This window comes from Cupriavidus sp. C1SS-2L (assembly GCF_057073735.1).
Window position 1 is genome coordinate 2043173 of the sequence record NZ_CP172709.1, and the last position, 111386, is coordinate 2154558.

Sequence of the window (111386 nt, forward strand, 5' to 3'; positions counted from 1 at the left end):
CCGATGCCGTGGGCCGCCGGCGGATGGTTTTGCTCGGTTGTGCGTTGTTCACCATCGGCTCACTGGTCTGTGCCGGGGCCACTGGCATCGATATGCTTCACGCCGGGCGGGTACTGCAGGGCATCAGTGCCGGCATTGGCGTGATCGTCGGCCGGGCCATGGTGCGCGATGTCTTCGACGGCATGCAGGCCCAGCAGGTCATGGCGCTGGTCGCGATGATCTTTGCGCTGGCTCCGGCGATCGCGCCGGTCTGCGGCGGCTGGCTCTTGCTGTGGACAGGCTGGCGCAGCATCTTTGTCTTCCTGGCGCTCGTGTCGGCGTCGCTGCTCGTCGCCTGCTGGCGATGGGTGCCCGAAACCTTGCCGCCCGCGCGCCGCCATCCGCTTCATCCCGCTTTGCTGGCGCGCGGCTATGGGTCCATGTTGACCCATTGGCGCTTTGTCGCGCTGACGCTCGCGAACGCCGGGGTCAACGTCGGCATCTATGTCTATATCTTTGCCGCGCCCACGTTCGTGACCCGGCATCTCGGGCTTGGTGCGCAGTCGTTCGGCTGGCTATTCATCCCGATCGTAGCGGGGATCATGCTGGGCTCGCTCGTGTCGCATCGCATGGCCGGCAGGATCAGCCCGGTGCGCAGCGTGCTGCTCGGGCACGCTGTCATGCTGTTCGCCGGCATATTGAACATTGTGCTCACGGCGCTGCACGCCCCGGCCATGCCGTGGGCGCTGATCGCACTGCCGGTCTACGGCGCCGGCATGACCATCACGCAACCGAGCCTGCAATTGCTGGCGCTCGATTGTTTCCCGGAACGGCGCGGGCTCGCATCGAGTGGCTATGTCACGGTGCAGCAGTTCGGCAATTTCCTGATGTCAGCGCTGCTGGTCCCGCTGCTGCTGGATTCGACAGTCAAGCTGGCGGTTTGTATGGCAGCGCTGCAGTTATTCGGCCTCGCCATGTTCATGGGCGGGCAACGCGACAGGGCAGTCGTGGTTTCTTCGTGAAACCAACGTTCAACCCGCCAACGCCACATCAATGGCGCGCTGCAGCCGTTCCATACCGAAGGTCACGTCCTGCACCACGCCATTGACGAAGAACGATGGCGTGCCCCGTACCTGCCATTGCGTGGCGCCGCGCATGTCATCGCGGATATGCGGCAGGTGCGAGTGAGCCGCCATGTCGCTGTCGAAGCGGTTCAGGTCCATGCCGAGCATGCCGGCATAGTGGCGTAGCGCTTCCGATTTCAGGCCGTTCGGCTTTTCGTGCAGCAGGCGGTACATCTGCCAGAACTTCTGCTGCGCGCCGGCCGCTTCCGCGCATTCGGCCGCGGCTTCGGCGGATGGATGCCAGTGAGACATCGGATAGTGCCGATAGACGAAGCGGACCTGCGGGCCATAGTGCTCCATCAGGATCTTCATGGCGCCGTAGGCCATGCGGCAGTATTCGCATTCGAAGTCGCCATATTCGACGACGGTGACCCTGGCGGTGTCAGGGCCGATGGCATGGTCGGCAGCGGTAACGGCGACGTCTGGCATGGAGCGCTCCGGTTCATGGGCGGGCGGCCCGGGGACTTTCCAGTTTAGGCGCAGACCGGCCTCACCGCGCCGCCAGCTGATCGGCTACAGCTTCGCGCCCGAACGCAACTGCTCCGTGTTCTTCATCGGCCGCGATGGATCTTTAGATGCCACCGTGCGCGGCGATGAACATGGCGACGGCCGACCGGCAATAGGATTCGATTTCGTTGTCGTCCTTTGCTTTCGCCTCGTCGAAGCGGGCGATCAGCAGGAGATCGGATCCTTTGAAAAGCGCGGCAAACAAGCGGGCGGACTGGAGAGCATCGGGTACGTTCAGAATCGCTTTCGCGTGCAACTGACGCAACACGGCCTCGATTTGGGCGATGACATGGGCGGGCCCGGCTTCGTAATGGAGCTTGCTTAACGACTTTTGATTCGTCTTGTCGGCCAAAACCATGGCTTCGACACTACGGACGTCCGGGCTCAACAGCGTGCGAAGCAGGGATGACCCCAACGCCATGAGCTGATCTTCGGCCGAGCCATCGACGCCTTCGAAAAGGGCCTGCGGTGCAAACTGCTCGCAGCGGGCCACCATGGCCGCGCTGAACAGCGCCTCCTTGTTCTCGAAGTGCCGATAGATGCTTAGCTTGGATATCTTCGCCCGCTGGGCGACCTTGTCCATGGTCGTCGCTTGAAAACCCAGTTCCACGAAGAGTTCGCAGGCGGTGTCGACAATCGTTTGGCGAAGCGCCTCGTTGGCGGGCCGGCCGCGCCGGCCCTGGCTGTTTTCGGTCACGACAATTCCGATACTTGACAGTATTTAAATTCTTGTACTACGATACCATTAAGTATCGTAAATGAGCAAGCCAAGGGTATGTTTCAACCGGTTGTCCAAATCAGCTTTCCTCTGGCCGCCCGGCGATAACGAATGCGGCATTGTCGGGCCGGACAATACAGCCATGGGCAACTTTCTCGCCAGTGCCGAAACCCTCTGGCCGCGGATCGTCTCAAGCGCTTATCTCCGGACGTTATTGCGCACCGGGCCCAGCCACCCCTCTATCCACAACACGGAGCCCATCACCATGAATGACGTCATCATCATCGGCGGCAGCTTTGCCGGGCTCGCCGCCGCCCTGCAGCTCGGCCGTGCGCGCCGCAAGGTCATCGTTCTCGATACCGGCCGACCGCGCAACCGCTTTGCCGGCCACTCGCATGGCCTGCTCGGCCACGATCACAAGCCGCCGCTGGACATCCTAGTCGAGGCGCGGCAGCAGCTTGCGCGCTATCCAACGATCAGGCTGGTCATAGCTCGGGCCGAGAGCGTGTCTGGCGCCATCGACGATTTCTGCGTCGTCACTGACGATCAGGAAAGCCTAAGGGCGCGCCGCCTCATCCTGAGCTATGGCGTCGCCGACCAGATGCCTGATGTTCCGGGCTTTGCCGAAAGCTGGGGCACGTCCATCGTGCCCTGCCCCTATTGCGACGGCTTTGAAGTCGCCGGCCAGCATTGGGGCCTTCTCTGGTCCGGCCCACAGTCGCACCAGTCTGCCAGGCTGTTCCGCGATTGGACTGACAAGTTGACTGTCTTCGCCGATGGTCATGACATTGCGGCCGATATCCAGGCCGATCTGGCGCGCCGCAACATGCCTGTCGTCGATGGCCGGATCGTCGAGATCGCCCATCACACGGGCCATATCACCACCGTCAATCTCGATACCGGCCGCAACGTCGCGGTCGACGTCCTGTTCGCCCATCCGCGCAACAAGCCGTCCGCAAGCCTGCATGAATCACTGGGCCTCGCCACGGTCGATACGCCCACTGGCATCGTCCTCAAAGTCGACGAGCGCCGCCAAACCAGCATCCCCGGCATCTACGCCGCTGGCGACCTCGCCACGCCCTTCTTGCCCTCGGTCACCCAGGCATCATCGCAGGGCGCGATGGCGGGTATCTTCGCCCAGCAGTCGATGGTTGTTTGAGAGTACAGATTCCTTTCTCCCGTTGCGTCGTCGCCTTCGAAAAGGTCGGCGTAGGAGCAACCTATGGATGATGCGTGGACGGCTGATGGGCGAGGCCGTTGCATGACGCAAAAGCCGCCCGGGCGGGCAGGCAATCGGCGCCTTCTTTATGCCGGACCTGAAGCTGATCCTCAAGAACCATGTGCCGGATTTTCCTGGCAAGAAGGTCGACATCAGCCTCCAGATCACCGATTCGCCGGCCCCGTCCGTCGTCGCCAGAATGCTGGCCTCGGTGCATTGGCTGATATGCGGCAGTCCTGCCTATTTGTACGACAAGGCTGAGCCGTCGAGCCCTTCGGACCTGGCCAGGCTGGACTGGGTCGACCAGTACATCCGCGGCTTCCTGGAACTGGATGGCGACGCTGGGGTGGAGCGCGTGAAGATCCGTACGCGGCTCCGGCGAAAGTCAAGGTGCTGCTGGATTTCATCGTGCGCGCGTTCGACGGCAGCGGCGGAAGCCTGGCGGCCGTGGCGGAGCGTTATGCCGAGCGTGAAACGTCGATCTGATCACCCGCGACGGTTCCATGTTGTCAGCGCCAGACCGACATCGACCTTTGCAGGCTTGGTATAGAACGAAGTCATACCTTCCCTCAATCTTTCACCGGTTTGGGAGCATTGCGATGACTGAACTGAACGCGTTACCCGAGACAGACCCACGCCACCACACCCTCAAGATCAAGGCCATGCTCAACGACACGTTGCAGCACTTGCGCGACGATGTCACCAAGGTCACCGACCCGAAGGCGCAAGCATTGTTTGAGACCTCTGCCGAAGTGCTGCAGGGTTTGCTGACGGCCTATGACCATTTCGAGCAGCGTAGCGAACCGGCATGGCGTTAGCGCGGCTCACCCCGTTGATGCGGTTCCGGCGCGCGCCAGCATCTGTGCGATATGAAGCGGAACGGTGCCCGCGTGGTGCCGGATCTGCAGGCGGCAACTGAAGCCGTCGGCAACGACCATCGTTCCGGCTGATTTCGCCAGGATCTTCGGGATCAACGTCCGTTGCGCGCACGCGTTCGACACCGTTTGCTTGTCCGGCAGAAAGCCGAACGATCCGGCCATGCCGCAGCAACCGGAATCGAGCACGGTGGGCACGACGCCCACCGCACGCAGCGCTTCTTCCTCGCCCGCGGTCTTCCAGATCGACCGGTGATGGCAATGCGCGTGGACGAGCGCGTTCCCCGACAACGTGTGCATGCCGCGCAGCGCGTCCCGCTGGCACAGGAAATCGGGCAGCAGGAAGGATTGCTGGCGCAGGCGCATTGCCTGCTCGTCGCCGCCCAGCAGTTCGCGCATTTCCTCGTGGAAGACCGACAGGCAGGCGGGTTCCAGCACGACTACCGGCGTCCCGCGGCGGATATCCTCGGCCAGGGTATCGAGCACGTCGCGCAGATACGCGCGCGCCCGGTCCAGCATGCCGTACTCGTAGAGTGGGCGGCCGCAGCATAGCGGCTGGGGTGGAATGTGCACGTCGTGGCCGGTGGCTTCGAGCACCGATACGGCGTCGCGCGCGATGTCGGGCTCGAAGGCATTGGTGAATGTGTCCGGCCACAGGATCACCCGGCGCCCGTGCGGAGCCTGGCGCGGCCGGGTGGCAAACCAGTCCCGGAACGATTGCTTCGCGAAACGTGGAATCTCGCGGCCGCTCGCGACGTTCGCCAGCTTGTGGGCCGCCAGCGACAGCAGCGGCGCGTGCGTGAGCAGGTTGAACAAGCCAGGCGCATGCATGCCCAGGCGCGCCCATTGGTCGACCAGCCCGAAGGCGAACGCTTCGCGTGGCCGGTGGCGGCGTTCGTAGTAGTGGGCCATGAACTCGGCACGGTAGATCGCCATGTCCACGTTCACGGGACATTCGCCCCTGCAGCCCTTGCATGACAGGCACAGGTCCAGCGCCTCATGCACGGCCTCGGAACGCCAGCCGTCCTGTACCACCTCGCCCTTGAGCATCTCGAACAGCATGCGGGCGCGGCCGCGTGTCGAATGCCGTTCCTCGCCCGTTGCCATGTAGCTCGGACACATCACACCCTTGTTCTTGCGGCATTCGCCCACGCCGACGCAGCGCAGCACCGCACGTGGAAAGCTGCCGCTGTCCGTGGTGTAGTGAAAATAGACGGGCTGCTCGGGCGGGTTGTAATCCGTGCCGATCCGCAGGTTCTGGTCGATATGCCAGGCGTTGACGACCTTGCCTGGGTTCATGCGGTTAAGCGGGTCCCATATCTGCTTGAACCGGCCGAACGCGCGCATCAGCCGTTCCGGGTACATGATCGGCAGCAGGTCCGCCTTGGACTGGCCATCGCCATGTTCGCCGGAGATGGAGCCGCCAAGGCTGACGACAAGATGTGCGGCGTCCTGCAGGAATCGCTGCCATATTTCGATGCCCTGCGCCGTTTCCAGGTCGAAATCGATGCGCGTGTGCACACAGCCCTGGCCGAAGTGGCCGTACAGCGCGCAGGCGTAGCCGTAGCGATCAAACAATTCGCGCAACCGGCGCAGGTATTCGGCCAGATGCCTGGGCGGGACGGCAGAGTCCTCCCACCCTTCCCACGTGATCTTCTGGTTGGGCACATGCGCGGTCGCGCCAAGGCCGGATTCGCGCACGCGCCAGATCAGCTGTTCCTCGGCGGGGTCGTCGAAGAGCTTCATCGAAGGCGCGTCGCTGCCGGCCTTGAGCGTGTCCATCAGCTTGCGTGCACGGTCGTCTGCCTGCGCCTTGTCGTCGCCGCCGAATTCCGCGAGCAGCCATCCGTTGCCCGGTGGCAGCAGCGCTACGTCTTCGGGGTGCAGGTGCAGTGCGGTCATGTCGGCAATCAGCCGGTCGTCCATGCCTTCCACGGCGATCGGGCCGGACGCCATGACATCGAGCACGTGATCGGCGGCATGGAATACATCCGGATAGCCAAGTGCGAGCAACGACCGTGCGCGCGGACTATCGACCAGGCGCAGCTTCGCTTCGAGCACGATCACGCACGTGCCCTCGGTGCCCACCAGCGAATGGGCGATATTGCCGTTGTACTCCGGCAGCAGTGCCTCCAAAGGGTATCCCGAAACGCGTCGCGGAATGCGCGGCATGTCCTGGCGGATGTCGTCCTGGTATTCATCGCGCAGCGTGCGCAGCAGCCGGTAGATCTCGCCGACGCGGTCGCTTCGTGCGGCAAGCGCGTCCCATGCCTGCGGCGTGGTGGCGCCGACGGTCAGCCGGGTGCCGTCGTACGTGAGGATGTCGAGCTCGATCACATTGCGGATGGTCTCGCCCCCCATCACCGAATGCGGCCCGCACGAGTTGTTGCCGATCATGCCGCCGAGCGTGTTGTGCGTATGCGTGGCAGGGTCCGGTGCAAACGTCAGGTGATGGGCTTCGGCCGCATCGCGCAGGCGGTCGAGCACCACGCCGGGCTGCACGCGGGCTGTCTTCTCCTGCGGGTCGATGGACAGGATGCGGTTGAGGTACTTCGAGAAATCGAGCACGACCGCGACATTGCAGGTCTGCCCGCACAGGCTGGTTCCGCCCCCGCGCGACAGCACCGGTGCGCCGTGCCGGCGGCACAACGCGACGGTATCGATGACGGCCTGCACGCTGCGCGGAATCACCACGCCGATCGGTACCTGGCGGTAGTTGGATGCATCCGTCGCATACAGCGCGCGGCTTCCCGCGTCAAAGCGGACTTCCGCATCGACGGTATCGCGGAGCGCCGTCTCCAGCGCGGCGAAGCCTTCGCCGTGGGCCGAGGCTAGCAGGCCAGGTGACATCGTGCATCCCCTTCGCGGAAGCGCAGGCCGAGCCCGGGCTGGTTCGCGTGCGGGCACAGGTTGCCGTCGTGCAGCGTGGGTATACCGTCGAAGTACTGCGCTTCAATGTGGGCATGATCCTCGAACACTTCGACGTGGACGGCCGGAGAGGCCGCGCAGCACAGGCTCGCATGCAGCGCAGGGGCACAGTGGCTGGACAGCGGCACATGGAAGGCTTCGCAGAGGTTCACGGCGCGCAGCCATCCGGTGATGCCGCAGCGTGTTGCATCCGCCTGCAGTACATCCACGCAACGCGGCTCCAGCAGTCGCCGGAAATCGTCGCCCGTAAAGCCATACTCGCCCGCCGCGACGGCGAGCCCCGGTGGCGTGTGCTCGCGCACCGCGCGCAGGCCCGTAATGTCGTCCGACGAAACAGGCTCCTCGAACCATGTGATGCGGAACGGTGCGAGGGCCTGCGCCATCTGCAGCGCCTGCGCGACCGTGTACGCGCCATTCGCATCGACAAACACTTCGACCTCCGCGCCAACGGCATCGCGCACCGTGGCGACGCGGGCCGGGTCGTCGTCGGGGTGGCGCCCGACCTTTATCTTCACGCGCGAGAACCCCGCGTCGCGCCAGGCGCGCGCAGCGTCGTGCAGCGCTTCATGGGACAGGCTGGTGAACCCGCCGCTGGCATAGCCGGGCACCGAGGTGCGCGCGGCGCCGAGCAACTGCATGAGCGACACGTCGAGCAGGCGCGCCTTCAGGTCCCACAGTGCAATGTCGACGGCCGAAATCGCCTGGGCGCACAGCCCCGATACGCCGAGGTTGCGCACGGCGCCCTTCATGGCGCGCCAGCTGGCGTTCGTGGCCATGGCGTCGGTGCCGAGCAAACGCGGCACCAGCAGTTGCGCAATGATCGGGATGACGGCCTGGTCGGAGTACCCATACCCGCACCCGGTGACGCCGCCGGCGGCGGCATGCACCACCACCAGCGTGACATGGTCCCACTCCAGCGTCCCGTCGGATTCCGGAGCCGGCAAGGGAATCCGATAAGCCCTGGCTTCGATGGACCGGATCGGCGTGGCATGCGAGCGTGTCACGGCGTCGCATCCTTGTCCGCATGCCGCTTCGACGAAGCCGTCAGCGATTCCCAGACCTGCCGGAACGTCGCGCGCAGCGTGCCACCGGCATCGGTATCGCCATGGAGCATGGCCGCGATGTAGTCGCGTGCCTGCTTCGCCGAAATATGCGGCGGCAGCGGCGGAACATCGGGGTCCGTGACCATTTCGAGCACGGTGGGGATCCTGGCGGCCAGCGCCTGGTCCAGGGCCGGGCCAATCGCCTCGGGGCGGTCGACGCGCACGCCCTGCAGGCCGAGCAACTGCGCGAACGCCGCATACCCGAACACGGGCAGGTCCTGCGACACGGCAAACTTGGGGTCGCCTTCCATGACGCGCTGCTCCCAGGTGACCTGGTTCAGGTCGCCGTTGTTCAGCACGATGATGGTCAGTGATCCGCCCGACCAGCGCTTCCAGTCGCGCGAGATCGTGATCAGCGCGTTGATGCCGTTCATCTGCATGGCGCCATCCCCAACCATCGCAATCACGGGACGATCGGGGTGCGCGTACCTTGCCGCAATCGCATACGGCACGGCAGGCCCCATCGTCGCGAGCCCGCCGCTCAGCGATGCCATCATGCCGCGACGTATCTTCAGGTCGCGCGCATACCAGTTGGCGGCGGAGCCAGAGTCGCAGGTCAGGATGCAGCCGTCGGGAAGCCGTTCGGACAGTTCCACGAACACGCGCTGTGGATTGATCGGGTTGGCCTTGGCGGCAGCGCGCTGGGCCAGCACCTGCCACCACTCGGCGACGTTATGTTCGATCTCCTGCTGCCAGGCGAGCGGCTTCTGCTCCAGCATCGGCAGCAGCGCACGCAGGGTGGCCGCGCTGTCGCCCTCCAGGCAGATCTCCATCGGGTAGCGCAGGTTCAGCATGCGTGCGTCGATGTCGATCTGCACCCCGCGGGCCTTGCCTTCTTCGGGCAGGAACTCGGAATACGGGAAGGCCGAGCCCACCATCAGCAAGGTGTCGCATCCCGTCATCAGCTCCCAGCTTGGCTTGGTGCCGAGCAGGCCGATGCTGCCGGTGACAAAGGGCAGGTCGTCCGGCACGGCGGCCTTGCCCAGCAGCGCCTTGGCCACCCCTGCGCCGAGCCGGCGCGCCACCTCGATGACTTCATCGGTGGCTTGCAGGGCGCCGGCGCCCACCAGCATCGCCACCTTGCTGCCCGCATTGAGCACGTCGGCGGCGCGGCGAAGATCCGGCTCCGGCGGCACCAGCGCGCGCGCGGTGTAGCCGATGCCGGTATGCACCGTGCCGTGCTCGCGTGGCGGCACTGGTACGGCAGGCAGGTTCTGCACGTCGTTCGGAATGATGATGCACGTGACCGTGCGCCGTTCGATGGCGATGCGCATGGCGCGGTCCACCAGGTGACGCATCTGCGCGGGATCGATCGCCATCGCCACGAAGTCGCGCGCCACGTCCTTCATCAGCGTGGTCAGGTCGACCTCCTGCTGGTAGTCGCCGCCCAGCGCCGCGCGCTTTTGCTGGCCGACGATGGCCACCACGGGCTGGTGGTCCATTTTTGCGTCGTACAGGCCATTGAGCAGGTGAATGGCGCCGGGGCCGGACGTGGCCAGGCATACCCCGGCCTCGCCGGTGAACTTGGCATGCGCGCACGCCATGAAGGCGGCCAGTTCCTCATGGCGCGCCTGGATGAACTCCGGGTCGTTGTCGGCGCGACCGAACGCTCCCATCAGCCCGTTGATGCCATCGCCCGGGTAGCCAAATACACGCCGGACGCCCCATTCCCGCAAGCGCTTGAGCACAAAATCCGAAACAGTCATTGCCATGGCGGTCTCCATCCTATTGGACACCGCCATGCATCACGCATGCCGATGACCACGGGCGCCGGTACGCACCCGGCGATACGCAACGGCCGCAATCGTGAGCGCAGCGCACAGCGTAGAAAGTGCGCGTTCCGGTAAGGATTGCATGTCGGGTTAGCGCGGCGGGGGCTTGGGGGCCATGTGCGAAATGCGAAGCGCAACGCATGCCGGGCGACACATCACACTGGGATGCATCTTGCATGGGTTACCGAAGTTGTCCGTTGGAAAACGCAGCATGGCTGATGCTAAGCCCGTTCAAAGCGCCCGTTGCGTGGTCATCACCGGTGCCTCGGCCGGCATCGGGCGCGCCACGGCACGCGCGTTCGGCCGCATGGCATGGCGCGTGGGTCTGCTGGCGCGCGGTCAGGACGGGCTGCGCGCAGCGGCATCGGAAGTGGAGCGGAGCGGTGGGGTCGCCCTGCCGATCGTCGTGGACGTCGCGGACCATGACGCCGTGGAACGGGCCGCGGCGCGGGTGGAGGCCGAACTGGGGCCGATCGACGTATGGATCAACTGCGCGATGGCGACGATCTTCTGCCGCGCCGACCAGATAGCACCGGCGGACTTCGTCCGCGCGACGCACGTCACCTACCTGGGCGCCGTGTGGGGCACGCTGGCGGCGCTGGGCCGCATGAAGACGCGCAACCGGGGCGTGATCGTGCAGGTTGGCTCGGCGCTCGCGTATCGCTCGATTCCGCTGCAGGCGCCGTACTGTGGCGCGAAAAGCGCGTTGCGCGGCTTTACCGATTCGCTGCGTTCGGAGCTGATTCACGACGGCAGCCGCATCCACCTGACCATGGTGCACCTGTCGGCGTTCAATACGCCCCAATTCGACTGGGGCCGCACGTGCATGCACCGGCAGCCGCAGCCCGTGCCGCCGATCTTCCAGCCAGAGGTCGCCGCCGACGCCATTGTATGGGCGGCGCTGCATCATCGCCGCGAGTCATGGGTGGGCTGGCCGGCGGTGCAGGCCATCATCGGTACGCGGCTGATTCCTGGTGTGCTCGACCGCTTCCTGGCGCGGCACGGATTCGATTCGCAGCATACCGATCAGCCCTTGCCGCGTGACCGGCCTGACAACCTGTACCACCCCGTCAAAGGGGACCATGGCGCGCACGGCAGGTTTTCCGACCGTGCCGCGCGCAGCAGCATCCAGTGGTGGCTCAATACGCATCGCTGGGTGATGGCTGCAGTCGTGATGATCGTGATGGCGCTGGTCGCGGGGTGGCTTTGGCGAAGCCGCTGACAGGCCGGCGCCATTTGGGCAGGGAATCAATCAAGGAGAACGAACATGCTCAGCGATACCGAATTCCGACAACGCCTCAGGCAAGCCCTGGCGCAGGTTCCGGTGGACAAGCGCCGTGCCTGGAACGAAGAGGAACTCATCACCTGGTGGAACACGATGGCCATCCAGGACGAAGCACTCGTCTCGTGGCAGCCTCCCGGCGACGAACTGCCCACGGCAATGCTTTGGAGCCTCTGCAACGACCTCGTCGGGCCACACGCGGCGGCGCAGCCTTAGCGGCCGGCGGAGGCTTCGCGCGGGGGCACCTGCCAGGCCGCGGGCACCTTGATGCGGCTCGCGTAGTCGCCGTGCGCCAGCACGAACAGGATGGCGAGGATGGCCACCGGTACGGCGCTGGCCAAACGGAGCAGCGCGTGAGCACGGCCCAGGTGCATGAAGAAGACAGCAACCAGCAGGGCCTTGAGCACGGCGATGGCCAGGTTGATGACCATGTTCCACGTGCCGAGGTGGAGGAAGGACGTGCCGATGGTGATAGCGAGCAGCACCACCAGGCATGCCCACACGCCGAGCTGGCGGGGCGTGTCGGAAGCATGCGGCTTCATGGGCCACTCCTTCCCGGCAGGTAGAGCAGCGCGAACAGGAACAGCCAGATCATGTCGACAAAGTGCCAGTACAGGCCAACGATCTCCAGACGCCCCGGATCGACCGCCAGCGGCCGGCGCTGGCGCATCGCCAGTGCGAACACCACGACCAGGCCGATGCCGATGCACAGGTGGATGGCGTGCAGGCCCGTCATCGCGAAGTAGAGCAGGCGGAACATCTGCCCGGTCGGTCCGCCGGCGCCCGAAGCATTGCCCGGGACGAAGCCGGAAGCAATGTCCTTGGAATACTCCCAGCCCTTGATGAGCAGGAAGACCAGCCCCAGTGCCGACGTGGCCCACAGGCACCGCACTGCGGCGCGGCGGCGGTCTTCGTTTGCGGCCGAAACGGCCATCGCCATGCCGAGGCTGCTGGTCATCAGCACCAGTGTATTCAGGCTGCCGAGCAGCAGGTCGGTCTGCCGCGCCGCCAGCGGCAGCGCGACGGGGTCTGTCGCGCGGACGAAGTAGTACCCCATGAAGAGCGGGCCGAAGAACATCAGCTCGGTGCCCAGGAAGACCCACATGCCGAGCCGCGAGGCCACAGCTTGCTGTCCGGTACTGTCGAACTGGAACGGCGGCGCGCTCATTGCGGCGTCTCCTTGCCCGAAACGGGGTCGTAGCAGTAGGGGTCGGCACCGACCTTGGGCACTTGCGCAAAGTTGCGGGTCGGCGGCGGCGATGTGGTCTGCCATTCAAGGCCTGTGGCATGCCATGGGTTGGCTGGCGCGCGTTCTGCGCGGAACAGCGAGTGGATCAGGTAGACCAGCGGCATCAGGTAGCCGATCGCGAGGATCGAACCGCCCGCGGAAGACAGGATATTGAGCACCTGGAATTCGGGCGGGTAGGCGTGGTAGCGGCGCGGCATCCCTTCGAAACCGAGCAGGAACTGCGGAAAGAAGGTCAGGTTGAAGCCGAGGAAGATCACCACGGCCGCGATGCGCGCCCAGTTCTCCGGGTAGCGGCGGCCCGTCATTTTCGGCCACCAGAAATGCAGGCCGCCAAGATAGGCCATGACCGCGCCGCCCACCATGATGTAGTGGAAATGCGCGATTACGAAGTAGGTATCGGTCAGGTGGACGTCGAGCGCCAGCGCCGCCAGGATCAGCCCCGTAAGGCCGCCTATCGTGAACAGCCCGACAAAGCCGAGCGCGTACAGCATCGGCGCGGACAGGCGGATGCTGCCCTTGTACAGCGTCGCGGTCCAGTTGAAGACCTTGATGGCCGACGGCACCGCCACCAGAAAGCTCAGCAGCGAGAACGTCACGCTCGCGCGGTAGGACTGGCCGCTCACGAACATGTGGTGGCCCCATACCAGGAAGCCGAGGCTGGCGATGCCGACGATCGCCCACACCATGGCGCGGTAGCCGAACACGGGGCGCCGCGCAAAACACGGGATGATCTCGCTGGCCACGCCCATCGCGGGCAGGATCATGATGTACACGGCGGGATGCGAGTAGAACCAGAACAGGTGCTGGAACAGCAGCGGGTCGCCGCCAAGCGCGGGGTCGAAGATGCCGATATGCGCGAGCCGCTCGAGCGCCACGAGGCAGAGCGTCATGGCCAGCACCGGCGTGGCCAGCACCAGGATCAGGCTCGTGCCGTAGGCCGCCCACACGAACAGCGGCAGGCGCAGCCACGTCATGCCCGGCGCCCGCAGCGTATGCACCGTAACGATGATGTTCAGGCCGGTCAGGATCGAGGAAAAGCCAGTAACGAATACGCCGGCCAGCGTCATCACCACATGGCTGTTCGAGAACATGGTCGAGTATGGCGTGTAGAACGTCCAGCCGGTATCGACGCCGCCGGCGATCATCGCGCCAAGCGTCAGCAGGCCGCCCGCCACGTACAGGTACCAGCTCGCGAGGTTCAGCCGCGGGAACGCCATGTCGCGCGCGCCGATCATGAGCGGCACCAGGAAGTTGCCCAGCACCGACGGAATCGACGGGATCAGGAACAGCCAGACCATGATCACGCCATGCGCGGTGAACAGACGGTTGTAGGTATCGGCCGCCATCAGCGAGCCTTGCGGCGTGACGAGATCGAGCCGGATCAGCGTGGCCGCCGCGCCGCCGATAAAGAAGAACAGCGTGATCGCGCCCATGTACAGCCACGCAATGCGCTTGTGGTCCGTCGAGCCCAGCCATGAGGCGAGCGAGAAGCCGTCGCTCAGGTAATCGGGCTGCGCCACGGTGCTGGCGCGTTCAGCGGCTTGTGCTCGCATCGGCGGCTCCCATGCTGCGCAGGTATTCGATGATGGCGAGAATGTCCTGCTCGTCGATCTGGCCCTGGTAGGTCGGCATGATGGGCGCATAGCCCGCGACGATGTCCTTGTGCGGCGTCAGGATCGCGTCGCGTACGTAGGCCGCGTCGGCGGTCACCGCGCGTCCATCCTGCAGGGTGACCGTGCGGCCCATGAGCCCGTCCAGCCTCGGTGCCTGCACCGTTGCGCCGGCGTCGTGGCAGGCGGCACAGCCATAATGCCGGAACAGTGCGCGGCCGCGCGCCGCCGTGGTTTCAGGGCCCACGTTCGCGTCCAGCCATCGCGCAAACTCCGCGGGCGGCATCACCACGATGCGCCCCTGCATGGCGGCGTGGTCGGTGCCGCAGTACTCCGCGCAGAACAGCCGATACACGCCGGCATGCGTCGCAGTGAAGCGCAGCGTGGTGTAGCGGCCCGGCACCACGTCCTGCTTGATCCGGAACGCGGGCACGTAGAAGCTGTGGATCACGTCCTGCGAGGTCATCGTCAGTTGCACGGCCTGCCCCAGCGGGACGTGGAGTTCGTTGATTTCACGCTTGCCGTTGGCGTGCTCGAGCTTCCACATCCACTGGCGTGCCACCACGGTGACGGGCAGCGCGCCCGCGGTCTCTTGCGCGAGCAGCGTGTAGTCATGCGCGGCCCAGGCGAAGATGCCCAGGAAGACCAGCAGCGGGATGGTGGTCCAGGCAATTTCCAGCGGCTTGTTCGCGAGCGGCGGATGGCTGCGGTCCGCCGGCCGGTGTTCGTGGTAGCGGATCACCGAGCCTGCTATCGCCACCAGCACCGCGAGCGCGACCACACAGAGCAGCGCGGTGAGCGACAGCATCAGGGTGTCGTAGCGCCCGGCTGCCAGCGACGCACTCTCGGGAAACAGATGGAAGCTGCTGTTCATGATGAGCGCCGCCGCTGCCGGTGTTGCCACAGCCACCAGCCGGCCAGCGCGGCGAACGCGCCAAGGAACAAGGCCCGGATGCCGTCGAGGATCGTCACGGTGTAGCGTCCGGTCAGCGGATCGAAGTGGACGCAGCGCATCAGCAACTGCTGCGCCGGAGAGCCGACCTTCCCGGCCGAGGCGCGCTCGATGGCGGTGCGCAGGGCCGATGCATCGAAACGCACGCCGTTGAAGGCCTGGGCGATGCGGCCGTCGGGGGTCAGCACGGCAAAGCCCGCGGCATGGGCGATCTCGCTTGCGCCGGGTGGGCGGGAAACGCGCATGCCGATGGCCTGCATCAACGTGCCGACGGCTGCGGTATCGCCGGTCAGCATATGCAGGTTCCCGCCGGAAGCGGCCACCAGCGCGCCATAGCTTTGCTTCTTCGCAGCGGCCACGGCGACTGTCTCGCCGCTGTCGATGCTGAAGGCGACCACGCGCCACGCGCCGCGTGGCAGATGTGCCTGGGCCAGCGATTCCAGCACGCCATCCATGACCGTGCTGCACAGGTTGGGGCAATGGTAGTAGCCGGGGACGAGAATCACCGGCCGATGCGCCGACAGTTCGCGCAGCCGAACCGGCGTACCGTCGTCGTCGCGGAAGACCAGATCGAGCGGCACCTGCTTGCCCAGGGTCGGCGCGAATGCCATATCGGGCGGATCGGGGAGCGCGAGCGGGCTGGCCTGCGCGTACAGCGTGAGGCAGGTGGCCGTGAGGACGCAGATCCATCGCAGGTTCATCGTGCGGGCTCCGGCGGTGTTTCGGCCATCAATGCCATGGCCCGCTCCACCGGGATATGGGCGACACCGGCGCGCTTGTCGACCCAGCCCCAGCCTTTGAGCACGGCCTGCTTGTCAGCGTCGAAACGCGCGCGTTCGGTTTGCGGGGCGCTCTCCGACAGCGGCAACGTGGCCTCCGGCGTGGTTGGCGTGGGCACGCCGAGCCGACCTGAGGGATTCAGGTGGCGTCCGTATAGCCGGCCGAGGGCGGCTGCCAGCATGATCGCGACGAGCAGGACCGCAGCGCCGGCGATCACCGCGCGCGGGCTGACATGGCGGGCCTGGCGCACGCGGGTCATGTCTGGCCTCCCGCTCCCGTGGAGGGCAGCACCAGCCAGCATGCGTCCAGCAAATGCATGACGAGCAGTGTTGCCGCCACCGTGGCCAGTCTGGCCGGCGATCGCTTCAGGCGCCGCGACAGCAGTGCAAGCATGGGCAGAACGAAATGCCCAAGCGCCAGCGCCCACGCCAGCAAGGGCCAGATGCCATGGCGGCGCACCAGATACCAGCCGGTTTCGTGCGGAAGATCTTCCGCCCAGATGATCAGGTATTGCATGAATGCCAGGTAAGTCCAGGTGATGACCGCCGTCAGTAGCAGATTGCCCAGGTCCTGCAGTACCTGGGGCCGCGCGCCGCGCCGCGCTGCCACCCACGTGCCGAGCGCCAGGCCCGCGCAGGCCTGCCCGGTGGCCAGCAGCAGGCCGAACACGCTCGAGTACCAGAGCGGCATCAGCGACATGATCCAGTCGACAGCCGCGATGCTGACGGTGATGCCGTAGACGATCAGCGCCGCCGCGGCGAACCGCGCGGAGCGCGTCCAGCGCGCGGAGCGGCTCATCGCGGCCAGCACGATCCAGACGACGAGCACCACGACGCCGCGGAGCACAAAGGCCAGCGGTGTCAGCCACATCGACTTGAACGCGGCGTCCGCGGGCGCGATCTCGTGCGGCCAGCGCCGGATGCCCAGCGCTGCGTCGGTTGCCCATGGATACAGCACGGTGGTGCCGGCCAGAACCGGCACAAACAGCAGCGCCAGCAGCCATGTATGGCGTGACAGGTCCAGCAGCGGCGCGCGCAGCGGTTCGCCCCAGGCGCCCCCGCTGAGGTTGTGGATCCACACCATGACCAGTCCGCCCAACACGATGCCGATGCAGCACCACCACGCGCAGAGGTACAGCGCCAGCGCCGTCGTGCCGGGGTGTGCGCTCATGGCGTCGCTCCTTCATCGAGATGCTGCAGGTCGTTCGCCGTCAGCCGCGCCGCGGGCGCGTGCTGGCTCAGCTGCAGCGCGCGGATATACGCGACCACGGCCCAGCGGTCTGACGGGGTCAGTTGCGCGGCATAGGGGGCCATGGGGCCACTGCCACGGGTGATCGCGTCGTACAGCTGCGCGTCGGGCGCACGGCGCAACGCGTCGGTGTGGAACGAGAGCGGGTGCGGAAAGCCGCGCCGGACCACCATGCCATCCCCATCGCCGGTCGGGCTATGGCAGGGCGCACAGTGGATTTCATAGCGCGAGCGCCCGCGCTGCAACTGTTGCAGTGTGAGCGGCGGCCGGTCGCCGGTGCCAGACCAGGCCTGGCTTCGGCCGCTCGACATCGCGGCAAAGGGCCCGCCGGGCACCGGCACCGAGTTGTCGGGCAGCGGGCGCGCCGATGTACCGTCGGCAAAGCGGTCGCTGCGCGCGTACGGTTTGTACTTTGGCTGGTCATACATGTCCTGCCGCGCGCGTTCGCATGCGTTGAGCGCGATCAGCATGCAGGGCAGGGCGAGGTAGCGCAGCAGGTTCAGCACGCGTGGGGAGATCATTGCGGCACCTCGCTCACGCGCAGCGGCGCGGTCGTGGCAAGCATGCGGAACGCCGCCGTCGCCTGCGCGGCTTCGGGCCGGATGCAGAGGAAGAAGCGGTGCCGGGACGCCTGTTCGAAATCGGGCGCGTCGAACAACGGGTGCCGCAGCCGCGGCAGCCGGTTCGCCACCAGCATGCCGATCACCGTGGTCAGCGCCGCGCCCAGGATCGTCAGCGAGAACGTCACCGGTACGAACATCTGCCAGCTGCCGGCAGGCCGGCCGCCGATATTGAGCGGGTAGTCGATCACGGCCGCATACCACTGCAGCAGGAATCCTCCAAGTCCGCCGGTCAGCCCGCCCAGCAGCGCGAGCAGCGGCATGCGGTCCGCCGTCATGCCGATGGCCTCGGCCAGCCCCTCGACCGGATACGGCGTGAAGGCCTCCAGGTGCGTGAAGCCCGCCGCGCGGGCGCGCCGGGCGGCATCGAGCAACGCAGTGCCCGTGCGGTATTCGGCAAGCACGCCATATTGGCTCATGGCGCCTCCTTCGTGCTGGTGAGCACGAGCTCGCGCATTTCGGCGATCGAGATCACCGGCAGGCAGCGAATGAAGACCAGGAACAGCCACGCAAACATCGCAATGGAGCCCGCGAGCATGATCCAGTCCCAGCGCGTCGGATAGAACATGCCCCACGACGACGGCAGGAAGTCGCGGTGCAGGCTCGATACGACGATCAGGAACCGCTCCATCCACATGCCCGTGTTGATGACGAGGCTCAGCACGAACAGCACGGCGGGGCTGTGCCGCACGCGGCGCCACCACAGGCACTGCGGCGCGAGCACATTGCAGGTCATCATCGCCCAGTAGACGACCGCGTACGGCCCGGTCCAGCGGTTCTGGAACAGGAACATCTCGTAGCGGTCGCCGCTGTAGAAGGCCGTAAAGATCTCGCTCGCATAGCCATAGGCGACGATCAGACTCACTGTCAGCATGATCTTTGCCGCATTGGCCAGGTGGCGCGTGGTGATGAAGTCCTCCAGCCCGTACACGCGCCGCAGCGGGATGGCGATGGTCAGCACCATGGCGAAGCCCGAGAACAGCGCGCCGGCGACGAAGTACGGCGGAAAGATCGTCGAGTGGTAGCCAGGGGTGTTCCCGATCGCGAAGTCGAGCGACACGATCGAATGCACGGCGATCACCAGCGGCGTCGCCAGTCCGGCCAGCAGCAAATAGGCGCTTTCGTAGCGGGCCCAGTGGCGCGCATCGCCCCGCCAGCCGACTGCCAGTAGCGCGTAGGCCTGCGCGGTGCGGCGCCGTCCGCGCAGGCAGGCGCGGTCGCGCAGCGTGGCCAGGTCCGGGATCAGCCCGACGTACCAGAACAGCAGCGACACGATCAGGTAGGTGCCGATCGCGAACAGGTCCCACACCAGCGGACTGCGCCATTGCGGCCATACGTTCATGACGTCGGGGTAGGGCACGAGCCAGTAGAAGAACCACGGCCGGCCAAGGTGCAGGATCGGGAACAGGCCGGCAATCGCGGCGGCAAACAGCGTCATGGCCTCGGCGAAGCGGTTGACCGACGTGCGCCACTGCTGCCTGAGAAGCAGCAGGAACGCCGAGATGAACGTCCCCGCGTGGCCGATACCGATCCACCAGACGAAGTTGCCGATCGCAAAGCCCCACGCCACCGGAATGTCGACGCCCCAGATGCCGACGCCGCGCGCGAACAACCACGCTGTGGCGCCCATGAACACCAGCATCCCCGCGAAGGTCAGCAGAAAGGCGCTGAGCCAGGGCAGGCGTACCGGCCGTTCCAGCACCAGGCCGGCGATCTTGTCGGACACGCTCGCATAGCCCCACCCGGGCCGCAGTACCCCGATGTCTTTCGAAACGGGGGGCGTATCGTATCGATCGGTGCGATCTGCCATGGTCATGCGAGCGCATCGTCGGGATTGGTCACCAGCGCCGCATAGCTCGTACGCGGCCGGGTGTTCAGTTCGGCAAGCAGGTCATAGTTGCGCGGCCCGCGCTTGAGCCGGCTGACCTGGCTGTCGGGATCGTCGAGGTTGCCGAACGCAATCGCTTGCGTCGGACAGGCGGCCTGGCACGCCGTCACGACATCGCCATCGCGAACCGGCTGGCCGAGCTTTTCCGACTCGATCCGCGCGCGCGTGATGCGCTGCAGGCAATACGTGCATTTTTCCATCACGCCGCGGCGGCGTACGGTGACGTCCGGGTTGAACGCAGGCGGCGGGCGGTCATTGCCCTGGTTGCTGTACTGCAGGAAGTTGAAGCGCCGCACCTTGTACGGGCAGTTGTTCGAGCAGAACCGCGTGCCGACGCAGCGGTTGTACACCTGTACGTTGAGGCCGGCGCTGTCATGCACCGTAGCGCCGACCGGGCATACCAGCTCGCAGGGCGCGTCCTCGCAGTGCATGCAGGGCACGGGCTGGAAGACAATGCGCGACGCGCGGCCGTCGGTATCGCGCGCGTCGTCGTAGCGGTCGACGCGTATCCAGTGCATGACCCGGCCGCGCGAGACCTCTTCCTTGCCGACGACAGGGATGTTGTTCTCGGCCTGGCAGGCGACGGTGCAGGCGTTGCAGCCAATGCACGCGTTGAGATCCACGTTCATGCCCCAGCGTTCGGCAGGGTAGGGCCAGCGCGGATAGAGCGAAGGCCTGTCGGCAGCGGGCTGCGCGAAACGCGGGTTGCGCCGATACTCGCTCACGGTGGCGAGCGGTGCCACCTCGCGCCCTGCCATCGATGTCTGCGTCTGGACCACCGCGAACGCATGGCGGCGCCCCGTGGCTTCGACGGTGATCTCGTGCGGGCCATCGACCGTACGCAATGCGTAGGCGTCGAAGCCCACGCCGTTGCCGACGCGCCCCGCATGGCGGCGGCCGTAGCCGAGCGGCAGCGACACGACGCCCTCGGCATGGCGGGGCAGCACCCACACGGGCGCCTCGATCGGGTTGCCCTGCCGGTCCGTGCGCCGGATCACGACAATATCGCCGGTAGACAGACGTCGCGCGCGCGCCGTCAGCGGCCCGATCAGCGCGGCATTGTCCCAGGTGTGCCGCGTCAGCGCGCGCGGCAGTTCCTGCAGCCACGCATTGTTGGCCAGTTCTCCGGCATCGGTGGCGGGGTCGGGCATGAACCGGGCAACCAATGGGGGCGCCGCGAATGACGGTGGCGTGATGGGCTGGCGCATGTCGGTCGTGGCTGGCGGCGCGGCGGTATCCGCAATCACGCCGGTTCGCAAGGCCTGTTCCCAGAAGGCATCGAAGTCGTCGCGCTGGCGGGCACGCCAGTGCGCGCGCACGAGGTCATAGCCTGACTGGTGTTCATCGACAGCGGCGGACAGAAGCTCATGCGCCGAACGGCCACCGTTGAGCGGTGCGATCACCGGTTGCACGATGGATGCCGTGCCGTCCCACGCACGCGCGTCGCTCCATCGCTCCAGGTCATGGGCCATGGGCGCATGCCAGGTCGTCAGGCGCGCCGTTTCGTCGCGATACACGCCCATATGCGATGACCATGGTACATGCCGGAGCGCGGCATCGAAGCCGAGATCGCACGGCGCGTCGTAGGCGGGATTCACATCGATCATGAGCAGCGCCGAGACTGCGCCGGCCCGCATGGCCTCGGTCAGTGCGCCAATCGAATGCGCTTCGCCCAGCGGACGCCTGGGGGTGCCTGCGACCGGGCGCACCGATTTGCCGAGATTGCCCAGCCGGGCATTGAGCCGCCAGACCAGTGCTCTTGTCGGACCGGACAGGGCACCGCCAGCGATCAACAGCGAACTGCCTGGCGGTGCCTCGCGCAGTCGCCGGGCGAGCACGGCGATCCAGTGTCTTGCGGTGTCGGACGCAGGCTCGGGCGTGTCGACGGGAACGTCAGGCACGCCGAGCTTGCGCGCGAGCGACCACGCGAGGCGTTCGATCTCGTGAGGTGGCAGCGCGAGCCGGTTGTCGGAGATCTCGCCTGTCAGCGTCGGCGACGATTCGATCGCGTAGAGCCGGCACGCCAGCATTGGCGCCACGCCGCGGCGGTCCGCCATGAAGTCGTGCGCGTGGCGCACGGCAGCCGGACCATGACCGACCAGATCGGCATCGAGCGTCACGATCGTCGTGGCCGGCTTAGGGTCGATCAACAGGTCCACGTCGTCGCCGAACGCCATGCGCGGCGAGGGATCCTCGTCGTAGAGCGGGTCGTGCACGTGCCACACGGCCTTCGGATAGCGATCGAGCCATTGCGCAATCTGGGCGGACAGCGTCGGCGAGCCTACGTTGCCGGTCAGCAGCCGCAGGCCTTCGCCGTCACGGTCGCGCCACTGGACCCGCTGCGTGGCCAGCGCCGCGTCGAACGCTGCCCAGCCCGACAGCGCACCGCCGCGATACGGCGCCTGGCTGCGGTCGGGGTCCCAGAGCTGAAGTACGGCGGCCTGATCGAACGGATGCGTCGCACCGAGGCTGGCGGGGTGACGCGGGTTGCCCTCGATCTTGGTCGGGCGGCCCATATTGGTTTCGACGAGAACACCCATCCCGTAGCCGTGGCGCGTCAGTGCCGTGGCGTAGAACAGCGGCCGGCCTGGGACGATGCCTTCTGGCATCTGCACGTAGGGGACGATCATCTCGGCTGGCGGCCCGCTGCATGCGGCGCCCGCGAGCGCTGCCGAAGCCGCCATGGTCGTACGCAGGAAATGGCGGCGGGCAGGGCTGCGGGGCGCATCCGATGGCTCATCGACCGGCACGAGGGGGATCACGCGCGCCCTTGTCATCGATGACAAGTCGAACAATCGGTGAGCCGCCGCGTGTCCTGCAGGTGATACATCTTCTGCAGCAGCGCAATTTCGTCGGCGGAAATCGGTGTGGGATCGCGCATCGTGACGATGTCCGTCGGCGCATGCAGATGCCTGGCTGGGTCACGGTGGCAGGCCAGGCACCATTGCATGTCGAGCGGCGCCACGCGGCGCATCAGCGGCATCTGGTCCACGCGCCCGTGGCATTCCTGGCAGGCAACTCCCTTGGCGACGTGGATGCTGTGATCGAAGTAGACAAAGTCAGGCAGGTCGTGCACGCGCGTCCAGACCAGCGGGCGATTGTCCCGCAGGCTTTCGTGAAGCGGCGCGAGCATCGGGGCGTCACGAAACAGCACGCTGTGACAGGTCAGGCATACGCTGGTGCTCGGCATGCCCGCGAACGCCGACGTTTCCACGGACGCATGACAGTACCGGCAATCGATGCCGTCATCGGAAACGTGATGCTTGTGGCTGAACGGTATGGGCTGCTCGACAGGTTCCTGCATCTCGATCGCGGGCGCCATGGACCACCGGGCCATCCCGAGGGCCCCGGCGACAAGCACGGCCGCACCAATGCCCAGCAGCTTGAGGACAAGCAATTCCGAGCGCGTGAATGCTTGCGCCATGGCGTTCTTTATTGGGGCAAAACGCTTGTGTGCTGCAATCCGGATGCCAAGCTGGCGTGCAATGAGCGCTCCGCTGACGGAACGATGGACGTAATGCTTGCGCTGAAGGTTGCGTGTGTAAGCTTTACATCCGGGTCCCGATTTTCTCGGGTGTCGAACAGCGGAGGCAGAGGCGTAGCAGGCGAATCACATGGGGTCGGCGATGGACCCGATGGCCCCGGTTGCGAACTTCAGGATGCCTGCCGGCCGACCGCTATCACGCTCGGCAGGCCTGCGATCCCTTCGATGCGCGGCAGCTCGCCGGTGGCAATGCGCTGCCTCACCGCCGTCATAAGCTCTGTCGTGTCCCAGTTGCCCTGGATGATTTCTCCATAGGCTTCGCCCGTGACCGAAAAACGCCCGCCGCAACACGCGCATCGGTAAATACGGCCTTCGAGCACGTGATCGTGCCGATCGGACCAGCGTCGGGCGAGTTCGCCACACAGTAAGCAAGGAACAACAGCAATAGCGCTCACGATAAACCTGCCTGAGTGGTCCTGAAGGGACTCAGCATGACAGAAACTCGGAGCAAGGCCGTTGTACGGAAAGGATCGATTCCGGACCACTCGCGTTGCCGATCGCGCACGAACAACGGCAGCGGCGATTGCTGATGATCAGCCACCCTGGTCCTTTGGCCAGAAGGTGATCCGGATTTCCGACGGTGCGACGCCGTTTTCGTCCCGTGGCAGCGGATCGGAGCGCGACACCGCGCGCAGGACCGCATTGTCCCAGTCGGCGTTTCCGCTTGATTTGGCAAGCCGCGTCGACAGCACAGATCCGTCCGGTGCCATCTGGACGGCTACCACGGCGGCTGGATTGCCGTTGACTTCCTCGTTGAAAATAATATTCGGCTTGACCCGCCGCCGGACGCGCTCGGCATAGCCGGACGAAGGCTTGCCGGAGGTACCGGTGCCTGCATTCGCGTTGGCGCCGCCGGCCTGCGCACGCAAGCGGGCCAATTGGCTCTGGTGTTCGGCATTGCTCGCCTGGCGCTGCGCTTCCATTGCCTCACGCTGTGCCTCGCGTTGTGCCGCCTTGCGCTCGGCCTCCGCGCGCGCCTGCTTTTCGCGTTGCGCTCTGGCTTCGTCGCGCGCTGCGCGCTCGGCCTTGCGCCGCTGCTCCTGCAGCGAGATATCGGCGGGCTCTTCTTCAGCCGGCTTCACGCTCGGCGTCGGCGCGACCGCGGGCTCGTTCGGAACGGCCTCCGCGATGGGTTCCCACAGTTCGGCAGAAACCCCTTCCGGTGCCGCGCTGCGCCAACGTACGCCATAGTAGAGCAGCGCGCCGAGCAGCATATGCATGAACAGCGCCGCCAGGAAACAAATCAGGGTGCGCCGTTCTCGCACGGGATGATACGGATATGCGCTGGCCTGCATGGTCACCTGCCTCGCCGCTGCCCCGGCCAGCATTGCATGCACGCTCTGGCCGATGGCAACACGTTCCTCCAGCCGATCAGAACATCGGGCTTCAGGGCAATCGCCGGGGAAGCCAAAAACTTGATGGCTGCGCTCCTACACAGAACCATATTACAAAGTGCGCTGAAAAACAGGAGCGGAGCCGGGCCATGGCTCTGATGCGACACCTCCCAAGCGGCGAGCGGGAACCGGGTCCACGTGTTGGGGATGGCCCGATCCTTCATCTACGAGACAAGCAAGCGTGCGCCTATGCTGTTTTCATGGCACGAACTTCCCTTGACCGATACCGCGAAAAACGTGATTTCCGCGTCACGGCCGAACCGGGCCCGCGCACCCGTGCCCCCCGCGCCCCGGGGCCGCTGCGCTTTGTCGTGCAGAAACACTGGGCGCGACGCCTGCATTACGACTTCCGGCTCGAACTCGATGGCGTGTTGCTCAGCTGGGCCGTTCCCAAGGGACCCAGCTTCGATCCGGCCGAGAAGCGCATCGCCATCCACGTGGAAGACCATCCCGTCGATTACGCGGCGTTCGAAGGCACCATCCCGCCGAAGCAGTATGGGGCGGGGTCCGTCATTGTGTGGGACAACGGCACGTGGGAGCCGGTGGGCGACGCGCAGGCCGGCATGGCGAAAGGCAAGCTCGAATTCGCTTTGCACGGGCAGAAGCTCGCCGGCCGCTGGGAACTGGTGCGTATCTCGAAGCCGGGCGATGCCGATGACCAGTGGATGTTGTTCAAGAAGCGGGACCGGTGGGCGCGGCCGCATGCGGAGTTCGACGTCATTACGGCGTTGCCGGACAGCGTCGTCGCGCATCCACTCGGGCAGGTCGAGGAACGCGAGAGCAGCAGTGCATCGCCGTCTGGTACCCCGGACTTGTCGGCCGCGGTACGGGCACCGCCGCCGCCGCGCCTGGCTCCGCAACTGGCGACACCGACCGCAAAACTGCCCAGTGGTAGCGGCTGGATCATCGAGACCAAGTTCGACGGATATCGGCTCCTGTCCCGGATCGTCGATGCCAGGGTGCACCTGATCACGCGCAACGGCCACGACTGGACGCGCAAGCTCGGCGGTCTCGCCAAGGAAGTCGAGAAGCTGGATATCTCGGAAGGATGGCTCGACGGTGAGATCGTGGTGCTGCGCGACGGCCTGCCCGACTTCAATGCGCTGCAGAACGCCATCGACAGCCATCGCACCGAATCGATTGTCTACTTCCTTTTCGACATTCCGTACTGGGAAGGACGCGACCTGCGCCGCGTGCCATTGCGGGAACGTCGGGCGCATCTGGCGCGCCTGGTCGATGCCCGCTCCGAACGCGTGCGCTTCAGCGAAAGTTTCGAGGCGCCTGCGGATCAGGTCTTTCAGGCCGCGTCCCAGTTGGGGCTGGAGGGCGTGATGCTGAAACGGGCGGACTCCGCCTACAGCTCTTCGCGCAATGCCGACTGGCTCAAGGCCAAATGCCGGCTGCGCCAGGAGTTCGTGATCTGTGGCTATGGAGACAGGGAAGGTGCGCCCGGCGAAGTCGGCCGCCTGATGCTCGGCGTCTATGAGGACGGGCAACTGCGCGATGCCGGCAACGTCGGCACGGGATGGGACAGCAAGACCGCCGCCGCGTTGCGGACGCAGCTCGCAAAGCTGAAGACCGATACGGCGCCGTTTGCCGCTGCCTCGAAGGGCCGCAGCAGGTGGGGATCGAACAGGAACAGTACGCCGCATTGGGTCAAGCCGTCGCTGGTGGCGGAGGTCGAGTTCGCCGAGTGGACGCCGGCGGGCCAGGTACGCCAGGCATCGTTCAAGGCGCTGCGCAGCGAAACGCCGGCGCGGGATGTCCGCAGGGAAGCGGTGCAGGTCGAGCCGGGTTCCACGCGCGCCGCCGTGAAAGTGACGCACCCTGAGCGAGTCATTGATGCCACCACCGGCATCACCAAGCTCGACCTCGTGCGCTACTACGAGAGCGTGGCAGACTGGCTGCTGCCGCATCTCATGGCGCGGCCCGTGGCGCTGCTGCGCGCGCCCGATGGCATCGGCGGCGAGCTCTTCTTTCAGAAGCACGCTGAAACCACGAAGCTGCCGGGGCTGACCGAGCAGCCTGCGTCCCTGTGGCCAGGGCATAGCCGCCTGCTGACGATCGACTCGGCCGAAGCGCTCGCCGGCGCCGCGCAACTGAATGTGGTCGAACTCCACACATGGAACTCCACGGCGGCCGATCTCGCCCACCCGGATCGCGTCATCTTCGATCTGGACCCTGGGGAGGGCGTGTCCTGGCAGCATGTACAGGAGGCAGCGATCCTGGTGCACACGCTACTGGGGGAGCTGGGGCTTGCAGCGTGGCTCAAGACCAGCGGCGGAAAAGGGCTGCACGTCGTCGTGCCATTGGTGCCGGAACTCGACTATGACGCGGTAAAGTCCTTTTCCCGCGCCGCCGTGCTGCACCTGGCCAAGACCCTGCCTCAGCGCTTCGTGGCCAGGTCCGGCGCAGGCAATCGCAAGGGTAGGGTGTTTGTCGACTACTTGCGCAACGGCACCGGGCAGACCACCGCCGCAGCATTCTCGGCGCGTGCGCGACCCGGCATGGGCGTGTCGATGCCACTATCATGGGAGCAACTGCCGCAGCTCAAAAGCGCCGACCAGTGGACGGTCCGGAACGCCAGGGAATACCTGAGCTTCCGGACGAATGATCCATGGAGTGACTACTGGTCGACGACGCAAAGCCTTCAAGATGCCATGGAGGCACTCGGCTGACGGTGTTCGTGATTGTCCTTCGTGACGTGGAGATTGCATTATGGCTGCGCGATCACTTGCTTCGCTTTCCCTCTCTTTCGGCCTGGTCTCGATTCCGGTGAAGCTTTACACCGCGACGGATTCCGGAAGCACGGTGCGCTTCAACCTGCTCAGCAAGGACGGCTCGCGGCTGAAGCAGCAATACGTCTCGGAGCAAACGCGGGAAGTGGTGCCACGCGAAGAGATGGTGAAGGGCTACGAATTCGAGAAGGACCAGTTCGTGATCTTCAGTCCCGACGAGCTCAAGGCGCTCGAAGAGGGCGCGAGCCATATCGTCGAAATCGTCTCGTTCGTGCCGGAGAAGGGTGTCGATCCCATCTACTACGACAAGACCTACTACATTGCCCCGGACAAGCGCGGTGGCAAGCCATACAGCCTGCTGCGTGCCGCCATGGCAAAGACGGGCCGGTGCGCGATTGCCAAATGGGCGTCCAAGGGCAAGTCGCATATGGTTCAGATCCGGCCCATCGAGGGCGGGCTCGTGTTCCAGCAGCTGCTATTCGCGGACGAAGTCCGGTCCATTGACGAACTGCATGTCGAGGACGTCGCCGTGTCTGATGCCGAAATGAAGCTCGCCGTCCAACTGATCGAGCAGGCGTCGGAGGATCACTACGATGCCAGCCAGTATCGCGACGAAGAGAAGGAGCGCGTCCTGGCGGCGATTGATGCGAAGATCGCCGGCAAGGAAATCATCTCTCAGGAACCGGTGGAGATTTCACCGTCCGGCCAGGTGATCGATCTTGTGGAAGCGCTGAAGAAGAGCCTATCCACTGGCAAGCGGTCGGCCGCAGCGAGCAAGACAGCCACGGCCAAGGCGCCTGCCGCGGAGTCACCCGCGCCGCGCAAGAGCGCCAAGCGAACCACTGCCACTGTGGCAGCCATTCCGAAGCGCGCGAAGAAGGCCTGAGCATGCAGGCGTTCAGCTTGCGCGACGTCCAGACGCTGGCTGGCATTTCGCGTTCCATGGTCCAGGCGATGGTGGCAGCGGGCATCGTCACGCCGGCCCGTGGGCCGGGGAGCCAGTATCGCTTTTCCTTCCAGGACCTGCTGCTGTTTCGCACGGCGCAATCGCTGCGTGCCGCCAATGTCCCGCCGCGGCGTGTCGTTCGATCGCTCAAGAGGCTGGATGCGCTTGCCACGGGCAGGCCTTTGACCGGCATCCGTATCACGGCGCTGGGCGGATCCGTGGCCGTGAAGGACGCGCACGGTCCATGGCAAGCGGAGACCGGACAGCGGATCATGGACTTCGATACGCCTGACCGCTCCGCGCCCGTGCTTCCATTGAGTCCGCTACCGGCTACTGCCGTCTGCCTGAGCGGCCATGAGTTGTTCGAGATTGCGCAGGAGTTCGAACGAGAAGATCCCGAAGAGGCCGAGCTAGCCTACCGCAGGGCCATTGCCGCTGATCCTGGCCTGCTGGACGCCTATGTGAACCTGGGGTGCCTGTTGTGTGACCGGGCGCGCTACGCGGATGCCGTCGATCTGTATCGCGCTGCGCTGGAACAAGGCCTCGACGGGCCCTTGATTCGATTCAATCTTGCCGTTGCGCTGGAAGACAGCGGATACGCTGAAGCGGCACTTGCCGAATACCATGCCTGTATCGCACTGGCGCCTGATCTGGCCGATGCGCACTACAACGCCGCGCGGCTGCATGAAGCCATGGGCGACCATCAGCGCGCGATCCGGCATTTTCACCAGTACAGGCGGCTTGAACCGGTCCGGTGATCGGTGGCGACGTCCGTCTCCTGCGAACCTGGGCCCGGACATTCCCATCCGTTATGGCGTAATGCCTCTGAGCGTCTTGTAAGGGGCGATTCCTGCTTTTCATACTCCTTCCTGCGGCCGCCGTCGTGGCGCGCGGCGCGGCATCAGGGCGCGAGGAAAACTTCACCACGCTCACCCCCTTTGCCGGATTGATGTAGATTTTCTGCCCGAATCGCCCGCCGGCCTCGACGGACCCGTCGCCGTCGTTGACCTGGTACCAGTAGTCGCCGTAAGCGTAGCCGGGCTTGCCCGCCGCGAGCCGGCCTCTGGAGAAGCCCGCCTGATTGGCGGCCTGCCGCAAGGCAAGGCGGACTGCTTCAGTGGAAATCCCCGCGCTGGCAGGCACACCCGTATCGCCTGGCCGGACGCTGGAATCGTCAACGGCGCTCATTGCGGCAATCCGGGCGATCTACGCGGCCATACCGCGCTGAGGCGGTCCGGACGACCGCCTCGGCCCTGCCACGTTGCGAAAGGCGCGTTCAGCGATGCGTCCGCACCCCGAAGCCAAGCCCCGGAGAGATCACCGAAGCGTCTTCGTCCTTCAGCATGACGGTCGATACGCGTCCATGCCGCTGCGCTTCCGTGGCGAACTCGCCGAGCTTGCGCACTTTGGCGGCTGGCACGCCGCGCGGGCCGAGATGGTGTTCGAGGTCTTCCGCCCCAAGCGTCCTGACGCGGTCGGCGATCACGGCCTTGAGCCGCGCGGGATCGACGGAGCGTACGAACGATACCGGCGTGTCCGGGTCCAGTGGCTCGGCAAAGTAAGCCGGATCGGACGCGAGGTGCGACAGGTCGAGCACTTCCAATAGCCGCATCAACTGGCGCGGCGTATTGGCGCCGAGCGCGATCCAGCCATCCTCGGTGGCAAAGAAGTCGGCAGTCGGGCTGCCGGAATAGCCCTGGTTGCCGACGCGCGGCGGCGTCGTGCCGCTGGTCAACGCCTCGCACGCGAACGAGTACATCAGCTGCAGCGCGGCACCTGTCATGGACACATCGAGCTGCACGGCGCAGCCAAGCCGGTCCCGCTCGCGCAGCCCGGCCAGGATCGCCAGCGCGGCCTGCATGCCCGTCGCGGCATCGACGACCGGAAAGCCGGTCTTGATCGGCGGGTCGTCTTCGGTGCCTGCCATGAAGGCCATGCCAGTGGCGGCCTGGATCACGTGGTCGTACGCCGGCCGGCCGGTGACGTCGCCGCTGTGCTGGCCATAGCCCGAGATCGTGCAGTACACGACTTTCGGGTTGACCGCGCGGATCGCCTCGAAGCCAAGCCCGAAGCGCTCGAGCACGCCGGGGCGCAGGTTGTCGACGACGACGTCGCAGGTTGCCGCCATCTCCAGCGCGCGGGCCAGGTCTGCCGCGTTGCCAAGGTCTACCGCATGGCTTTGCTTGCCGGCGTTCAGCGCGACGAAGCCCTGCCGGCCTTTCTCGGTGCGACGCATCACGTCGCCACCGTTTGCGTTTTCCATCTTCAATACCGTGGCGCCGAGTTGCGCGAGGTAGAACGTGGCCAGCGGCCCTGCGATGACGTGCGAGAAGTCGAGCACGCGGATCCCGCTCAGCGGGGCGAAGGAGAGTTCTGACGAATTCATGTCGGCCTCACTGCAACGCAATATGACTCTGTTTGACGATGCGACGATATTTGTCCGTCTCGTCGGTGATGAAGCGGTCGAACGCTTCGGGGCTTGGCGTGGGGTCGATGATCGTGCCGGCCTTCTGGTAGAAGTCGCGCACGCCGGGGTCGTTGAGCGCCTTCAGGAATGCCGCATGCAGCCGCGCGACGACCGGCTTCGGCACGCCCGCGGGTGCCCAGATGCCAATCCATGCGTCGAGCGCGAGATCCTGTCGGCCAAGCGCCTCGTTCAGCGTCGGCACCTGCGGCAAGCCCGCGAGCCGGTGCGCGGACGTTACCGCCAGCGCCCGCACCGCGTGGTTCTGCAACTGCGGAATGGCGGTCGACGCCACCGGAAAGCCGACTGTCGCGTCGCCCCGGATCAATGACGGCACGATTTCGACGGAACCCTTGTATGGCACATGGACCAGATCGACGACTGCCGCATTGGCAAATGCCGCACCCGCCAGATGTGCCGCGCTGCCGATGCCGCCCGACGCGTAGTTCAGCGAGCCGGGCGACTTGCGCGCGGCCTGAACGACATCAGCCACCGTGCGATAAGGCGCGTCGTTCTTCACGAGCATCACCTGCGGGCTGAACCCCGACCGGATGATGTGGGTGAAGCTCGTGACCGGATCGAACTTGACGGATGGCTGAAGCAGCTTTTGCGTGATGTGCGTGGAAGCCCCGAGGATCAGCGTGTAGCCGTCGGCCGGCTGCTGCGCGACCACCTCCGCCGCCAGAATGCCGCCGGCACCGACCTTGTTCTCGACCACCAGGGGCTGCCCGAGTTCGCGCGCTGCAACCTCCGCCAGCTTGCGCGCCTGGATATCGGGTCCGCCGCCGGCTGCGTAGGGAACGATCAGCCGGATCGGCCGGGTAGGAAAAGGGCTGTCGGTGGCCTGAGCGGCCGTGGCGGCCGTCCAGGAGGCGCCGGCAACGGCCGCCGCCAGGCCCAGCCTGGCCAGAAGTCTTCCTGTCGTGCGCACCGTGTTGTCTCCTTGTCATGGTCTGGAAGATGGTGTCGATTGTGGGAGTGCTGGCATTTCCTGTAAATTATTAGTTGTTAATCAGGTCATCACGAGTTGTTATGAGTGCCAATACGCCGGCGATGCGCCAGGCGCGGCTTGCCGGTCGCCTCGACCGCCTTCGCATCCGCCACTTGCGTTTTCTGGGGCTGATCGAATCCCATGGCTCGCTGTCGGGCGCGGCCGCAGAGCTTGGGCTGAGCCAGCCTGCCGCCACCAAGATGCTCCAGGAGATCGAAGCGGTCTTCGGCGCCGAACTGGTCGCGCGCACGACACGCGGCGCGGCGCTGACGCCGGCGGGGCAACTGGCGCTCGGGCGCTTGCGGATCGCCCTCAATGCGATGTCTGCCGCGATGGAGGCCATCGATGCCGCGCCGCCGGTACCCGTGGTGCGTCTCGGCATCCTGCCGCTGGCCGGCGTCGTCGCTTTGCCCATGCTGCTTGCGAAGATGACCTCGCGGCCCGGCTGCCCACACCTTGTGGTGCACGAATCCACGGTTGCCGGCCTGCTCGGCATGCTCGACCGCGGCGAACTCGACTGTGTGATCGGCCGTGTTGGAAGCAGCCTCGAAGCCAGCGCAACGCGCGAGATGCGCGTGACGCCGCTCTGGGAAGAGCGGCTGGCCATTGCCTGCGCGCTGGCCCATCCGGTCGCAAAGAAGCGGTCGCTGGGGCTTTCCGACCTGTGCGAATACGACTGGGTGATCACGCCGCGCGGCGCCCATACGCGTACGCTGTTTGAAGCACCGTTCCTCAACGCTGGCATCGTGCCACCTCAGCCCACGGTCGAGTCCTTTTCGTTCCACACCAATCTCTGCATCGTCGCGCGAAGCGGCATGCTGACGATCGCGCCGGAAAGCGCCGTGCGGCACTACGCGCAGCTGGGCATGGTGCGGCAGGTTCGGGACGGCGCCTGGTTCGCGGCCGGACGGACGGTGTTCATTACGCGCGATGAGGCGGCGGGGGCGCCTGGGGTGGCGGCGGTCAGTGAGGGGTTGGCCGAGTTGATGGAGGAGGCCGATTGGGATTGAGGTGGGCGAGCGTGGCATGGGCGCTGCTGCGCCGGCGTAGCCGGCGCAACAGCCTTTGTGTCCCGCGAATCCCGATATACCGCTGCGCCTGGCGATACTTCACGGAACCAGGTGTGTATCCCCAGCCGCCTGCGGCGGCAACTTGATGGCCAGTGCCTTGAAATCCCCGCTCGTTGCAATCGACCCCGCATGCGCGACGCCTTTGGGGATGACAATCAGATCGCCGGGCCCGACTTCGCGCTGCTCGTTGCCGAGCCAGAACGTGCCCTTTCCTGCAATGACATATTGGATCTCGTCAGCGCTCGTATGGTAGTGCTTCGGGACATTGCCCGCTTGCACGCCAACGGTTCCTTGTGGCGTCGTCACCAGCGTTTTCGAACGTAGCGTGCCCATATTGGGCACCTGCGGTCCGATGTCTTCCTGGCTCATGGCAACCAGGTTGATAATCTGCGGCGCCAACGTGGCGGGCGGCGTTTGCGCGTGGGCTAGCGGCAATCCCGCATTGGCGGCAAGGTAGCCGCAGGCAAAAGCGACCGGGACAGCGAGAAAAGCGGCAAAGCGACGCATGTTTGTCTCCCTTCGGTTGGCCAGCGAACGTCGGATCGCCACGACCAGCGATCGTGCGACAGGAACGGATTGTCTCACTACGATCGCGGGCCAGAATTGAGGGGAAACCCGGGACAAGCCAAGGCACTCACGACAACCACTCACGCCGACTGATGGCTGGAAATGATGATGTCCGCCGTTTGCGTAAACGCGGCAGCCAGTTCGAGGTCGAGGCTAGTCGGCTCCCGCGCAGATTGCACCGGCTGTGCCATTCATGCCCGTTCCGGAAAGCGCCACGGCGATCAAGCGCGAATGCGCGTGCCGCGCGAGGCTTTCAAAGAACGCGTCGATGGAATCGATGCCTGGGCGTCTGCTGCCACCTTCCGCCGGCCGGTGCTGAATTGACCGTCTTCAAACGTAATTAATGGGGTCGGGGGCCGGGACGTAGATATGGTTTGGCTCGGGATGCATGCCTTCCAAGGCGGCCAGTACCGGAAGGCGCGTCCACATTCCAAGCAGTTCGGGCAAACGGCTTGGGTGATCGGGCGGCAAGTGCTGAAGCACAACCATGGCATAGGGGACATCGGCAGCGATCGGGCAGCATGCGGCGTCATTCTCCGACCTCACATATCAGGGAGGCACGGGCCGACTTGATGTGCCAGTGGCACGCTTTTCATACCACTCTGCCGACGACTGGACGTCAGCCGGTCCACGCTTCGTCTTCATTGTAGAAGGCCAGCGCGAGCTCCTTCCGGCAAGGGTGTTGGAGCACTATGCTTTTTATCGAGTGAGGTGCGGGGCTGATCACGAAAACGGCTGCCGCTCTCGCGGATGCCGTTTGATCACACGTCGTTGTCAGCGATACCGCACCGAGGCTGCATGGTGGGACAGCCGTTGCGCGGGGCGCGCGATGGGTCACTCTTCAAGGAGGGAGCGCCATGGACGAGTTTGCGATTCAGGGATTCCGCGGCAGGCTGATCGGCCCGTCCGACAAGGACTACGACGACGCGCGAGCGCTGTACAACGGCATGATCGACAAGCGGCCCAAGCTGATCGCCCGCTGCACGGACGCCGCCGACATCATCGCTGCGGTCAACTACGCGCGTGAGAACAAACTGCTTCTCGCAGTCCGCGGAGGCGGACACAACGGGCCCGGTCTGGGCAGTTGCGACGGTGGGCTGGTCATCGACCTGTCACAGATGCGCAGCGTGCGCGTCGACCCGGCGAGCGGCACGGTGCGTGTCGAGCCGGGCTGCACAGCGGCGGATCTCGATCACGCGACCCACGCCTTTGGCCTTGCCGTACCGCTGGGCATCGTTGGCAGCACGGGCGTGGCAGGCCTGACGTTAGGCGGTGGCACCGGCTATCTCACGCGCAAGTACGGCCTCACGGTCGATAACCTGCTGGAGGTGGATGTCGTGCTCGCCGACGGCTCGTTCGTCACCGCCAACAAGGACGAGCACGTCGACCTCTTCTGGGCAGTGCGAGGGGGCGGAGGCAACTTCGGCGTGGTGACGAGCTTTCTGTTTCAGGCCCACCCGGCAAAAATGGTGTTCGCCGGTCCCATCTTCTGGGACGCCAGGGATGCCAGGCAGGTCATGTCGACGTACCGCGACTTTATTCCCAATGCGCCCGAGGAACTCGGGCTGTTTGTCGGGCTGAAGACCGTGCCTCCCACCGATCCATTCCCTCAGGAGCACTGGAACAAACGTGCGTGTGCCCTGATCGGTGCTTTCAACGGACCGATCGATGCGGGCAAGCAACTGGTGGATTCGCTTCTGGAGAAACTGCCGGCCCCGTTGTTCAACTGGATGGGCGAGATGCCGTGGACTGCCATCAACAGTCTGTTCGACCCGTTCTTCCCCAAGGGCTTGCAATGGTACTGGAAGGGCGACTTCGTCAAGGCGTTGCCAGATGAGGCGATCGATGTGCACATCGCCAATGCGATCGAAGCACCCACCCCGTTCTGCCTGATGCACCTTTACCCCATAGACGGCGCCGTTCGGCGGATCGGCAGGGACGCCACGCCATGGAGCGCGCGAGACGCTTCGTTTTCCATGGTCATCGCGGGGATCAGCCCGGATCCCAAGGACGCAGAGGCGCTCAAGACCTGGGGGCGCGCCTACTGGAGCGCTATCCACCCGTTCAATCTGCAAGGGGCCTACGTCAACTTCCTGGATGCCGACGAGGCCGAGAACCGGGTCGAACTGAGCTACGGCGAGAACTACACGCGCCTCGCTGCGATCAAGGCGAAGTACGATCCCGACAACTTGTTCCGGGTCAACCAGAACATCAAGCCGAAAGCGTGAATCGACACGGCGCGGGCTTGCGTGCCCGCGCCGTCTAGTGGACTCGGTCTTGCGTGCGTTCAGGGCTTCGACGGTTGCCCCAGCTTCGGCGGCGCCGGCGGAGGCAGTGGCGTCGCTACCGGTTCCAGGCCGGTGCTGCTGACGATCGCCGCCGCTGCCGGAGAAGCCAGGAAGCTGACAAAGCGCGAAGTGGCCGCTGTTTGCCGGCCTGCAACCGTTCCGGCCGAGAAGAAGACCTTCTGTTGGAGATCATCTGGCAACGGGCCGACGTAGTCCAGTTCCTTGAACGGCAGCAACTCGCTGACTTGCTGGAACCCGATTTCCGCATCACCACGCGCCACTACGGCGCCCACACGTTCGCTATAGATCTTGTGGGCCTTGTCCCGGATCTTGTCAGCGACGCCAAGCCGGGGAAACAACTCGTTGGAAAGATAGGTGCCGCTGGCACTGGCGGAATATGCAATCGATTTGGCCTGGAGCAGGGTTTGCTTTACCGCTTCCGTGCTGCTGATATCCGGCTTTGGCGCGCCCTTGCGCACGGACATGCCGATCAGCGAGCGCGCGAGGTCGACCCGGCTGCCCGCTGCCACCTTGCCGTCCGCAATCAGCTTGTCGAGCCCCGAGTCGGCCAGGATCACGACATCGAATGTCTCGCCCCGTGCCAGCCGGCTGGGAATGGAATCGGGTGCATTGCCCATCGATGCACCGTAGGCGGTGATGACGTGGTCCTGCGTGGCGGCCTCGTACAGTGGCACGAGCTTCTGGTAGGCCGCCGTAAAGCCGCCCGAAGTAATGACGCGGATCTCATCCGCCCAAGCCGGACTGGCCAGCCAGAGCAGCACAACCAGCGCGCCATGCCTGGCTGCAGCGCTTGCGAATTTCATGGGGTCTCCTTGATCGACGTGCGCGAGTGCGATTTGCGATTTACGCTTTTGCGATTCGCGCGCCGCGTGTCAGTCTTCTTTCATGTTGGCAGCACGTGCGATCGGGCCGAGGCGGGCTTTTTCTTCTGCCAGGAACTTCGAGAAATCAGCCCGTGTCCCGCCCATGGGCTGGATGCCTTGCGGAATCAGCCTGGCACGCAGTTCCGGCGACTTGATCGCGGTATCGATGGCTTTGTTCATCTTGTCGAGGATGGCCTCAGGCGTACCGCGCGGGGCGAATACCCCAGACCAGTGGCCAATGAAGATGGTGGGGTAGCCGAGTTCGGCCGTGGTGGGCACGTCAGGCATCGCGGCAATGCGCGTATTCCATGTTGAGGCCAGGGCCCGAAGCTTGCCGCCCTTTACCTGCGGGAGCACCACCACACTGGCCTCCGAAGTCGCGTCGACCTGCTTGCCCACCACGGCAACCATGCCCTCCGACCCGCTCTTGTAGGGAATGATCTCGACCTTGACGCCGGTTGCCAGCTTCAACATCTCGCCGACGAAGTGCGGCGTGCTGCCGGTGCCCGCCGTAGCGAAATTCAGGCCCTTGCCGCCTTTGCCAAGCGCGATCAGGCTCTTGAGGTCCTTGATCGGCGAGTCAGCGGGGACCACGATGACGGACGGGCTGACCGCCAGCATGGAGACGGGCACCAGGTCCTGTTCCTTGTACGGCAGGTGCGCCTTGATCATAGCGTTGGTAATCACGCCGCCTGCCGGCGCCAGGAAGGTATAGCCGTCCGGGGCGGACTTGGCGACATAGTCGGCACCCAGCACCGAGCCGGCGCCAGGCTTGTTTTCCACGATGATCGGCTGGCCCAGCTGCTTGGACGCCGCGTCAGCCACAGCGCGGGCGACCAGATCGTTAGCGCCGCCCGGACCGAACGGTACGACGAACTTCACTGGCTTTTCCGGCCAGGTTCCAGCGGTCGCGGTCATGGCGCAGGCGGCGAGTGTCAGGGCGAGCCCCAACTGGCGAACAGCAATTTTCAATCTAAGTCTCCGGTAGTTCTGATATGTATTTCGAGGCCCATGCACAGGGCCCACGTGGACATTGCAAGCATATTCCGCCATGATTGATCTGTAAATTGCAACGTTTTGAATAATCGATGCATGTCACGCATTAATTTCGGCTTGGAAGACCTGCAGGCATTTGTGGCGATCGCCGAAAAGGGCAGTTTCCGCATGGCTGCGGAGGCTCTCCACATTTCCCAGCCAGCGCTGAGCCGGCGCATCGAGAAGCTGGAAATGACACTGGGCTCGCGCCTGCTCGAGCGCACTACGCGCCGCGTGGACATGACCCATATCGGACGCCAGTTCCTGGAGGAGGCTCGCGCCGCTCTGGACATCCTCGATAGCGCGGTACTGCGGCTCGGCGACGAGGTTGGGCTCCAGCGCGGACTGGTGACCGTGGCAGCGATACCCTCCGCTGCGTTGCATTTCCTCCCCGACGCCATCTGTCGGTTCGGCAACCGGCATCCGGGCGTGCGCGTACGTGTGATCGACGAGAACGCGAACGCTGTGCTTGCCAGCGTACTGTCGGGAGAGTCCGATTTCGGGCTCAATTTCATGGGCGGGCAGGAGCCCAACATCGAATTCCGCGCAATCCGCGCCGAGCCTTATCGGCTGGCATTGCGCCGGGACCATCCGTGGGCCGGACGGGATTGCATCGCGTGGGAGGAACTCGCGGGACAGAGGATGGTGAGCGTGTCTAAGCAAAGCGGCAATCGCGCCTTGATCGAAAATGCCATCGCCCATCTCACGCGACGCCCCACGATTCACTACGAAGCCAACCACGTGGTTGGCGTGCTGGCCCTCGTCGAGGCCGGCCTGGGGATGGCCGTGCTGCCTGGCATGTCGCTACCGCGGGATCATCCACGGCTTTGCGGCATCGAGCTGGTCGAACCTTCCGTGGATCGGGTCCTGGCGCTGATTCGGCGCCGTGACAGGCCTTTGCAGCCTGCCGCAGAGGCGTTGTATGAAATCCTGACCTCGGACACGGGACCGGCCGCTTGAATCCGGTGGCGGCGGCCGGCGCGCAGGCGTAGCCCTCCCTTGCAAAGCCTGAAAGCCGCCTAGCGTCCCCCGTGTCGCTGTTTTGCGCCTCCGCCGGCGCCGTGGTGCTTCTCCGCCTTCACGTGGCTCGCCGCATGCCGCCCGCTCTGTGGCCGCTTGCTGTCGGTTTCGGCAGCCTTGCCGGAATTCTGCGCGGCCCGGTCATCTTGCTCGGTGCGGTTGGTGGGGGGTGCCTTCTTGTTCATGGCTTTCTCCTTGTCAAAGGATGAGATCGGTTCAGCGCACTGCGCTGCAGTGCAGACGCGAAGCCCGCTGCCGTGGCCGGTCCGCACTTGACACCGGCGGACGCATCGAACGTGCCTGCATAGAATTCCTGCCCGGGATGTGACCTTGCGATCCCGCGCGCGATGGCATGGATCCTGCGCGTTCGCGTTGTTTCGAACGTCGCAGGCGCGCCCGCGCCGATGGAGGTTCGCCATGTTGCCTGATCATCGTGTGCACCGGTTCTGGCGCGTTCATCCATTCCGGATGACAGCTGGCATGCTCGTGCTGGGCGGCGGCGCGCTGTCGTTGCTGAGCCGCCTTTGCGCCTTCCTTGGCTGAGATGCCGCCACCGGAACACTGCGCGCCAGCAATAGCCCGGGCCTGCACGTCTCCTGACGGCTGGCGGGGCATGCTGCGCTTTGCCGGCCCGGGGTACCTCGTTGCCGTCGGCTACATGGATCCGGGAAACTGGGCCACCGACCTGGCCGGCGGTTCAGCCTATGGGTATCGCCTGTTGTGGGTCATCGCCATGTCGAGCTGCATGGCGGTGCTGCTGCAGATACTCGCGAGCCGGCTCGGCCTGGTGGCGGGCATGGACCTCGCGCAAGCGTGCAGGCACCGTAGTTCGCGGCTGTCGGCCCTGGCGCAGTGGGTGCTGTGCGAGATCGCGATCTGCGCCGCCGACCTCGCCGAAGTGCTCGGCACGGCCATAGCGCTGAACCTGCTGTTCGGGCTGCCGCTGGCGTGGGGGGTCGCGCTGACGGTGTTCGACGTGCTTCTGGTGCTGGTGCTGCAACAGCGCGGCTATCGCCGCCTGGAAGCGTTCGTCATCAGCATGGTGGCGCTGGTGCTGTGCTGCTTCATCCTGATGCTGCTGATCTCGCGCCCCGCATGGCCCGACGTGGCGGCCGGCCTGGTGCCGTACGGGCCGACGATGCGCGATCCGTCCGCGCTTTATATCGCCATCGGCATCATCGGCGCGACCGTGATGCCGCACAACCTCTACCTCCATTCGGCGGCGGTGCGCACGCGTGCGCTGGACGGAAGCCCCCAGGATCTTCGGCGGGCCCTCCGTTTCATCGCCATCGATACCGTGATTGCACTGTCGCTCGCGTTCGTCATCAACGCTGCCATCCTGATTACAGCTGCCGGCGTGTTTTACAAGGCCGGCCGTACCGACGTGGCGGAAATCCAGGAAGCCTACCGGCTGCTCAGCCCGCTGACCGGCGCGGCCTGGGCGAGCGTGGTGTTTGGCGTGGCCCTGCTGGCCTCGGGACAATGTTCGGCGGTCACTGCCACGCTGGCCGGGCAGGTCGTGATGGAGGGTTTCCTGCGTACGCGGCTGCCGCCGTGGCTGCGGCGGCTAGCGACCCGCTGCGTCGCTATCGTTCCGGCATTGGTGGTCGCGATCCTGTACGCGGAACGCGGCATCGCTCAGCTCCTGCTGGCAAGCCAGGTGATCCTGAGCCTGCAGTTGCCGTTCGCCGCCATTCCACTGGTGCGCAGCACAAGCAGCTGCGCGCTGATGCGCGAGCACGTGAATCCGCGCTGGCTCGCGGTGCTGGCCTGGATCGCAGTCGCCGTCATCGTGTCGATGAACGCGACCATGCTCTGGATGCTGGCGGGCTCTCCCGCTGCAGGCGGTTGAGGGCTGAGCAATTTCCGCTGGGGCCACCGCGGTAGCGAGCGACATCACATCATGCGAGCCGTTGAAATTGCTACATCGCTGCACCTGAAGAACAAGGCGGAAGCGGGCGGGGGAACGCGCCGGGAAGGGTCGCCCGGGAGAAACAACTGATTACCCGCATGTGTGCGGCAGCGCTGGCACGGTCGATGCAGCGGCACGGCAGCCCGGCCGCGGCGGCGGGGTATGTCTCGACCCATCCTGGAGCTGACCATGTTCATCCACAACAAGCGATTGCAGTACACCGTGCGCGTGTCGCGCGCCGACCCTGGCCTGGCCAACCTTCTTCTGGAACAGTTCGGCGGCCCACAAGGCGAGCTGGCAGCGGCCACGCGGTACTTCACGCAGGCGATCGCCGAAGAAGACCCAGGCCGCAAGGACATGCTGCTGGATATCGCGACCGAGGAACTGAGCCACCTTGAAGTGATCGGCTCCCTGATCGCCATGCTGAACCGCGGCGCTAAGGGCAAGCTGGCTGAAGGCACGGAGCAGGAAGCGGATCTGTACCGTTCGCTGTCCGGCGCGGGCAACGACAGCCATGTCACGCAGCTTCTGTACGGAGGCGGCCCGGCGCTGGTGAATTCCGCCGGCGTGCCATGGACCTCGGCCTATATCGATACCATCGGCGAGCCCACCGCGGACCTGCGCTCCAACATCGCGGCGGAAGCGCGCGCCAAGATCATCTACGAGCGGCTGATGAACCTCAGCGATGATCCGAGCGTGAGCGAGGCACTCGGTTTCCTGATGATGCGCGAGATCGCGCACCAGAAATCGTTCGAGCGCGCGCTGTATTCGATCGCACCGAACTTCCCGCCGGGGAAGACGCCGGGCGACGAGCGCTTTGCGTCGGTCTACTTCCGGATGTCGCAGGGCACGGAACCACAGCGCGGACCCTGGAATGACGACAAGACCTTCGAGTTTGTCGAAGAGCCGGCTCCTGCGGTCGATGGCGGAGATGGCCTCGCTTCGGTCACGCTCTCGCCGGACGAAGAGGCAGCTGTCGACGCGTTTGCCATGCGCGCAGCGTCGGACGTCAATAGCGACCCCGTCACCGGCGCGGACCTCGGTTCGGACGACGCCGAATCCGAAAAGGCCTAGCCACTGCAACATGCGGCCATGCCTGGCACAGAGCGAACCGGTGCCGCCCCCTGAGTTCAGGGGGCACGCATCGATGCAGCCACGGCCCGCGCCCCGCGCCTTAACGTGCCGCTCAGCGGCTTGTGCTTGTCCGCTGACGCACGACATCCTTCCTTTGCCATGGTGATGTCCGGGTCGATGTGCTGGCAGCGGGCACAGGGTTTGTGAGCATGGCATATGCCGTCGCGAGGAAAGTGCCGCGAACGGCCGTATTGCCCACGATGCTGCCGTCGGCTGTCGGCTTTGGGGACGGTGGCCCAACGACAGTGTCATTTCTGCAGGGGATTCTCACGTGCTCTGCAATGCCTGCCCGCGAGCCTCCATAGGCCATGCAGTCGCAAGTGTCACGCCACATCGGAGTGGCGTTACGGACGCCCTGTGCAGCGGCCTGGAGCCCGCACAGGAATGGCTCTTGCTTGATCCTGCGGAGATGTTCCGAGAGCGTCCCATGCTTCTCCCTGGCTCCGTTTTCACACGTACCGCCTCCCAACTCGTCCGCGAAAGCATCAATTCGTGGATCGACGACTACGCGCCCAGCATGGGCGCTGCGCTCGCGTACTACACCGTCTTCTCCATTGCCCCATTACTGATGATTGTCATCAGTATTGCGGGCGTGATATTCGGTCCCGACGCGGCGCGCGGCGAGGTGGTAGGCGAGCTGAATGGACTGATCGGCTCGGAAGGCGCGCAGGCCGTGGAAGAGATGCTGGTGGCCGTCAGCAAGCCTGCGGCCAGTACGGTGACGGCCATCCTTGGTGTGCTGGCGTTGCTCGTCGGCGCTACCACGGTGTTCTCGGAGCTGCAGTCGGCACTCGACAGAATCTGGCGCGTTCCGCAGCCCGAAAAGATCTCCGGCCTGTTTTCGCTCATTCGCTCCCGCTTGCTGTCGTTCGGCATGATCCTCGGCATGGGCTTCCTGCTTGTCGTTTCGTTGCTGCTCAGTGCCGGTATCTCGGCGATGGGCCGGGAATGGGGGCCGCTGCTCGGCATACGGGAGGCCGTCGGGCACGTCCTCGACACCGTCGTGAGCCTGGTCTTGACGACCGTGGTGTTCGCGATGATCTACAAATTCATGCCGCGGACGAAGGTTCGATGGTTCGACGTCTGGCTCGGCGCCGTCGTCACCGCGGCGTTATTCACGCTGGGAAAGTTCCTGATCGGCCTGTACATCGGCAAGAGCGGTGTTGCCAGCGGTTATGGCGCCGCAGGGTCGCTGGTGGTATTGCTGCTATGGGTGTACTACGCTGCGCAGATCTTCCTGCTCGGAGCCGAATTTACCTGGCATTTCGCACAGCGTTTCGGGTCATTGCGGCACAGCGGCCAACTCGCGCCGCCCGCGCGCATCTTGTACCGGCGCGAGCACGCAGGCGTGGACCAGACTGTTCAGCGCGATGCCGGACACCATCCGCTAAACGGTGGGGATGGCGTCACCACGCCCATCGTCGCTGTTTATGTCGATGAAATCCTGAGTGCTGCCTGCCGGGCCGGGGAACTAGGACAGGTGACGGCCACTGCTATCGCAGACGCCGCGGAAAACGCGTTCATGCACTTCCAAAGCCTGGCGAGGACAGATAAGCGGGAACTGCGCGAACGGCTGCGCGAGCTGTCGCTGGCTTTGTCGGTCTTTGCGGAAGCGGGCGATCTTTCGGCCGAAACGCGGGACCTGATCAAACTTGGGGTGGCGGACGTAAGGGCCTACCTCGACTCCGTTTAAGCTGGGGTCCTGTCAAGAATTACGAAGCTCCCTTCGATTTTTTGCAATCTGCCGGCGTAGCGGTTCCCGCGCAGGGGGTCCCGTTGCCTTTTCCATGCCAGACTGCAGCCCGCATGACGGAGAGGCCGCCCTACGGCATGTCCGGGCACGAATAGGCCTGGACCCTGCCCATGTCGGTGCAAGAGACGGGCAGGCATTCGTTTTGCTCACGCGTGGATGGCATAAGCATGCGCTTGTGCGAACCGGCACTCAGGAGGAAGACAATGGAATCGACGGAATCGAGCGCAACAGGCAGTAGTTTCACGCCAGGCGCACATAGGGAGACATCGTATGAAGACGTGGGGCAGTCTCCGCGCCCTGCCTCTGCAAATACCATGACCCCGGATGCGAACGCTACAGCGGAAGCGAATGCATCGCGAGACCTGTCACGCGAGTTGGACAGGTTGCTGGAGCGACTTCCCGGTCTTGCCGGTGAGGATAGGGACAAGGCGAAAGCGGAGTTCCTGAAATTCGCCGCGAAATCCACCAGGACCACCGCCGAACTGGTAGCCAAGTCAGCGGACGTCGCCAAGCGTGTCACCGGACGGGTAAAGAATGAGTGGGAGACGGGACGAGAATGCGCTGAATCGTTCGTCAACGCGCATCCGCTTCGGGCCGCGTGGATGGCGTTGGGGGTCGGCATACTGCTCGGTGCGAAGCTCTTTGGTCACTCACACCGCGATGGTAGCTTTTAGTCGTACGACGCCAATGCGTCGTAGCTGCCGAGGTCAAGATTAAAAAGACGCCAGGGCGCCATGGCGCCACTGGCTGGACAGCGCGGGCAGCGACGGACGCCACCCCACGCAGGACAAACGGCTTAGCCCTGATCTCCGCCACCAACCGGCAGCACCGTCCCGGTAATGTAGGACGCCTCGTCCGACGCCAGGAACAGGATCGCGCCGACCTGCTCGTCGATGGTGCCGTAGCGGTGCATCAGGCTCGAGCCGATGGTCTGATCGACGATGCCCTGGTACCACTCGGCTTCCTGCGGCGTTTGCTCGGACGTATTGCGCGGGATGCGGCGCGGCGGGGCTTCCGTGCCGCCGGTGGCGACCGCATTGACGCGGATACCTTCGCCGGCGTGTTCGAACGCAAGGCTAGCAGTCAGCGCATTGACGCCGCCCTTGGCCGCGGCATACGGCACGCGGTGGATACTGCGTGTAGCGATCGACGACACATTGACGATTGTGCCCTGGCGCCGCTCGACCATGCCGGGCAGCGCCGCGCGGCAGCTCCACAGCGTGGGGAACAGCGAGCGGCGGATCTCGGCTTCGATCTGCTCTGCTTCGTAGTGCTGGTAAGGCTTGGCCCAGATGGTGCCGCCGACATTGTTGATGAGCACGTCGACACGACCGTGCGCAGAGAGTGCCGTATCGATCATGGCCCTGGCGCCGGCATAGGTTTCCAGGTCGACGATCACCGCCGTGGCGCGGCCGTCCTGCGCGGCAATTTCGGCCACAACCTCATGGACGAGTTCCGACCGGTCAGCGAGCACGAGGATGGCTCCCTCGGCCGCTGCGCGCAGCGCCACGCCGCGGCCGATGCCCTGTGCCGCGCCGGTGATGACGACGATCTTGCCTTCAAAACGATTGGAAGTGCTCATGACAGTCAGGCCACGCTGCTGGCCGAGAATTTTTCGTAGTAGAAGCCTGCCGGCTCGACGCCGCTTTCCTTGAGCCAGTTCCGCACCGCATCGACCATTGCCACGGGGCCGCACAGGTAGATGTCGACATCGCCGCCGTTGAGCCATTCGGGTTCGACATGCTGCGTGACATAGCCCTTGCGGTCGTGGCCGCTCGCGGCGCTGGCTACGCAGGTGCGGTATTCAAAGCCTGTCAACTGCTGTGCAGCACCATCGATGCGTGGCAGTTCGACGAGGTCGATGTCGTTGGTGACGCCATACACCATGCGCACCGGATGCGGATTGCCGTTGCTGGCCAGCACGTCGAGCATCGACAGGAACGGTGCGATGCCCGTTCCGCCTGCGAGCAGCAGGACAGGGCGCTGCACCGGACGCAGGTAGAAGCTGCCGTAAGGACCGGAAAACGCAATGCGCTGGCCGGGCTGGGCATCGTTCGTCAGGTAACTGCTCATGCGGCCATCCGGCACGTTGCGCACGACGAAGCCGGTGCGGCCGGCGCCGGGCGCGGAGCTGAACGAGTACGAGCGCGTCAGCCCGCTGCCCGGAATCTCCACGTTGACGTACTGCCCCGGCAGGAAGTCCAGCGCGCCGGCATCGTCCAGGTCGATCGAGAAGCCGATGGTGGAATCCGACAGCTTGTCGACGCTGGCAATGGCGCCTTCGAACTTCGTGACGCCGGTCTTGCACGCCGTCGACGATGCCGCGATGCGGATCACGCAGTCCGAACGCGGACGTGTCTGGCACGCCAGCACATAGCCTTGCGCGGCTTCTTCCGAGGTCAGCGCGTCTTCGATGTAGCTGGATTCCGGCAGGTCATAGCTGCCCGATTCGCACAGGCCGCGGCACGTGCCGCACGCGCCGTCGCGGCAATCCAGCGGGATGTTGATCTTCTGGCGATATGCCGCGTCCGAGAGGGTTTCGTTCTCCCCGCAGGTGATGAAGCGGGTAACGCCGTCCTCGAATTGCAGTGCGATCGTGTGTTCCATGGCCTTGTCCTCCAGCCGTGTCCGCTGGCCCGAACGGAATCTCCGCGGGCCGGCGAACCCTACTCAGATGTGATAGATGTCGATAACCTGGTTGATGTAGTCGTTCTTGAGCACGACATACTTGTCCAGGATCTGCGGGTGCGCGCCGGCAAAGTCGATCACGTAGCGCGACATGCCGAAGTAGCTGTAGTTGGTCTGGTACCGGTGCGCGAGCGTGTGCCAGTTGAAGCGTACGGTCAGCTTGTCGCCGTCGCGTTCCACGATCTCCACGTTGCTGAGGTTGTGGCACGTGCGCGTGTCCGGAATCGTCGCGCTCGAACGCTCGGTCTTGATGCGAAAGATGCGGTCTTCCAAGCCCTGGCGGCTCGGGTAGAAGATCAGCGAGATCTCGCGCTCCGGATCGGTGATGAGCTGGCCGTCGTCGTCCCAGCACGGCATCCAGAAGCGCGACTCGGCGTGGTAGCAGGTCAGCCACTCGTCCCACTGCTCGTCGTCAAGCAGGCGGGCTTCGCGGTACAGGAACGCCTGGACGGCGGCGATGTCGACGGTGCTCATGCGGCGCTCCCGTTGCAGTCTTCCGTGTCTTGTTCGGCCATGGCCTTCTTCATGACGTCGAGCCAGTAGCGGTGTTGCACGGTGTAGAGCCCTTCATCCTCGGTCCGCACGCCGCTCATGACGGGGTTCAGGCCGATGCGTTGCGCCGCTTCATCGGGGCCTTCGATCCAGTGCTCGGAGCCGCGGCACATGTCGTTCCAGGCCAGCGCGCTGCCGTTGTAGCCCTGCTGACAGGCGCGGAATTCCTCGAGATCGTCCGGCGTGGCCATGCCGCTCACGTTGAAGAAATCTTCGTACTGGCGGATGCGGCGCGCACGGGCGTCGTCGGGTTCTCCCTTCGGCGCGATGCAGTAGATCGTGACTTCGGTCTTGTCGACCGACAGCGGGCGCAGCAGGCGGATCTGCGAGCCGAACTGGTCCATCAGGTACACGTTCGGGTACAGGCACAGGTTGCGCGAGTTCTGGATCATCCAGTCCGCGGTTTCCTCTCCGCAGCGCTCGGCGAATTCAGCGCGGCGCGCGAAGTTGGGCCGGTCTTCCGGGTTGGCCCAGCGCGTCCACAGCAGCATATGGCCATGATCGAACGCGTAGAAGCCGCCGCCTTGCTGGCCCCACTTGCCGGCATCCATCGCGCGGATCTTGTCTTCGCGCTCGTTCTGCTGCTTGCGGTGGTTGGTGGTGGCCGCGTAGTTCCAGTGCACGGCGGATACGTGGTAGCCGTCGGCGCCGTTTTCGGCCTGCAGCTTCCAGTTGCCTTCGTAGGTGTAGGTGGACGAGCCGCGCAGCACTTCCAGGCCATCGGGCGACTGGTCGGCAATCATGTCGATGATGCGTGCCGCATCGCCGAGGAAATCCTCGAGCGGCAGCACGTCGTCATTGAGGCTGCCGAACAGGAAGCCGCGGTAGTTCTCGAAGCGCGCCACCTTCTTCAGGTCGTGCGAGCCTTCCTTGTTGAAGCACTCGGGGTAGCCGGCGCCTTCGGGGTCCTTCACCTTGAGCAGCTTGCCGCTGTTGTTGAAGGTCCAGCCGTGGAACGGGCAGGTGTAGGTGGCCTTGTTGCCGCGCTTGTGCCGGCACAGCATGGCGCCGCGGTGGGTGCATGCGTTGATGAAGGCATTCAGTTCGCCCTGGCGGTTGCGGGCGATGAACACGGGCTGGCGGCCCATGTGCGTGGTGTAGTAGTCGTTGTTGTTCGGGATCTGGCTTTCGTGGGCCAGGTAGATCCAGTTGCCCTCGAAGATGTGCTTCATCTCGAGTTCGAACAGTGCTTCGTCGGTGAACGCGCTGCGATGCAGGCGGTAGTCGCCGGTCTCATGGTTTTCGACGAGGAACTGGTCGAGCGAGAGGCGCGGGCGAGCGGGGGCCGTGCCCCGGTCCACGTGGATGGGGATCATGGAATCGTCTCCTGATTCGGTGTCTTTCGGCCCGTTGGTGGAACCGGGCGGCCGTCCCCGGTGGGTGCTGCCTGCCGGCAGCGTCATCTGGAAGCCTCAGGCGGCAGCGCGGGTGCGCTCGACTTCGGCCGAAGGCGCGTTGTCGCGCTCGCTGTTCAGGCGGAAGTCGAAGTCGATCGAGGCGAACGGCTTGTCCACGCCATGCTTGTCCAGTGCTGCCGGGTCGCTCACGCGGGTCACGGCCGGCACCAGGCCTTCACGGCTGGCGAACGCGAAGTCGTCCCACAGGTACTCGTCGCCGTCGATGTTGATTTGCGTGGTCAGCTTGCGGTGGCCCGGCGCGGACACGAAGAAGTGGATGTGCGCGGGACGGCGGCCGTGGCGCGCCAGTTGGTCCAGCAGGCGCTGCGTGGTGCCTTGCGGCGGGCAGCCATAGCCCATCGGCACATTGCTGCGGAACTGGTAGCGGCCCTTGTCGTCGGTGACGATGGTCCGGCGCAGGTTGAAGTGCGACTGCGTCTTGTCGAAGAACGAGTAGTTGCCCATCAGGTTGGCGTGCCACACCTCGACCTTGGCGCCCGGCAGCGGCTTGCCTTCGCCGTCATAGACGGTGCCCTGCATGAACAGCACTTCACCCTTGTCGGCTTCGCTGCCGTCGTCCAGGCGGGCGAAGCCCTTGCTTTCCGGTGCGCCGGCCACGTACAGCGGGCCTTCGATGGTGCGCGGGGTGCCGCCGGAGATACCGGCCTTGGCGTCGGCCTCGTCTGCACGGACGTCCAGGAAGCGTTCCAGACCCAATCCTGCCGCAAGCAGACCCAGTTCCTGCGTGGCGCCGGCCTCGGCCATGTACTCGATACCCTTCCACACTTCGCTCTGGCTCAGGTCGAGGTCTTCGATGGCCTTGAACAGGTCGGTGGTCAGGCGCAGCACGACCTGCTGCACACGTGCGTTCGCGGTGCCCTGCGTGGCGGTATCGACGATGAATTGCTTGGCCAGTGCCTCGATCTCTGCATGCGTCATTTGTCTGCTCCGGGGATGTGATTGTCTGGTAGTGTCGGGGTCGAACGGTCAGTCAGATAATGCGTTTGGGGTATCAAGACTTGCCGTTCGACTTGGTACGGAGCATAGTTGACGGGTATTTGAGGCGTCCAACACTGATTTAGTATCTTCTTTATACCTGCTGGGTATGACCATAGAATTGAGACACCTGCGCTACTTCGTCGCCGTCGCGGAGGAACGCAACTTCACCCGCGCGGCCGAGCGCCTGCATATTGCGCAACCTCCGCTGAGCCGCCAGATCCAGCAATTAGAGGAGGTGCTCGGTGTCCAGTTGTTCGAGCGCAATACGCGGCCGCTGCGGCTGACCGACACCGGGCGCTTCTTTTACACGCACGCGCTGCAGCTGCTAGCGCAGACGTCGGAGCTGGAGGCCATGACGCGGCGCGTGGCCAAGATAGAGCGCAAGATGTCGGTCGGCTTTGTCGGCTCCACGCTGTACGGCATGCTGCCGCGGATCATCCGGCGCTTTCGCACCGAGCATCCCGATATCGAGATGAGCCTGCACGAGATGTCGACCATGGACCAGATCAAGGCGCTCAAGGACGGGCGCATCGATGTGGGCTTCGGCCGCATCCGGCACGACGACCCGGCCGTGCGGCGCGTGGTGCTGCGCGAGGAGCGCATGATCGTGGCGTTGCCGCTCGGGCACCCGCTGGCTGCGGGGCGAAAGACGCTGTCGCTGCATGACCTGGTGGAGGAGTCGCTGATCATCTTCCCCAAGGCGCCGCGGCCCAGTTTCGCCGACCAGGTGCTTGCGGCGTTCCATGATCGCGCCTTGAAGCCGCGCCGGCTGCATGAGGTGCGCGAACTGCAGATCGCGCTGGGGCTGGTCGCGATGGGCGAGGGGATTTCGGTGGTGCCGAGCAGTGTGTACGGCCTCAAGCGCGACGATGTGAGCTATGTCGAACTCGACGACCCGAGCCTGGTGTCGCCGATCATCATGAGCATGCGCATGCTCGATGAATCGCAGGACCTGCGTGAGATGCAGGCGATGATCTACCAGCTCTACGAAGAACTGGGCATTCCGTACAACCCGCCGGGCCACGAGAGCGCTTAAGCCATACCTAACGGGTATGCGACGAGACATCATCGGTCTTGGACAGCCGGAAATCAGGCTCCCATACTTTCGCATACGACATCCACTGTATCGAGAAGGTATGAAAGCGACGATTTCTTCCATTGAGGCCATCCTGGTCGACCTGCCCACCATCCGGGCCCATCAACTGGCCATGGCCACCATGCAGCAGCAGACGCTGGTGATCGTGCGGCTGCGCTGCAGCGACGGCATCGAAGGCATCGGCGAGGCCACCACCATTGGTGGCCTTTCCTATGGCGATGAAAGCCCCGAAGGCATCAAGCTGGCGATCGACACTTACCTGGCGCCTGCGCTGGCCGGCGAAGATGCGACCAATGTCCATGCCGCCATGGCACGCCTGAACAAGATCGCGCGCGGCAATCGCTTTGCCAAGTCGGCTCTGGAGACAGCGCTGCTTGATGCGCAAGGCAAACGCCTCGGCGTGCCGCTCGCCACGCTGCTCGGCGGCGCCGTGCGCGCCACGCTCCCTGTCCTGTGGACGCTGGCCAGCGGTGATACGGCACGCGATATCGACGAAGCCGAGCGCCTGCTGGCCGAACGTCGTCACAACACGTTCAAGCTCAAGATCGGCCGGCGCAGCGTGCGTGATGACGTGGCGCATGTGTCCGCCATCAAGCGCGCGCTGGCTGACCGTGCACGCGTGACGGTGGATATCAACCAGGCGTGGAACGAGGCCGATGCCGCGGGTGGTATTGCCATGCTCGAAGCCGCTGGCATCGACCTGATCGAGCAACCCACGCCGCGTGAGCAACGTACGGCGCTGGCCCGTCTGGCGGCGCGCTTCGTCGTGCCGATCATGGCGGATGAAGCGGTATGTGGCCCAGAAGATGCCATGGAACTCGCGCGCATCGGCGGTGCCGATGTGTTCGCGCTGAAGATCGCGAAATCGGGCGGCATCTTCGGCATGCTGCGCACGGCAGCGGTTGGCGATGCCGCGGGTATCGCGCTATACGGCGGTACGATGCTGGAAGGCAGCGTGGGCACCATCGCTGCCGCGCACGGCTTCTGCACGCTGCCGCAACTTGCGTGGGGCACAGAGTTGTTCGGCCCGCTGCTGCTCAAGGACGATGTAGTCGTGCAGCGGCCCGAATATCGCGATTTCAGCCTGCACCTGCCCGCAGGCCCGGGACTGGGCCTCGCGCTCGATGAAGACAAGCTCGCGCACTACCGTCGCGCGTGAGCCAGCGGTAGTGTCCGTTCAGGGCACTACCGACAGGAACAGGTAGGCGGCCAGGATCACAAGGTGCACGACACCTTGCAGGATCGTGGTTCGGCCCCTGCCCAGCGTGAGCGACGACACCACCAGCGTCAGCATCAGCAGCACCGTTTCCTTGGCGCCGAGTCCGAGTTCGAGCGGTTGCCCGATCCAGATGAAGACTGCCGCCACGGCCGGAATGGTCAGGCCGATGCTGGCCAGTGCGGAGCCGAGCGCGAGGTTCAGGCTCGTCTGGAGCCGGTCCGCTCGCGCCGCGCGCAACGCGGCCAGGCCTTCGGGCAGCAGCACCATGGCCGCGATGATGATTCCGACCACCGCGGCGGGCGCGCCGGCACGCAACACGGCGGCCTCCACCGACGGCGACAGCAGCTTGGCCAGACCGACGACGAGCACCAGGCAGACCACCAGCAGCAAACCGCTGATCGCAGCCACACGGCCAGGCGGGGGCGGGGCGTGGACGTTCTCGTCCGAGCTGCCTTCCGCAAGGAAATAGTCGCGGTGGCGCACGGTCTGCACGAACACGAACGAGCCATACAGCACGAGCGACATCACGCCGGCAAAGCCAAGTTGCGCGGGCGTGAGCACCGGGCCCGGCGAACTGCTGGTGTAGTTGGGCAGCACCATGGTCAGCACCAGCAGCGCAGCCAGCACGGCCATGGCGGCATTTGCGCCCGGTGCCTGGAACACCTGCTCGCGATGGTGCAGCCCGCCGACGAACAGGCATAGACCGACGATGCCATTGCAGATCAGCATGACCGCGGCGAACACCGTGTCACGCGCAAGGCCGGCTTTCTCAGGCCCGGATGACAGCATTACGGAGACGATCAACGCAACCTCGATCACGGTCACCGCAATGGCGAGCACCAGCGTGCCGAACGGTTCTCCGACCTTATGGGCGACCACTTCCGCATGATGTACGGCGGCGAACACCGCGCCGGCCAGCGCGGGCGCCATCAGCATGATCAGCCAGCCCTGGGTGGGCAAGCCAAGTCCGGCGGCGAGAATCGCCGCCGCGGCAAGCGGGGCCCACACGGTCCACGCCGGCAGCTTGTTGGAAGTCAGTGCCATCCCTGTTTTTTCCTTTCTAGTTTTATGTGGCCGCCGGGCGGCGGCATCGAGACGTGCGGGTGATTGATGCCCGGCACGAAGCAGAAGGGTGGCTGGCGCCGCATATAACGACGACAGCACTGGTATGGCAAGCCAAAGGACATTCAGTTCCCCGAGATTGTGCGAACTTGAATGGAATTCGCCGTGGTTCGGGTCTGATTTCCGGGGCTAGGTGCCTGCAGGCGTGGAGGAATCGTCTTTTTCGGCGGCGCGAGGAGGTGCTGCATCCCGCAATGCGGGGTGGTTGCGCGCAATCCAGCGGGCGGCTGCGAGCAATGCGATGAGGCAGGCGACGAAATAGGCGCCGTAAGCGACGACGTGCTGCATTTCCTGACCCTGTTCTTTTTGATTTTTTTGAACGGCTCTTGGGGCCGGTAAGGGCGGAGTATGGGCAGCATTCGTTACGTCGGACATCCCTCTTTAGGTGGGGGACGGATGGAGAGGTTACGCCGCTGGGCCGCATGGCCTGGCATGCGTGGCTGTTGCCGCCAAGAGCGATAGCCCGATCTCGCCCGCTTTCCAACTGCACCAAGAATAAAAAAGCCCTCGGCCGGGGTGGTCGAGGGCTTTAAGTGGTGGAGGCGTACCCGTTAACCGCCCCGCTTCCGAGTGTACCTCCCGAAGCCATGCTCAAAATGAGCCATTCCCACCGACTGTCGCGCTACAACGACGGTTAATCCAACCGATCACATTTCGCATTCCCCACACGCCACTTGACGCCGTAAACGTGTCGCATGCGATATGCGCGCGCGCGCCCATAGACCCGTTGCTTGCGCGACACGCTCCTACCGCATTTCCTCTTGAAAAAACTGCGACACAATCTGCCGCGTCGTCGGGCTCGTCTCGATGTCGCCGAGTTTGTCGTGAGGGAGCCACTGCAGGCACTTGATCTCTTGCCCTGGCTTGGGCCGTGCGGAGCTACCGATGGCAGCAGTGAAGACGTGATGCACCGTGGTTGCACCGATGAACTGGAACGCGCCGACCAGCTTGGCGTCAAGCGCTGTTTCCTGCTGCAGTTCGCGCCGCGCGGTTTGCTCTGGGGATTCCTGCTTGCCCGGACGGCCGCCGGGCAATGCCCATCGCACCCCATCCTTGGAAACGAGCAGCACGTGACCGTGCCGGATGCACACGATCGTGGACCGGACCTTGGGTTTCAGCGGTTGCATGTCAGCTCCCTGCAATAGCGCGGCGGTATCGCCTGCCGCGTGGTGCGCCGATGGAAGCGCGCTCCGTCTTCTTATTGCTGGCTTGGCGTTGCCTGCCGGGACAGGCGAACGCCATCCAGGCCGCACGCTTTTCGTTCTGATCAAGCTCGTAAGTGGGCGGAGCACGATGGTACCCGCGTATGGCCACTACCTGTCAATCGGCATCCGCACCCAGCATCTGGCGTGCCAGGCTCCGGCTGTCGGTTGCCGACATGCGCGGCTCGCGTCCGGCATGCATCTTGATTGGACACTGCGCATCTTTGCCAAGGATATCCACTCATGCCCAAACGCGCTGAGACGCATAGCGAAGCCGTACCGGCACGCGAGGAAGTCAACGCATGCCGGCGTTGCCCGTTGTGGCACGACGCTACGCAAGGCGTGCCGGGAGCCGGCCCCACCAGCGCGAAGCTGATGCTCGTCGGCGAGCAGCCGGGCAATGAGGAGGATCTGCAGGGCGAACCCTTCGTCGGGCCTGCCGGCCGCCTGCTGAGCGAGGCGCTGGAGCGCGCGGGACTGGAGCGCCATGACGTCTATCTGACCAATGCCGTCAAGCATTTCAAGTTCCAGTTGCGCGGCAAGCGGCGCCTGCACAAGACGCCGGGCCAGCTCGAGGTCGAAGCGTGCGGTATCTGGCTCGAACAGGAGATCAGGGCCGTCGAGCCCACCGTGATCGTTGCGCTCGGCGCGACGGCCACCGGCGCGGTGCTCGGCAAGAAGCGCGTGGCGCTGTCGACGCTGATGGACGCGCCGGTCGAACGGGAAGGGCGGATCGTCGTGGCGACCTACCATCCGTCGTTCGTGCTGCGGCAGCGTAGCGAAGAAGGCCGCCATGCCGCATTCGAACGCATCGTGGCCAGCCTGCGGCAGGCCGTGCGCCTCGCGGGTGCCGGGCGCAGGCGGTAATTCTTTCCATGGCGGACTGCAATTGCCCTTCGGCCTTACGAACCCGTCGCCCTGATTGCGTGCCGCTGTCGAGATCGCTGCGGACGGGCATGGTCGTTGCAATGCACATCCGTGCCTCGAGCCGCCCCAAGTGACGGTGACGGCGATCCGACGACCAGACAAAGCGCAGGCAAAGCGCAGACATGGAGAACCAGATGGCCACCCACTTGCAAACGCAGCGTACGCAGCATAGGCGGCAAGCTGCCACGCCCACCTCGTCGCTGCGGCTGCGCGACGTGATGACCGCCAATCCCCAGTACATCACGCCTGACTGCACACTGCAGGAAGCCGCAAAACTCATGGACGACCTCAATGTCGGCACGCTACCCGTGTGCGTCGACGGACAGTTGCGCGGGATGGTGACGGACCGCGACATCACGTGCCGGTGCATCGCCGTGGGCAAGGACCCGCAGACCCGGATCGTCGACGCAATGTCCGAGCGGCCGCTGTGGTGCCGCGATGACGACACCATCGACGATGCGCTCGCAAAGATGGCCGAACGGCAGATTCGCCGTGTGCCCGTGATCGACAAGGACGACAGGCTGGTCGGCATTGTGTCGCTCGGCGATATCGCGACCAAGTCCGGCGACATCGCCAAGGCCGGCGATACGCTGACCGAGGTCTCGAACCCGTCCGAGCCGGACCGCTGATAGCGCCCGGGCTAATCGAATCCCTGAAAGCGGGAATGCCGGGAATAACGCCTCGCGTCTCGCGCCGGAGGATCGCAGGCGAGCTGTGGCGCGCGATCTGGCGGTTTCGCACACGCGTGCTCGTTGCCGTGGCGCTGCTGCTGCTGGCGAAGGCGGCGGTGGTGGCGGTGCCGCTCGTCCTCAAGCTGATCGTCGACGAACTCACGCCGATCCAGTCGCTGGTCGGCGCGGCGCCGGTCGGGCATGCCGGCTCGGTCACGCGCCTCGTCGTGACGATGCCAGCGTACCTGGTGCTCGCCTACGCCGTATTGCGCCTGCTTGGCAACGCGTTCAACGAACTGCGCGACGTGGTCTTCGCCAGCGTCGCACAGAATACCGTCGCCAGCTTCATGGCCCGCACTTTCGCGCATCTGCACAAGCTCGGCGCAAGGTTCCATGCGCGGCGCGAAACCGGCGGCGTGATCCGCGACCTGGAGAAAGGCACCGCCGCAATCGGCTTCCTGCTGGGGGTGTCGGTCTTTACCATCGTGCCGACGTTGCTGGAGATAGGCTCGGTGCTCATCATCATGGTCGCAGGCTATGGCGCGGGCTTCGCGCTGATCATCGTCATGGTGTTCGCGCTCTACACGATCTGCACGGTGCTGCTCGCGCGGCGGCGCATGCGCGTGCAGCGCGAAGTCAACCGCGTGGAGGCGAAGACCAACAGCAAGGTGGTTGACAGCCTGCTGAATTACGACACCGTCAAGTACTTCGCGCGCGAGTCGTTCGAGTCGGAGCGGCTCGGCGGCCTGCTCGGCCGCTGGACCGACATCAGCGTGGAAAACCAGTATGCGTTGTCCACGCTGCATATCGCGCAGAGTGCCTGCATTGCCGTCGGCGTGGCCGGCGTCATGCTCCTTGGCGTGGACAAGGTCCTGCATGGGACGCTGACGGTCGGCGACCTGGTCCTGATCAACGCGTACATCATCCAGGTCGTGCTGCCGCTCAATACGCTGGGCTTCATCTTCCGCGAATCGAACGACGCCATGACCAATGTCGAACGGCTGTTTGCGCTGCTTGACGCGAAAGGTCGCGCCGGCGAGGACGACGATGCCCCAGGCGCGTCGCCATTGCGGGTCAATACCGGCACCATTGCGTTCGAGCACGTCAACTTCAGCTATGACCCAAGCCGCCAGACGTTATGGGATGTGAGCTTCCAGGTCGGGGCCGGACAGACCGTGGCTGTGGTCGGCGGTAGCGGGTCGGGAAAATCGACGCTGGCGCGGCTGCTGTTCCGGCTCTACCAGCCGGATTCCGGCCGAATCCTCATCGACGGGCAGGACCTGCGGCTCGTCACGCAGCGCAGCCTGCGCGAACGGGTCGGCATCGTGCCGCAGGACACCATCCTGTTCAACGACACGATCGCCTACAACATCGCCTACGGGCGCGAAGGCGCGACGCGTGCCGACGTGGTGGACGCCGCGCGTGCCGCGCAGCTCGATACCCTCGTCGACCGCTTGCCCGACGGCTACGACACCATGGTTGGCGAGCGGGGCGTGAGGCTTTCCGGCGGCGAGCGGCAGCGCGTGGCCATTGCCCGCGCCATGCTGAAGAAGCCGCCGATCATCGTGTTCGATGAAGCGACTTCGGCGCTCGACACGCGCACGGAACGCGCGATCCAGCAGGAGCTTGCGGAAGTGTCGAAGGGCCGTACTGCGTTCATCATCGCGCACCGTTTGTCGACGATTGCCGAGGCCGACCACATCCTCGTCATGGAACACGGCCGTGTCGTGGAAGCCGGCACGCACCAGGGCCTGCTCGCACGCGGCGGCGTGTATGCGCAAATGTGGCGGCTGCAGCAGCAGCAGCGCGAACTCGAACGCACGGAAGAACGCCTGGCCATGCAGCCGATCCGGCTCGAGACGCTGGTGGCGGGCGTGGTCGATGGGCTGCGCGACATCATCGCCGAGCGCAATGTCCATCTGTTCACGATCATCGGCGAGACGGAGCTTCGTGTCACCGGCGATCCCGGTGTGCTGCAGCAGGGCATCTGGCAACTGTGCGAGAGCGTGATCGACAGCATGGACGAAGGCGGGCGGATCGAGTTGCGGCTCGATCGCCTCAATGGTGATGCGGCGCTGACATTGACGGCGACGCAGCCGGCCGAAGGGCGTCGCGTACCACCTGCGGATATCCAGCAGCTCCAGGGTCGGCTGGCCGAGGCGGGCGTGACGCTGACCGGCGACGCCGGCCGCCAGGCCTGGAGCTTCCGCATGCCGATGCGGCCGGTCCGCGAAGCTGTCGCGCCGCCGTTGCCATCGCCCGCGGATTACCCGGAGCCGGGACCACAGGCCCTGCGCGACTTGTGTGTGCTGGTGCTGGATGATGATGGCTCGACGCGCGAAGTCCTCGTCGAAGCCCTGGAGGATCTCGGCGCCCGCGCCTTCGCGTTCGGCTACGGCAAGGACCTGTTGCACGAGTTGTCACGCACGTCGCACGCAAATTGGCCCAATGTGCTGCTGTGCGATATCGCGCTCGACGAGGAAGACGGCTACACGGTGCTGCGCGAGGTGCGGCGGCTGGAAAGCGAGCGCCAGGTGCCGTTGCTGCGGCGGCTCACCGCCATCGCGCTGTCGGGACATGCGCAGCCGCAGGATCGCATCCGCGCGATGATGGCCGGCTTCCAGGTTCACCTGCCGAAGCCGGTCCGCATGGCTGAGCTGATCGCGGCGATTCAGGCGCACACCGCGCAACGGTCGGAGGTGCCAGAGCGCTAACGTTCGTGATGATGGCGCGCGCTGCGCACCAGCCGCAGCGCCGACACGACATGGCGCGGCACTACCTGACGTTCCTGCAGCACCCAGCGCATGCCGCGCAGCAGATCCATCCAGTCGTCGCGCTCCAGCTCCTTGGCCAGCGCCGGCAGTGCGGCGAGCGTTTCTGTCATGGCCATGGTTGCCGGCAGGCACAGCCATGCCGACCATACCGCGTTGCGCGCGAGCATGGCCCGGCGCTGCTGCGCATCGCGCGCCGCGCTCGGATAGTGATGCACGATCAGATCCGGCGCGTAGACGAGCGACCACCCGCGCGCGGCGAGCCGCAATGACAGCAGCGTTTCTTCGCCACCGATGAAGAAGCGCGGATCGTAGCCGCCCGCTTCCATATAGGCCGAGATACGGAACGCCGTGGCGCCGGCCATGATCCCCAGGATCATTCGTCCCGGCAAGCCGGCCGATGGCAGCGGGCTATGCGACATCGCCGTGCTGGTCGGATCTTCGCGCTGCGAATGGCCGACTAGGATACGGGCCGTCAGCGAGGCGATTTCGGGATTGGCGTCGAACATTGCGCAGGCGCGCGTGAGCGCACCGGCCTGCCACCAGCAATCGTCGTCGCAAAAGGCCACGTATGGCGTACTCGCCCACGCCGCACCGACGTTGCGGCCCGCGGCGCCGAGATTGGTGCGGCAGGGCAGGCAGGCCACCTCGGGGAATTGTTCCGCGAGCATGGCGCACGTGCCGTCGGTCGAGCCATTGTCGACCACGGCGACGCGCGGATGCTCCGGCAGCGCGCTGAGCTGGTGGAGCGTATGCGCGAGCGTATCGCGCCGGTTGTGGGTGAGGACCACCACGCTGATGCCGGGATGGGTCACGTCTGGCTCCGTCCCGCAAACGCCAGCGACCAGTAGCGCTCCGGTGCGCCGATATCGGCAATCTGGGAGGCGCTGAACAGCGGCAGCTGGCTCACATAGGCCTTTACCGCCTCCATCTTGCGCGGCAGAAATGGCGCGGTGGCAAAGTAGACCGGCGTTGCGATCAGGCCTTCCTGCCGCCACGCTGCAAGCTGGCTCTGCACGAGCCCGGGTAATCGGCGATAGATCGCGTCTTCATAGAACAGCCACTGCTGGGGCTCGGCACCGGTGTCGTCGCTGTCGTGGTCGCCCGCCATGGCCAGTGCGGGCCGGCACAACGACAGACTGGCCGCATGCGTGAGGATGTGGTCGCTGTGGAACAGGCCCATTGGCGCGATCACGGTGCGGCTTTCCTGCAGGATCTGGCAGACCCGAATACGCTCGGCCACCGCTTCGATCGTGTAGGGGTGCCGGTACTGGCTGTCCAGCAGGTCCAGCCACAGCGGGTGGCCGCCGAGCTGTCCGAGCGCGCGCGCGTCTTCATGGCGGCGCGACAGCACGGCCTCGCGCGCACTGCCGAAGCCGGCGGCGCGGTCCCATTCCGGCGGCTCCATATCCGGCGACGGAAGGCCCGCGAAGACGGTCAGCACGTTGGGGTTCCTGACGGCAGCGATCAGGCACCCGCAGCTGAAGACCGCGTCGTCGAGGTGCGGGGAGAGGATCGTCATCCGCTCCGGAGCATGGGAAGTCGGCATCGTTCCTTGGAAGGCTTGAAGGCTTCAGGAGACGTCGGGAGCGGGCGATGGCTGTGGCGCCTGCCGCGATGCTTCCGCGGACTTCGCCAGTGGCGCGGCGCGATTGGCGGCCTTCTGCCGCCGCGCGCGTTCGGCCCGACGCGAGACGAAATACGCCACTGTCAGCCGCAGGCCCTCCGTCAAGGTTGTCGCCGGGTTCCACTGCAGCAACGTGCGTGCCAGTGTGATGTCGGGGCAGCGCTGGCGCGGATCGTCCTCCGGCAGCGGGCGCGTCTCGATGGCCGAAGCCGACCCGGTCGCCTGCAGGATCTCGTTCGCGATTGCATGCATCGTGCATTCGCACGGGTTGCCGAGATTCACGGGCGTTGCCGCGGCGTCGGACTCCATCAACCGCATCAGTCCGTCGACGAGATCATCGACAAAGCAGAACGAACGCGTCTGCGACCCGTCACCGTAGAGCGTCAGCGGCTCGCCATCCAGCGCCTGCGAAATGAAGTTCGACACTACGCGTCCGTCGGCCGGATGCATGCGCGGCCCGTAGGTGTTGAAAATGCGTGCAATACGCACATCGACGCCGTGCTGGCGGTGGTAATCCATGAACAGCGTTTCGGCGCAGCGCTTGCCCTCGTCGTAGCAGGCGCGCCGCCCGACAGGGTTGACATGGCCCCAGTAGCTTTCGCGCTGCGGATGGTTGTCCGGGTCGCCGTAGACCTCGCTGGTGGATGCCTGCAGGATGCGCGCTTTCACCCGCTTGGCCAGTCCGAGCATGTTGATCGCGCCATGCACGCTGGTCTTGGTGGTCTGCACCGGATCGCTCTGGTAGTGGACGGGCGATGCCGGGCACGCGAGGTTGTAGATCTGGTCCACCTCGACATAAAGCGGGAACGTCACGTCGTGGCGCAGCAGCTCGAAATTGTAGAGAGGCAACAGGTGGGAGATGTTCTCCTTCGAGCCCGTGTAGAAATTATCAACACAAAGTACATCGTGGCCGAGTTCGACCAGGCGCTCGCTCAGGTGCGAACCCAGAAACCCGGCACCTCCGGTTACCAGGACGCGCTTGCGATCGGCTTCCCGCATGGCTGGCTCCTTGTTGTTACGTTCAGGCCGCGACCCGGCGTGCCGGGCGCTCGGCACGCATGACGCGCGCGTAGACCTGTTCCATGGTTCGCGCGACGCTCATCCACGTGTAGTTCGCATGCGCACGCTGCAAGCCGGCCGCACCCATGCGGCGGGCCAGTGCCCTGTCCCGGGCGAGCCGGGCAAGGCGGTCCGCCAGGGCTTCGGGCGCGTGCGGCGGTACCAGGTAGCCGGTTTCGCCATCGACCACGGTGGAGCGGATGCCACCTACATCCGCGCCGACGACCGGCACGCCGCAGGCCATTGCCTCGACCGGCGTGATGCCGAACGGCTCGTACCAGGGCGTGGTAACGAAGACATCCGATGCGCTATAGAAGTGGCAGAGCTCCGAGCGCCTGCGCCGGCCCACGAAGGTGACGCAGTCCGACACGCCGGCCTCGTCGGCAACGCCCTGCAGGCGCCCGATCTCGGGCGTCGCTTCCACGCTGGGCTGTTCGGCATTGCCGCCGACGACATACAAACGGGCCGGGATACGAAAGTCGCGCCGCAGGTGGCCGATCGCGCGGATGACGTTGTCGATACCCTTGCGCGGCACCAGCCTGCCCAGCTGAAGCACCGTGAAGACATCGGCATCCCAGTCGAGCGCCCGCCGCGCCTCGGCGCCGTCGAGCGGCGCGAATTCTTCTTCATCGAACCCGCACGGGACGATGTCGATACGCTCCGGGTCGCCACCGTACAGCGTGGCCAGGTCGTCCAGGTCCTGCGGGCACTCAGCCACCACGCGGTCGGCATGGCGCACGAGTTCGTCTTCGATCTCGAAACGGTTATCCGGAAAGCCGTCGGCGCTGCCCTGATGCAGCCGGCGCACCTTGCCGAGCGCATGGAACGTCATGACCAGCGGGATATCGAGCACCTCGCGCGCGCGCATGGCGGCCACGCCCGACATGAAGAAGTTGGCGTGCAGCACGTCATACCCGATCGCGTCGCGGCGCATGAAGTCGACCATGAAGTCGCCGAACGCCGGCATGAAGGACAGCAACTGTTCCTTCGGCACGAATACCGCAGGCCCGGCCGGCACATGCACGACGCGCACATTGGGCGCGAACGCCACAACGTCCGGCAGCAGGGCCTTGTCACGGCGCGTGAACACGTCTACCAGATAGCCGCTCTTGCCGAGTTGCCGCGCCAGGTGCGCGACGTAGACGTTCTGTCCACCGCTGTCGACGCTTCCGACGCTCGCCAGTGGCGAGGCATGTTCACTGATCATGGCAATGCGCTGCATGGCGGGCTCCCGTCGGGTATGGCATCGGTAGCCCGCTTCTGCAGCATGCATGCCAGAGGTGGCGCCATGTCGCAGTGGAGTTTTTTTTCAGCCGGCACGGAACCGATGGACAAGCGTTATAGCGATTCTCGCGTTCCCGGCCTTGCCGTCGGCATGCCGGGGCGCCCCCTGCACCAGGTTGAAGTTCGGGGCCGCGATTTCTACCACCGGCTTGTAGAAGCGTCTCTGCTCACCGCGCGCTGGGGCCAGCCCATGGGCACGGACGTTGCGTGAATGGGGCCCCGCCTTCCGGACAGGAGATCCCCATGAGTTCCCGTTTCGCCGACGCCGAGTCAGCTCGGCGCGCTGTTGCCCTGGCGTTGCCGATGCTGACCGCGAGCCTTGCCGACCGTGATGTGGGCGAGAGCCGCTGCATGCATATCGTCGTGATGGACCCGTGCCGGCCCTGCGGCGCCAGCACGTTCGAGGAAGCCATCCTCTACGAACATTCGCTGCCGTCGCGTGATCGCTGGGATGCCGACTACGCCTACTATGCGCGCGAAAAAGCGCGTGTTGCCTGGCGCACGGGTATCGACTCCGGCATCGTGGCCACGCAATCGCCGCACCGGTTCGTAGCGGGCGACATTCTTCTTGCCGGCGGCATCGTGCTCGACGGGATCGTCGTGGCCGTCAGCGGCGCCAATGGCTGGTATGACGAGGCCTTCGCGCGCTGTGTTGCCGCGCTGTTGCGTGCGGCGGCCATCGGTCGCATGGAAGCGTCACGCAAGACATAGGCGCCAGGCCACGCGGCAGGGCCATGCCGCACTGGCATGCATTTCGCTGTGCTGACGCTGACCGGCCGCCCGGGGCGGCCCTGTTTTGACCTTCGGATCGGAGAGACCACATGTCGGGTAACGACCCTCAACTGGAAGGCAAGCGGTTCCTTGTCAGCGGTGGCGGCCGCGGGCTTGGCGGCGAGATCTGCCGCATGCTCGGCGAAGCCGGCGCAAGCGTGATCGTTGCGGACCTTGACCTGTCGCGCGCCACAGAGTGCGCGGCGTCGCTCGACCAGACCGGCGTCAAGGCGCACGCGGTCGGCGTGGATGTGTCCGACGCGCAGGCCGTGGACCGGTTGTTCAAAGAGATCGGGCGCGCAGGCGGACAACTGGCCGGGCGCATCGACGGCATCATCAACAACGCGGCCATCGACATCACCCTGCCCGTGGAGGAGGTCGATACGGAGCAATGGCGGCGCGTGCTGATGGTCAATCTCTATGGCCCGTACCTGCTGGTCCATGCCGCCGTGCCGCTGATGAAGGCGCAGGGCGGCGGGCACATTGTCAATATCGCGTCGACGGCGTCCAAGCGCGCATGGCCGAATGCGTCCGCCTATCACGCGACCAAGTGGGGCGTGCTGGGCTTCTCGCATGCCTTGCATGCGGAACTGCGTCCGCATCGGATCAAAGTGTCGGCCATCGTGGCGGGCGGCATGCGTACGCCGTTCCTGCTCGACCGCTTCCCCGACATCGACACGTCCACGCTGCAGGACCCGGCCAATGTCGCGCGCGCCGTGCGCTTCGTGCTGACCCAGCCCGAAGAGACGGTCATCCCCGAGGTGATGGTGCTCCCGATGAAGGAGACCTCATGGCCCTGAACCGACCGGCGCGCGGCGCGGTGCTGCTCGACAAGGACGGCACGCTGCTCAGGAACGTGCCCTATAACGTGGATCCCCACCACATGCAACTGGCGGACACCGCCGGCGACGCACTGCGCATACTGGGCGCGACAGGCCGGCCGCTGGTGGTGGTCAGCAATCAGCCCGGCGTCGCGCTCGGCGGCTTTCAGGAGAGCGCGCTGCAAGCGGTGCACCGCAGGCTGGCCGAGCTGTTCCGCCTGCACGGGGCCCGTCTGTCGGGCTTCTTCTACTGTCCGCACCATCCGGATGGCGCGGTCGCGCAGTACGCGGTGCCGTGCAGTTGCCGCAAGCCGTCGCCTGGCATGCTGCAGGCGGCGTCATCGGTGCTCGGCTTCGATCTGCGCACGTCATGGATGATCGGCGATATCCTCGACGACATCGAGGCAGGGCGGCGCGTGGGCTGCAACACCATCCTTGTCGACTGCGGTGGCGAAACCGAATGGGTTACCGGGGCATGGCGCACGCCGGACTTCATCGTGCCGACGCTCGGACAGGCCGCGCAGATCGTGGCGGGCGAGCCTGTGGCCGCCTGCGCACCCTTCGTGGCGGGGCAAGCATGACGACATGGGATCGCGCACGCCGGATCCTGTGTGTCCGGCTCGACAATATGGGCGATGTCCTGATGACCACGCCCGCGATGCAGGCCCTTGCCGAAGCAGCACCGGGGCGGCGCCTGACCTTGCTGACCTCGGCCGCATCGGCCCGGCTCGCTCCGCACCTGCCGATGATCGACGACGTGATCGGCTGGAATGCGCCGTGGGTACGCCATGCCGACACGCCCTCGGCAGCCGAAGCCGCGCGCCAGTTGCGCGCGTGTGCGGCGCAACTGGCCAGCGACCGCTACGACGGCGCCGTGATCTTTACCGTGTACACCCAGAGCGCGCTGCCAGCAGCCATGCTATGCACGCTCGCCCGGGTTCCGCTGCGGCTCGCGCATTGCCGCGAAAACCCTTACGCGCTGCTGAGCCACTGGGCCAAGGAGACCGATCCGGGCGGACAGCCGCGCCACGAGGCCCGGCGCCAGCTCGATCTTGTGGCGCAGATTGGCGCGCACACGGCGGATTCGCGTCTGCGTTTTGCCGTGCACGATGCGGACCGCGCCGCATTGGCGGTACGGCTCGCGGCGCTGCCGGCGCATGCGCCGGCAAAAGCGAGGATCGTGCTTCACCCGGGCGCAACGGCGCCATCGCGCCGCTGGCCCGCCGAACACTTTGCCGCAGTCGCGGGGCAACTGGCGCGGGACACGGGCGCGCAGGTGTTCGTGACCGGATCGGACACGGAACGCGATCTCGTGGACGGCGTATGCCGGGCGGCGGGACACCCCGATGTCGTGCCGCTCGCCGGCATGCTGCCGCTGGGCGAATTCGGGGCACTGCTCGAAATCGCCGACCTGCTGGTATCGAACAACAGTGGGCCCGTGCATATCGCGGCGGCGCTTGGCACACCGGTCGTCGACCTGTACGCGCTGACCAATCCGCAGCATACGCCGTGGCAGGTGCCGCACCGCACGCTGTTCGAGGACGTGCCGTGCCGCTATTGCTACAAGAGCACGTGCCCGCAGGGCCATCACCGCTGCCTGCGCGGCGTCAGCCCGCCGGTTGTGGTGGCTGCGGCGCAGGCGCTGCTCGTCGGCGAGCCGGCAACCGAATGCCGGATGCCATGGCTGCCGAAATCGGAATCGGAATCGGAATCGGAATCGGAATCGGAAACGGAAACGGAACCCGAACGCGAACCAGCCGGCGAACCGGAAAGCAAGCCGGTGTCGACCGTAGAGGAGAGCACGCATGTACACGCTTGGCATTAACGCCGCCTACCACGATTCCGCCGCCTGTCTCGTACGCGACGGCGAGGTGATTGCCGCCGCCGAAGACGAACGCTTTACGCACATCAAGCACGGCAAGCGGCCGGTCCCGTTCAGCACGTGGGAGCTGCCTTACCACGCGATCGACTACTGCCTGGCCGAGGCCGGCATGACGCTCGCCGGCGTGGACCATATCGCGTACTCGTACGATCCGGCCTTGCTGCTGGGCGAGCAGCAAGGCGACGAAACGCTGGCGTTGCCACTGGAGCCTTCGCGTGCCGGGGCGGCCGGCGTGCCGGCAGCGCCATGGGAGCCGCTGTTCCTGTCGTATATCGTCAATGCGCCGCGGCAACTGGCTTCCGGCGCACCGCATCATCTGCAGGCGCGCTTCCAGGGCGTGCGGCACGATGGGCCGTTCCGCTGGCATTTCGTCGAACACCATATGGCGCACGAGGCCAGCGCCTTCCTCGCGGCGCCGTTCGAGCGCTGCGCGGTGCTGACCATGGACGGGCGCGGCGAGCGCGCGACGACCAGCTATGGCGTGTTCGACGGCAAGGCCTACCGGCGCATCCGGCAGATCGACCTGCCCGATTCGCTCGGGCTGCTGTATGAGCGCATCACGCGGCATCTGGGCTTTTTGCACTCGTCCGACGAGTACAAGGTCATGGCGCTTGCGTCGTACGGCAAGCCTGCCTATCTCGACGTCTTCCGCAAGATGGTTACCACGGACGGCGCCGGGGGATACCAGGTAGCCGACACGGACCTCGACGCCGTGCTTGGGCCACCGCGCGTACGCGGCAGTGCCATGGCCGGCCGGCATTTCGATATTGCGCGGTCCTTGCAACAGGTGCTCGAGGAAACCGTGGTCGGCATGGCGACGTGGCTTGCGCAGGCGTCCGGGGAGCTCTGCCTGGCCATGGCCGGTGGCGTCGCGCTGAACTGCGTGATGAACGCGCGCGTGCGCGACCAGAGCCCGTTCGATGCCGTGTGGGTGCAGCCCGCCGCCGGAGACGCGGGCACGGCGCTCGGTGCGGCGCTGTGGGTGGATTTCGAACAGCGCGGGAAACCGCAACGGCGCTGGCATATGGACCATGCCTATCTCGGCCCCGCGTATGAAGACGACGAGATCGCGGCATTCCTTGACTGGGCCAAGCTGCCGTACACGCGTCTGGACAATGTCGCGGAGTCGACCGCGGCACTGCTCGCGCAGAACAAGATCATCGGATGGTTCCAGGGCCGCATGGAATTTGGCCCGCGTGCCCTGGGTGCGCGTTCGATCCTGGCGTCGCCGATCGATGCAGGCATGCAGCAACGCCTGAACCAGATCAAGGATCGCGAGGACTTCCGGCCGGTGGCGCCCGTCGTCATGCAGGAACGCATGGGCGAGTGGTTCGATGCTCACAAGCCCGGCGACGGCACGGCGCCTTTCATGCTGTTCATCTATGACGTAAAGCCAGAGAAGGCCGCGAGCATTCCGGCGGTCACGCACGTCGATGGCACCGCCCGCGTGCAGACCATCCGCCGGGACCAGAACGCTGCGTACTACGATGTGCTGGCCGCGTTCGAACGCCGCACGGGCGTGCCGATCCTGGTCAATACGTCGTTCAACACGCGCGGCGAGCCGATCGTCTGCACGCCGCGCGATGCGGTCGAGTGCTTCTGGACGTCGCCGCTCGATGCGCTGGTGATCGGCTCGTTCCTGCTCGAAAAGCCGGCGGTGCCCGCGGCGGCCAAGGCCGCGACGCAGGCCTCGACGGGAGAGATGGCCGATGCGAGCGTCTGACCCGGCCGTTTCGGTCGTCATTCCGACCTACCGGCGTCCCGACCTGCTGGAGCGGTGCCTGCGCGCGCTGTGCGCACAGGATATCGACGGCGGCGCGTTCGAGGTCATTGTGTGCGATGACGGCTGCGAGCCGCATATTGCAAAGCTTGTCGAAGCGCTGGCCGCCGAGCATCCGCACAGGGTGTTGCGCTATGTTGCGGTATCGCGTACGCAGGGTCCCGCAGGCGCACGCAATGCCGGCGCCTGGCGTTCCCGCGCCGGCATCGTGGCATTTACCGATGACGATACGATCCCCACCCCCGCCTGGGTGCGCGAAGGCTGCCGCGCGCTGGCCGCCATGCCGGCCTGGAGCGCCGCGTCAGGACGCACACTGGTTCCGACCCCGGCACGGCCGACCGACCACGAACGCGACACCGCGGGGCTTTCCACCGCGGAATTCGTCACCGCCAACTGCTTCGTGCGCCGCAAGGCGCTGGTGAGCATCGGCGGCTTTGATGAACGCTTTACGCGCGCGTGGCGAGAGGACTCGGACCTGCAGTTCCGGCTGGAGCAGGAAGTCGGGCCTGTTGGCCGCGCACCGGATGCGGTGGTCGTCCATCCGGTCCGTCCGGCGCCGTGGGGCAGCAGCATTGCGGCGCAGGCCAAGGTCTATTTCGATGCGCTGCTGTACAAGAAGCACCCGGCGCTCTACCGCACGCGGATCCGCCGCTTCCCGCCGTGGCAGTACTACCTGATCGGCCTGGCCGTGGTCGTGGCGGTGGCGGCCGCGCTGGCCGGTGCCTGGCGGGTCGCGGGTGCGGCTGCGCTGCTGTGGTCCGTATTGACAGCCTGGTTCTGCGCACGCCGCCTGCGTGGCGCCGCCCTGACGCCATCACACGTTGCCGAAATGGTCGTCACGTCGATCCTGATTCCGCCGTTATCACTGTACTGGCGCTTGCGCGGCGCGCTGGCCTTCCAGACGAGGTTCTTATGAATGCGCCGCTGCTGTTACGGAACGTGGGACGAGGCGAAAGCACGGAATCCGGGGCAGTGCCGCCCGCAGTGCTGCCGCCGGTGCAGCCATCGCCGACAACGCTCCAGGCGCCGGACCACGCCGCGCGCCGCCGCATCGCGGTGTTCCGCGCGCTGCAGCTCGGCGACATGCTGTGTGCGGTTCCGGCGCTGCGCGCGTTGCGCGAAGGCGAGCCGGACGCGCATATCACGCTGATCGGCCTGCCGTGGGTGCGCGACTTCGCCAGCCGCTTCGGCAGCCTGATCGATGACGTGATGGTCTTCCCCGGCGCACCAGGCTTCCCGGAGCGGCCCTACGACGCGGCAGCGCTGGCGGCTTTCCATGCGGAGGCCCGCGCGCGGCGGTTTGACCTTGCCATCCAGCTGCACGGCAGCGGCACGTTGAGCAATGACGTCGTGCGGCAACTTGGGGCCCGGACGATCGCGGGCTTCTGCCCCACCTCTGCGGAGGCCGCGCTGGCGAACGAGCACGAACGCCTGCTGCCATGGCCCGGCGGCAACGAGATCGAACGCCTTCTGGGCCTGATGCGGGCGCTGGGCTACCCGGTCGTTGACGCGCATCTCGCGTTTCCGTTGCGGCCGCAGGACCATGCCGGCTGGCAACGTCTTGCCGAACTGCACGGGCTGGTGGGCGGCGAGTACATCTGCGTGCATCCCGGCGCGCGGATGCTTTCGCGCCGCTGGCCCGTGGAGCGCTTTGCGGACGTTGCGCTGCGGCTGCGCAAGCGCTGGAGGATTGTGGTGACAGGAGCGCCGGACGAAATCATGCTCACGCACCGCCTTTGCGAGCTGATCGGTGGAGACGTAGTGAATCTGACGGCCGCCACGCCGCTGGGCGAACTGGCCGCGCTGATCGCGCATGCGCGGCTGCTGCTGTGCAACGATACCGGGCCATCGCATATCGCCGCGGCGCTGGATACGCCGAGCGTCGTGGTTTCATGCGGCGGCGACAGCGATCGCTGGGCGCCATTGGATGCCACGCTGCACCACGTGCTGGCTTCCTATCCGCCGTGCCGGCCCTGCAACTGGCAGAAGTGCCCGATCCGGCACGAGTGCGCGACCGCCATCACCGTCGACGCGGTGGAAGCCGAGGCGCTGAGCCTGGCTTCGCGGGGCCACGATCATGCCTAGGCGCCTGCGTATCCTCACGTGGCACGTTCACGGCAACTACATGTATTACCTGTCGCAGGTACCGCACGAGTTCTTCCTGGTGACGCGTCCGGGCTATCCGCCCGGCTATGCGGGCGTGGGCGGCTCGCTGCCATGGGGAACGAACGTGCATGAAGTGCCGTGGGAGCGGGTCGCGGCCACGGAGTTCGACTGCGTGCTTTACCAGCACCGCAGCCATTACGAGCTTGACCGGCAGACGCTGCTGACGCCGGTGCAGCGCAGCCTGCCGGCGATCTACCTTGAGCACGACCCGCCGCAAGAGCATCCGACCAACACGCGGCACCCGGTGCAGGATCCGGACGTGTTGCTCGTGCATGTCACGCCATTCAATGCGCTGATGTGGGACAACGGCGTGACGCCCACGCGCGTGATCGACCACGGCGTGGTGGTGGACCCGCATGTGCGGTACACCGGCGCGCTCGCGCGCGGCATCAGCGTCGTCAACAATCTGGGCCGGCGTGGCCGCAGGCTGGGCGCCGATGTCTTTGCCGACGTGCGGCGCCTCGTTCCGCTAGATCTCGTCGGCATGGAAGCCGAGGCATCGGGCGGGCTCGGCGAGATTCCCAACGACGAACTGGCGGCGTTCATGGCGCGATACCGGTTTTTCTTCCACCCGATCCGCTACACCAGCCTCGGCCTTGCCCTGGTGGAGGCAATGATGATCGGCATGCCGGTCGTGGGGCTGGCGACGACAGAACTCTCCACGGTGATCCGCAATGGCACCAATGGCTATATCGATACGCGCACGGACAGCCTGGTCGAAGTCATGCGGGCGCTAATCGAAGAGCCGGTGCTGGCGGCCCGCTGGGGGCAGGCCGCGGCGCGCACCGCGCGCGAGCGCTTCGGCATTGGCCGCTTCGTATCGGACTGGCAAGCGGCGTTCCGGGCAGTGGCCGGCTGACGGGAAGCGCCGTGCAGATGTCTGCAACTTTTCCCGATACCGATGTAAATCGCACGGCAGGGCCGGCCAGACGTGGCGCTGCGAGCGCGCATAGCAAGGACGGTACGGAACTTGCTGCGACGGCGTAACACACGGGCCCGCGCATCGACGCCAGGCCCGGATTCCACCCATGCATAACCGGAGCCATCGATGAACCAAGGCGAATACGGGGACCGTCGCCGCTATGGCGCGACGCAAGAGGACTGGCCAGACAACCCGGACGATCGGGACGATTACGTGGCGCGCAGGCAACGCATGTTCGCCAGCAACCGGGACAATGGCGCACCGCATTGGCAGGCAGGAAGCCGGCAGCCGCCGGACAGCTGGTCTACGTCGCCCGAGACGCGGCATGGCTATCAGGGCGAGCGTGGGCCGCAGCAGCGGGGCGCACGCGGCGAAGGGCAACAGCCGGACCGCCACTGGTCCGAGGCTGCGTATGGCGAAGGCCGCTATGGCCAGTACGGGGAAGCGCGCTATCCCCGCAATCCGCAGAATCGCGGCGGACGCGACGACGGTCCGGAGCGACGCGCCGCTGCGGCCCGGCACGATCCCGAACGCAATTTCCACGGAGACTGGCACCAGGGCGGCGAGCCACGCTACCGCAACGAACTGGCGCGGGAAACGCGCACGCTGCGCGACGAGTGGGGAACCGGACGCGGCCCCACCGGCGAATGGCAGGGCGAAAGCGGCTACATCCCGTTCGCCGGCCGCGGGCCACAGTGGGAACCGCTGGACTTCGGGCAGCCGGAGCATGTTACGACCCGCCATCATCGGCCGACCGGCCCCAAGGGCTATCAGCGGTCTGACGCACGTATTCAGGACGATGTGTGCGAACGGCTGGCCCACAGCCATTTCGACGTGCACGACATCGAGGTCTCGGTGGCCGGCGGCATCGTGACGCTGAGCGGGCAGGTCAGGGAGCGCGGTCAGAAGTACCGCCTCGAAGAGATTGCCGATGGGGTGTTTGGCGTGCGCGATGTCGACAACCAGGTCCGCGTGGGACGCACGCAGGCACAGCACCAATCGACGCAGGAAAAGACGGAAAAGGGCACGAAGGATTCGCCATGAACCGCGCATCGCGCTCGGTCGCACGCCTTCCTGTCGACGGGGGCTCGCGGCATCCAATGGACAACTACAGGGCTAGCGGGCGGATTCCCGCGGCCCCACATGACTGTGCCCGATAAAGACAAAGCCAAAACGAAGGCCGATACGGAAGCTGCAAACGACGTACGCAAGGGGCAAGTCACGGAATCCCTGTCCCGCGAGGCGTTTCGCGAGCGGTTTCGTGCCAGGTACTTCGATCCGGCCTTCCGCAAGGAAGACGCCGCAATCGACCGCCTCGAGGCCATCGCCTGGGACGCCTACTGCCAGGGCCGCAAGGCGCCTGTGACGGAGAAAGCCGGTGCAGGCGCCGCCGATCCTGACTACGACCTGTCAGTGGAGTGGCGGCAGGCGCGCGATGCCGTGCGGGACGCCCAGCGCCGGCATGACGATCCTGCCGGGCCACCGCGCGTGCTGCTCGTGATCTGCGCGTCGCGCAATGACTTCACGTGTCCGGGCGAGGTATCGAAGTCGTGGCGCCTGGCCGGATTGGCCCGCGCCCGCATGGAGGCGCTGGGTATGACGGTCGACACGCTCGACCTGAGCCTGCTCGCCTCCGACCCTGACCGCCACATCCATCCCTGCAAGGGTTGCGTATCGACGGCCATGCCGCTGTGCCACTGGCCCTGCAGCTGCTATCCGAACCATGCGCTGGGGCAGGTCAATGACTGGATGAACGACATCTATCCGAAGTGGGTAGCCGCGCATGGCGTGCTGATCGTGACGCCGACGTACTGGTATCAGGCCGCCAGCCCGCTCAAGCTGATGATGGACCGCCTGGTCTGCGCGGACGGCGGCAACCCGGACCCGAGCAGCACGCACGGCAAGACCGTGGCGCAGGCGAAGGCGCTTGAGTTGAAAGGCTGGGACTATCCCAAGCATCTCGCGGGGCGGGCCTACGGGCTCGTCGTACATGGCGACGTGGCCGGCGTGGAAAGCGTGCGACGGGCGCTGAGCGACTGGTTGGGGTGGATGGGACTCATCGACGCCGGCACCAAGTCGCAGCTCGACCGCTTTATCGGTTACTACGCGCCTTACGCGACCTCGCATCGCGCGCTGGATGCGGACACGGGCGTGCAGCACGAAGTGGAAAACGTTGGGGCTGCACTGGCCGAGGCGGTGAAGCTGCGCCGCCAGGGCGAACTGCCAGCAGTCGGCTGCGATCTGGACGCGCCACGGCCCAAGTAGGCTCAAGCAGGCCTGGCAGGATTACGGAAGGAGGAACAGCAACGCTAGATGCAATGTCATCACGCGATCGAAGCTACCCGCGGCGCGCTGCAACCGGCGAAGTCGATCTCGCTCTTGGTCTTCGCGTCATTGGCTGCGTGGATCGTCAGCAATGCCCCCTCCGCCATCGCCATGTGGACGCCGGCGGTAATCGCATCGCCCTGCGATGGATAGTCGACGTCGCCGGTCCCTGGCGTATCGGATCGTACTGACCATTGGCCGGCTTCGGTCTGGAACACGCGGACGTAGCAGTTGGGGCTGGACATTGCGGACACCTTATTGGGACAACCATGCCTGTGTTGTACACGGCCGCGACGTACGTAGCCGTCGGATGGCGTCTTACTTTGGCGTCGTCGAAGCGGCCATGCGCGCGCCTGCGTGGAGCGTGTGGCACCTTAGCGACCCGACCGGTGCGCGAAGGGTTGGCACGTTTCCTGCGGTGCTACAGGACTTGATACGTTCCATCCGGCCCGTTACTTGCGATGCCCGTGGTTTAGGAGGCAGCGCCGCCGCAATAGCCAGGGAGGCGCCGGGCGGCGCTGCCGCGCGCGAGCCGGATGGCCTGCGACAGCGCCAGCGCAAAGCCGCCGATCGTGACCATGTCTTCTTCGATGCGCTCGCGCAGGAAGCCGGCCCAGCGAAAGTCGCCATACGCATCGGGTGGCTTCCGATACGCGCCGGACTGCCGGGCGAATGCGGCGAGGCTGCGGTAGGGGTCGTCGCGCATGCCCATGACGGTGGCCGGCAACGCATCGATGCCGAGCCGCTGGCCCAGTTCGTCATACGGATGCACGAAGCCAAGTGCCCGCATGCGCTTCCAGAACGCCGTGGGACTGAGCCCGCTCAGGTCGTGCAGGATGCGCACCGGCACGCGGCGAAACCCCAGTTCCAGCCACGCACGGGCCCAGTGGTGATGGTCGATGATGAACAGCGTGCCGCCAGGCCCGGACACGGTCTTGACGCGGTGGCAGCGCAGGAACCGGCGCAGCGCGGCGCGGTCTCCGCTGTCCTGGTGCTTGCGGGTGACGGCCATCTTGTGGCGCATGTGGAGAATGCCAAGCGTGAGCTGGGTAGGGCGCAGCCGCGCGAGCTCCGCAATCGCCTTGCCCCGGCGCCTAGTCCTCGCTGGAACGCTGATGATCGACATAATGTTCCAGTTCGCTTCCAGGATCTTCATTGCCGGTGCTTTCGCACTCTACTGCCTCGCGCGCCACAGGCGGTGCAACGCGGCCGGGCGTTCCCTGTGTGCCGTGCCTGGCGGCATCGAAGTCGGTCCACCGCCCGGTGTCCCATTGGCCCTGCGTGCGCTCAGGATCGCGCGCGCCGGCTTCGCGCAGAACGTCGGTGGCAACAGATGCGTTGCCCCGGCTCGCGCAGACAGCAAGCACCACGCGGGTCTCTGCGCCGGCTTCGCGTGCGTCCGCGGGCGGTTGCGCCGCTACGGAAAAGACCGAGACCTCCCACACGGAGAATCCGCGCGCGTGCAGTGTGCGCTCCGCTTCCTGGGCTTTCGCCATGGTGTCGAACCACCCGAATACGATCGGTGACATGATGCTGCTCCTGCAATCGATGCTTCGTGCCGCCGGGCCGTTGGCGGTTGTGCCGGCCGCTATCCGTTCACCACCTCGCCGCCATTGATATGCAGGATCTGCCCCGTGATATAGCTGGCCGCGTCGGACGCCAGGAACACATAGCCGGCTGCCACTTCGAACGGCTGGCCGGGCCGGCCCATGGGCGTCTTCTTGCCGAACTCGGCAACTTCCTCGGCCGTGAAGGTGGACGGAATCAGCGGTGTCCAGATCGGTCCCGGCGCAACGCCGTTGACGCGGATGCCACGCTTGACGACCTGCAGAGCCAGCGAGCGCGTGAACGAGACAATGGCGCCTTTGGTGGCCGAGTAATCCAGCAGATGTGCACTACCACGGTAGGCGGTGACCGACGTTGTATTGAGGATCGCCGCGCCCTTCTGCAAGTGAGGCAGGAGCGCGCGCGTGAGGTGGAACATCGCAAAGACATTGGTGCGGAACGTGGCCTCGACCTGCTCTGCCTCCACGTCTTCAAGCGACGGCTGCGGATGCTGTTCCGCGGCGTTGTTGACCAGGATGTCGAGACGGCCGAAGGCGTCGACCACGCGCGCCGCGACAGTTTCGGCATGGCTGACGTCGGCGAGATCACCGGCAAGCGAGACGCACTTGCGGCCGGCGTCTTCGACGAGCCGGACGGTTTCCCTGGCGTCGCTGTGTTCATCGAGGTATGCGATCGCGACGTCGGCACCCTCGCGCGCGAAGGCCACGGCGATGGCTCGGCCGATCCCGCTGTCGCCGCCGGTCACCAGCGCGACCTTGTTGTTCAGCCGCCCGCTTCCCACATAGTCGTCGGCGCCGCTGTCGGGCTTCGGGTGCATGGCGCTTTCCAGACCGGGTTGACGTTCCTGATGCTGCGGCGGCAGCTCTTTGGGCGTAGACATGGATGGCTCCTGAGGATGTCGTCCCGGTCGGATCGCGCAAGTTTCGTGCCGCGCGGGGGCGTGGGTACGTGTGCGGCCTCTGTCGCGAAACGGCCGTAAGCATTACATCGGCCCGGCAATCCTTACAGTGGCGCGGGCGAACGTGAAAGTTCTGCTCAACGCCTTGTGGTCGTCTGGCCGGTTCGCATGGCGGGGCACGGTTCTTGCGGCGTGCTGGTACTCGATGCGGCCGCGTGCGGTATCGACCGCGTGGCGCTGGCCACGGGTCGGACTCCGCGCGGCCGGGATTGCAAGGAGGCAGACATGTGGAACTTCCGCAAGGGCCGCAGCAATGAAGGCGGCGATCTCTCGCAGTATGAGCAGCAGGGACGGGGCCGCTCTCCCTCCGAGGAAAGCCGTGGCAGCGGCTCCGAGGACTGGGGTCAGGAGTGGGGCGAAGACTGGCGTGGCGGGTCTTCGGGGTCTTCGCAAGGCGGTGCCTGGCATCAGCAGGACACGCCGGCGGGCCAGCCGCGTGGCGGCTGGGGCGAGCAGAGCTATGGCGCCGCCGACATGGGCGGGCAGGGCCATCCATACAGTGGCACCTATGGTGGCTACCGGCCCCAGGCACAGGATAGCGGTTACCGCGAGTATGAACAGCAGTCGCGCCAGCGCGGCGGCCGCATGGGACAGGGCGGTTACGACAGCGGCAATTATGAAGGCAGCTTCGATTCCTCCAGTGGCTCGTCTGCTTACGGGCAGGGCGGCGGAGGCGACGAGCGCCGCATGCAGGGCGGCCGCGGCGGTCGCGCCATGCACTGGGACGAAGGTGCGGCACGTGACCGTGGCCAGCGCGGCGGGCAGCCGTCCTACGGCAGCGGCTACTACGGCGATTCGCGCAGCGGTGGCCAGTCCTTCAGCGGCGGCCAGCGCGTTTACCAGGACGATGGCCGGGATAGCGGCGGACGCGGCCGCAGCAGCGGCATGTCTGGTGGTGCACGGCGTCCGGTCGGGCCCAAGGGCTATCGCCGTCCGGACGAGCGGGTGCACGAGGACGTGTGCGAACGGCTTGCGATGAACCCGTACGTCGATGTCTCCGATGTATCCGTCCAGGTTTCCAATGGCGTGGTGATGCTCGAAGGCACGGTGAAGGAACGGCGGGAAAAGTACGTGATCGAAGAAATCGCCGAAGCGGTGTTCGGCGTGACCGAGGTCGAAAACCGCCTGCGCGTGCAGCGCAACGAGGGCACGGAGCGCGCGGGTCCGGTCGCCGGCCATCTCGAAGGTGCGGATACGTCGCCGCAACGCACGCTAAACAAGAGTTGAGCACGGACGCGGCGGTAACCTCGCCGCCGCGTCTGCACCACATGCGCGCGCCCAGGACCCTTCGCGACGACAGCAAGCTGATGGTGCCGCTCGACGCGCTGCGCCCGACCCAGATCACCGTGGGCGCGTACCACGTCCAGCAGAAGGTGCACGTCACGCGGCGCGTGCCGCCGGCGCGGCGGCACGCCTTCCTGGACCAGCATCGCGTGCACGTGGTGATCGCGCCGGAGCAGGCGCTGTACGTCGTGGACCACCATCACTGGGTACGCGCCTGGCATGACCTCGGCCTTTCGCACGTGCCCGCCATCGTCCGCAAGGACCTGAGCAGCATGAAAGAGCAGGCGTTCTGGGAATGGATGCTGGACAACCACATGGTCCATCCATACGACGAGCACGGCCGCAGGCGGCCGCTGAGCGAACTGCCGGAATGCATCCACGCCATGCGCGATGATCCGTATCGGAGCCTGGAGGCGTTCGTGCAACTGGCCGGCGGCTACCGGAAGGTCAAGCAGGCGTATCCGGATTTCAAATGGGCTGACTTCTTCCGCCGGCATGTGGAAGGGCCACTGGACTCGCCCGAGATGTTCGCAGCCGCCCTGGTACGCGCCTTTCAACTCGCCCAGAGCCCGAAGGCGCGCGGATTGCCCGGGTTCATCGAAAAGCCTCCGACCTGCTGATGTCACCCGGGCGCGTCAGGCCGCGCCAGTTTTCTCCAGCAACCGCAGCAGGCGCGCTTCGTCGGCCCGCAGGCGGGTTCTCGCGCGAACCGGACCGTCGGCATTCGCTTCGCCGGAAACGAACGCGTCAATGACCGCCGGGTGGACGTAGCACTTGCGGCAGACCGCGACCGTATTGCGCAGGCGTTGCGCCACGGTCTTGATGGCGTCGGCCACGGCCTTGCGGCGCTGGGCTTCCTGCTCCGTGGTCTCGGCAGCCACCTTGCGCAGCAGCGCCAGCGCATGGACGCTACCGGCCCAGGTGCGAAAGTCCTTGGCCGTGAATTCGCCGCCGGTCACTTCGCGCAGGTACGCATTGACGTCCGTCGAGCCGATGTCGCGCACTTGTCCGTCGCTGTCGACGTACTTGAACAGGCATTGGCCAGGCAGATCGGCGCAGTTGCGCACGACGCGCGCGACGCGCGGGTCGTTGACGGATACGTCGTGGGTAATGCCGCTCTTGCCCGTGAACTGGAACCGCAGCCGGCTGCCGCGCACCGTGACATGCCGGGGCCGCAGCGTGGTCAGGCCGTAGGTGCGGTTCTGCCGCGCATAGCGCGGTGTGCCGACGCGCACGAGCGTGGCGTCCAGCAGACGCACCACGGCCGCCGCCACTTTCTCGCGCGGCATGCCATTGCGCGCCAGGTCGCGCTCGACGCGCGCGCGCAGCCGCGGGAGGATCGTGCCGAATTGCGCAAGGCGGCCGTATTTGTCGGTGTCGCGCAGCGCGTCCCAGTCGGGGTGGTAGACATACTGCTTGCGGCCGCGAGCGTCGCGCCCTGTGGCCTGCAGGTGTCCGCTGGGGTCGGGGCAGATCCATACGGCCTCATAGGCCGGCGGAATGGCCAGCGTGGCAATACGTGCGAGCGTGGCGGCGTCGCGTACGCGATTGCCCTTTGGGTCGACATAGCTGAAGCCGCTGCCGCGCCGTATCCGCGTGATGCCGGGCGTGCTGTCGTCCACGTGGCGCAGCCCCGCCTCGCGCAGCGCGATTTCGGTGTCGTCCGCGACGCCACCGGCCACGGCGGCCTCGGCGCAGCAGGTATCCGATGCTCGCATCGCTCGGCTCCTCCCAGGCAAAAGGCGGCGCGCCATACAGTGCGCCGGACCCTTTCATTTTATGGAGCGCGCGCGCGATGTTCAGTGGAGGCTGTCCTACAAGACTCGCGTGGCGGAAGCCATCTCCGCCACGCTGATCAGGGAGGGCGAGGCCGGCACGTGACCGGGGCCGTTCAACGTGGCTGCACGCGCCAGCCGCGCAGCATCACGCGCAGGCGCACCACGATTCGGCGCAGGTTGCGTCCCGGGCGAGCCAGTTCGCGCATGGCGCGCAGGCGGTCGGCGTCGTGCGCGGCAACCTCGGTGTGGCGGAAGTCAGGCAGCAGGATCGAGAACTTCATGTCGGGTCTCCGGTGAATTCCCGATCCGGCGCCAGAGGTCATGGTTGCGGCGGCCGGAACCGGGAGGATTCGGGAACGGCGCGCGGGAGGACGCCGCTACGCGCCGGCTTCGGTAAGGGACTGCAAGGGTCGTCGGGCATGGAGAGGCTCCGGTCAGCGTGGATCGGCGTGCGCCACCGCGTGTGCCAGCAAGGCTGGCGAACGAGGAACGGCGAAGGGCGCACGGCTACCGCCACGGGCAGCGGCGCGCATACTGTATGGGGCGCGCGCCGGCGACATGGCGAAACGGCATGCGCGGCGGCTCGCGGCACGAGCGGGCCGACATGCGATACAAATTGTGAGGTGCGGGAAAAAAAGGGCCGCGGCGAATGCCGCGATCGATGCGCACCGTCAGGCAACGACTTGCCAGACAGTGGCCCTGTGATGCACTGCCGATGGAAACATCAGCAGCGAAAAAGGATGCGGGTCTGGCGAGGGTTACCGGTGATGTCCGTCAGGACAACTGGCTGAGTCCAATTTGGAACCCCAAGGCTTTAAACAGCGCGCAGTCTAGCCCCGCATCCGGCATGCGTCAACCTTCACGGACGCACGCAGTTGCCGCAAGTGCTGTAGGACGCCCACATGGCAAAAAGCGTCAGCCGTGCTGGCGCAATAGGCTATTGCCGTGTGCAAAGCGGTGAACCACACTGCTGCAGCCAGGCGCTTGCCTCGACGCAGCGCGCCGTAGAACACAGATGACAAGGTTGGAGACACCATGCGCGATTACACCGAGACCTTTGCCGGATTTTCGTACCAGGACACCGTCAGCCGTCAGTTGCACGGCAGCCTGGATGCCATGAACGCCTGCGTGGAATGCTGCGACCGGCACGCGCTGCCGGGCCGCATCGCGCTGTTCTGGGAGGGGCGCGACGGAACGTCCGAAACCTGGACGTTCGCCCAGCTCAAGGCCCTGTCCGCAAAAGTCGCGGGCTTCCTGAAGGCCCAAGGCGTGCAACCCGGTGATCGCGTGGCGGGTTTGCTGCCGCGCACGCCGGAACTGCTGGCCACCATCCTCGGCACCTGGCGCGCTGGCGCGGTCTACCAGCCGCTGTTTACGGCGTTCGGCCCGAAGGCCATCGAACACCGGCTCAATGCGTCGGGTGCGAAGTTCGTGGTGACCGACGGCGCCAATCGCAGCAAGCTGGACGACGTTGCCGACTGCCCGCCCATCGTCACCGTGGCCGGCGCCAAGGGCCGCGGCCTTGTGCGTGGGGACTTCAGCTTCTGGGCCGAAGTGGACCGCCAGCCCGCCGAATTCGAGCCCGTCATGCGCCGTGGCGACGACCCGTTCCTGATGATGTTCACGTCGGGCACCACGGGCCCGGCCAAGCCGTTGCAGGTGCCGCTGAAGGCCATCGTCGCGTTCGCGGGCTATATGCGCGATGCGGTGGACCTGCGCGACGCGGACGCGTTCTGGAACCTGGCCGATCCCGGCTGGGCCTATGGCCTGTACTACGCGGTCACGGGCCCGCTGGCGCTGGGCCATCCGACCACGTTCTACGACGGCCCGTTCAGCGTGGAAAGCACGTGCCGCGTGATCGAGAAATACGGCATCACCAACCTGGCGGGCTCGCCCACCGCATACCGGCTGCTGATCGCGGCCGGCAAGGCGGTATCGGGCCCGCTGCGCGGCAAGCTGCGCGCGGTCAGCAGCGCGGGCGAGCCGCTCAACCCCGAAGTCATCCGCTGGTTCGCCAATGAGCTGGGCGTGACCATTCACGACCACTACGGCCAGACCGAAACCGGCATGGTGCTGTGCAACCACCATGCGCTGTCGCATACGGTGCGCATGGGCGCCGCGGGCTTTGCCAGCCCGGGCCACCGCGTGGTCGTGCTTGACGACGAGAACCGCGAACTGCCGGCTGGCCAGCCGGGCACGCTGGCGCTGGATCTCACGCAGTCGCCGATGTGCTGGTTCCCCGGCTACCACGGCACGCCGACGCGCGCCTTCGTCGGCAACTACTACCTGACCGGCGATTCGGCCGAACTCAACGACGACGGCAGCATCAGCTTTATCGGCCGGGCGGACGACGTGATCACGACCTCGGGCTACCGGGTCGGGCCGTTCGACGTCGAAAGCGCGCTGATCGAGCATCCGGCCGTGGTCGAGACGGCCGTGATCGGCAAGCCCGATCCCGAGCGCACCGAGCTGATCAAGGCCTTCGTCGTGCTCGATCCGCAATACCGGCCTACGCCAGAACTGGCCGAGGAGTTGCGCCTGCACGTGCGCAAGCGCCTGGCGGCACACGCCTACCCGCGCGAAATCGAATTCGTGCCGGAACTGCCCAAGACCCCCAGCGGCAAGGTGCAGCGCTTTATCCTGCGCAACCAGGAGGTCGCCAAGGCACGCGAAGCGCAGGGTGCGCAGGCCGCCTGATCGCCACGCAAACGCCGGCACAGCGCTTCCTATAATGGGGAGGCGGTGCCGGCCGTCTCCTGGTCATTGGTAGCAGGCGGGCGCCGCGCCAGGCGTGCCTGCAGGCAGGGGCACGCTCCTTCCGGGCTCCAGACCATCAGGCGAGGCAGACATCATGCAGAGTAGCGAAGCGGTGCTGACGCAGGCGCGCGCAGCATTGGCACATGTGCCTTATCAGGGTCACCACCTCAATCCCACGATCCAGTTGCGGCTGTCCGACGGCGCGCTGATCCTGGAGGGCGAGGTGGCGGACATTGTCGACAAAACCCGCGCGGCCGCGATGGTGCGGCGAGTGGACGGCGTGACGAGCGTAATCGACCACCTGCGCGTGGCCGACGGTGGCACGCCCGTGGGTGACGGCGAGCTGCGCGATGCGGTGTGCGAGCGACTGCTTAACGCGATCGATTTCCGCAATTTCAAGATCTGTGCGAAGGTCAAGGGGCACCTTGAGGCCATGCGCGAAGCCGTGGGCGAACGCAGCGGCTGGATCGAAGTGGCCGCCAGCAACGGCGTGGTCACGCTGTCCGGGCAAGTGATCAGCCTGTCGCATATGCGCCTGGCCGGCGTGCTGGCGTGGTGGTCGCGCGGCTGCCGCTGCGTGGTCAATGAACTCGTGGTGGCACCCGACGAGGCCGACCGCGACGACGAGATCACCGAAGCGCTGATGCTCGTGCTCGAAACCGACCCGTTCATCGACGCGGGCCGCATCACGGTTCGCACCGATAACCACGTCGTGACGCTGGAAGGCTACGCGGCCACCGATTACGCGCGCAAGCAGATCGAGCGCGACGCGTGGTACGTGCACGGCGTGGAGAACGTCATCAACCATATCGTGCTGCGCAGCTGAGCGGCTGATTCCGGCTTTATATCTATATTCGCGGGCGGTTCCGGTCAAAGACCGGCCGCCCGCGCAGACTTTGGCGTCCGCCATCTTCCCAGTTCGTCAGGCAACGGCTAGCATCGGCAGGTTTGTGATGACCTGCCGAGAGGAGACTTCATGCCGCTTGCCCTTCGTCCGTTCGCCGTTGCCGCTGCCGCGGCCATGACCCTTGGTGCCACCGGCGCCGCGCAGGCCGCCGGCAATGCCGGTAACGCCGATACCGCGCTGCTGGATGCCGCGCGCGCCGCGCAGCCCGCGGTCGTGCAATCGCTCAAGGAGATGGTGTCGATCGAATCCGGCAGTGCCAACGCCGAAGGCCTTGCGCAGATGGCCAGCTATACCGAGCGCCGTCTGCAGGCGCTGGGTGCGCAGGTGGAACGGCTGCCGGTTGCGAAGGGGCCGGGCACGATGATCCGTGGCACGCTCCAGGGCACGGGCAAGGCGCGCATCATGCTGATCGCCCACATGGATACGGTCTACCCGGCTGGCATCCTCGCCACGCAGCCCATACGCGAAGACGGCAACCGGCTCTACGGGCCGGGCATTGCCGACGACAAGGGCGGCATTGCGCTGATCGTCCATTCGCTGGAGATACTCAAGCAGCGCGGCTGGCGCGATTATGCGCAGATCACCGTGCTGTTCAACCCGGATGAGGAAATCGGTTCGGGCGGCTCGGGCCGGACGATTGCCACACTGGCCGACCAGCATGACGTGGTGCTCTCCTTCGAGCCCAACGCGGCGAAGGCGGTTGCCAGACAAGAATCGCTGCTGCTCGGTGCCAGTGGCACCGCCAGCGCCGTCATGCATGTGCACGGGCGCGCGTCGCATGCCGGCGCGGCACCGGACCTTGGCCGCAATGCCTTGCTGGAACTCGCTTACCAGCTTCAGCAGACGCGTGACACGGCAAAGCTGGTTCCGGGCTCGCAACTCAACTGGACGCAGGCGAGCGCGGGCCAGGTGCGGAACCAGATTCCCGATAGCGCGGTTGCCTACGCCGATGTCCGTATCAGCGCCGACGGCGCCGACGAGAAGCTGCGCGCCGCGTTGCAGGAGAAGGTCAATGCCAGCCAACTGGTCCCGGACACGCGCACCACGGTGACCATGGAAGCAGGGCGGCCGCCTTACGTTGCCGACGCGCGCGGGCGCGCACTGGCACAGCGTGCCCAGGAAATCTATGCCGAGCTCGATGGCCGCCGGCTGGGGCTCGTCGAAGGCACCGGTGGCGGCACCGATGCGGGCTTTGCGTCGCGATCGGGCAAGGCCGTGGTGGTTGAAAGCTTCGGGCTGTCAGGCTTTGGCTATCACGCCCGCGACGAGTACATCGAGCTCGATTCCATCGTGCCGCGCCTGTACCTCGTGACGCGGATGCTGCAGGAGATCGGCCGGCGCTGAGGTTGCATAAATGCTGAAAAGCGGCGCCCGCCCCGCTATGGGCGCCGCGGCAGCCTCACGCCGAACGCCGTCTCTGTACTATCCGAACGCACGTAGATGGACCCGCGATGCGCCCTGGCGATTTCACTGGCGATATAAAGGCCCAGCCCTAGTCCCGCCTGGGCATCACTGACCGCGGTGTGGCAAGGACCGCGCTGAAGCGGATCAAACATGCGCTCCAGTGTCTCTTCGTCAATGGCGGGCCCGATGTTCCGGACCTCAAAGCACACCTCGTCATCGTCCGCGCTTGCCACCACGCGTACCGGCGCGTCCTGCGCACCGTAATTGATGGCATTGAGCACAAGGTTGCCCAACAGTTGCTGCAGGCGCTGACCGTCCCAGTATCCCTGCAGTTTGCCAGTCAACTCGAGATCGATCTGGCGGCCGGGATGGGACGCACGCAACTGGTCCACGACATCAACAAAAACCTCGGCCAGATCGACATCGCGCGGGCTGATGTTGACGCCCAGGCCGAGCTTGGTCCGGTTGAAGTCGCACAGGTCGTCCAGAAGCGTCTGCATGCGCGCACCGCTGCGGATCAGCCGCGCCGCCGCATCTGAAACGGCTTCGCCCGCGTTCAGCGCGGCAAGATAGGAGGCCGTCATCCGGATGGTTTGCAGGGGACTGCGCATGTCATGCCCAAGCATGCCTAGCAGCAAGTTGTGCGCCTGCTCGACTTGCATGCTGAAAAAACTGACCGATTCTGCCAGAGCCTGGTCGATGGCCTCGTTGAACCGGATCATGTCGTCGAGATGCGGGGCAACCGACTCGCACTGGTCCATCCACAAGCGCAGGACGCTGGCGCGAAGTGCACGATATTCGGCAGCCAGCTGGTTGATATTAAAGCCGCTTCTCGCGCGCAGGACCGCATGGGTTTGCGCGGCAGTCTCGGGTGCGCCGCTCAGTTGCGGAGCACGGCCCAGAGATTTCTGGCGCTGCTGGTCGCGCGTCTGGGGCATTGTCAGGTCGTGCGCGATCGCCTGCAGGATCTGTTGCGCATGGTCGCGCAAGGCCATCGAATCCAGATCCTTCGCGGCCGGTAGCAGAGAGGCCGCAAACGTCTCCCACTCCTCCAGAATGGGCTCGATGTTGCGCAAGATGAAGTCAGCTAGCCGCATAGGTGTCCCTACGAGAAAATGTGACGCACTGCATCTTTCAGGCTTGTGAAAAACATATTAACCGCAAAACAGGGACGCACAAGGTCTGTGGTGCTCGCTGCACATTCGCGGCCTTGCGTCACATGCCGACGATGCATATCACGCCGACGGATTGCTCATGGCAGGGGTTGGTGCGGATTCGCACAATGGAAAGGCCTACTGGAGCCTTTCATGCCTAGCATCTTCACCCTTCAAGCGGAATGCCGGCGCCTGCAACTGCAAGCCGGCGCGGAACTGGTCTGCCGCGGCGGCAGCGTGTGGCTGACGTTCCAAACGCGGGACAGAACATCCGAGGACGTCGTGCTTGCGCCGGGCGAGCGCTATCGGCTGCGCCGCGACGCCGAGGTGTTTGTTGCCGCTCTGCACGGAGCGGGCCCCGCATTGTGCGAGATCGATGCGCCGTCACTGGGGCACCGCGTTGCCGTGCCGTGGCTCAGGTGGTTGCGGGATGCGTGGACATCCTGACGGTTTGCTCGGCCTGTTCGCAGATCCATTCGGCCACGCGCCTGACATCATTGCGCGGATCTGGCGTGGCGAAGATCAGCCAGTAAGCGTTCGGGCTTGGCGGTGCCGACCGAATGGTCGGCACGATCACCAACTGGCCGCCTTCAATCAGCGGCCGCATGAGTTCAAGCCTGCCCAACGCAATGCCTTGCCCCGCCAGCGCGGCGTGGATCACCTGGTCGTACTGGTTGAAGCGAAGCATGCCGCGCTGGCTCGCCCGCCGGTAGCCGCGTGGCTGGAGCGTTCTTTGATTTCGACTGCCACCGCTTCCTCGCCGGGCGCCACGCCGTGGTGGCGGCAGCTTCGGGTGCTGGTGCTCGCCGGCGGCGTGCTGATGGGACTGGCGCTCGGCGTGCGCCATGTGCAGGGACTGTTCCTGCTCCCAATCATTGCCGAGCGCGGCTGGACGCGCGAATCGTTCGGCTTCGCGATGGCGGTGCAGAACCTGACCTGGGGACTGGTGCAGCCGTTCACCGGCATGCTGGCCGACCGTTTCGGCTCATGGAAGGTGATGGCTGGCGGCCTGGCGCTGTACGCAGCGTTGCACTGCCCGATCGATGACCGGCAGATCCAGCGGGGCGGCTTTGTGCCGGCGCGGTCATGACACTGCGCCGGGGTCCGATGCTGGGTGCATGGCTCTCTGCGCTGGGACTGGCGGCGCTGTGCACGGTGGCATTGGTGGAGTGGCTGGAGCCGGCACATGCGCTCGCGTGGGTCCAGTTGATGTCGCTGTGCCGGTAGCTTAGGCTTTTTGAACGGTATGCAGGGTCGCCCGCGTGCTCGGACCAGGGCTCCGCCCGCGCAACGCTGACCAAGAACCCGCGTCCGAAAGAACAAGAACCCAGGCGCTCAAAGCGGGGCAGCCACTTTAGGGGCAGGCGCTACCACAGCAGCCGGCTTTTTCTCGACCGTCCCACTGTATCCAAAATACTTCGCCTTGGCGCCCTTGGCCCAATACGCCACCGTGAACTGCTTGCCATCGCGCGCATAAAGCAATTCAAGGCTGCCATTCGCCGCCGCCCATTCCGAATAGGCATTCTCGGCATTGGCCTCAGTCTTCCGCCTGGACTCATAACGCGCGTCCAGCTTGCCGGCGACTTCGTCAAGCGACGAGCGGTCGAACGTAAGAGTCACGAGCGCCACCGTATCCTGCCCATCGCAGTTGACGATGGCACGACTCAGGCCTGGTAAATTGAAGCGATCCAGGTTCTTGATCTCGATGGCATCGCCACCGGCCCATTGCGCCTTCCCGGTCGTGACACGGTTCGGGCCGGGCGTGAGCCGCGCGCACCGCGTCTTGCCGAGTTCGAGACCAAGCGGAGCGGCCACGTTGCCTGGTGGCTCGGCATGGGCGAGGGACGCGGAAAGCGCGGCGGCGAGCAGGAAAGCCTTCTTCATCTGGGGAATTCTCCGGGCAAACTCTGGAGAGTTTTACGGCGATTCGATGCGGTCACTTGATAGCCGGACCGGGTCAGGCGCTGGCGACCACGTGGATGCGCAGCGCGTCCGCGCCTGCGGCGATGGCGAGCAGACGGTCGACGTTCGGGTGCGCGCCAGGGCGGTTGCGCGCGTCGGCAGTGTGTTCCGCGAACAGCGCCAGGCCGTACTCGGCGGCCTTCGCGTCCAGCGTGCCGAATGCCTGCTGGAGGGTGTGATACACGGCCAGCGAGCCCTGCTTGCCCGGCTGGTTCTCGATGCTGGCTACCACCGCGCCGCTACCGTCGATCAGTTCGATGCGCGCGATACCGTCGATGCCGGGCATCTGGGCGAGGTTGTCCTTGAATACAGGCGTGGGCTGGATCACTGATTCACTCCGTTTGTTGGCAAAAACGGGGCGTATCTTATCCGATCGCGGGGAAGGCATTGGGATGTGGCGCATAGTCCAGTGTTCGCCGAGCCCAAGCCTGGACCAAAGAAAGGCTTTATTGCTTGCGTTCGGCAGACGGTGCCACGGGCTTGCGCGTTGCCGCCATGTGATGGAAATACGCGAGCAGGTCCTTGAGTTCCGCATCCGGCAGCGTGTGCTGGTCGATCGATGGCATGCGCGCTTCCGGCCACCAGCGCAACGACTGCGGATTGCGGATGAGCCCGGCGAGCTTGTCGTCGCCAAGGTATTCGACCGGGCTGTACGGCATGTTCAGGTCGGGGCCAAGGTGCGAATCCCCGGCGCCGTTCAGCGAGTGGCAGGACAGGCAGACCCGCTGGTAGGCGGCAAAGCCGCGCATCACCGGCCCGTCGGCGGGCTGCCCCGCGGCTGGCCGGATGGCCGGATAGCGCTCGCCGGGCGACCCCGCAATGTCGATGCGCTCGATGTTATAGGTCCAGTAGCTCTCGGTGACTGTCTCGGCACGGCCGGGCGGCGCTGTCCAGACCAGGCGAAACGGCCCGATGCCCTGGCCCCGGAGCATTGGCCACGGGGCAGCGGGGTTTTCCACCGCCAGCCATGCGCGGGGCTGCGCCTTGCCGTCAGCCAGCAGCGCGCGCATCGGCAGGTGCGATACATAGCCATCGCTTGCGGCGGTCGTGGCGGTGCCGTCAGGCCTCGCTGGCAGGCCCGCAAGCAGCGCAGCGAACGGGATCGCCTTGAGCGTCATGCGCTGCTTCAGGTTCTCGTCGTCAATGGTGATATCCGTGACGCGCGGATCGTGCAGCAGCTGATCGGCGGTCCAGCTTCGCTGTTGCGTGCCGGCGGAGATGGTGAGCGTGCCGGGACCGGCCGCGATGGCCGGTGCGGCCGACGCTGCCACGCCCACGGTGATAGCGATGGCAAGGCCAACTTCGGCTGTCTTCTTTGCGATCCACGCTTTCATGCCCTGATCTCCGGCGGCGGGGGCATGCATTGCCGGCAAGCTCGCCTGGCGCAGTCATCCCGCTCATTAGTGCCCGGGGCCGGATGCCCTGGAGCGGATGAGACTGTAACTCGCCTCGTGCACCGACTCAATCGGCGAGTGCCGTGCCTGTGTGCACACGGAAATGAAGAGACCGTCCCCGGTGGGACGGTCTCTCTCGATGAGCCGGCCACGATGGCGCCGGCCCCGCTGCGGAACGGAGGGCGCGGACTAGCGCCCGTTTCTCCGTTCCTGGCGCGCGGCTCAGTGCTGCAAGGCCGCGACGACTCCCCCCACATTGTTGATCGTGTTGGTCATGGTCTTCAGGTCGACGTTGGTGCGGGTCGACGCATCGACCTGCGTGACCGGAGCGAAGATCGTATTGGGGCTGGCGAACGACACGCCGCTGCCGCCCACGATGGCGTTGGTGCCGGAATTCACGAAGACGCTGCCACCGCGTACGGCGCCCATCTTGGCGTGATCGAGGTCTTGTTCGAGCGGGAGGTTCTGGATGGTCAAGGACATGATGGTCTCCTGGGTAGGCTGAATGAGCTGAACGGGCTGGATTAGTGCTGCAGGGCTGCAACCATGCCGCCCAGGTTGTTGATCGTGTTGGTCACGGTCTTGATGTCGACGTTGGTACGGGTCGAGGCATCGGCTTGCGTGACCGGGGCGAAGATCGTGTTGGGGCTTGCGAACGACACGCCGGCGCCGCCCACAATGGCGTTGGTGCCGGAGTTCACGAAGATGCTGCCGCCGCGAACGGCGCCCATCTTGGCTTGGTCAAGGTCTTGTTCGAGGGGCAGGTTCTGGATGGTGAGGGACATGATGTAACTCCTTTGGGGGTACTGGTTTGGCTTGGGTTGGTGAGCATCGGATGTTGCGCTCGCAGTCATATACGCATGGGGTGTGCCAGCTCCGGTCCGGAAACGACGCGAGGCGATCAACCCATTGAAAATAAAAGAGAAAAGGGCAACTGTCTGGCACGCTGATGATCCTTGGCCACCCGCGCGCTGTCTGCGTAGGACCGACAGGGATTTGGTGGCATGTTTGCCGTGGGCAGACACTCGCCAGCCCCGTGGGTGGTGCGCCGCTCGGCGCGCGCATATTGAGCGGAACAATTGGGCGCCGTTCGCAACGAACCAGGACAGGGCCAACCAGTGTGTGGACATCTGCCCCAAGGGGGGAGTCCCGCACAGGCCATGGTGCGACCGAGATGAAGGAGGGTCGACATGAATGCAAAGGAAGAGCTGGTTCCCGCGACTGAACTGGCGCAGCGCAACCCCATCCGCTTCCCCAATGAAAGCGCGGAATACCGTCAGGCACGCAATGCGCTGCTGGCGGAGGAGATCGAGTTACGCCGCCATATCGAGCGCGTGGCGCAGCAGCGGCGCAGGCTGCCACCAGGCGGAGAGGTGACAAAGCGCTATACGTTCCAGAGTGAAAGCGGCCCGGTCACGCTTGCCGACCTGTTCGGCGACAAGGACACGCTGGTCATCTACAGCTACATGTTCGGGCCACAGCGGGAAAAGCCTTGCCCGATGTGCACATCGATCATGGCATCGTGGGACCACAAGGTGCCGGATATCGAGCAGCGCGTGGCGCTGGCGATGGTGGCCCGCTCGCCCATCGACCGGCTTGTGGCCGCCAGGCGTGCCCGTGGCTGGACGAAGCTGAAGGTCTATGCGGACGTTGATGGCGATTTCACGCGCGACTACGTGAATCCTGAAGATGCCGACATGCCGGCCTATACGGTCTTCACACGCCGGGACGGCCAGATCCGGCATTTCTGGAGCGGCGAGTTGTTCGGCATTCCGCCCGACCCTGGACAGGACCCTCGCGGTGCACCGGACCTGGATCCGCTGTGGAGCTTGCTGGACACCACGCCGGAGGGGCGGGGCAAGGATTGGTATCCCAAGCTGGAATACTAGTGCGCTAGTGAGCGAGCCTGCTGCGCGGCAATCAAGATCCATCACGGCAAATGCAAAGACCGCCCGTTGACGGGCGGTCTTTGTTGCGTCAGGCAGAGGGCGGGCAGAGCGGTGGTACACCGCCCGCCGGATACTGCCTTGCACCGCTCAGTGCTGCAGCGCCGCGACGATGCCACCAATGTTGTTGATAGTGTTCGTCGTGGTCTTGAGGTCGACGTTGGTGCGCGTCGACGCATCGACCTGCGTGACCGGGGCGAAGATCGTGTTGGGGCTGGCGAACGACACGCCGCTGCCGCCGACGATGGCGTTGGTGCCGGAGTTCACGAAGATGCTGCCGCCGCGCACGGCGCCCATCTTGGCGTGGTCGAGGTCTTGTTCGAGGGCGAGGTTCTGGATGGTCAAGGACATGATGGTCTCCTGGGTAGGCTGGATGAACGAGATGGACTGGCTGGGGAATTAGTGCTGCGCGGCCTGCACGATGCCGCCGACGTTGTTGAGCAGGTTGTTGATGCTCGTGAGGTCGACGTTAGTGCGGGTCGAGGCATCGACCTGGGTGACCGGGGCGACGATGATGTTGGGACTGGCGAAGGACACACCGGAGCCGCCCATGATCGCGTTGATGCCGCTGTTCAGGAACAGGCTGCCGCCGCGCACGGCGCTCATCTTGGCGTGGTCGAGGTCTTGTTCGACGGGCAGATTCTGGATGGTGAGGGACATGATGAAACTCCTTGAGGGTGCTGGTCTGGCTTGGGTTTAGAGGGCATCGGGTGTTGCGCTCGCAGTCATATACGCATGGGATGTGCCAGCCTCGCGTTCACCGCCTCATTTGTCGACCAAGTATTTGAAAATAAAAAGAAAATTACGGTGAGGAGAGGCCAGTCTTGGCCAATGCGGGCTGGCTGAATGTCGGTGGTGGCCAGACACATCCGCTGCGACCTGTTTGCGGAATAACGACACCAGTGGCCCTACGCGTCCGTGGATACCCACATTGACGCGGAACTTCATCTGCGTAAAATCGAATTCATAAATATGAATAAAAAGCGGTGCGGCCCGACCGAGCGCATCCGATCAACGCAGTAGTGGAGACACACCTATGAAGCCGAATTTCCGTCGCCGCCTGATGCTCTGTGCGGCCGTGCTGGGCGCCATGCCCGCGCTGGCCTGGAGCGACACCTATCCCAGCAAGCCGATCCGCATGGTCGTGCCGTTCTCCCCGGGCGGCGCCACCGACGTTGTGGCGCGCCTGATCTCGCAGAAGCTTGGCGAGGCGCTGAAGCAATCGGTGGTAGTGGAAAACCGGCCCGGCGCCAACGGCATCATCGGTACCGACGCCGTGGCGCGCGCCGCGCCCGACGGCTACACCTTGCTGCTCAACACGGCAGGGGCGCAGACACTGAGCCCGCTGATCTACAAGGCCAGCTACGACCCGCTTAAGAGCTTCGAGCCGATCTCGCTGATCAGCAATATTGGCTTCGTAATGGTGGTGCACCCGTCAGTGCCGGCCAAGACCGTGCAGGAATTCGTAGCGCTGGCCAAGTCCAAGACCCGGCCGCTGAGCCTGTCGGCGGGCAGCAGCATGATCGAGCTGATCGGCGCCAGCTTTAAAGCGACCGCGGGCACGCCTGACGTCGTCAGCGTGTCCTACAAAGGCACCGGCCCGCAGATGCAGGCCGTGGTGGCGGGCGAGGTCGACATGACGATCGACCCGTTCAACTCGATGGCGATGATCAAGGCCGGCAAGCTGCGCCCGCTGGCGGTGCTGTCGGACAAGCGCTCGCCGGCGCTGCCCGATGTGCCGACCATGCAGGAAGCCGGATATAGCGGCATGGCCTTCGGTTCGTGGGCAGGCCTGCTGGCCCCGACGGGCACGCCCAAGGAAATCATTACGCGCCTGAACAAGGAGGTGACCCGCATCGTCGCACTGCCCGAGATCCGGGAGAAGCTGGCCGCGATCGACTATGACGCCGTGGGCAGCACACCCGAACAGTTCGCGACCGTCATTGCCCAGGACACGGCACGGTGGAAGAAGATCGTGAATGAGACGAACTACAAGGCCGGTTCGTGATGATGTGACCGTGCGCTTGGCAGCGGCATCGTGACAACGTTGGGTCAGTCCGCTGGCATTGCCGAGCCGCCGGCCTTGCCTTCCATCTCGATGGAAGGCACCTTGCGCCGCCCCCAGTTCACCGATCTGGAGCGTACGTCCGTCGTCGGCGTTCTCAGTCGCACCGGGTGAGTGCGGCACCACACGCATCTCGCAATCCCCGCTTGGGCGCGGGCACGCCATCGACTACGTTGAAAGTCCGGCATCGGCTTCAAGGGCTGACGATGGAAAGACTGAACGGGCGCACGGCCCTGCTGATCCCGGCAGGGCTGCTGGCCGTTTTTGCCGCAAGAGGCGCGTACGCGTCGGATATCGCCTGTACGGCCCCTTTGGGCGGTGCATTGGCGCGTTGCGCAGAGCCTTACGGCAGCGGCGTTGGGTGCGAGCCGCGTGCTGGGGCAGCGGGCGCCCGCAAGGAACACCTGATCTGCGAATACACCATGCTGTCGGAGCGTTACGAGCAGATCTATGCTGAACAGCAGCGGATGCTGCGCAAGGGCGCCATGCAGAACGCCGACCTTGCCGCATGGCGCGCGAAGCGGGACGCTTGTGATTCCGTGCGGTGCTTGGACAGCGTCTTCCATATGTTCTGGCGGCAGCGCGATGCCATGCTGAAGGCGCCGGTCAAGCAGATGTTTGCCCGGTCGGGTGCCTCGGACAACGCGGCCGCCACGACGCGCGAAGCAGCGTCGCGGCCGGCGGTGCCGGTGCCGAAGTTCGCCGGGCATGATGCACCCGCCGCCGCTGTGGCACCCGCGTCCATCGTTGCTCCGAGGCCCCCGGCTGGCGCGCCGATCGATCCGTCAGCGTTGGAAGCAATACCCGAGCGGCCCCGTCATGCCGCGCCGGTCCCGGCGGCAAAGATCCAGCCACGCGAGAAGCGGGGGGCCGGTCCGCTGATCCTGGAAAGCCTGGCGTCCGGGCTCGCCGTGCTGGGCGCGGGAGCGGGCTTTGTTTGGAATCGCCGGCGCTCCGTGCCGCAGGACGGGGAGAAAGCGATCCAGCCTGGAAGAATCCCGGCCATGATGATGGTCGCGTATGGCTTGCTGCTTCTGAATGCGCTTCTGCTGCCGTTCACGCTGGGCCTGCGGTAACGCGCGTTGGCCGTAGCGCTGCCCATGTCGCCTATCGCGCAGGCCACGTCGTACCCTCGCGAATCGAACCGATCGACCCGGTGGCCAACGCCAGCGCCGCCGCGGCGGCCAGCGCGCCGCTGTAGGCATCGGCCGAGGCATTCTGCGCAAGCAGCAGCTGATTCTGCGCGAGGTTGGCCTCCGTCACCGACCCAACGCCCTTGCGGTAGGCGGCGAACGCGGCGTCATACGTGATCCGGGCCGCATCAGCCAGCGCCGTGGCCGCGTCATAGGCGGCGAGGCTCGATTCCAGCGCGCTCTGGCTGACCACCACTTGCCGTACGGACTCTTCTTTCGCGCGGCTCAGTTTCGTCGAGGCGCTGTCGGCGTCGTTGCGCGCCTGCGCGAGCACCGCGGAGCGCAGGCCGCCGTCGTAGATCGGCACCGTGACGCCAAGAAAGACGCTGGAACCATAGCGGTAGCCGTTCAGGTTGACAGTCGGCGGCTGCTGGCCGATGGGCGGAATTGCGGTAATGGCCGATCCGCCCGATGCATACGATGTGAACGCCGACAGGAAGACCTTCGGCATGAAGCCGGCCTCGGCTGATTTCACGCGTGCCTGGCTTGCGCGCTCCACTGCATAGGCGGCGAGTACATCGGGTCGCCGCGCGATCGCGGTTTCGACGATCTGTTCGACCGAGCTGCGCAGCGTGGGGGAGAGCGGCCGCAACGGCATCTCCGCGACCTGCGGCCGGGACAATGGCGAAATGCCGACCGCCGTCACGAGTGCCAGATAGGCATCGGTCTCCGCACCCTTCGCCTGGACCATGGCCAGGTTGGTCTGCGCGCGGTTCTGCGTGGCCTGGGCGACTTCCACGACGGTGCCGATGCCTCGCTGAAAGCGCGCCTTGGCCGCGGCCTGCACTGCATCGGCATTCTCCATCGCCTGCTGCGCGGTGCGCGCACGCGAGCGCGCCGCCTGGTAGCGATAGAACGCGACGCTGACGTCGTGGATGATCTTCTGGTGGACGGCATTGAACGCGATATTGGCCGCGACCGATAGCTGCTCCGTGGCATCGACAATGCCCGCACGTTCGCCGAAATCAAACAGCAGCCATTGCAGCGACAGGACCGAGATCGCACCGTGGTTCGATGAATTCGCGCCGACCGGGCCCAGCACCGTCGACGTGGAGCTGTGGCCGTTCTGGTAGCCGCCCATGGCGGCGGCCGAGATGTACGGCAAATAGCTCGCCTTGGCAATGCCGGCGGCCAGCGCTGCGTTGCGCGCATCGTTCCACGCAATGCGCGTGAGCGGGTTGGTGGATTCGGCCAGGTCGATCAGCTCGGGCAGCGTGTAGGCATGCGCGGGGTCGAGCGTGGCCGCTGGCGAAACCGCCGCCAGCGCCGGGTTTGCCGGCAGCGTGTAGTCGGACGGCGCTGGCACGGGTTGGCCGGCGGCACCCGGCACGATCTCGCCCGATGCCGTGGTGATGGGATGCCACGGGCGGTCCGGCTGCTCCGGCGCGAGGTCGAGCGACGACGTGGCGCAGCCCGCCAGGGTCAGCGCGCACAGCGTCAGCGCGGCCAGGGACTCAGGTTTGCGCATGAATCGATGAAGGGGAGCCCGTGTCCGACGCGTCGGCATGGGACGTTTCGAGTTGTTGGTCGACGATGGCGAGCAGTGCCTGGCGGGCCCGGACATCGTCGGGAGCGTCGGGTATCGCTTCAGCGTGCTGCGGGGCTGTCTGCAGCGGGATGTCGGTCCGCAGACGGTGCAGGCGCCGTGCAAGCGCCGGATCACCGGGAAAGCGCTCGGCGAGCAGGAACATGGGACCGGAGATCGCATCGAGGGTGGCCAGCCGCTCGCGGTGGATGTCCACCCATTCCTGTGCGGGCCCGACGGAAGCCGGTTCGTAGTGCGCCAGAATCAGGTCCTGCGTGATCGTGCCATGCAGGGCGAGCGCGGCTGCCGCATGCTGGCGCCGCGCGGTGGGCTGCGGCGTATCGACCAGCGCCTGCCATTGCGTGACCAGTGCCGCCAGCGCGGATTCGATGCGCCCGGCGATGCTGACTGGCCAGATACGCGTGAACACCAGGTAGACGACCAAGTTGCCAAGCAATACGCCGATCACGCGGTCACGTGCGATAGTCAGGTCGAAGCCGGGCGCGGCGCCCTGCACCACGCACAGGTAGAACGCAAACGCAATCTGGAAGCCCGCATACGCAATGCGCGGCGAGCCCTGTGCCACCCATGCGGAAATCCACGTGCCGGCAAACACCAGCAGCATCAGGCCGCCGATGGACGACAGCGACGGGACCACGTAGACGATGGCGGCAGTCCCGATCACCGCGCCGACCAGGCATCCGGCCAAACGCAGCCAGAGCTTTTCCACGGACTCGGCCGTGGTGCCGAGCGACACCAGATAGCAGGTGATGAAGCAGGTATGAATGCCGGGCCAGTTGAGCTGCTGGTACAGCACGTAGCAGAACATCGCCGCGCCGGTGGTCTTGAGCGCGTAGCGGACGTGGTCGGGATTGGTGAATGCGTCGGCGCTCAGAAAACCGCTTTTCGGCGTTGCCGCTGCGCGTGCCGGCGCATCGCTGGGATCTGTGCCGGCTTCGGCATAGCCATCGATGGCCGCGACCAGCTCGCGCAAGACGGCTTGTTGCACCGGCGAGAGGTTGTCGATGGGCGCTGCCTGCAATGCAATCTCGAGCGGATAGCCGCCAGCAGCGAGCATGCGGGCCATTTCGTCGAGCGTGTCTGCAAGGCTTGCTGCCGTGGCCGATGGAAGCTGTGCGCTGGATTGTCGTTGCGTCACGTCGGCGGCTAGCAGGATGGCCAGGGTCGATGCCGTTGCCTGCTGCAGCGCGTGCAGATCCTGGACGTTGAGGGCGCCTTCGACCCTGGCAAGCCTGAGCCAGCCCGCGACGGGTTGAAGGCCGCCATGCAGCGCCTCATGCAATGCGTCCCCGCCGCCGTTGTCCAGCGGGTCCCGCAGGCATCGCGCGGCTATACGCAGGCAATGCGCAAGGCGGTCCGTTGCCAGCCGGCGCGGCGACGGACCCATCGCGAGGTTGACGACAATGTTCACGCCGATCGGGATCGCCACCATCAGCCAGGCATAGAGCAGTGCGCGCGTCGCGACTTCGCCACCGGGCACGAGCCCGAGTTCGTCGAGCGCGAAGCCGATGATCATCGCGACGATCGCGCCCACCGGCCGCAGCTTGCTGGCCGAAGTCAGGAAGAGCAGGACAGCAGACAGCACCGCCATGCACGTTACGCGGCGCATGGGGTCATCGACGCTGAAGTCGGCGAGCCACACCACCAGCGCAATGATCAGGCTGACCAGCACCAGTGCCGCCGCGCTCATGATGATGCTGGTGGTCCGGTCGGCGCGGTTGATGAAGAAGATGACGTATGCCGAGATGGCCGCCTCTGGCGTGCCGTAGATACTTGTGACCAATACCGTCAGCGTGCAGCCAACGGTGATACGCGTCGCGCCCGCATAGCGGCCTGGCAACGGCGCGAGCAGTGCACCGATATCGGCAAGGCGCAGGCGCAGCTTGTCAGCGGCAGGCTGCGCCATGCCGGATCTCGACAGTTGCGCTCGCGCCCACGCGGGCCAGTGCCTCGGGCGGGTCTTCCAGGCGGATTCGCACCGGGAAGCGCTTGGCCACGCGCACCCAGTTCACCGACGGCTGCACATAAGGCAGCGAGCGCGGCAGGTTGATGCGGTCCGTGTCGGTCACGCCGATGCCGATGCCGTCAACTTTGCCGCGCAAGGCTTGGCTGCGGTCGATCATCGAGTACACCGTGGCGCAGTCGCCGATGCGGATGTTGGCCAGCGACGTCTCGCGGAAATTGCCGACCGCGAACCACTCGCCGGTATGCACGAGCAGGAACAGGGACTGATTCGGGATCACGACCTCGCCCGACAGCACGGTCAGGCCGCTCACGCGCCCGGCGTGGGGCGCGCGGACCTTGGTGTCGTCAAGTGCGCGCTGCGCAATGGCCAGCGCGGCCTCGCGCGCGTGTACGGTGGCGATGGCATCGTCTTCATTGCCAACAGCGCCTGCCGTAGCGGCGCGCTGCGTATTGGCCTGCCTGAGCGATACGCCGGCGTCGCGCTGGGCCACTTGCGCCTGGTCCAGCTGCTGCGCGGGTACGTAGCCGTCCGCGACGAGCGGGCGCAAGCGTTCGACGGTGCGGGCAGTCAGCGCGTAGTTCTGCTCGGCGCGCTTGGTCTGCTCGGAAGCGATCGAGGCCGTGGCGCGCTCGGTGGCGATGGTGCGCTGCCTGGTGCCCAGCGCGGCCCGCGCCAGTTCGAGATCGGCGCGCGCCTGCGCAACAACCAGCTGGTAGGGCACGGGATCGATCTCGAACAACACGTCGCCCTTGGCGACCAGCTGGTTCTCGGCCACATGGATCTTCGCAATGCGTCCGCCGACGGGCGATGCCACATGGACGATATCGGCGTCGAGCGAGGCGTCGTCGGAAGACGGATAGCGGCTGGTGCGCTGGTAGGCGTAGACGGAAAGAAGGACAGCCAGCAGGACGATCACCGGCGCGATCAGTTTGCCGCGCTTCGGGCTGCTGCGTACGCCGGCCATTTTCATAGGAGGTGCCCCGAACCCAGTAACCAGACGATTTCCGCAATGATCAGGCCGATCGCGGTGTTGACCAGCAGTTGCGCGCGGACGATTTCCGCCCAGCCTGTCGCGAAGAAGATCCGGTAGGACACGACCGCGCCCGCGATGCCGGCCAGCGCGCTCAGCAGCCAGAGCGGGAAGTAGGCGCCGAACAATCCGAGAGACGGCGCACCGGCGCAACCATAAAGCGAAGTAGCTAGCGCGATGAGCGCAAGCGAGCGTGCCATGGGATCTGGGTCGAAATCGGTCGCCGTAATATAGCAGCGCGGCTTGCGCGTTGTCCAAGGCACACCGCCGGCACATACCCGGTGCTCACGCCGATGCGCGTCCTGCTACAGTGACACCCGCGGCCACGACCGCGGCAGCCGCACCGCAGCGGCTACGACAGACAATTTCCTGGGGACACCATCCATGAACCGCAAAGGCTTGCTCGACGCCGCCGATTCCCTCGACGAACTCGCAGCCGGCAGGCAACCGGCGCCGGCCAGGGTCACCGCCGGGGCCGCCGCACTCGAACGCATTCACGCGGATTATCCGGGCTGGCGCGATGTCGGCGACGCGCTGTTCGGACTCAAGGCCCTGGCCGACGGCTGCGCCATGGACCTGGACGCCAACGGGCGCCAGCGTGCCGGCCGGTTGGCCGATGTCGTTCGCAGCCTGCTCGATCAGATCTGACACGACGGCGGCACACGGCTGCGGGCTTGGAACGCACTTCACGGGCGGTGCCGGTGCTGGGCTCTCGCCATGGTGGCGGGCCGAACGCATGCTTGGCGCGGGTGCAGCATGCCGGAAGGATACCCGGCGTCCCAGCCTTGTTGTGCCGGAGCGACGTGGGCGCCTCGCGCTGCAGCATCGATTCGTAAAAAAATGTTATAAACATGACGTATAATGCACTTTAAGCGCAATTGTATCGTCATGTATTGGGTAACTACCTAGGGATCAACTTAGAGGTCTTCCTCTAATCTGTGCACCCTGGTTGAACGCGGCTCTGGCCGGCGCGTTTCCCACCAGGAATACCAACTTCCGGTCAGCGCACCATGGCGGCACATGGCGCGATGCTGGCCGGCGATCCCAAGGAGAACTCAAGCATGTCCGCCTTTACGTCCGATCAGTTTGCGGCACTCCACAAGACCAACCTGGCCAACCTGGCCATGATGTCGAAGTCCACGATCGACGGCTTCCAAAAGCTGACTGAACTGAACCTCAAGACCGCCAAGTCCGCGCTGACGGAAGGCCAGGAGAACCTGAAAGCCGTGCTCGGTGGAAAAGACCTTCGCGACGTCCTTGCCGTGCAAGGCAGCCTGGCCCAGCCCACGACCGAGAAGGCCATCTCCTATGCGCGCCAGGTCTGCGAGATCGCCGCGCAGGCGCAAGCCGAACTGGCCCGCGCCGTGGAAGAGCAATACGAGCAGCATCACCGCAATCTGCAGGCGTTCGTCGATACCTTCGTGAAGAATGCGCCGGCCGGTTCGGAAGCGGTGTCGGCCCTGCTGCAGTCCACCGTCGACGCTGCTGGCAACACCTACCGTTCGGCTCAGGCCATCTCGAAGCAGATGTCCGATGTCGCGCGCAGCAACCTGGCTGCCGCAGCGGCTTCGACCAAAGCCTGATCTCCCGCGCGGGCATCGCCCGCATCAGCAAGACGCCAGCGCAATGTATGCATGCGCTGGCACAAGCACGTCATCAGCCTGTCCGATTCGCTCGGTTCGTCCGCCGATGCCACGATCCCGCTGGTAGTGCCGCTGTTCCACGTCAACGCATGGGGACTGCCTTATGCGGCCGCGATGACTGGCGCCAAGCTGGTGCTGCCCGGGCCGCATCTTGACGGCAAGAGCATCTATGACCTGCTGCGCGATGAGCGCGTCACGCTGGTGGCCGGTGTTCCGACCATCTGGCAGATCCGCGCACAGGCGGCTCTTGGGCAGGCCGCCTGCATTTACGCCGACACCAGTTCGCAGAACCGCTCCAGGTCGATATTGCCGCCGCTGATGATGATGCCGATGCGCTTGCCCTTCAGCGCATCCTTCATCTGCATGGCGGCGGCCAGGCCTAGGCAGCCCGTGGGCTCGACGATCATCTTCATGCGTGTGGCGTAGAACTTCATCGCTTCCACCAGTTGGGCATCGGACGCCGTCAGGATATCGTCGACGTCCCGCTTGATGATGCTGAACGTGTACTGCCCGAGATGCTGCGTCTGGGCGCCGTCCGCAATGGTCTTCGGGGTATCGATGTGCACGATGGCGCCGCTGCGGAACGACTGCTGTCCATCGTTGCCGGCTTCAGGTTCGACGCCAAAGAGCTTGCATTGCGGCGACAGCGCGCGTGTGGTCAGTGCGGTGCCGGATAGCAATCCACCGCCGCCGAGCGGCGTCAGCACGACGTCCAGTGCGCCGACCGCCTCGAACAGTTCCTTTGCTGCCGTGCCCTGGCCGGACAGGACGTCCGGATGGTCATAGGGCGGAATCAGCGTGAAGCCGTGTTCGTCGGCCAGGCGGCGCCCGATGGCTTCGCGGTCCTCGGTGTAGCGGTCGTAGATCACGACATTGGCGCCGTAGCCTTTGGTGGCCGCGACCTTGGCCGCCGGTGCGTCGTGCGGCATCACGATGGTGGCGGGAATGCCAAGCAGCTTTGCCGACAGCGCGATGCCCTGCGCATGGTTGCCCGACGAGAACGCCACCACACCCGCTCGGCGTTGCGCGGGGCTGAACTTCGCCAGCGCGTTGTACGCGCCGCGGAACTTGAACGCTCCCATGCGCTGGAAATTCTCGCATTTGAAGAAGACTTCGGCGCCGAGCATGTCATTGAGCGTGCGCGACGTATTGACCGGCGTGCGGTTGGCAACGCCATCAAGGCGCTTCGCGGCTTCCTGGACGTCTGCGTACGTTGGTAGCTTCAGTTCGGTCATCGGCTGTCCTGTTGCGTGGGATGAGACCGATATCCTACAGGCCTGTCGGAGATGCGCTGAATTGCAGCGCCATGGGCGCGCAAGCGGCGTTTGCGAGGCACTGCCATGCTAGGATGGACGCCAACGCAGCAGTCTCCCCCGCACCATGACACTCTATGCGACCCTTGGCGTCGAATCGGACGCCACCCTGGACGAGATCAAGCGCGCCTACCGCCGTGCCGCGATGAAGTGGCACCCCGACCGCAACCCCGGCCGCGAGGCCGAGGCACACCTGGCCTTCCAGGAAATCCGCGACGCATACGCCATCCTCTCCGATGAGACGCAACGCCGCGTGTACGACGACGTATTCGCGCAGGAAATGCGCCGCTGGCAAGCGGAACACGCCGCGCAGGAAGAACAGGAGCAAGCGGCGCAGCGCGAAGCGCAACGCCTTGCGCAGGAACACTACGAAAAGATGGTCGTCATCGCGATGCGTTTCGCCGACGACGGCCACAACCGTGACGTCCTCTTCGGCGTGCTGCTTGGCCACGATTGCGAGGCAGAACTGGCGGGGCGAATCGCCGACAGCGTGTGGGCCTTGCAGGAGTCGCGCAAGGCACAACAGGAGGCTGAAGAAGAGGCTGCACCGGAGATCGGGCCTGAGGAGGATGCGGCGAAGCCCACCAGCCGTCACCCCGGGGCTTTCGAGTCGTTCTGGCAGGGCCTGTTCGGAATCCGTACATAGCGCGTGCGCTGTCTGAGCGGGGCGTCGGCCCGCGACGCCTTTCGCATTCCATCCGCGCATTTCCCTTTCCAGGTCCTGCAACGGGGCAGGGCATTGCAATCGCCACGCCCGGATCCCGCCATGACAAGGGATGACCGATGAATATTGGAATTCTCCTCGCACACCCGTGGTTTGGTACTTGGGCGGCGGCCTTGGCCGCTGTGGTGATTGCGCTGATCGCGCATCGGCTCGGCGGACTGGTGCTGATGCGCCTGACGCGGCCAGCGCCGGTACTGCATGCGATGGTCAGGAAGGCGCGCGCTCCATCCAGCGTCGTGCTTCCGCTTCTGGCGCTGCAAACCGTATGGCAGGCCGCACCAGACGAACTGCGCTGGATCGACACCGTGCGCCATCTCAACGGCTTGCTGATGATTGCCGCGACCACCTGGCTCGTGGTGCGGATCATCGCCGGTTTTGCACAGGGCGTCATGGACCGGCACCCCGTCGACGTGGCCGACAACATGGGCGCGCGCCGCATTCACACGCAGACGCGCGTGCTGTCGCGCATCGCGATGACGCTGGCCACGGTGATGGGCGCAGCCATGCTGCTGATGACCTTTCCGGGGGCGCGACAGGTCGGCGCGAGCTTGCTCGCCTCGGCCGGCGTGGTGGGCCTGATTGCGGGCTTCGCTGCGAAGCCCGTGTTCAGCAACATGATCGCCGGACTGCAGCTCGCGCTGACGCAGCCGATCCGGCTCGACGATGTCCTGATCGTTGAAGGCGAATGGGGGCGCGTCGAGGAAATCACGGGCACGTATGTCGTCATGCGGTTGTGGGACGAGCGGCGGCTCATTGTGCCGCTGCAGTACTTCATTGAGAAGCCGTTCCAGAACTGGACGCGCAGCAGTGCGCAGATCATGGGCTCGGTGTTCTTTCACGTCGACTACGGCATGCCGCTCGCGCCGCTGCGCGCGGAGCTCGAGCGCGTCGTGCACGCCGCGCCCGAATGGGACCAGCGCTTCTTCAATCTCGTCGTCACCGAGGCGACCGAGCAGACCATGCAGCTGCGCGTGCTGTGTACGGCGGCGTCATCGGGGCTCGCGTGGGATCTGCGTTGCCGGATCCGCGAAGCGCTGATCGATTTCATGCAGCGCGAATTCCCGCAGCATTTGCCGCGGCTGCGTATCGAACGCGATGCCGAGGCCCAGCACGCTGCGGTGGCAACTGCGCCGAATGCGGGATAAGGCACGCGCCTGCCACACTCTGTGCATGACGGATAGTTCACTTGTGCGGGTCGCCTTATGACGCCTGCGCCACTTGTTTTGCGCGCCCCGGAAGATAGTCGTCGACTTACCCCTAAAGTAGGGGGTTAGGGGCGCACAAGGATGCCGATACACGGGCAGCAAACGCAGGCCTGTTCGGCACGACGTTCAGTGCGGAGTCTTGCGAAAACCTGGAAATCCCGCCGACCTCCATGACCCATTCCGAGCGCCGTCCGCACGGCTCGCGCACGCCGCAATCCGCATTTTCGCCGTTGGGACTCGCGTGTCCGGCCGGATGAGCCTGGTGCGTCGGCATCGCGCTGCCGACGGAGCGAACGGTACGCAAGGTGCCGCGCCAGGTCGGGCTTCCAGGGAGGCTGCCGTCATTGGCGCGGTCGGCGTGGCTTGCGCCACCGCGTATCTGTCGCTCGCCGTGCCATCTGCAACCAGCATCACGCTGACCGCGGCAATGCTCGGGCTGTCCGCGACGCTGACGCGGCTCGCCGTGTTGCGCACACGGCACAGGCAGACCGAGTTCAGGAGCGTTCGGCTGAGCCAGCTATACAGCGCACTGAGTCAATGCAATCAGGCCATTGCACGTTGCCGCAGTGAATCGGAATTGTTCGAGGACATCTGCCGGGCCGCCGTGACGATCGGCGGCATGCAGATGACGTGGATCGGCCTGCTCGATGACAGCAAGAGGCTGATGCCATTGGCTGTCCATGGACAGGGCATGGAGTACCTGCGGGATCTGAAGGTTTCCGCCGACGAAGCGGATCCGCATGGACGCGGACCCACCGGCCTTGCATTGCGCAGCGATTCGCCGTACTGGTGCCAAGACGTGCACGCAGACTCCGCCACGGTTCTCTGGCGAACGCAGAGCCAGAGATTTGGCTGGAAGTCATTCGCCGTGCTGCCTTTGCACCGTGGCGATCGCGTGATCGGCGCCTTGTCGCTCTACGGTTCCCTTGCCTATGTCTTCGATGCAGTCGTGCGCGACCTGCTGATGGACATGGTCAGGAACATCGACTATGCGCTGGCCAATCTCGACCGGGAAACGGAGCGGCAGCGCGCCAACGAAGCACTGCGTGAAAGCGAGCAGCGCTTGCGCACCGTGATCGAGACGCAGCCGGAGTGTGTCAAGACCATCGATCGCAGCGGCAATCTGCTGGAAATGAATGCCGCGGGTCTCGCGATGATCGGCGCGGACTCGCTGGCGCAGGCGCAGCGTCATTACACGGAAGTCATCCTTCCCGAGTATCGCGACGCGTTTGCCGCCTTGCATGCGCGCGTCATGTCCGGCGAAAGCGGGCTGCTTGAATTCGAGATTGTCGGCTTGCGCGGCCAGCGCCGCTGGCTGGAAACGCATGCCACGCCGATGCGAGGCGCCGATGGCTGCGTCACGCGGCTGCTTGCGGTCACGCGCGATACCACCGACCGCAAGCAGGCATCGGATCGCATCCAGCATCTCGCCCATTACGACGCATTGACGGGGCTGCCCAACCGCCGCCTTGTGGAGAATCGGGCCCGGCAGGCCTTCAGTCAAGCCTCGGACGGGCACACGCTTGCCATAATGTTCCTGGATCTCGACCTGTTCAAGGACATCAACGACACGCTGGGGCACAGCGCTGGTGATGCCTTGCTGATTGAGCTGGCCCGAAGGCTGCGTCCCTTGTTGAGCGAGGGCGATGTGTTGGCGAGATTCGGCGGCGACGAGTTCCTGATCCTGCTGCCCGATGCCTGCGAACGTACCGCTGCGCAGACCGCGCAGAAGGTGCTCGACACCATCGCGGAGCCTTATCACCTCGGCCCTTACGACTTGACGGTCAGCGGCTCCATCGGCATTGCCCTCTACCCGCGCGACGGCACCGACTTCGAAAGCCTTTCGAAGAACGCGGACACTGCCATGTACCACGTGAAGAAACAAGGCCGGCGCGGATACTGCTTCTTCACCCCGCAGATGCAGGCGGGCATGGTCCGCTATCTCAAGGTGGTAGGCGCCTTGCGCCAGGCGCTGCCTCGCAATCAGTTTCACCTGCACTATCAGCCCCAGATGTCCATGGACGACGGCAAGCTGATCGGCGTGGAGGCGTTGCTGCGCTGGAATCATCCCGAGCTCGGCGCCGTGTCACCGGCGGAATTCATTCCGGTGGCCGAGGAGAGCGGTGCAATTCTGCCTATCGGCGAATGGGTCTTGCGGCACGCGGCACGACAGGCGCGCATTTGGGTGCAGGCAGGCTATACGCCCGTGATCGCTGTGAATCTGTCCACGGTTCAGTTCCACCATGCCGACCTTCCCAACCTGGTTTCACGCATTCTGGAAGAGGAAGACCTGCCGGCGCAGCACCTGGAGCTCGAACTGACGGAAGGCGTCGCCATGCGCGATCCGCAGCGTGCGATCGCCATGATCCAGGAGCTTCATGAGCGCGGCGTATGCATGTCTATCGACGATTTCGGAACGGGATATTCCTCGCTCGCGCAGCTGAAGAAGTTCCAGGTTCGCAAGCTCAAGATCGATCAGTCGTTTGTGCGGGACATTGCCACCAACGCCGAAGACCGAGCGATCGTCGGTGCCATCGTGCAGATGGCACGCAATCTCGGGCTCCTGACCATCGCGGAAGGCGTGGAAACTGCCGAGCAGATATCGATCCTGCGCGCCGAGGGCTGCAATGAGATGCAGGGCTACTACTTCAGCAAGCCTTTGTCAGCGGTGCAATTCGAGCAATTTGCCAGGACACGGGAGTCATGTCCGGATCGACTTGACGCATAGGCTCGCGACGGCTGTGGCACCAATGCGGTCTATGGCTTGTGGTTGACGCGCCCGGCGAACGACTTCCATTCACGGAACGTGGTGTCGAGGCAGGCCGCCGAATCGCAGCGGTCCCGCTTGGCGCGGAACGCCGCGATGTCAGCCTCGGTCACGGATCCTGCCTTGAGCATGCGCTGCTGCTCGGCATAGATACGCTGGTAGCCCATTGAAAACAGCGCGGATTCGCAGATCAGGCGGTGTGCCGTGGTCTGCCTTGCCGGTGCCGCCGCAGGATCGCAGTCGATGTCAGTGGCGTGTGCACCGCCGGAAAGTGCGAACGTTGCGGTGGACAGGCAGAGCAGGGCGCGGTGCGGAAAACGGGACATGGCGGAGTCTCGGAAGCAGGCCGCCATGGTAAGGCAAGATGGTGGCCTGCTCTCGCAGTGAACTACACGTCCAGCACCAGCTCCGCACATTTCGCGCGCGAAACGCAGATCAGGATGGACTTGTTGGCCGCGCGTTCTTCATCGCTGAGCACATAGTCGTGGTGATCCGCCGTGCCGGCAACCAGCGGGACTTCGCAACTGCGGCACAGGCCTTTCCGGCATGACGATGGCAGGCAGACACCGTTATCTTCCAGCACTTCGAGGATGCTGGTCCCTGCCGGCACCGGGAATTGTCCGCCGTGCCTGAGCAGGCGTACCTGGAACGCACCGCTTTCCGCAGGTGCCTGTGTGCCGGCACTGAAGCGTTCGAGATGCACCGCATGGGTACCGATTCCCGATGCGCTGGCGTGATCGCATACCGCATCCATCATGACTCCCGGTCCGCAGGTGTAGACGTGCCAGCCTGCGGGCATTTGCCGCAATGCCGTATGGACGTCGGGATGGCCGCCATGCTCGTCGTCGGCATGCAGCGTGACGCGGTTCGCGAACGGTGCGAGCTGCTCCAGATAGGCGGCATGGCGGCGCGAGCGAACGCAGTACAGCAGCCACCACGGAAGATCGCGTTCGACGCAGCGCCGGATCATGCTCAGGATCGGCGTGATCCCGATGCCTCCGGCGACGAACAGATGGCCGGCGGCTGGCTCGTGCAGCCCGAACAGCGACCGCGGCGTGCCGACCGGCAGGGTGTCGCCCAGGCGCAGTTCGTGGTGCGCAAAGCGCGAGCCGCCCCGTGAGGCCGGTGCGAGCCCGATGCCAAGCCAGTAGCTTGTGGTGTCTGAGGCCGTGCTGGCGATCGAGTATTGCCGCGTCAAACCGTTGGGAAAGCTGACATCCACATGCGCGCCCGGTTCGAATGGCGGCAGGGCATCGCCTGAACGATGCCTGAGTTCCACGCCAAGCACGCCTTCCGCCTCCAGGCGCAGGCTTGTCACGACGAGATCCATCACGCCTCCTTCGCCTGACGCTGCTGCGCCTGTGCGGCTTCGTCTGCGACACGGCGCTCGACAACCCAGCGGAACTGCGACAGCGCGGCATCGATCGAGAACGGGACCATCTTGAAGTCCGGCGCCAACGCCAGGGACCGTTGTTGCGCGGTGATGATGTCCCGGTCCTCGTCGAACGCTGTCACGACGCTTTGGTGGATGGACCGCGTGACCTCGGGGTTGTCGATCGCGAAGTTATGCGGATGGGCGAAGAAGTAGTGCGTCGAGTTCTCCGTCTCCGGCGTCAGAGCCTGGCACCCACGGAATTCGGCCGCATCGATACGCTGCCCTTCGGGCGCACCGGTGCCCGTGGGTGCCATGCCGGAATCCATCAGCAGGATCGCCGGAATCGTGAAGTTGTAGATGTTCCAGCGGTCTACCTTGCCCGGCCAGTTCTTGACCTGCTTCGCAAAAGGCGGAGCTTCGGTGTTGAGCGTCCAGCGCGTAATGCGCACGCCGTCATCCAGACGCTCGACCTTGGGTTGGGCCGCTGCGTAGGCCTCGCTACCGCCCAGCGTGGTCGGGTGTACGAACGGCAGGTGCGAGAAGTCGAGCAGGTTGTCGGCAATGAGCAGGTAGTTGACGTCATAGTGGATGTATCCGTCGAGGCTGCGCCACGCCGGGTCGGCTAGCCAGTGCGTATCGGGGATCAGTGCGGGATCGGCCGCTTCGGGATCGCCCATCCAGATCCAGATCCAGCGGTTGCGTTCGACCACCGGAAAGACGCGCACGCGGGCCTGGGGCGGGATGCGTTGCTGCGCCGGCGCCTCGATACAACGGCCCGACGTGTCGAACTTCAGCCCGTGATACATGCAGCGTACGCAGTCGCCTTCGCGCCGGCCGATCGACAGCGGCGCGCCGCGATGGCAGCAGCGGTCTTCCAGCGCATGGAGGGTGCCGTCCTCTGCGCGGTACATGAGCACCGGGATGCCGATGATCGTGCGGCTGAAGAGATTGCTGGCGCCGACTTCGTTGTCCCAGCCGGCGACATACCAAGTATTCCTGACGAACATTGCGTGTCTCCTGTGTGTGGAACGCCCTCTGCGAGGCGTGTTGACAGGAGGTTAGGCAGCGCGCCAATATGCGTCAATCACATGCTGATCATAGAAGGAATGTATGTCATGCATACTGACGCATTCGACTACAACCTGCTGACGGTGTTCGACGCGATGCTGCGCGAGCGCAGCGTGACGCGCGCCGCGGCGCAGCTGGGGCTTACGCAGAGCGCGATGAGCCACGCGCTGAACCGCCTGCGCGAGTTCTTCGACGATCCGTTGTTCGTCAAGACCGCCGCTGGCATGACACCCACCATCAAGGCGGAAGCGCTGTCCGAAACCGTACTCGACGTCATGACGGCCATGCGCACGCGCGTGCTGCCGCAGGCGAGCTTCGATCCCGCCACGATGCAGCGCACGTTCACGCTGTGCATGACCGACATGGGCGAGCTGGTGTTCCTGCCACCGCTGATGAAACGGCTGCGCGTGGTGGCGCCTCACTGCAAGCTGCGAACGCTGCAGGTGCCGGTGCCGCAGATCGAAGGGCTGCTGGCATCGGGCGATGCCGACCTGCTGCTAGGCTCGGTGCAGACGGCGCCGGAGTCGCTGTTCCGGCAGCAGTTGTTCATGCATGGCTTCGTTACCATCGTGAGCACGAAGAACAGGCAGGTGCGCGACGCGCTGACGATCGAGCAGTTCGAGTCGATGCCGCACGTCACAGTGAGTCTCGCGGGCCGTACGAGCCCGTCGTACGACGCGGCATTCGAAAGCCATGGGCTCAGGCGCAACATCTACCTGCATACGCCACACTTCCTCTCGATCCCGCTGCTGATGGAGCAGCAACCCGAACTCATCGCGACTGTGCCCCAGGAACTCGCGAACGTCTTCAGCCGCTACGGCATCGTGCGCGTGGTGAAGCCTCCCGTGGTGTTGCCGCCGTATGCGTTGAGCCAGTACTGGCATCCGCGCTTTCACCACGATCCGGCTATCGTCTGGCTGCGGCAGCTGGTGAAGCAGACGTTCGACCGATATCCGGATACCGATGTGTCGGGCGATGCCATGCCCGTGCCGGCCCGCAAGAAAGGCGCAACGGCTAAGCGGGGCGCCAGTTCGCGGTAGCGTTCCCCAAGCCACGGCGAGGCGATGATCGAAGGGCGAGGCGCGCAGGTATCTGCCGGTCAGTGCCGGGGACTACCTGCGCCAGCGCGTGCATGCGGTCTTCGGGGGGGTACTGAACGGACGCGCCTTCACTACGACGCCGCAACGACCCCACACGCAATCCGGCCGCCCGCGTTGCCGGTCGGCTGTGTCTTGTAGTCGTCCGGATCCTTATGCACGATCACCGCGCGGCCGACAACGCTGTTCGGTCCGGCGCCCACACTGAGGTCAGGCATCAGGATACTGGCGCGCGCATTGCCATTGGCGTCGGCCGTGAGATTGTTCATGTCGCCGGCGTGGTGGTCAGGCATGCTCATCTGCCCATGCGGCTTGCTGGATGGGTTGAAATGACCGCCGGCGCTCATGGCGTCGGGCGCCGAGCAGTCACCCTTTTCGTGCACGTGGAAGCCGTGCGTGGTATTGGGCGGCAGGCCGGTGACCGATGCCACCATCATTACGCCGCCGGCCTGCTGCGTGAACGTGACCGTGCCGCCCGTATTAGTGCCGCTCTTCGGCGAGAGGGTCGCGGTGGCCTTGGCACCGCCGCCGCCCCCGTTTGTCCCCGAGCCGGCACAGCCCGCCAGGGTCATCGCTACCGCTGCCGTGGCCGCCAGGCCGAAAAGTGTGCGTTTCATCGGAACCCTCCCATTCACCTTATTGCGGAAGAAACAGTATAGGATGCGACGCTTACCCGGTGGCGCGGATTGAGCGGCGAATAACAGGCGCGCCTACGCGGCCAGCTGCGTTACCCCACCTTGCTGCGGTGCGGCACCGAAGTGCGGGTGCCGGCCAAAAATGTCCGCGACCCAGTTGACGAATACGCGAACCTTGGCGGACAGGTGGCGATTCTGCGGATACATGGCGGAAATCGGCAGCTCCTCGCTCTGCCAGTCAGACATGACTTCGACCAGCCGGCCGCTGGCCACGTACGGTTCGGCCATCACGCGCGACAGGCAGGCCAGCCCGTGGCCCGCGAGCGTGCATTCCAGGTAGACATCCCCATCGTTCGTGGAAATGGCGGATGGAAGCAGGATCTCGGTGCTCTCGTTCCCGCGCGTGAACTGCCATGGCCATTCGCGCCCGGTGCGGTTGGACAGGTGATTGACGGCCTTGTGCTGGGCAAGGTCCGCCAACTCATGCGGCGTGCCAAAACGATTCAGGTAGATCGGCGACGCGAAGAACGCCAGTTTGAGCTGGCCGATGCGCCGCGCCACCATGGATTCGTCCACCGCCCCTACACGCAACACTACGTCGACGCCTTCCTGCAGCAGGTCGATCGGCTTGCCGTTGATGGTCAGGTCCAGCTTCAGTTCCGGGTAGGCCGCGAAGAAGTCGTGCAGATGCGGGATCAGCGCGATGCGGGCCAGCCCGGCGGTGGTGTCCACCGACAGCGTGCCCTTGGGCGAGTTGTTGTGGCGCGTCAGCGATTGCTCGGCTTCCTCCACATCGGCCAGGATGCGCACGCACCGCTCGTAGTAGGCGGCACCGTCGCTGGTCACGCTGATGCGCCGGGTGGTCCGGTGCAGCAGCTTGACGCCCAGGTGCGTCTCCAGGTTCTGGATCAAACGGGTGAGGGTGGCCTTGGGCAGGTCGAGAGAGTCGGCGGCACGCGCGAAGCTGCCCATGTCGACCACTCGGGTAAAGGCCTGCATTGAGACGAGACGATCCATGATGAGCTTCCGACGAATGTTTCCTGACGGCTCGCCGAGCGGGGCGACCTGCGCGAATGTATGGAGTGGCTGCGGGGGTGGTGCTGGCTTCCCGGGTCCGGGGCTGCACGCCGGCGGCTGACATAGCCGCGCAGCCGGGAGAGCGGGAGTGAATCACATTTTCCAAGACCTTGTCATGCGTGGGGTCTCAGCGGGCCGATTATTCCAATCGCGGAACAGTGCGTTGGCAATCTCTCGCTTTATCCCATCGGCGTCAATCACCATAATCCGTTGCATCGCAACACATGATAGGCGTGGCAGCGCATTTCCGCACGCCCGCCAAGGTGCCCATGTCCCAGTCGCCCAGCCATCGCCCCCCCGCCGCGCCGCCGGCCACCGGCAACGAGCAGGCGCGCGTCGCGGAATTCAGCGTGGCAAGCGGCGAGCGCGAGATATCGGTATGCGTGTGCTATCCGCCCGGATATCCAGCACCGGCCACTGAAAGTGGTGCGCTGCTGCCGTGGTTGGTGTACCTGCACGCGGGTGGTTTCGTGGACGGCGGACTGGAACGGGCCAAGGAGGTCGTGCAGATGCTGGCGGCCTCGGTTCCGGCGGTGGTGGTGACGCCAGCTTATTCGCTGGCGCCGGACCATCCGTTTCCAGCCGCGCCGGAGGATGCGTACAACACCGTGGAATGGGTGCTGCGCTACGCGCGCCGCCTGAAGGTGGACAAGGCACGCTTTGCGCTGGTTGGCGAAGAGGCGGGCGGCAACCTGGC

At 65.4% G+C, this 111386-nt stretch carries 111 protein-coding genes and 3 pseudogenes (2 of these 114 running past the window's edge); 51 read left to right on the forward strand and 63 right to left on the reverse strand.

The window, feature by feature from the left end; genetic code table 11:
• Positions 1-1001 carry the 3' portion of a multidrug effflux MFS transporter gene (locus ACIGJG_RS27050; protein ID WP_483673366.1) on the forward strand. The gene continues 268 nt to the left of window position 1, outside the view, so the window shows 1001 of its 1269 coding nt (coding positions 269-1269); its start codon lies beyond the left edge, outside the window; its stop codon occupies positions 999-1001.
• Between the two features lie 9 nt (positions 1002-1010).
• Here the strand turns inward: ACIGJG_RS27050 and ACIGJG_RS27055 are convergent, their stop codons facing one another.
• Positions 1011-1532 (reverse strand): DsbA family protein, encoded by a 522-nt coding sequence (locus tag ACIGJG_RS27055; RefSeq protein ID WP_011300563.1) that lies wholly within the window; start codon positions 1530-1532, stop codon positions 1011-1013.
• A 142-nt stretch (positions 1533-1674) separates the two neighbouring features.
• Positions 1675-2307 carry a TetR/AcrR family transcriptional regulator gene (locus ACIGJG_RS27060; RefSeq protein ID WP_140950243.1) on the reverse strand — a complete coding sequence of 211 codons (633 nt, stop codon included), beginning with the start codon at positions 2305-2307 and terminating at the stop codon, positions 1675-1677.
• Between the two features lie 286 nt (positions 2308-2593).
• Here ACIGJG_RS27060 and ACIGJG_RS27065 point away from each other — a divergent pair, with 286 nt between their 5' ends.
• The 3 genes from ACIGJG_RS27065 to ACIGJG_RS27075 all read left to right on the forward strand — a co-directional run bounded on the left by ACIGJG_RS27065 (position 2594) and on the right by ACIGJG_RS27075 (position 4365).
• A complete protein-coding gene (locus ACIGJG_RS27065; protein WP_483674048.1) occupies positions 2594-3487 on the forward strand; it encodes an NAD(P)/FAD-dependent oxidoreductase in 894 nt (297 codons plus the stop codon).
• Between the two features lie 148 nt (positions 3488-3635).
• On the forward strand, positions 3636-4097 hold the full coding sequence (locus ACIGJG_RS27070; protein ID WP_140950244.1) for a type 2 periplasmic-binding domain-containing protein: 462 nt from the start codon (positions 3636-3638) through the stop codon (positions 4095-4097).
• A gap of 49 nt (positions 4098-4146) precedes the next feature.
• Positions 4147-4365 carry a hypothetical protein gene (locus ACIGJG_RS27075; RefSeq protein WP_140950245.1) on the forward strand — a complete coding sequence of 73 codons (219 nt, stop codon included), beginning with the start codon at positions 4147-4149 and terminating at the stop codon, positions 4363-4365.
• A 6-nt stretch (positions 4366-4371) separates the two neighbouring features.
• On the opposite strand, the gene ACIGJG_RS27080 is transcribed toward ACIGJG_RS27075, so the two are convergent.
• From ACIGJG_RS27080 to ACIGJG_RS27090, 3 genes are read right to left on the reverse strand one after another with little or no spacing between them, the layout of a single operon-like run.
• The gene (locus tag ACIGJG_RS27080; protein ID WP_483673370.1) at positions 4372-7272 is read right to left on the reverse strand and encodes an FAD-binding and (Fe-S)-binding domain-containing protein; all 2901 of its coding nucleotides are present in this window, start codon (positions 7270-7272) and stop codon (positions 4372-4374) included.
• Positions 7254-8354, reverse strand: a complete 1101-nt coding sequence (locus tag ACIGJG_RS27085) for an enolase C-terminal domain-like protein (protein ID WP_483673371.1) — start codon at positions 8352-8354, stop codon at positions 7254-7256. The genes ACIGJG_RS27080 and ACIGJG_RS27085 overlap by 19 nt, the downstream gene beginning before the upstream one ends.
• Positions 8351-10165 carry a thiamine pyrophosphate-requiring protein gene (locus ACIGJG_RS27090; protein WP_140950247.1) on the reverse strand — a complete coding sequence of 605 codons (1815 nt, stop codon included), beginning with the start codon at positions 10163-10165 and terminating at the stop codon, positions 8351-8353. Before ACIGJG_RS27090 ends, ACIGJG_RS27085 begins: the two co-directional genes overlap by 4 nt.
• A 271-nt stretch (positions 10166-10436) precedes the next feature.
• Here ACIGJG_RS27090 and ACIGJG_RS27095 point away from each other — a divergent pair, with 271 nt between their 5' ends.
• Both ACIGJG_RS27095 and ACIGJG_RS27100 read left to right on the forward strand, forming a co-directional pair.
• On the forward strand, positions 10437-11447 hold the full coding sequence (locus ACIGJG_RS27095) for an SDR family oxidoreductase (RefSeq protein WP_011300556.1): 1011 nt from the start codon (positions 10437-10439) through the stop codon (positions 11445-11447).
• Between the two features lie 45 nt (positions 11448-11492).
• Complete coding sequence (locus ACIGJG_RS27100; protein WP_041680219.1) at positions 11493-11723, forward strand: hypothetical protein; 231 nt, start codon at positions 11493-11495, stop codon at positions 11721-11723.
• Here ACIGJG_RS27100 and ACIGJG_RS27105 read toward each other — a convergent pair.
• The 14 genes from ACIGJG_RS27105 to tolA form a co-directional block, all read right to left on the reverse strand.
• A complete protein-coding gene (locus ACIGJG_RS27105) occupies positions 11720-12049 on the reverse strand; it encodes a cytochrome C oxidase subunit IV family protein (RefSeq protein WP_140950249.1) in 330 nt (109 codons plus the stop codon). The genes ACIGJG_RS27100 and ACIGJG_RS27105 overlap by 4 nt on opposite strands.
• Positions 12046-12675, reverse strand: a complete 630-nt coding sequence (locus tag ACIGJG_RS27110) for a cytochrome c oxidase subunit 3 family protein (protein WP_483673372.1) — start codon at positions 12673-12675, stop codon at positions 12046-12048. Before ACIGJG_RS27110 ends, ACIGJG_RS27105 begins: the two co-directional genes overlap by 4 nt.
• A complete protein-coding gene (gene ctaD / locus ACIGJG_RS27115) occupies positions 12672-14309 on the reverse strand; it encodes a cytochrome c oxidase subunit I (protein WP_140950251.1) in 1638 nt (545 codons plus the stop codon). The genes ACIGJG_RS27110 and ctaD overlap by 4 nt, the downstream gene beginning before the upstream one ends.
• The gene (gene coxB / locus ACIGJG_RS27120) at positions 14290-15240 is read right to left on the reverse strand and encodes a cytochrome c oxidase subunit II (RefSeq protein ID WP_483673373.1); all 951 of its coding nucleotides are present in this window, start codon (positions 15238-15240) and stop codon (positions 14290-14292) included. Before coxB ends, ctaD begins: the two co-directional genes overlap by 20 nt.
• Positions 15237-16019 (reverse strand): SCO family protein, encoded by a 783-nt coding sequence (locus ACIGJG_RS27125; RefSeq protein WP_011300551.1) that lies wholly within the window; start codon positions 16017-16019, stop codon positions 15237-15239. Before ACIGJG_RS27125 ends, coxB begins: the two co-directional genes overlap by 4 nt.
• The gene (locus ACIGJG_RS27130; protein ID WP_011300550.1) at positions 16016-16357 is read right to left on the reverse strand and encodes a hypothetical protein; all 342 of its coding nucleotides are present in this window, start codon (positions 16355-16357) and stop codon (positions 16016-16018) included. Before ACIGJG_RS27130 ends, ACIGJG_RS27125 begins: the two co-directional genes overlap by 4 nt.
• Positions 16354-17268 (reverse strand): hypothetical protein, encoded by a 915-nt coding sequence (locus ACIGJG_RS27135; protein WP_483673374.1) that lies wholly within the window; start codon positions 17266-17268, stop codon positions 16354-16356. The genes ACIGJG_RS27130 and ACIGJG_RS27135 overlap by 4 nt, the downstream gene beginning before the upstream one ends.
• The gene (locus ACIGJG_RS27140; protein ID WP_483673375.1) at positions 17265-17867 is read right to left on the reverse strand and encodes a c-type cytochrome; all 603 of its coding nucleotides are present in this window, start codon (positions 17865-17867) and stop codon (positions 17265-17267) included. The genes ACIGJG_RS27135 and ACIGJG_RS27140 overlap by 4 nt, the downstream gene beginning before the upstream one ends.
• Entirely contained in the window at positions 17864-18385 is a 522-nt protein-coding gene (locus tag ACIGJG_RS27145) for a DUF3341 domain-containing protein (RefSeq protein WP_041680217.1), read from the reverse strand. Before ACIGJG_RS27145 ends, ACIGJG_RS27140 begins: the two co-directional genes overlap by 4 nt.
• Positions 18382-19782: an NrfD/PsrC family molybdoenzyme membrane anchor subunit gene (gene nrfD, locus ACIGJG_RS27150; RefSeq protein WP_140950253.1), complete on the reverse strand. Its 1401-nt coding sequence runs from the start codon at positions 19780-19782 to the stop codon at positions 18382-18384. The genes ACIGJG_RS27145 and nrfD overlap by 4 nt, the downstream gene beginning before the upstream one ends.
• Positions 19779-22616, reverse strand: a complete 2838-nt coding sequence (locus ACIGJG_RS27155; protein WP_483673376.1) for a 4Fe-4S dicluster domain-containing protein — start codon at positions 22614-22616, stop codon at positions 19779-19781. The genes nrfD and ACIGJG_RS27155 overlap by 4 nt, the downstream gene beginning before the upstream one ends.
• 11 nt (positions 22617-22627) lie before the next feature.
• A complete protein-coding gene (locus ACIGJG_RS27160; protein WP_011300544.1) occupies positions 22628-23278 on the reverse strand; it encodes a cytochrome c3 family protein in 651 nt (216 codons plus the stop codon).
• A gap of 230 nt (positions 23279-23508) precedes the next feature.
• The gene (locus ACIGJG_RS27165; RefSeq protein WP_483673378.1) at positions 23509-23793 is read right to left on the reverse strand and encodes a hypothetical protein; all 285 of its coding nucleotides are present in this window, start codon (positions 23791-23793) and stop codon (positions 23509-23511) included.
• A gap of 138 nt (positions 23794-23931) precedes the next feature.
• A complete protein-coding gene (tolA, locus tag ACIGJG_RS27170) occupies positions 23932-24693 on the reverse strand; it encodes a cell envelope integrity protein TolA (RefSeq protein WP_483673379.1) in 762 nt (253 codons plus the stop codon).
• A gap of 299 nt (positions 24694-24992) precedes the next feature.
• Between tolA and ligD the strand changes: the two genes are divergently transcribed.
• From ligD to ACIGJG_RS27185, 3 genes are read left to right on the forward strand one after another with little or no spacing between them, the layout of a single operon-like run.
• Positions 24993-27470: a DNA ligase D gene (gene ligD, locus ACIGJG_RS27175; protein WP_011300541.1), complete on the forward strand. Its 2478-nt coding sequence runs from the start codon at positions 24993-24995 to the stop codon at positions 27468-27470.
• Between the two features lie 40 nt (positions 27471-27510).
• Entirely contained in the window at positions 27511-28416 is a 906-nt protein-coding gene (gene ku / locus ACIGJG_RS27180; protein WP_140950256.1) for a non-homologous end joining protein Ku, read from the forward strand.
• Between the two features lie 2 nt (positions 28417-28418).
• Positions 28419-29234, forward strand: a complete 816-nt coding sequence (locus tag ACIGJG_RS27185) for a tetratricopeptide repeat protein (RefSeq protein ID WP_140950257.1) — start codon at positions 28419-28421, stop codon at positions 29232-29234.
• Between the two features lie 518 nt (positions 29235-29752).
• Here ACIGJG_RS27185 and ACIGJG_RS27190 read toward each other — a convergent pair.
• Positions 29753-30862, reverse strand: coding sequence for a CaiB/BaiF CoA transferase family protein (locus ACIGJG_RS27190; RefSeq protein WP_140950258.1), 1110 nt, complete (start codon positions 30860-30862; stop codon positions 29753-29755).
• 7 nt (positions 30863-30869) lie between these two features.
• Positions 30870-31871 carry a tripartite tricarboxylate transporter substrate binding protein gene (locus ACIGJG_RS27195; protein ID WP_483673380.1) on the reverse strand — a complete coding sequence of 334 codons (1002 nt, stop codon included), beginning with the start codon at positions 31869-31871 and terminating at the stop codon, positions 30870-30872.
• A gap of 101 nt (positions 31872-31972) precedes the next feature.
• Between ACIGJG_RS27195 and ACIGJG_RS27200 the strand changes: the two genes are divergently transcribed.
• A complete protein-coding gene (locus ACIGJG_RS27200) occupies positions 31973-32941 on the forward strand; it encodes a LysR family transcriptional regulator (protein ID WP_483673381.1) in 969 nt (322 codons plus the stop codon).
• 99 nt (positions 32942-33040) lie between these two features.
• On the opposite strand, the gene ACIGJG_RS27205 is transcribed toward ACIGJG_RS27200, so the two are convergent.
• Both ACIGJG_RS27205 and ACIGJG_RS27210 read right to left on the reverse strand, forming a co-directional pair.
• Positions 33041-33508 (reverse strand): cupin domain-containing protein, encoded by a 468-nt coding sequence (locus tag ACIGJG_RS27205; protein ID WP_011300534.1) that lies wholly within the window; start codon positions 33506-33508, stop codon positions 33041-33043.
• A gap of 213 nt (positions 33509-33721) precedes the next feature.
• Positions 33722-34114: pseudogene (locus tag ACIGJG_RS27210) on the reverse strand (chemotaxis protein CheB).
• 311 nt (positions 34115-34425) lie between these two features.
• Here ACIGJG_RS27210 and ACIGJG_RS27215 point away from each other — a divergent pair.
• Positions 34426-35796, forward strand: a complete 1371-nt coding sequence (locus ACIGJG_RS27215; RefSeq protein WP_011300533.1) for an FAD-binding oxidoreductase — start codon at positions 34426-34428, stop codon at positions 35794-35796.
• A 59-nt stretch (positions 35797-35855) separates the two neighbouring features.
• Here ACIGJG_RS27215 and ACIGJG_RS27220 read toward each other — a convergent pair whose 3' ends face one another.
• Positions 35856-36680, reverse strand: coding sequence for a substrate-binding domain-containing protein (locus ACIGJG_RS27220; protein WP_483673382.1), 825 nt, complete (start codon positions 36678-36680; stop codon positions 35856-35858).
• Between the two features lie 69 nt (positions 36681-36749).
• Positions 36750-37658, reverse strand: coding sequence for a tripartite tricarboxylate transporter substrate binding protein (locus ACIGJG_RS27225; RefSeq protein ID WP_011300531.1), 909 nt, complete (start codon positions 37656-37658; stop codon positions 36750-36752).
• A 174-nt stretch (positions 37659-37832) separates the two neighbouring features.
• On the opposite strand from ACIGJG_RS27225, the gene ACIGJG_RS27230 reads away from it, so the two are divergent.
• Entirely contained in the window at positions 37833-38735 is a 903-nt protein-coding gene (locus ACIGJG_RS27230) for a LysR family transcriptional regulator (protein WP_011300530.1), read from the forward strand.
• Between the two features lie 59 nt (positions 38736-38794).
• Here the strand turns inward: ACIGJG_RS27230 and ACIGJG_RS27235 are convergent, their stop codons facing one another.
• Positions 38795-38980: a hypothetical protein gene (locus ACIGJG_RS27235; RefSeq protein ID WP_140950857.1), complete on the reverse strand. Its 186-nt coding sequence runs from the start codon at positions 38978-38980 to the stop codon at positions 38795-38797.
• A gap of 232 nt (positions 38981-39212) precedes the next feature.
• On the opposite strand from ACIGJG_RS27235, the gene ACIGJG_RS27240 reads away from it, so the two are divergent.
• The 5 genes from ACIGJG_RS27240 to ACIGJG_RS27260 all read left to right on the forward strand — a co-directional run bounded on the left by ACIGJG_RS27240 (position 39213) and on the right by ACIGJG_RS27260 (position 44268).
• Positions 39213-39338, forward strand: a complete 126-nt coding sequence (locus tag ACIGJG_RS27240; protein ID WP_258234600.1) for a hypothetical protein — start codon at positions 39213-39215, stop codon at positions 39336-39338.
• 1 nt (position 39339) lies between these two features.
• Positions 39340-40647, forward strand: a complete 1308-nt coding sequence (locus tag ACIGJG_RS27245) for an Nramp family divalent metal transporter (protein WP_140950860.1) — start codon at positions 39340-39342, stop codon at positions 40645-40647.
• A gap of 249 nt (positions 40648-40896) precedes the next feature.
• Positions 40897-41781, forward strand: coding sequence for a manganese catalase family protein (locus ACIGJG_RS27250; protein ID WP_483674049.1), 885 nt, complete (start codon positions 40897-40899; stop codon positions 41779-41781).
• Between the two features lie 331 nt (positions 41782-42112).
• Positions 42113-43534: a YihY/virulence factor BrkB family protein gene (locus ACIGJG_RS27255; RefSeq protein WP_483673383.1), complete on the forward strand. Its 1422-nt coding sequence runs from the start codon at positions 42113-42115 to the stop codon at positions 43532-43534.
• A gap of 374 nt (positions 43535-43908) precedes the next feature.
• Positions 43909-44268, forward strand: coding sequence for a hypothetical protein (locus ACIGJG_RS27260; RefSeq protein WP_086004453.1), 360 nt, complete (start codon positions 43909-43911; stop codon positions 44266-44268).
• A 122-nt stretch (positions 44269-44390) separates the two neighbouring features.
• Here ACIGJG_RS27260 and ACIGJG_RS27265 read toward each other — a convergent pair whose 3' ends face one another.
• The 5 genes from ACIGJG_RS27265 to catA all read right to left on the reverse strand — a co-directional run bounded on the left by ACIGJG_RS27265 (position 44391) and on the right by catA (position 49170).
• A complete protein-coding gene (locus tag ACIGJG_RS27265) occupies positions 44391-45176 on the reverse strand; it encodes a 1,6-dihydroxycyclohexa-2,4-diene-1-carboxylate dehydrogenase (protein WP_011300524.1) in 786 nt (261 codons plus the stop codon).
• A 5-nt stretch (positions 45177-45181) separates the two neighbouring features.
• Positions 45182-46201, reverse strand: coding sequence for a benzoate 1,2-dioxygenase electron transfer component BenC (gene benC / locus ACIGJG_RS27270; protein WP_140950858.1), 1020 nt, complete (start codon positions 46199-46201; stop codon positions 45182-45184).
• A 63-nt stretch (positions 46202-46264) separates the two neighbouring features.
• The gene (gene benB / locus ACIGJG_RS27275; protein ID WP_483673384.1) at positions 46265-46756 is read right to left on the reverse strand and encodes a benzoate 1,2-dioxygenase small subunit; all 492 of its coding nucleotides are present in this window, start codon (positions 46754-46756) and stop codon (positions 46265-46267) included.
• Complete coding sequence (benA, locus tag ACIGJG_RS27280) at positions 46753-48150, reverse strand: benzoate 1,2-dioxygenase large subunit (RefSeq protein WP_483673385.1); 1398 nt, start codon at positions 48148-48150, stop codon at positions 46753-46755. Before benA ends, benB begins: the two co-directional genes overlap by 4 nt.
• A gap of 96 nt (positions 48151-48246) precedes the next feature.
• Positions 48247-49170 carry a catechol 1,2-dioxygenase gene (gene catA / locus ACIGJG_RS27285; RefSeq protein WP_483673386.1) on the reverse strand — a complete coding sequence of 308 codons (924 nt, stop codon included), beginning with the start codon at positions 49168-49170 and terminating at the stop codon, positions 48247-48249.
• Positions 49171-49342: 172 nt separating this feature from the next.
• Between catA and ACIGJG_RS27290 the strand changes: the two genes are divergently transcribed.
• Complete coding sequence (locus ACIGJG_RS27290; protein ID WP_041680497.1) at positions 49343-50266, forward strand: LysR family transcriptional regulator; 924 nt, start codon at positions 49343-49345, stop codon at positions 50264-50266.
• A 100-nt stretch (positions 50267-50366) separates the two neighbouring features.
• Positions 50367-51485 carry a muconate/chloromuconate family cycloisomerase gene (locus ACIGJG_RS27295; protein WP_483673387.1) on the forward strand — a complete coding sequence of 373 codons (1119 nt, stop codon included), beginning with the start codon at positions 50367-50369 and terminating at the stop codon, positions 51483-51485.
• 18 nt (positions 51486-51503) lie between these two features.
• On the opposite strand, the gene ACIGJG_RS27300 is transcribed toward ACIGJG_RS27295, so the two are convergent.
• From ACIGJG_RS27300 to ACIGJG_RS27310, 3 genes are all read right to left on the reverse strand, one after another.
• Entirely contained in the window at positions 51504-52589 is a 1086-nt protein-coding gene (locus tag ACIGJG_RS27300) for a calcium:cation antiporter (protein WP_011300517.1), read from the reverse strand.
• Positions 52590-52796: 207 nt separating this feature from the next.
• Positions 52797-52955 carry a hypothetical protein gene (locus ACIGJG_RS27305; RefSeq protein ID WP_166487083.1) on the reverse strand — a complete coding sequence of 53 codons (159 nt, stop codon included), beginning with the start codon at positions 52953-52955 and terminating at the stop codon, positions 52797-52799.
• A gap of 458 nt (positions 52956-53413) precedes the next feature.
• A complete protein-coding gene (locus ACIGJG_RS27310; protein WP_011300515.1) occupies positions 53414-53794 on the reverse strand; it encodes an NUDIX domain-containing protein in 381 nt (126 codons plus the stop codon).
• A 318-nt stretch (positions 53795-54112) separates the two neighbouring features.
• On the opposite strand from ACIGJG_RS27310, the gene ACIGJG_RS27315 reads away from it, so the two are divergent.
• The 3 genes from ACIGJG_RS27315 (at position 54113) to ACIGJG_RS27325 (ending at position 58181) form a co-directional block, all read left to right on the forward strand.
• Entirely contained in the window at positions 54113-54736 is a 624-nt protein-coding gene (locus ACIGJG_RS27315) for a UdgX family uracil-DNA binding protein (RefSeq protein WP_011300514.1), read from the forward strand.
• A 194-nt stretch (positions 54737-54930) separates the two neighbouring features.
• Positions 54931-55425 carry a CBS domain-containing protein gene (locus ACIGJG_RS27320; RefSeq protein ID WP_483673388.1) on the forward strand — a complete coding sequence of 165 codons (495 nt, stop codon included), beginning with the start codon at positions 54931-54933 and terminating at the stop codon, positions 55423-55425.
• A 35-nt stretch (positions 55426-55460) separates the two neighbouring features.
• Positions 55461-58181, forward strand: coding sequence for an ATP-binding cassette domain-containing protein (locus ACIGJG_RS27325; RefSeq protein WP_011300512.1), 2721 nt, complete (start codon positions 55461-55463; stop codon positions 58179-58181).
• Here the strand turns inward: ACIGJG_RS27325 and ACIGJG_RS27330 are convergent.
• Genes ACIGJG_RS27330 through ACIGJG_RS27345 form a run of 4 tightly spaced genes read right to left on the reverse strand, consistent with a single transcriptional unit; the run spans position 58178 to position 62146 of the window.
• On the reverse strand, positions 58178-59053 hold the full coding sequence (locus ACIGJG_RS27330) for a glycosyltransferase family 2 protein (protein ID WP_011300511.1): 876 nt from the start codon (positions 59051-59053) through the stop codon (positions 58178-58180). The two genes, ACIGJG_RS27325 and ACIGJG_RS27330, sit on opposite strands and share 4 nt — an antisense overlap.
• Entirely contained in the window at positions 59050-59760 is a 711-nt protein-coding gene (locus ACIGJG_RS27335) for a PIG-L deacetylase family protein (RefSeq protein ID WP_235679798.1), read from the reverse strand. Before ACIGJG_RS27335 ends, ACIGJG_RS27330 begins: the two co-directional genes overlap by 4 nt.
• Positions 59761-59811: 51 nt before the next feature.
• Positions 59812-60864 (reverse strand): UDP-glucuronic acid decarboxylase family protein, encoded by a 1053-nt coding sequence (locus ACIGJG_RS27340; protein ID WP_483673389.1) that lies wholly within the window; start codon positions 60862-60864, stop codon positions 59812-59814.
• A 22-nt stretch (positions 60865-60886) separates the two neighbouring features.
• Positions 60887-62146 carry a glycosyltransferase family 4 protein gene (locus tag ACIGJG_RS27345; RefSeq protein WP_483673391.1) on the reverse strand — a complete coding sequence of 420 codons (1260 nt, stop codon included), beginning with the start codon at positions 62144-62146 and terminating at the stop codon, positions 60887-60889.
• A gap of 305 nt (positions 62147-62451) precedes the next feature.
• Between ACIGJG_RS27345 and ACIGJG_RS27350 the strand changes: the two genes are divergently transcribed.
• From ACIGJG_RS27350 to ACIGJG_RS27395, 10 genes are all read left to right on the forward strand, one after another.
• Entirely contained in the window at positions 62452-62919 is a 468-nt protein-coding gene (locus ACIGJG_RS27350; RefSeq protein WP_011300507.1) for a heme-degrading domain-containing protein, read from the forward strand.
• Positions 62920-63029: 110 nt separating this feature from the next.
• Positions 63030-63779, forward strand: coding sequence for an SDR family oxidoreductase (locus ACIGJG_RS27355; RefSeq protein WP_483673393.1), 750 nt, complete (start codon positions 63030-63032; stop codon positions 63777-63779).
• Positions 63770-64381: a D-glycero-alpha-D-manno-heptose-1,7-bisphosphate 7-phosphatase gene (locus tag ACIGJG_RS27360; protein ID WP_011300505.1), complete on the forward strand. Its 612-nt coding sequence runs from the start codon at positions 63770-63772 to the stop codon at positions 64379-64381. The genes ACIGJG_RS27355 and ACIGJG_RS27360 overlap by 10 nt, the downstream gene beginning before the upstream one ends.
• Positions 64378-65625: a lipopolysaccharide heptosyltransferase II gene (waaF, locus tag ACIGJG_RS27365; RefSeq protein ID WP_483673395.1), complete on the forward strand. Its 1248-nt coding sequence runs from the start codon at positions 64378-64380 to the stop codon at positions 65623-65625. Before ACIGJG_RS27360 ends, waaF begins: the two co-directional genes overlap by 4 nt.
• Complete coding sequence (locus tag ACIGJG_RS27370) at positions 65606-67405, forward strand: carbamoyltransferase family protein (RefSeq protein WP_483673397.1); 1800 nt, start codon at positions 65606-65608, stop codon at positions 67403-67405. Before waaF ends, ACIGJG_RS27370 begins: the two co-directional genes overlap by 20 nt.
• The gene (locus ACIGJG_RS27375) at positions 67392-68378 is read left to right on the forward strand and encodes a glycosyltransferase family 2 protein (protein ID WP_011300502.1); all 987 of its coding nucleotides are present in this window, start codon (positions 67392-67394) and stop codon (positions 68376-68378) included. The genes ACIGJG_RS27370 and ACIGJG_RS27375 overlap by 14 nt, the downstream gene beginning before the upstream one ends.
• The gene (locus ACIGJG_RS27380) at positions 68375-69547 is read left to right on the forward strand and encodes a glycosyltransferase family 9 protein (RefSeq protein ID WP_011300501.1); all 1173 of its coding nucleotides are present in this window, start codon (positions 68375-68377) and stop codon (positions 69545-69547) included. The genes ACIGJG_RS27375 and ACIGJG_RS27380 overlap by 4 nt, the downstream gene beginning before the upstream one ends.
• The gene (locus ACIGJG_RS27385) at positions 69537-70487 is read left to right on the forward strand and encodes a glycosyltransferase family 4 protein (RefSeq protein ID WP_483674050.1); all 951 of its coding nucleotides are present in this window, start codon (positions 69537-69539) and stop codon (positions 70485-70487) included. The genes ACIGJG_RS27380 and ACIGJG_RS27385 overlap by 11 nt, the downstream gene beginning before the upstream one ends.
• A 189-nt stretch (positions 70488-70676) precedes the next feature.
• Positions 70677-71594 (forward strand): BON domain-containing protein, encoded by a 918-nt coding sequence (locus tag ACIGJG_RS27390; RefSeq protein WP_483673398.1) that lies wholly within the window; start codon positions 70677-70679, stop codon positions 71592-71594.
• A 99-nt stretch (positions 71595-71693) separates the two neighbouring features.
• Positions 71694-72815: a flavodoxin family protein gene (locus ACIGJG_RS27395; RefSeq protein WP_220630279.1), complete on the forward strand. Its 1122-nt coding sequence runs from the start codon at positions 71694-71696 to the stop codon at positions 72813-72815.
• Between the two features lie 59 nt (positions 72816-72874).
• On the opposite strand, the gene ACIGJG_RS27400 is transcribed toward ACIGJG_RS27395, so the two are convergent.
• The 4 genes from ACIGJG_RS27400 to ACIGJG_RS27415 form a co-directional block, all read right to left on the reverse strand.
• A complete protein-coding gene (locus ACIGJG_RS27400; protein WP_220630280.1) occupies positions 72875-73120 on the reverse strand; it encodes a DUF2188 domain-containing protein in 246 nt (81 codons plus the stop codon).
• Positions 73121-73347: 227 nt separating this feature from the next.
• Positions 73348-74001 carry a ParB-like protein gene (locus ACIGJG_RS27405; protein ID WP_483674051.1) on the reverse strand — a complete coding sequence of 218 codons (654 nt, stop codon included), beginning with the start codon at positions 73999-74001 and terminating at the stop codon, positions 73348-73350.
• The gene (locus ACIGJG_RS27410) at positions 73970-74404 is read right to left on the reverse strand and encodes a hypothetical protein (RefSeq protein WP_011300495.1); all 435 of its coding nucleotides are present in this window, start codon (positions 74402-74404) and stop codon (positions 73970-73972) included. The genes ACIGJG_RS27405 and ACIGJG_RS27410 overlap by 32 nt, the downstream gene beginning before the upstream one ends.
• Before the next feature lie 59 nt (positions 74405-74463).
• Positions 74464-75321 (reverse strand): SDR family oxidoreductase, encoded by an 858-nt coding sequence (locus ACIGJG_RS27415; RefSeq protein WP_011300494.1) that lies wholly within the window; start codon positions 75319-75321, stop codon positions 74464-74466.
• Between the two features lie 303 nt (positions 75322-75624).
• Between ACIGJG_RS27415 and ACIGJG_RS27420 the strand changes: the two genes are divergently transcribed.
• Positions 75625-76626, forward strand: coding sequence for a BON domain-containing protein (locus ACIGJG_RS27420; protein ID WP_245001810.1), 1002 nt, complete (start codon positions 75625-75627; stop codon positions 76624-76626).
• Positions 76627-76667: 41 nt separating this feature from the next.
• Entirely contained in the window at positions 76668-77303 is a 636-nt protein-coding gene (locus ACIGJG_RS27425; RefSeq protein ID WP_140953119.1) for a ParB-like protein, read from the forward strand.
• 15 nt (positions 77304-77318) lie between these two features.
• Here the strand turns inward: ACIGJG_RS27425 and ACIGJG_RS27430 are convergent, their stop codons facing one another.
• Both ACIGJG_RS27430 and ACIGJG_RS27435 read right to left on the reverse strand, forming a co-directional pair.
• On the reverse strand, positions 77319-78437 hold the full coding sequence (locus ACIGJG_RS27430; RefSeq protein WP_483673399.1) for a DNA topoisomerase IB: 1119 nt from the start codon (positions 78435-78437) through the stop codon (positions 77319-77321).
• Positions 78438-78574: 137 nt separating this feature from the next.
• Positions 78575-78742, reverse strand: a complete 168-nt coding sequence (locus ACIGJG_RS27435; protein ID WP_011300490.1) for a hypothetical protein — start codon at positions 78740-78742, stop codon at positions 78575-78577.
• A 754-nt stretch (positions 78743-79496) separates the two neighbouring features.
• Between ACIGJG_RS27435 and ACIGJG_RS27440 the strand changes: the two genes are divergently transcribed.
• The 3 genes from ACIGJG_RS27440 to ACIGJG_RS27450 all read left to right on the forward strand — a co-directional run bounded on the left by ACIGJG_RS27440 (position 79497) and on the right by ACIGJG_RS27450 (position 83469).
• Complete coding sequence (locus ACIGJG_RS27440; RefSeq protein ID WP_011300489.1) at positions 79497-81158, forward strand: AMP-binding protein; 1662 nt, start codon at positions 79497-79499, stop codon at positions 81156-81158.
• 154 nt (positions 81159-81312) lie between these two features.
• Positions 81313-82044 (forward strand): BON domain-containing protein, encoded by a 732-nt coding sequence (locus ACIGJG_RS27445; protein WP_011300488.1) that lies wholly within the window; start codon positions 81313-81315, stop codon positions 82042-82044.
• A gap of 150 nt (positions 82045-82194) precedes the next feature.
• Positions 82195-83469, forward strand: a complete 1275-nt coding sequence (locus ACIGJG_RS27450) for a M20/M25/M40 family metallo-hydrolase (RefSeq protein ID WP_140953116.1) — start codon at positions 82195-82197, stop codon at positions 83467-83469.
• A gap of 35 nt (positions 83470-83504) precedes the next feature.
• Here ACIGJG_RS27450 and ACIGJG_RS27455 read toward each other — a convergent pair whose 3' ends face one another.
• Positions 83505-84626, reverse strand: a complete 1122-nt coding sequence (locus ACIGJG_RS27455; protein ID WP_011300486.1) for a sensor histidine kinase — start codon at positions 84624-84626, stop codon at positions 83505-83507.
• 210 nt (positions 84627-84836) lie between these two features.
• Here ACIGJG_RS27455 and ACIGJG_RS27460 point away from each other — a divergent pair, with 210 nt between their 5' ends.
• Positions 84837-85130 carry a DUF2917 domain-containing protein gene (locus ACIGJG_RS27460; protein ID WP_483673400.1) on the forward strand — a complete coding sequence of 98 codons (294 nt, stop codon included), beginning with the start codon at positions 84837-84839 and terminating at the stop codon, positions 85128-85130.
• Here the strand turns inward: ACIGJG_RS27460 and ACIGJG_RS27465 are convergent.
• Entirely contained in the window at positions 85099-85530 is a 432-nt protein-coding gene (locus tag ACIGJG_RS27465) for a LysR substrate-binding domain-containing protein (protein ID WP_483673401.1), read from the reverse strand. The genes ACIGJG_RS27460 and ACIGJG_RS27465 overlap by 32 nt on opposite strands.
• Here ACIGJG_RS27465 and ACIGJG_RS27470 point away from each other — a divergent pair.
• Together ACIGJG_RS27470 and ACIGJG_RS27475 are read left to right on the forward strand one after the other, a co-directional pair.
• Positions 85504-85707 (forward strand): annotated as a pseudogene (locus ACIGJG_RS27470) (MFS transporter); the annotation flags it as partial. The gene ACIGJG_RS27465 and the pseudogene ACIGJG_RS27470 sit on opposite strands and share 27 nt — an antisense overlap.
• A 62-nt stretch (positions 85708-85769) precedes the next feature.
• A complete protein-coding gene (locus ACIGJG_RS27475; protein ID WP_483673402.1) occupies positions 85770-85910 on the forward strand; it encodes a hypothetical protein in 141 nt (46 codons plus the stop codon).
• A gap of 108 nt (positions 85911-86018) precedes the next feature.
• Here ACIGJG_RS27475 and ACIGJG_RS27480 read toward each other — a convergent pair whose 3' ends face one another.
• From ACIGJG_RS27480 to ACIGJG_RS27500, 5 genes are all read right to left on the reverse strand, one after another.
• On the reverse strand, positions 86019-86567 hold the full coding sequence (locus tag ACIGJG_RS27480; RefSeq protein WP_483673403.1) for a hypothetical protein: 549 nt from the start codon (positions 86565-86567) through the stop codon (positions 86019-86021).
• Positions 86568-86640: 73 nt separating this feature from the next.
• The gene (locus ACIGJG_RS27485; protein ID WP_220630285.1) at positions 86641-86973 is read right to left on the reverse strand and encodes a DUF2322 family protein; all 333 of its coding nucleotides are present in this window, start codon (positions 86971-86973) and stop codon (positions 86641-86643) included.
• 118 nt (positions 86974-87091) lie between these two features.
• Positions 87092-87979 (reverse strand): c-type cytochrome, encoded by an 888-nt coding sequence (locus ACIGJG_RS27490; RefSeq protein ID WP_483673404.1) that lies wholly within the window; start codon positions 87977-87979, stop codon positions 87092-87094.
• A gap of 282 nt (positions 87980-88261) precedes the next feature.
• The gene (locus tag ACIGJG_RS27495; protein WP_011300479.1) at positions 88262-88522 is read right to left on the reverse strand and encodes a hypothetical protein; all 261 of its coding nucleotides are present in this window, start codon (positions 88520-88522) and stop codon (positions 88262-88264) included.
• A 41-nt stretch (positions 88523-88563) separates the two neighbouring features.
• Positions 88564-88824: a hypothetical protein gene (locus ACIGJG_RS27500; protein WP_011300478.1), complete on the reverse strand. Its 261-nt coding sequence runs from the start codon at positions 88822-88824 to the stop codon at positions 88564-88566.
• A gap of 405 nt (positions 88825-89229) precedes the next feature.
• Here ACIGJG_RS27500 and ACIGJG_RS27505 point away from each other — a divergent pair, with 405 nt between their 5' ends.
• Positions 89230-89928 carry a DUF899 family protein gene (locus tag ACIGJG_RS27505; RefSeq protein ID WP_011300477.1) on the forward strand — a complete coding sequence of 233 codons (699 nt, stop codon included), beginning with the start codon at positions 89230-89232 and terminating at the stop codon, positions 89926-89928.
• Between the two features lie 147 nt (positions 89929-90075).
• Here ACIGJG_RS27505 and ACIGJG_RS27510 read toward each other — a convergent pair whose 3' ends face one another.
• Positions 90076-90336 carry a hypothetical protein gene (locus tag ACIGJG_RS27510; RefSeq protein ID WP_011300476.1) on the reverse strand — a complete coding sequence of 87 codons (261 nt, stop codon included), beginning with the start codon at positions 90334-90336 and terminating at the stop codon, positions 90076-90078.
• Positions 90337-90384: 48 nt separating this feature from the next.
• Entirely contained in the window at positions 90385-90645 is a 261-nt protein-coding gene (locus ACIGJG_RS27515) for a hypothetical protein (protein WP_011300475.1), read from the reverse strand.
• Positions 90646-91021: 376 nt separating this feature from the next.
• Here ACIGJG_RS27515 and ACIGJG_RS27520 point away from each other — a divergent pair, with 376 nt between their 5' ends.
• Complete coding sequence (locus tag ACIGJG_RS27520; protein WP_483673406.1) at positions 91022-91993, forward strand: Bug family tripartite tricarboxylate transporter substrate binding protein; 972 nt, start codon at positions 91022-91024, stop codon at positions 91991-91993.
• A 203-nt stretch (positions 91994-92196) separates the two neighbouring features.
• Entirely contained in the window at positions 92197-93126 is a 930-nt protein-coding gene (locus ACIGJG_RS27525) for a GntR family transcriptional regulator (RefSeq protein ID WP_483673407.1), read from the forward strand.
• A 31-nt stretch (positions 93127-93157) separates the two neighbouring features.
• Here the strand turns inward: ACIGJG_RS27525 and ACIGJG_RS27530 are convergent, their stop codons facing one another.
• The 4 genes from ACIGJG_RS27530 to ACIGJG_RS27545 are packed head-to-tail and all read right to left on the reverse strand — an operon-like array spanning position 93158 to position 97985.
• Positions 93158-94711 (reverse strand): TolC family protein, encoded by a 1554-nt coding sequence (locus ACIGJG_RS27530; RefSeq protein WP_483673408.1) that lies wholly within the window; start codon positions 94709-94711, stop codon positions 93158-93160.
• Complete coding sequence (locus tag ACIGJG_RS27535) at positions 94698-96695, reverse strand: FUSC family protein (RefSeq protein WP_483673409.1); 1998 nt, start codon at positions 96693-96695, stop codon at positions 94698-94700. Before ACIGJG_RS27535 ends, ACIGJG_RS27530 begins: the two co-directional genes overlap by 14 nt.
• Positions 96676-97725 carry a multidrug transporter subunit MdtN gene (mdtN, locus tag ACIGJG_RS27540; RefSeq protein WP_011300470.1) on the reverse strand — a complete coding sequence of 350 codons (1050 nt, stop codon included), beginning with the start codon at positions 97723-97725 and terminating at the stop codon, positions 96676-96678. Before mdtN ends, ACIGJG_RS27535 begins: the two co-directional genes overlap by 20 nt.
• Positions 97722-97985: a hypothetical protein gene (locus ACIGJG_RS27545; protein ID WP_140953275.1), complete on the reverse strand. Its 264-nt coding sequence runs from the start codon at positions 97983-97985 to the stop codon at positions 97722-97724. Before ACIGJG_RS27545 ends, mdtN begins: the two co-directional genes overlap by 4 nt.
• A gap of 184 nt (positions 97986-98169) precedes the next feature.
• Between ACIGJG_RS27545 and ACIGJG_RS27550 the strand changes: the two genes are divergently transcribed.
• The 3 genes and pseudogenes from ACIGJG_RS27550 to ACIGJG_RS27560 all read left to right on the forward strand — a co-directional run.
• On the forward strand, positions 98170-98433 hold the full coding sequence (locus ACIGJG_RS27550; RefSeq protein ID WP_483673410.1) for a hypothetical protein: 264 nt from the start codon (positions 98170-98172) through the stop codon (positions 98431-98433).
• A gap of 413 nt (positions 98434-98846) precedes the next feature.
• On the forward strand, positions 98847-99368 hold the full coding sequence (locus ACIGJG_RS27555; RefSeq protein WP_011300467.1) for a phasin family protein: 522 nt from the start codon (positions 98847-98849) through the stop codon (positions 99366-99368).
• 117 nt (positions 99369-99485) lie between these two features.
• Positions 99486-99653 (forward strand): annotated as a pseudogene (locus ACIGJG_RS27560) (AMP-binding protein); the annotation flags it as partial.
• A 41-nt stretch (positions 99654-99694) separates the two neighbouring features.
• On the opposite strand, the gene ACIGJG_RS27565 reads toward ACIGJG_RS27560, so the two are convergent.
• The gene (locus ACIGJG_RS27565; protein ID WP_483673411.1) at positions 99695-100663 is read right to left on the reverse strand and encodes a threo-3-hydroxy-L-aspartate ammonia-lyase; all 969 of its coding nucleotides are present in this window, start codon (positions 100661-100663) and stop codon (positions 99695-99697) included.
• A 145-nt stretch (positions 100664-100808) separates the two neighbouring features.
• On the opposite strand from ACIGJG_RS27565, the gene ACIGJG_RS27570 reads away from it, so the two are divergent.
• The 3 genes from ACIGJG_RS27570 to ACIGJG_RS27580 all read left to right on the forward strand — a co-directional run bounded on the left by ACIGJG_RS27570 (position 100809) and on the right by ACIGJG_RS27580 (position 105398).
• A complete protein-coding gene (locus tag ACIGJG_RS27570; RefSeq protein ID WP_140953273.1) occupies positions 100809-101387 on the forward strand; it encodes a J domain-containing protein in 579 nt (192 codons plus the stop codon).
• Positions 101388-101524: 137 nt separating this feature from the next.
• Positions 101525-102610 (forward strand): mechanosensitive ion channel family protein, encoded by a 1086-nt coding sequence (locus ACIGJG_RS27575; RefSeq protein WP_483673412.1) that lies wholly within the window; start codon positions 101525-101527, stop codon positions 102608-102610.
• A gap of 322 nt (positions 102611-102932) precedes the next feature.
• Positions 102933-105398: a putative bifunctional diguanylate cyclase/phosphodiesterase gene (locus ACIGJG_RS27580; RefSeq protein ID WP_483673413.1), complete on the forward strand. Its 2466-nt coding sequence runs from the start codon at positions 102933-102935 to the stop codon at positions 105396-105398.
• Between the two features lie 29 nt (positions 105399-105427).
• Here the strand turns inward: ACIGJG_RS27580 and ACIGJG_RS27585 are convergent, their stop codons facing one another.
• From ACIGJG_RS27585 to ACIGJG_RS27595, 3 genes are all read right to left on the reverse strand, one after another.
• Entirely contained in the window at positions 105428-105763 is a 336-nt protein-coding gene (locus ACIGJG_RS27585; RefSeq protein ID WP_041680207.1) for a hypothetical protein, read from the reverse strand.
• Positions 105764-105825: 62 nt separating this feature from the next.
• Complete coding sequence (locus ACIGJG_RS27590) at positions 105826-106767, reverse strand: 2Fe-2S iron-sulfur cluster-binding protein (protein ID WP_011300460.1); 942 nt, start codon at positions 106765-106767, stop codon at positions 105826-105828.
• Positions 106767-107819 carry an aromatic ring-hydroxylating dioxygenase subunit alpha gene (locus tag ACIGJG_RS27595; RefSeq protein ID WP_483673414.1) on the reverse strand — a complete coding sequence of 351 codons (1053 nt, stop codon included), beginning with the start codon at positions 107817-107819 and terminating at the stop codon, positions 106767-106769. Before ACIGJG_RS27595 ends, ACIGJG_RS27590 begins: the two co-directional genes overlap by 1 nt.
• Before the next feature lie 108 nt (positions 107820-107927).
• On the opposite strand from ACIGJG_RS27595, the gene ACIGJG_RS27600 reads away from it, so the two are divergent.
• Complete coding sequence (locus tag ACIGJG_RS27600) at positions 107928-108920, forward strand: LysR family transcriptional regulator (protein ID WP_011300458.1); 993 nt, start codon at positions 107928-107930, stop codon at positions 108918-108920.
• Positions 108921-109051: 131 nt separating this feature from the next.
• Here the strand turns inward: ACIGJG_RS27600 and ACIGJG_RS27605 are convergent, their stop codons facing one another.
• A complete protein-coding gene (locus ACIGJG_RS27605; RefSeq protein WP_011300457.1) occupies positions 109052-109594 on the reverse strand; it encodes a superoxide dismutase family protein in 543 nt (180 codons plus the stop codon).
• A 93-nt stretch (positions 109595-109687) separates the two neighbouring features.
• Complete coding sequence (locus tag ACIGJG_RS27610) at positions 109688-110629, reverse strand: LysR family transcriptional regulator (RefSeq protein WP_011300456.1); 942 nt, start codon at positions 110627-110629, stop codon at positions 109688-109690.
• 329 nt (positions 110630-110958) lie between these two features.
• Here ACIGJG_RS27610 and ACIGJG_RS27615 point away from each other — a divergent pair, with 329 nt between their 5' ends.
• On the forward strand, positions 110959-111386 hold the 5' end (the start) of the coding sequence (locus ACIGJG_RS27615) for an alpha/beta hydrolase (protein ID WP_140949482.1). It continues 502 nt past the right edge of the window; 428 of the gene's 930 nt are visible here — the first part of the coding sequence; it begins with the start codon at positions 110959-110961; the stop codon falls past the right edge of the window.

Coding starts and splice junctions, on each gene's coding strand:
- ACIGJG_RS27055 (WP_011300563.1), bottom strand. CDS start 1,532: ATGCCAGACGTCGCCGTTACCGCTGCCGACCATGCCATCGGCCCTGAC.
- ACIGJG_RS27065 (WP_483674048.1), top strand. CDS start 2,594: ATGAATGACGTCATCATCATCGGCGGCAGCTTTGCCGGGCTCGCCGCC.
- ACIGJG_RS27070 (WP_140950244.1), top strand. CDS start 3,636: ATGCCGGACCTGAAGCTGATCCTCAAGAACCATGTGCCGGATTTTCCT.
- ACIGJG_RS27075 (WP_140950245.1), top strand. CDS start 4,147: ATGACTGAACTGAACGCGTTACCCGAGACAGACCCACGCCACCACACC.
- ACIGJG_RS27080 (WP_483673370.1), bottom strand. CDS start 7,272: ATGTCACCTGGCCTGCTAGCCTCGGCCCACGGCGAAGGCTTCGCCGCG.
- ACIGJG_RS27090 (WP_140950247.1), bottom strand. CDS start 10,165: ATGGCAATGACTGTTTCGGATTTTGTGCTCAAGCGCTTGCGGGAATGG.
- ACIGJG_RS27095 (WP_011300556.1), top strand. CDS start 10,437: ATGGCTGATGCTAAGCCCGTTCAAAGCGCCCGTTGCGTGGTCATCACC.
- ACIGJG_RS27100 (WP_041680219.1), top strand. CDS start 11,493: ATGCTCAGCGATACCGAATTCCGACAACGCCTCAGGCAAGCCCTGGCG.
- ACIGJG_RS27105 (WP_140950249.1), bottom strand. CDS start 12,049: ATGAAGCCGCATGCTTCCGACACGCCCCGCCAGCTCGGCGTGTGGGCA.
- ACIGJG_RS27110 (WP_483673372.1), bottom strand. CDS start 12,675: ATGAGCGCGCCGCCGTTCCAGTTCGACAGTACCGGACAGCAAGCTGTG.
- ctaD (WP_140950251.1), bottom strand. CDS start 14,309: ATGCGAGCACAAGCCGCTGAACGCGCCAGCACCGTGGCGCAGCCCGAT.
- coxB (WP_483673373.1), bottom strand. CDS start 15,240: ATGAACAGCAGCTTCCATCTGTTTCCCGAGAGTGCGTCGCTGGCAGCC.
- ACIGJG_RS27125 (WP_011300551.1), bottom strand. CDS start 16,019: ATGAACCTGCGATGGATCTGCGTCCTCACGGCCACCTGCCTCACGCTG.
- ACIGJG_RS27130 (WP_011300550.1), bottom strand. CDS start 16,357: ATGACCCGCGTGCGCCAGGCCCGCCATGTCAGCCCGCGCGCGGTGATC.
- ACIGJG_RS27135 (WP_483673374.1), bottom strand. CDS start 17,268: ATGAGCGCACACCCCGGCACGACGGCGCTGGCGCTGTACCTCTGCGCG.
- ACIGJG_RS27140 (WP_483673375.1), bottom strand. CDS start 17,867: ATGATCTCCCCACGCGTGCTGAACCTGCTGCGCTACCTCGCCCTGCCC.
- ACIGJG_RS27145 (WP_041680217.1), bottom strand. CDS start 18,385: ATGAGCCAATATGGCGTGCTTGCCGAATACCGCACGGGCACTGCGTTG.
- nrfD (WP_140950253.1), bottom strand. CDS start 19,782: ATGACCATGGCAGATCGCACCGATCGATACGATACGCCCCCCGTTTCG.
- ACIGJG_RS27160 (WP_011300544.1), bottom strand. CDS start 23,278: ATGGCGCAAGCATTCACGCGCTCGGAATTGCTTGTCCTCAAGCTGCTG.
- tolA (WP_483673379.1), bottom strand. CDS start 24,693: ATGCAGGCCAGCGCATATCCGTATCATCCCGTGCGAGAACGGCGCACC.
- ligD (WP_011300541.1), top strand. CDS start 24,993: ATGGCACGAACTTCCCTTGACCGATACCGCGAAAAACGTGATTTCCGC.
- ku (WP_140950256.1), top strand. CDS start 27,511: ATGGCTGCGCGATCACTTGCTTCGCTTTCCCTCTCTTTCGGCCTGGTC.
- ACIGJG_RS27185 (WP_140950257.1), top strand. CDS start 28,419: ATGCAGGCGTTCAGCTTGCGCGACGTCCAGACGCTGGCTGGCATTTCG.
- ACIGJG_RS27190 (WP_140950258.1), bottom strand. CDS start 30,862: ATGAATTCGTCAGAACTCTCCTTCGCCCCGCTGAGCGGGATCCGCGTG.
- ACIGJG_RS27200 (WP_483673381.1), top strand. CDS start 31,973: ATGAGTGCCAATACGCCGGCGATGCGCCAGGCGCGGCTTGCCGGTCGC.
- ACIGJG_RS27205 (WP_011300534.1), bottom strand. CDS start 33,508: ATGCGTCGCTTTGCCGCTTTTCTCGCTGTCCCGGTCGCTTTTGCCTGC.
- ACIGJG_RS27215 (WP_011300533.1), top strand. CDS start 34,426: ATGGACGAGTTTGCGATTCAGGGATTCCGCGGCAGGCTGATCGGCCCG.
- ACIGJG_RS27220 (WP_483673382.1), bottom strand. CDS start 36,680: ATGAAATTCGCAAGCGCTGCAGCCAGGCATGGCGCGCTGGTTGTGCTG.
- ACIGJG_RS27225 (WP_011300531.1), bottom strand. CDS start 37,658: ATGACCGCGACCGCTGGAACCTGGCCGGAAAAGCCAGTGAAGTTCGTC.
- ACIGJG_RS27230 (WP_011300530.1), top strand. CDS start 37,833: ATGTCACGCATTAATTTCGGCTTGGAAGACCTGCAGGCATTTGTGGCG.
- ACIGJG_RS27235 (WP_140950857.1), bottom strand. CDS start 38,980: ATGAACAAGAAGGCACCCCCCACCAACCGCACCGAGCAAGATGACCGG.
- ACIGJG_RS27240 (WP_258234600.1), top strand. CDS start 39,213: ATGTTGCCTGATCATCGTGTGCACCGGTTCTGGCGCGTTCATCCATTC.
- ACIGJG_RS27245 (WP_140950860.1), top strand. CDS start 39,340: ATGCCGCCACCGGAACACTGCGCGCCAGCAATAGCCCGGGCCTGCACG.
- ACIGJG_RS27250 (WP_483674049.1), top strand. CDS start 40,897: ATGTTCATCCACAACAAGCGATTGCAGTACACCGTGCGCGTGTCGCGC.
- ACIGJG_RS27260 (WP_086004453.1), top strand. CDS start 43,909: ATGACCCCGGATGCGAACGCTACAGCGGAAGCGAATGCATCGCGAGAC.
- ACIGJG_RS27265 (WP_011300524.1), bottom strand. CDS start 45,176: ATGAGCACTTCCAATCGTTTTGAAGGCAAGATCGTCGTCATCACCGGC.
- benC (WP_140950858.1), bottom strand. CDS start 46,201: ATGGAACACACGATCGCACTGCAATTCGAGGACGGCGTTACCCGCTTC.
- benB (WP_483673384.1), bottom strand. CDS start 46,756: ATGAGCACCGTCGACATCGCCGCCGTCCAGGCGTTCCTGTACCGCGAA.
- benA (WP_483673385.1), bottom strand. CDS start 48,150: ATGATCCCCATCCACGTGGACCGGGGCACGGCCCCCGCTCGCCCGCGC.
- catA (WP_483673386.1), bottom strand. CDS start 49,170: ATGACGCATGCAGAGATCGAGGCACTGGCCAAGCAATTCATCGTCGAT.
- ACIGJG_RS27295 (WP_483673387.1), top strand. CDS start 50,367: ATGAAAGCGACGATTTCTTCCATTGAGGCCATCCTGGTCGACCTGCCC.
- ACIGJG_RS27300 (WP_011300517.1), bottom strand. CDS start 52,589: ATGGCACTGACTTCCAACAAGCTGCCGGCGTGGACCGTGTGGGCCCCG.
- ACIGJG_RS27305 (WP_166487083.1), bottom strand. CDS start 52,955: ATGCAGCACGTCGTCGCTTACGGCGCCTATTTCGTCGCCTGCCTCATC.
- ACIGJG_RS27310 (WP_011300515.1), bottom strand. CDS start 53,794: ATGCAACCGCTGAAACCCAAGGTCCGGTCCACGATCGTGTGCATCCGG.
- ACIGJG_RS27315 (WP_011300514.1), top strand. CDS start 54,113: ATGCCCAAACGCGCTGAGACGCATAGCGAAGCCGTACCGGCACGCGAG.
- ACIGJG_RS27320 (WP_483673388.1), top strand. CDS start 54,931: ATGGCCACCCACTTGCAAACGCAGCGTACGCAGCATAGGCGGCAAGCT.
- ACIGJG_RS27325 (WP_011300512.1), top strand. CDS start 55,461: ATGCCGGGAATAACGCCTCGCGTCTCGCGCCGGAGGATCGCAGGCGAG.
- ACIGJG_RS27335 (WP_235679798.1), bottom strand. CDS start 59,760: ATGACGATCCTCTCCCCGCACCTCGACGACGCGGTCTTCAGCTGCGGG.
- ACIGJG_RS27340 (WP_483673389.1), bottom strand. CDS start 60,864: ATGCGGGAAGCCGATCGCAAGCGCGTCCTGGTAACCGGAGGTGCCGGG.
- ACIGJG_RS27345 (WP_483673391.1), bottom strand. CDS start 62,146: ATGCAGCGCATTGCCATGATCAGTGAACATGCCTCGCCACTGGCGAGC.
- ACIGJG_RS27350 (WP_011300507.1), top strand. CDS start 62,452: ATGAGTTCCCGTTTCGCCGACGCCGAGTCAGCTCGGCGCGCTGTTGCC.
- ACIGJG_RS27355 (WP_483673393.1), top strand. CDS start 63,030: ATGTCGGGTAACGACCCTCAACTGGAAGGCAAGCGGTTCCTTGTCAGC.
- ACIGJG_RS27360 (WP_011300505.1), top strand. CDS start 63,770: ATGGCCCTGAACCGACCGGCGCGCGGCGCGGTGCTGCTCGACAAGGAC.
- waaF (WP_483673395.1), top strand. CDS start 64,378: ATGACGACATGGGATCGCGCACGCCGGATCCTGTGTGTCCGGCTCGAC.
- ACIGJG_RS27370 (WP_483673397.1), top strand. CDS start 65,606: ATGTACACGCTTGGCATTAACGCCGCCTACCACGATTCCGCCGCCTGT.
- ACIGJG_RS27375 (WP_011300502.1), top strand. CDS start 67,392: ATGCGAGCGTCTGACCCGGCCGTTTCGGTCGTCATTCCGACCTACCGG.
- ACIGJG_RS27380 (WP_011300501.1), top strand. CDS start 68,375: ATGAATGCGCCGCTGCTGTTACGGAACGTGGGACGAGGCGAAAGCACG.
- ACIGJG_RS27390 (WP_483673398.1), top strand. CDS start 70,677: ATGAACCAAGGCGAATACGGGGACCGTCGCCGCTATGGCGCGACGCAA.
- ACIGJG_RS27395 (WP_220630279.1), top strand. CDS start 71,694: ATGACTGTGCCCGATAAAGACAAAGCCAAAACGAAGGCCGATACGGAA.
- ACIGJG_RS27400 (WP_220630280.1), bottom strand. CDS start 73,120: ATGTCCAGCCCCAACTGCTACGTCCGCGTGTTCCAGACCGAAGCCGGC.
- ACIGJG_RS27405 (WP_483674051.1), bottom strand. CDS start 74,001: ATGTCGATCATCAGCGTTCCAGCGAGGACTAGGCGCCGGGGCAAGGCG.
- ACIGJG_RS27410 (WP_011300495.1), bottom strand. CDS start 74,404: ATGTCACCGATCGTATTCGGGTGGTTCGACACCATGGCGAAAGCCCAG.
- ACIGJG_RS27415 (WP_011300494.1), bottom strand. CDS start 75,321: ATGTCTACGCCCAAAGAGCTGCCGCCGCAGCATCAGGAACGTCAACCC.
- ACIGJG_RS27420 (WP_245001810.1), top strand. CDS start 75,625: ATGTGGAACTTCCGCAAGGGCCGCAGCAATGAAGGCGGCGATCTCTCG.
- ACIGJG_RS27425 (WP_140953119.1), top strand. CDS start 76,668: ATGCGCGCGCCCAGGACCCTTCGCGACGACAGCAAGCTGATGGTGCCG.
- ACIGJG_RS27430 (WP_483673399.1), bottom strand. CDS start 78,437: ATGGCGCGCCGCCTTTTGCCTGGGAGGAGCCGAGCGATGCGAGCATCG.
- ACIGJG_RS27435 (WP_011300490.1), bottom strand. CDS start 78,742: ATGAAGTTCTCGATCCTGCTGCCTGACTTCCGCCACACCGAGGTTGCC.
- ACIGJG_RS27440 (WP_011300489.1), top strand. CDS start 79,497: ATGCGCGATTACACCGAGACCTTTGCCGGATTTTCGTACCAGGACACC.
- ACIGJG_RS27445 (WP_011300488.1), top strand. CDS start 81,313: ATGCAGAGTAGCGAAGCGGTGCTGACGCAGGCGCGCGCAGCATTGGCA.
- ACIGJG_RS27450 (WP_140953116.1), top strand. CDS start 82,195: ATGCCGCTTGCCCTTCGTCCGTTCGCCGTTGCCGCTGCCGCGGCCATG.
- ACIGJG_RS27455 (WP_011300486.1), bottom strand. CDS start 84,626: ATGCGGCTAGCTGACTTCATCTTGCGCAACATCGAGCCCATTCTGGAG.
- ACIGJG_RS27460 (WP_483673400.1), top strand. CDS start 84,837: ATGCCTAGCATCTTCACCCTTCAAGCGGAATGCCGGCGCCTGCAACTG.
- ACIGJG_RS27465 (WP_483673401.1), bottom strand. CDS start 85,530: ATGGCGCACGCCGAGCGCCAGTCCCATCAGCACGCCGCCGGCGAGCAC.
- ACIGJG_RS27475 (WP_483673402.1), top strand. CDS start 85,770: ATGACACTGCGCCGGGGTCCGATGCTGGGTGCATGGCTCTCTGCGCTG.
- ACIGJG_RS27480 (WP_483673403.1), bottom strand. CDS start 86,567: ATGAAGAAGGCTTTCCTGCTCGCCGCCGCGCTTTCCGCGTCCCTCGCC.
- ACIGJG_RS27490 (WP_483673404.1), bottom strand. CDS start 87,979: ATGAAAGCGTGGATCGCAAAGAAGACAGCCGAAGTTGGCCTTGCCATC.
- ACIGJG_RS27495 (WP_011300479.1), bottom strand. CDS start 88,522: ATGTCCTTGACCATCCAGAACCTCCCGCTCGAACAAGACCTCGATCAC.
- ACIGJG_RS27500 (WP_011300478.1), bottom strand. CDS start 88,824: ATGTCCCTCACCATCCAGAACCTGCCCCTCGAACAAGACCTTGACCAA.
- ACIGJG_RS27505 (WP_011300477.1), top strand. CDS start 89,230: ATGAATGCAAAGGAAGAGCTGGTTCCCGCGACTGAACTGGCGCAGCGC.
- ACIGJG_RS27510 (WP_011300476.1), bottom strand. CDS start 90,336: ATGTCCTTGACCATCCAGAACCTCGCCCTCGAACAAGACCTCGACCAC.
- ACIGJG_RS27515 (WP_011300475.1), bottom strand. CDS start 90,645: ATGTCCCTCACCATCCAGAATCTGCCCGTCGAACAAGACCTCGACCAC.
- ACIGJG_RS27520 (WP_483673406.1), top strand. CDS start 91,022: ATGAAGCCGAATTTCCGTCGCCGCCTGATGCTCTGTGCGGCCGTGCTG.
- ACIGJG_RS27530 (WP_483673408.1), bottom strand. CDS start 94,711: ATGCGCAAACCTGAGTCCCTGGCCGCGCTGACGCTGTGCGCGCTGACC.
- ACIGJG_RS27535 (WP_483673409.1), bottom strand. CDS start 96,695: ATGGCGCAGCCTGCCGCTGACAAGCTGCGCCTGCGCCTTGCCGATATC.
- mdtN (WP_011300470.1), bottom strand. CDS start 97,725: ATGAAAATGGCCGGCGTACGCAGCAGCCCGAAGCGCGGCAAACTGATC.
- ACIGJG_RS27545 (WP_140953275.1), bottom strand. CDS start 97,985: ATGGCACGCTCGCTTGCGCTCATCGCGCTAGCTACTTCGCTTTATGGT.
- ACIGJG_RS27550 (WP_483673410.1), top strand. CDS start 98,170: ATGAACCGCAAAGGCTTGCTCGACGCCGCCGATTCCCTCGACGAACTC.
- ACIGJG_RS27555 (WP_011300467.1), top strand. CDS start 98,847: ATGTCCGCCTTTACGTCCGATCAGTTTGCGGCACTCCACAAGACCAAC.
- ACIGJG_RS27565 (WP_483673411.1), bottom strand. CDS start 100,663: ATGACCGAACTGAAGCTACCAACGTACGCAGACGTCCAGGAAGCCGCG.
- ACIGJG_RS27570 (WP_140953273.1), top strand. CDS start 100,809: ATGACACTCTATGCGACCCTTGGCGTCGAATCGGACGCCACCCTGGAC.
- ACIGJG_RS27575 (WP_483673412.1), top strand. CDS start 101,525: ATGAATATTGGAATTCTCCTCGCACACCCGTGGTTTGGTACTTGGGCG.
- ACIGJG_RS27585 (WP_041680207.1), bottom strand. CDS start 105,763: ATGTCCCGTTTTCCGCACCGCGCCCTGCTCTGCCTGTCCACCGCAACG.
- ACIGJG_RS27590 (WP_011300460.1), bottom strand. CDS start 106,767: ATGGATCTCGTCGTGACAAGCCTGCGCCTGGAGGCGGAAGGCGTGCTT.
- ACIGJG_RS27595 (WP_483673414.1), bottom strand. CDS start 107,819: ATGTTCGTCAGGAATACTTGGTATGTCGCCGGCTGGGACAACGAAGTC.
- ACIGJG_RS27600 (WP_011300458.1), top strand. CDS start 107,928: ATGCATACTGACGCATTCGACTACAACCTGCTGACGGTGTTCGACGCG.
- ACIGJG_RS27605 (WP_011300457.1), bottom strand. CDS start 109,594: ATGAAACGCACACTTTTCGGCCTGGCGGCCACGGCAGCGGTAGCGATG.
- ACIGJG_RS27610 (WP_011300456.1), bottom strand. CDS start 110,629: ATGGATCGTCTCGTCTCAATGCAGGCCTTTACCCGAGTGGTCGACATG.